116 protein-coding genes, 5 tRNA genes and 2 pseudogenes are annotated in these 114303 nt (G+C 48.3%); 80 read left to right on the top strand and 43 right to left on the bottom strand.

What is annotated here, in order from left to right:
- The first annotated feature begins 229 nt into the window (after positions 1-229).
- Complete coding sequence (gene yhdJ, locus ACPXXB_RS13120) at positions 230-1108, top strand: adenine-specific DNA-methyltransferase (RefSeq protein ID WP_423908049.1); 879 nt, start codon at positions 230-232, stop codon at positions 1106-1108.
- Between the two features lie 121 nt (positions 1109-1229).
- Here yhdJ and ACPXXB_RS13115 read toward each other — a convergent pair whose 3' ends face one another.
- Positions 1230-1997 (bottom strand): IS5 family transposase, encoded by a 768-nt coding sequence (locus ACPXXB_RS13115; protein ID WP_423908048.1) that lies wholly within the window; start codon positions 1995-1997, stop codon positions 1230-1232.
- Positions 1998-2100: 103 nt separating this feature from the next.
- Here ACPXXB_RS13115 and ACPXXB_RS13110 point away from each other — a divergent pair, with 103 nt between their 5' ends.
- The 3 genes from ACPXXB_RS13110 (at position 2101) to ACPXXB_RS13100 (ending at position 6019) form a co-directional block, all read left to right on the top strand.
- The gene (locus tag ACPXXB_RS13110) at positions 2101-2775 is read left to right on the top strand and encodes an IS1595 family transposase (RefSeq protein ID WP_423908046.1); all 675 of its coding nucleotides are present in this window, start codon (positions 2101-2103) and stop codon (positions 2773-2775) included.
- A 335-nt stretch (positions 2776-3110) separates the two neighbouring features.
- Positions 3111-3845 (top strand): hypothetical protein, encoded by a 735-nt coding sequence (locus ACPXXB_RS13105; RefSeq protein WP_423908045.1) that lies wholly within the window; start codon positions 3111-3113, stop codon positions 3843-3845.
- A 167-nt stretch (positions 3846-4012) separates the two neighbouring features.
- The gene (locus ACPXXB_RS13100) at positions 4013-6019 is read left to right on the top strand and encodes a hydantoinase/oxoprolinase family protein (RefSeq protein ID WP_423908043.1); all 2007 of its coding nucleotides are present in this window, start codon (positions 4013-4015) and stop codon (positions 6017-6019) included.
- Positions 6020-6095: 76 nt separating this feature from the next.
- On the opposite strand, the gene ACPXXB_RS13095 is transcribed toward ACPXXB_RS13100, so the two are convergent.
- The 4 genes from ACPXXB_RS13095 to ACPXXB_RS13080 all read right to left on the bottom strand — a co-directional run bounded on the left by ACPXXB_RS13095 (position 6096) and on the right by ACPXXB_RS13080 (position 9884).
- Positions 6096-6368, bottom strand: a complete 273-nt coding sequence (locus ACPXXB_RS13095; RefSeq protein ID WP_423908041.1) for a hypothetical protein — start codon at positions 6366-6368, stop codon at positions 6096-6098.
- Between the two features lie 220 nt (positions 6369-6588).
- Entirely contained in the window at positions 6589-6984 is a 396-nt protein-coding gene (locus tag ACPXXB_RS13090; protein WP_423908039.1) for a hypothetical protein, read from the bottom strand.
- 22 nt (positions 6985-7006) lie between these two features.
- Positions 7007-7684, bottom strand: a complete 678-nt coding sequence (locus ACPXXB_RS13085; protein ID WP_423908038.1) for a hypothetical protein — start codon at positions 7682-7684, stop codon at positions 7007-7009.
- A 130-nt stretch (positions 7685-7814) separates the two neighbouring features.
- The gene (locus tag ACPXXB_RS13080; protein ID WP_423908036.1) at positions 7815-9884 is read right to left on the bottom strand and encodes an FAD-dependent oxidoreductase; all 2070 of its coding nucleotides are present in this window, start codon (positions 9882-9884) and stop codon (positions 7815-7817) included.
- A 155-nt stretch (positions 9885-10039) separates the two neighbouring features.
- Here ACPXXB_RS13080 and ACPXXB_RS13075 point away from each other — a divergent pair, with 155 nt between their 5' ends.
- Together ACPXXB_RS13075 and ACPXXB_RS13070 are read left to right on the top strand one after the other, a co-directional pair.
- Positions 10040-11260 carry a DNA methyltransferase gene (locus tag ACPXXB_RS13075; RefSeq protein ID WP_423908035.1) on the top strand — a complete coding sequence of 407 codons (1221 nt, stop codon included), beginning with the start codon at positions 10040-10042 and terminating at the stop codon, positions 11258-11260.
- 130 nt (positions 11261-11390) lie between these two features.
- Positions 11391-12023 carry a DUF1638 domain-containing protein gene (locus ACPXXB_RS13070; RefSeq protein ID WP_423908033.1) on the top strand — a complete coding sequence of 211 codons (633 nt, stop codon included), beginning with the start codon at positions 11391-11393 and terminating at the stop codon, positions 12021-12023.
- Between the two features lie 109 nt (positions 12024-12132).
- Here ACPXXB_RS13070 and ACPXXB_RS13065 read toward each other — a convergent pair whose 3' ends face one another.
- The 20 genes from ACPXXB_RS13065 to ACPXXB_RS12970 all read right to left on the bottom strand — a co-directional run bounded on the left by ACPXXB_RS13065 (position 12133) and on the right by ACPXXB_RS12970 (position 32244).
- Positions 12133-13296, bottom strand: a complete 1164-nt coding sequence (locus ACPXXB_RS13065; RefSeq protein WP_423908031.1) for a D-alanine--D-alanine ligase family protein — start codon at positions 13294-13296, stop codon at positions 12133-12135.
- A 29-nt stretch (positions 13297-13325) separates the two neighbouring features.
- Positions 13326-14801, bottom strand: coding sequence for an NADH-quinone oxidoreductase subunit NuoN (gene nuoN / locus ACPXXB_RS13060; protein ID WP_423908029.1), 1476 nt, complete (start codon positions 14799-14801; stop codon positions 13326-13328).
- Between the two features lie 22 nt (positions 14802-14823).
- Positions 14824-16317, bottom strand: a complete 1494-nt coding sequence (locus tag ACPXXB_RS13055) for an NADH-quinone oxidoreductase subunit M (RefSeq protein WP_423908027.1) — start codon at positions 16315-16317, stop codon at positions 14824-14826.
- Positions 16318-16344: 27 nt separating this feature from the next.
- A complete protein-coding gene (gene nuoL, locus ACPXXB_RS13050; RefSeq protein WP_423911210.1) occupies positions 16345-18306 on the bottom strand; it encodes an NADH-quinone oxidoreductase subunit L in 1962 nt (653 codons plus the stop codon).
- A gap of 141 nt (positions 18307-18447) precedes the next feature.
- The gene (gene nuoK, locus ACPXXB_RS13045) at positions 18448-18753 is read right to left on the bottom strand and encodes an NADH-quinone oxidoreductase subunit NuoK (RefSeq protein ID WP_423908026.1); all 306 of its coding nucleotides are present in this window, start codon (positions 18751-18753) and stop codon (positions 18448-18450) included.
- Positions 18750-19433 (bottom strand): NADH-quinone oxidoreductase subunit J, encoded by a 684-nt coding sequence (locus ACPXXB_RS13040; RefSeq protein ID WP_423908024.1) that lies wholly within the window; start codon positions 19431-19433, stop codon positions 18750-18752. The genes nuoK and ACPXXB_RS13040 overlap by 4 nt, the downstream gene beginning before the upstream one ends.
- 31 nt (positions 19434-19464) lie before the next feature.
- Positions 19465-20271, bottom strand: a complete 807-nt coding sequence (locus tag ACPXXB_RS13035) for a DNA methyltransferase (RefSeq protein WP_423908023.1) — start codon at positions 20269-20271, stop codon at positions 19465-19467.
- A 34-nt stretch (positions 20272-20305) separates the two neighbouring features.
- Positions 20306-20794 carry an NADH-quinone oxidoreductase subunit NuoI gene (nuoI, locus tag ACPXXB_RS13030; RefSeq protein WP_423911207.1) on the bottom strand — a complete coding sequence of 163 codons (489 nt, stop codon included), beginning with the start codon at positions 20792-20794 and terminating at the stop codon, positions 20306-20308.
- 67 nt (positions 20795-20861) lie between these two features.
- On the bottom strand, positions 20862-21908 hold the full coding sequence (nuoH, locus tag ACPXXB_RS13025) for an NADH-quinone oxidoreductase subunit NuoH (RefSeq protein ID WP_423911205.1): 1047 nt from the start codon (positions 21906-21908) through the stop codon (positions 20862-20864).
- Positions 21909-21932: 24 nt separating this feature from the next.
- Complete coding sequence (gene nuoG / locus ACPXXB_RS13020) at positions 21933-24350, bottom strand: NADH-quinone oxidoreductase subunit NuoG (protein WP_423908021.1); 2418 nt, start codon at positions 24348-24350, stop codon at positions 21933-21935.
- Positions 24347-25720 (bottom strand): NADH-quinone oxidoreductase subunit NuoF, encoded by a 1374-nt coding sequence (gene nuoF / locus ACPXXB_RS13015; protein WP_423908019.1) that lies wholly within the window; start codon positions 25718-25720, stop codon positions 24347-24349. The genes nuoG and nuoF overlap by 4 nt, the downstream gene beginning before the upstream one ends.
- Positions 25717-26217, bottom strand: a complete 501-nt coding sequence (nuoE, locus tag ACPXXB_RS13010) for an NADH-quinone oxidoreductase subunit NuoE (protein ID WP_423908017.1) — start codon at positions 26215-26217, stop codon at positions 25717-25719. The genes nuoF and nuoE overlap by 4 nt, the downstream gene beginning before the upstream one ends.
- Positions 26207-27460, bottom strand: coding sequence for an NADH-quinone oxidoreductase subunit D (locus ACPXXB_RS13005; RefSeq protein ID WP_423908015.1), 1254 nt, complete (start codon positions 27458-27460; stop codon positions 26207-26209). The genes nuoE and ACPXXB_RS13005 overlap by 11 nt, the downstream gene beginning before the upstream one ends.
- Positions 27453-27932: a hypothetical protein gene (locus ACPXXB_RS13000; protein ID WP_423908013.1), complete on the bottom strand. Its 480-nt coding sequence runs from the start codon at positions 27930-27932 to the stop codon at positions 27453-27455. Before ACPXXB_RS13000 ends, ACPXXB_RS13005 begins: the two co-directional genes overlap by 8 nt.
- Positions 27933-27977: 45 nt before the next feature.
- Positions 27978-28640 carry an NADH-quinone oxidoreductase subunit C gene (locus ACPXXB_RS12995; protein ID WP_423911202.1) on the bottom strand — a complete coding sequence of 221 codons (663 nt, stop codon included), beginning with the start codon at positions 28638-28640 and terminating at the stop codon, positions 27978-27980.
- 55 nt (positions 28641-28695) lie between these two features.
- Entirely contained in the window at positions 28696-29622 is a 927-nt protein-coding gene (locus tag ACPXXB_RS12990; RefSeq protein WP_423908012.1) for a DNA-methyltransferase, read from the bottom strand.
- On the bottom strand, positions 29623-30390 hold the full coding sequence (locus tag ACPXXB_RS12985) for a restriction endonuclease (protein WP_423908011.1): 768 nt from the start codon (positions 30388-30390) through the stop codon (positions 29623-29625).
- Positions 30391-30531: 141 nt separating this feature from the next.
- A complete protein-coding gene (locus ACPXXB_RS12980; RefSeq protein ID WP_423908010.1) occupies positions 30532-31029 on the bottom strand; it encodes a NuoB/complex I 20 kDa subunit family protein in 498 nt (165 codons plus the stop codon).
- Between the two features lie 4 nt (positions 31030-31033).
- Positions 31034-31390 carry an NADH-quinone oxidoreductase subunit A gene (locus tag ACPXXB_RS12975; RefSeq protein WP_423908008.1) on the bottom strand — a complete coding sequence of 119 codons (357 nt, stop codon included), beginning with the start codon at positions 31388-31390 and terminating at the stop codon, positions 31034-31036.
- 275 nt (positions 31391-31665) lie between these two features.
- Positions 31666-32244, bottom strand: coding sequence for a queuosine precursor transporter (locus ACPXXB_RS12970; protein WP_423908006.1), 579 nt, complete (start codon positions 32242-32244; stop codon positions 31666-31668).
- 287 nt (positions 32245-32531) lie between these two features.
- Here ACPXXB_RS12970 and ACPXXB_RS12965 point away from each other — a divergent pair, with 287 nt between their 5' ends.
- From ACPXXB_RS12965 to ACPXXB_RS12955, 3 genes are all read left to right on the top strand, one after another.
- Positions 32532-33770: an MFS transporter gene (locus tag ACPXXB_RS12965; RefSeq protein ID WP_423908004.1), complete on the top strand. Its 1239-nt coding sequence runs from the start codon at positions 32532-32534 to the stop codon at positions 33768-33770.
- A gap of 385 nt (positions 33771-34155) precedes the next feature.
- Complete coding sequence (locus ACPXXB_RS12960; protein WP_423908002.1) at positions 34156-34506, top strand: hypothetical protein; 351 nt, start codon at positions 34156-34158, stop codon at positions 34504-34506.
- 101 nt (positions 34507-34607) lie between these two features.
- Positions 34608-34748, top strand: coding sequence for a hypothetical protein (locus tag ACPXXB_RS12955; RefSeq protein ID WP_423908000.1), 141 nt, complete (start codon positions 34608-34610; stop codon positions 34746-34748).
- A gap of 86 nt (positions 34749-34834) precedes the next feature.
- Here the strand turns inward: ACPXXB_RS12955 and ACPXXB_RS12950 are convergent, their stop codons facing one another.
- A complete protein-coding gene (locus ACPXXB_RS12950) occupies positions 34835-36181 on the bottom strand; it encodes a DNA recombination protein RmuC (RefSeq protein WP_423907999.1) in 1347 nt (448 codons plus the stop codon).
- On the opposite strand from ACPXXB_RS12950, the gene ACPXXB_RS12945 reads away from it, so the two are divergent.
- Together ACPXXB_RS12945 and ACPXXB_RS12940 are read left to right on the top strand one after the other, a co-directional pair.
- The gene (locus ACPXXB_RS12945; protein ID WP_423907997.1) at positions 36162-36515 is read left to right on the top strand and encodes a hypothetical protein; all 354 of its coding nucleotides are present in this window, start codon (positions 36162-36164) and stop codon (positions 36513-36515) included. The genes ACPXXB_RS12950 and ACPXXB_RS12945 overlap by 20 nt on opposite strands.
- On the top strand, positions 36512-36823 hold the full coding sequence (locus ACPXXB_RS12940) for a hypothetical protein (RefSeq protein ID WP_423907996.1): 312 nt from the start codon (positions 36512-36514) through the stop codon (positions 36821-36823). Before ACPXXB_RS12945 ends, ACPXXB_RS12940 begins: the two co-directional genes overlap by 4 nt.
- A gap of 98 nt (positions 36824-36921) precedes the next feature.
- Here the strand turns inward: ACPXXB_RS12940 and ACPXXB_RS12935 are convergent, their stop codons facing one another.
- The 3 genes from ACPXXB_RS12935 to ACPXXB_RS12925 all read right to left on the bottom strand — a co-directional run bounded on the left by ACPXXB_RS12935 (position 36922) and on the right by ACPXXB_RS12925 (position 37783).
- Positions 36922-37098 (bottom strand): hypothetical protein, encoded by a 177-nt coding sequence (locus tag ACPXXB_RS12935; RefSeq protein WP_423907994.1) that lies wholly within the window; start codon positions 37096-37098, stop codon positions 36922-36924.
- A gap of 120 nt (positions 37099-37218) precedes the next feature.
- The gene (locus tag ACPXXB_RS12930; protein ID WP_423907993.1) at positions 37219-37494 is read right to left on the bottom strand and encodes an ion channel; all 276 of its coding nucleotides are present in this window, start codon (positions 37492-37494) and stop codon (positions 37219-37221) included.
- 10 nt (positions 37495-37504) lie between these two features.
- Entirely contained in the window at positions 37505-37783 is a 279-nt protein-coding gene (locus ACPXXB_RS12925; protein ID WP_423907991.1) for a DUF6394 family protein, read from the bottom strand.
- Positions 37784-38040: 257 nt separating this feature from the next.
- Here ACPXXB_RS12925 and ACPXXB_RS12920 point away from each other — a divergent pair.
- Positions 38041-38928: pseudogene (locus tag ACPXXB_RS12920) on the top strand (IS30 family transposase).
- Between the two features lie 898 nt (positions 38929-39826).
- Here the strand turns inward: ACPXXB_RS12920 and ACPXXB_RS12915 are convergent.
- Together ACPXXB_RS12915 and ACPXXB_RS12910 are read right to left on the bottom strand one after the other, a co-directional pair.
- Complete coding sequence (locus ACPXXB_RS12915) at positions 39827-40720, bottom strand: DMT family transporter (RefSeq protein WP_423907989.1); 894 nt, start codon at positions 40718-40720, stop codon at positions 39827-39829.
- Positions 40721-40752: 32 nt separating this feature from the next.
- A complete protein-coding gene (locus tag ACPXXB_RS12910; RefSeq protein ID WP_423907987.1) occupies positions 40753-41343 on the bottom strand; it encodes an iron-containing redox enzyme family protein in 591 nt (196 codons plus the stop codon).
- Between the two features lie 161 nt (positions 41344-41504).
- Here ACPXXB_RS12910 and ACPXXB_RS12905 point away from each other — a divergent pair, with 161 nt between their 5' ends.
- Together ACPXXB_RS12905 and ACPXXB_RS12900 are read left to right on the top strand one after the other, a co-directional pair.
- The gene (locus tag ACPXXB_RS12905) at positions 41505-41747 is read left to right on the top strand and encodes a hypothetical protein (RefSeq protein WP_423907985.1); all 243 of its coding nucleotides are present in this window, start codon (positions 41505-41507) and stop codon (positions 41745-41747) included.
- A 57-nt stretch (positions 41748-41804) separates the two neighbouring features.
- On the top strand, positions 41805-42293 hold the full coding sequence (locus ACPXXB_RS12900; RefSeq protein ID WP_423907983.1) for a hypothetical protein: 489 nt from the start codon (positions 41805-41807) through the stop codon (positions 42291-42293).
- Between the two features lie 24 nt (positions 42294-42317).
- On the opposite strand, the gene ACPXXB_RS12895 is transcribed toward ACPXXB_RS12900, so the two are convergent.
- The 4 genes from ACPXXB_RS12895 to tpiA all read right to left on the bottom strand — a co-directional run bounded on the left by ACPXXB_RS12895 (position 42318) and on the right by tpiA (position 43758).
- Positions 42318-42473 (bottom strand): hypothetical protein, encoded by a 156-nt coding sequence (locus ACPXXB_RS12895; RefSeq protein ID WP_423911226.1) that lies wholly within the window; start codon positions 42471-42473, stop codon positions 42318-42320.
- Positions 42474-42478: 5 nt separating this feature from the next.
- Positions 42479-42563: transfer RNA gene (locus ACPXXB_RS12890), tRNA-Leu, on the bottom strand.
- 22 nt (positions 42564-42585) lie between these two features.
- Positions 42586-42987: a preprotein translocase subunit SecG gene (secG, locus tag ACPXXB_RS12885; protein ID WP_423907982.1), complete on the bottom strand. Its 402-nt coding sequence runs from the start codon at positions 42985-42987 to the stop codon at positions 42586-42588.
- 21 nt (positions 42988-43008) lie between these two features.
- Positions 43009-43758, bottom strand: coding sequence for a triose-phosphate isomerase (gene tpiA, locus ACPXXB_RS12880; RefSeq protein WP_423907980.1), 750 nt, complete (start codon positions 43756-43758; stop codon positions 43009-43011).
- Positions 43759-43997: 239 nt separating this feature from the next.
- Here tpiA and ACPXXB_RS12875 point away from each other — a divergent pair, with 239 nt between their 5' ends.
- Positions 43998-45392: an amidase family protein gene (locus ACPXXB_RS12875; protein ID WP_423907979.1), complete on the top strand. Its 1395-nt coding sequence runs from the start codon at positions 43998-44000 to the stop codon at positions 45390-45392.
- Between the two features lie 208 nt (positions 45393-45600).
- Here ACPXXB_RS12875 and ACPXXB_RS12870 read toward each other — a convergent pair whose 3' ends face one another.
- The 5 genes from ACPXXB_RS12870 to map form a co-directional block, all read right to left on the bottom strand.
- A complete protein-coding gene (locus ACPXXB_RS12870) occupies positions 45601-46218 on the bottom strand; it encodes a LysE family translocator (RefSeq protein WP_423907977.1) in 618 nt (205 codons plus the stop codon).
- A gap of 86 nt (positions 46219-46304) precedes the next feature.
- Entirely contained in the window at positions 46305-47063 is a 759-nt protein-coding gene (locus tag ACPXXB_RS12865; protein WP_423907975.1) for an ABC transporter permease, read from the bottom strand.
- Positions 47045-48067, bottom strand: coding sequence for an aminoglycoside phosphotransferase family protein (locus ACPXXB_RS12860; RefSeq protein WP_423907973.1), 1023 nt, complete (start codon positions 48065-48067; stop codon positions 47045-47047). Before ACPXXB_RS12860 ends, ACPXXB_RS12865 begins: the two co-directional genes overlap by 19 nt.
- Before the next feature lie 69 nt (positions 48068-48136).
- On the bottom strand, positions 48137-50824 hold the full coding sequence (glnD, locus tag ACPXXB_RS12855; RefSeq protein WP_423907971.1) for a [protein-PII] uridylyltransferase: 2688 nt from the start codon (positions 50822-50824) through the stop codon (positions 48137-48139).
- Entirely contained in the window at positions 50821-51573 is a 753-nt protein-coding gene (gene map / locus ACPXXB_RS12850) for a type I methionyl aminopeptidase (protein WP_423907969.1), read from the bottom strand. Before map ends, glnD begins: the two co-directional genes overlap by 4 nt.
- Before the next feature lie 260 nt (positions 51574-51833).
- Here map and rpsB point away from each other — a divergent pair, with 260 nt between their 5' ends.
- The 17 genes from rpsB (at position 51834) to ACPXXB_RS12765 (ending at position 70759) form a co-directional block, all read left to right on the top strand.
- Positions 51834-52853, top strand: coding sequence for a 30S ribosomal protein S2 (gene rpsB, locus ACPXXB_RS12845; protein ID WP_423907968.1), 1020 nt, complete (start codon positions 51834-51836; stop codon positions 52851-52853).
- Between the two features lie 82 nt (positions 52854-52935).
- Positions 52936-53871: a translation elongation factor Ts gene (gene tsf / locus ACPXXB_RS12840; protein ID WP_423907967.1), complete on the top strand. Its 936-nt coding sequence runs from the start codon at positions 52936-52938 to the stop codon at positions 53869-53871.
- A 232-nt stretch (positions 53872-54103) separates the two neighbouring features.
- Entirely contained in the window at positions 54104-54661 is a 558-nt protein-coding gene (frr, locus tag ACPXXB_RS12835; protein WP_423907965.1) for a ribosome recycling factor, read from the top strand.
- A 52-nt stretch (positions 54662-54713) separates the two neighbouring features.
- Positions 54714-55466 (top strand): polyprenyl diphosphate synthase, encoded by a 753-nt coding sequence (gene uppS / locus ACPXXB_RS12830; RefSeq protein ID WP_423907963.1) that lies wholly within the window; start codon positions 54714-54716, stop codon positions 55464-55466.
- Positions 55466-56329, top strand: coding sequence for a phosphatidate cytidylyltransferase (locus ACPXXB_RS12825; RefSeq protein ID WP_423907961.1), 864 nt, complete (start codon positions 55466-55468; stop codon positions 56327-56329). The genes uppS and ACPXXB_RS12825 overlap by 1 nt, the downstream gene beginning before the upstream one ends.
- Positions 56317-57591: a 1-deoxy-D-xylulose-5-phosphate reductoisomerase gene (gene dxr / locus ACPXXB_RS12820; RefSeq protein WP_423907960.1), complete on the top strand. Its 1275-nt coding sequence runs from the start codon at positions 56317-56319 to the stop codon at positions 57589-57591. Before ACPXXB_RS12825 ends, dxr begins: the two co-directional genes overlap by 13 nt.
- A gap of 60 nt (positions 57592-57651) precedes the next feature.
- The gene (rseP, locus tag ACPXXB_RS12815; protein WP_423907958.1) at positions 57652-58992 is read left to right on the top strand and encodes an RIP metalloprotease RseP; all 1341 of its coding nucleotides are present in this window, start codon (positions 57652-57654) and stop codon (positions 58990-58992) included.
- A gap of 4 nt (positions 58993-58996) precedes the next feature.
- Entirely contained in the window at positions 58997-59134 is a 138-nt protein-coding gene (locus ACPXXB_RS12810; protein WP_423907957.1) for a hypothetical protein, read from the top strand.
- 17 nt (positions 59135-59151) lie between these two features.
- Positions 59152-61482, top strand: a complete 2331-nt coding sequence (gene bamA / locus ACPXXB_RS12805; RefSeq protein ID WP_423907955.1) for an outer membrane protein assembly factor BamA — start codon at positions 59152-59154, stop codon at positions 61480-61482.
- 64 nt (positions 61483-61546) lie between these two features.
- Complete coding sequence (locus ACPXXB_RS12800) at positions 61547-62071, top strand: OmpH family outer membrane protein (RefSeq protein WP_423907954.1); 525 nt, start codon at positions 61547-61549, stop codon at positions 62069-62071.
- A 123-nt stretch (positions 62072-62194) separates the two neighbouring features.
- Positions 62195-63205, top strand: coding sequence for a UDP-3-O-(3-hydroxymyristoyl)glucosamine N-acyltransferase (gene lpxD, locus ACPXXB_RS12795; RefSeq protein WP_423907952.1), 1011 nt, complete (start codon positions 62195-62197; stop codon positions 63203-63205).
- A gap of 72 nt (positions 63206-63277) precedes the next feature.
- Positions 63278-63745, top strand: coding sequence for a 3-hydroxyacyl-ACP dehydratase FabZ (gene fabZ, locus ACPXXB_RS12790; RefSeq protein ID WP_423907950.1), 468 nt, complete (start codon positions 63278-63280; stop codon positions 63743-63745).
- Positions 63746-63751: 6 nt separating this feature from the next.
- Positions 63752-64528: an acyl-ACP--UDP-N-acetylglucosamine O-acyltransferase gene (gene lpxA, locus ACPXXB_RS12785; RefSeq protein WP_423907948.1), complete on the top strand. Its 777-nt coding sequence runs from the start codon at positions 63752-63754 to the stop codon at positions 64526-64528.
- A 9-nt stretch (positions 64529-64537) separates the two neighbouring features.
- The gene (lpxB, locus tag ACPXXB_RS12780) at positions 64538-65689 is read left to right on the top strand and encodes a lipid-A-disaccharide synthase (protein ID WP_423907946.1); all 1152 of its coding nucleotides are present in this window, start codon (positions 64538-64540) and stop codon (positions 65687-65689) included.
- 8 nt (positions 65690-65697) lie between these two features.
- Positions 65698-66267: a ribonuclease HII gene (rnhB, locus tag ACPXXB_RS12775; RefSeq protein ID WP_423911199.1), complete on the top strand. Its 570-nt coding sequence runs from the start codon at positions 65698-65700 to the stop codon at positions 66265-66267.
- A gap of 16 nt (positions 66268-66283) precedes the next feature.
- A complete protein-coding gene (gene dnaE / locus ACPXXB_RS12770; RefSeq protein WP_423907945.1) occupies positions 66284-69907 on the top strand; it encodes a DNA polymerase III subunit alpha in 3624 nt (1207 codons plus the stop codon).
- Positions 69908-70018: 111 nt separating this feature from the next.
- Positions 70019-70759 carry a TSUP family transporter gene (locus ACPXXB_RS12765; RefSeq protein ID WP_423907943.1) on the top strand — a complete coding sequence of 247 codons (741 nt, stop codon included), beginning with the start codon at positions 70019-70021 and terminating at the stop codon, positions 70757-70759.
- A gap of 412 nt (positions 70760-71171) precedes the next feature.
- Here the strand turns inward: ACPXXB_RS12765 and ACPXXB_RS12760 are convergent, their stop codons facing one another.
- Positions 71172-71627, bottom strand: a complete 456-nt coding sequence (locus tag ACPXXB_RS12760; RefSeq protein WP_423907942.1) for an Lrp/AsnC family transcriptional regulator — start codon at positions 71625-71627, stop codon at positions 71172-71174.
- 216 nt (positions 71628-71843) lie between these two features.
- Here ACPXXB_RS12760 and ACPXXB_RS12755 point away from each other — a divergent pair, with 216 nt between their 5' ends.
- Positions 71844-72062: a hypothetical protein gene (locus tag ACPXXB_RS12755; RefSeq protein WP_423907940.1), complete on the top strand. Its 219-nt coding sequence runs from the start codon at positions 71844-71846 to the stop codon at positions 72060-72062.
- A complete protein-coding gene (locus ACPXXB_RS12750) occupies positions 72059-73237 on the top strand; it encodes a hypothetical protein (protein ID WP_423907938.1) in 1179 nt (392 codons plus the stop codon). The genes ACPXXB_RS12755 and ACPXXB_RS12750 overlap by 4 nt, the downstream gene beginning before the upstream one ends.
- A gap of 211 nt (positions 73238-73448) precedes the next feature.
- Here the strand turns inward: ACPXXB_RS12750 and ilvD are convergent, their stop codons facing one another.
- On the bottom strand, positions 73449-75290 hold the full coding sequence (gene ilvD / locus ACPXXB_RS12745) for a dihydroxy-acid dehydratase (RefSeq protein WP_423907936.1): 1842 nt from the start codon (positions 75288-75290) through the stop codon (positions 73449-73451).
- A 397-nt stretch (positions 75291-75687) separates the two neighbouring features.
- Between ilvD and ACPXXB_RS12740 the strand changes: the two genes are divergently transcribed.
- The 3 genes from ACPXXB_RS12740 to ACPXXB_RS12730 all read left to right on the top strand — a co-directional run bounded on the left by ACPXXB_RS12740 (position 75688) and on the right by ACPXXB_RS12730 (position 78606).
- Entirely contained in the window at positions 75688-76584 is an 897-nt protein-coding gene (locus tag ACPXXB_RS12740; RefSeq protein WP_423907934.1) for a DUF488 family protein, read from the top strand.
- A 2-nt stretch (positions 76585-76586) separates the two neighbouring features.
- Positions 76587-77411, top strand: a complete 825-nt coding sequence (locus ACPXXB_RS12735; RefSeq protein WP_423907932.1) for a hypothetical protein — start codon at positions 76587-76589, stop codon at positions 77409-77411.
- 241 nt (positions 77412-77652) lie between these two features.
- Positions 77653-78606: a site-specific integrase gene (locus tag ACPXXB_RS12730; protein WP_423907931.1), complete on the top strand. Its 954-nt coding sequence runs from the start codon at positions 77653-77655 to the stop codon at positions 78604-78606.
- A 123-nt stretch (positions 78607-78729) separates the two neighbouring features.
- On the opposite strand, the gene ispG is transcribed toward ACPXXB_RS12730, so the two are convergent.
- On the bottom strand, positions 78730-79890 hold the full coding sequence (gene ispG / locus ACPXXB_RS12725) for a (E)-4-hydroxy-3-methylbut-2-enyl-diphosphate synthase (RefSeq protein ID WP_423907929.1): 1161 nt from the start codon (positions 79888-79890) through the stop codon (positions 78730-78732).
- 119 nt (positions 79891-80009) lie between these two features.
- On the opposite strand from ispG, the gene ACPXXB_RS12720 reads away from it, so the two are divergent.
- The 43 genes and pseudogenes from ACPXXB_RS12720 (at position 80010) to rpmJ (ending at position 114155) form a co-directional block, all read left to right on the top strand.
- A complete protein-coding gene (locus tag ACPXXB_RS12720; RefSeq protein WP_423907928.1) occupies positions 80010-80825 on the top strand; it encodes a biotin--[acetyl-CoA-carboxylase] ligase in 816 nt (271 codons plus the stop codon).
- The gene (locus ACPXXB_RS12715; RefSeq protein WP_423907926.1) at positions 80822-81634 is read left to right on the top strand and encodes a type III pantothenate kinase; all 813 of its coding nucleotides are present in this window, start codon (positions 80822-80824) and stop codon (positions 81632-81634) included. Before ACPXXB_RS12720 ends, ACPXXB_RS12715 begins: the two co-directional genes overlap by 4 nt.
- Positions 81631-82497, top strand: a complete 867-nt coding sequence (locus ACPXXB_RS12710) for a hypothetical protein (protein WP_423907924.1) — start codon at positions 81631-81633, stop codon at positions 82495-82497. Before ACPXXB_RS12715 ends, ACPXXB_RS12710 begins: the two co-directional genes overlap by 4 nt.
- Before the next feature lie 850 nt (positions 82498-83347).
- Positions 83348-83432: transfer RNA gene (locus tag ACPXXB_RS12705), tRNA-Tyr, on the top strand.
- A 34-nt stretch (positions 83433-83466) separates the two neighbouring features.
- Positions 83467-83541: transfer RNA gene (locus ACPXXB_RS12700), tRNA-Gly, on the top strand.
- Between the two features lie 154 nt (positions 83542-83695).
- Positions 83696-83771, top strand: a tRNA-Thr gene (locus tag ACPXXB_RS12695).
- 146 nt (positions 83772-83917) lie between these two features.
- Positions 83918-85111 carry an elongation factor Tu gene (gene tuf / locus ACPXXB_RS12690; protein ID WP_423907904.1) on the top strand — a complete coding sequence of 398 codons (1194 nt, stop codon included), beginning with the start codon at positions 83918-83920 and terminating at the stop codon, positions 85109-85111.
- A gap of 187 nt (positions 85112-85298) precedes the next feature.
- A tRNA-Trp gene (locus ACPXXB_RS12685) sits at positions 85299-85374 on the top strand.
- Positions 85375-85472: 98 nt separating this feature from the next.
- Positions 85473-85826, top strand: a complete 354-nt coding sequence (secE, locus tag ACPXXB_RS12680; protein WP_423907922.1) for a preprotein translocase subunit SecE — start codon at positions 85473-85475, stop codon at positions 85824-85826.
- A 178-nt stretch (positions 85827-86004) separates the two neighbouring features.
- Positions 86005-86532, top strand: coding sequence for a transcription termination/antitermination protein NusG (gene nusG / locus ACPXXB_RS12675; protein WP_423911196.1), 528 nt, complete (start codon positions 86005-86007; stop codon positions 86530-86532).
- Positions 86533-86622: 90 nt separating this feature from the next.
- Positions 86623-87054 (top strand): 50S ribosomal protein L11, encoded by a 432-nt coding sequence (rplK, locus tag ACPXXB_RS12670; RefSeq protein WP_423907920.1) that lies wholly within the window; start codon positions 86623-86625, stop codon positions 87052-87054.
- A 13-nt stretch (positions 87055-87067) separates the two neighbouring features.
- Complete coding sequence (gene rplA, locus ACPXXB_RS12665; protein ID WP_423907918.1) at positions 87068-87766, top strand: 50S ribosomal protein L1; 699 nt, start codon at positions 87068-87070, stop codon at positions 87764-87766.
- A gap of 323 nt (positions 87767-88089) precedes the next feature.
- A complete protein-coding gene (gene rplJ / locus ACPXXB_RS12660) occupies positions 88090-88614 on the top strand; it encodes a 50S ribosomal protein L10 (protein WP_423907917.1) in 525 nt (174 codons plus the stop codon).
- 192 nt (positions 88615-88806) lie between these two features.
- Positions 88807-89190, top strand: a complete 384-nt coding sequence (rplL, locus tag ACPXXB_RS12655; protein WP_423907915.1) for a 50S ribosomal protein L7/L12 — start codon at positions 88807-88809, stop codon at positions 89188-89190.
- Between the two features lie 197 nt (positions 89191-89387).
- Positions 89388-93476, top strand: coding sequence for a DNA-directed RNA polymerase subunit beta (gene rpoB / locus ACPXXB_RS12650; protein ID WP_423907914.1), 4089 nt, complete (start codon positions 89388-89390; stop codon positions 93474-93476).
- A gap of 57 nt (positions 93477-93533) precedes the next feature.
- Positions 93534-97820: a DNA-directed RNA polymerase subunit beta' gene (gene rpoC, locus ACPXXB_RS12645; protein ID WP_423907912.1), complete on the top strand. Its 4287-nt coding sequence runs from the start codon at positions 93534-93536 to the stop codon at positions 97818-97820.
- A gap of 197 nt (positions 97821-98017) precedes the next feature.
- Positions 98018-98392: a 30S ribosomal protein S12 gene (gene rpsL, locus ACPXXB_RS12640; RefSeq protein ID WP_423907910.1), complete on the top strand. Its 375-nt coding sequence runs from the start codon at positions 98018-98020 to the stop codon at positions 98390-98392.
- Positions 98393-98757: 365 nt separating this feature from the next.
- Positions 98758-99228, top strand: coding sequence for a 30S ribosomal protein S7 (gene rpsG, locus ACPXXB_RS12635; RefSeq protein ID WP_423907908.1), 471 nt, complete (start codon positions 98758-98760; stop codon positions 99226-99228).
- 28 nt (positions 99229-99256) lie between these two features.
- On the top strand, positions 99257-101356 hold the full coding sequence (gene fusA, locus ACPXXB_RS12630; RefSeq protein WP_423907906.1) for an elongation factor G: 2100 nt from the start codon (positions 99257-99259) through the stop codon (positions 101354-101356).
- 92 nt (positions 101357-101448) lie between these two features.
- Positions 101449-102642, top strand: coding sequence for an elongation factor Tu (tuf, locus tag ACPXXB_RS12625; protein ID WP_423907904.1), 1194 nt, complete (start codon positions 101449-101451; stop codon positions 102640-102642).
- Between the two features lie 47 nt (positions 102643-102689).
- Positions 102690-103004, top strand: a complete 315-nt coding sequence (rpsJ, locus tag ACPXXB_RS12620; protein WP_423907903.1) for a 30S ribosomal protein S10 — start codon at positions 102690-102692, stop codon at positions 103002-103004.
- 27 nt (positions 103005-103031) lie between these two features.
- Positions 103032-103661, top strand: a pseudogene (rplC, locus tag ACPXXB_RS12615) (50S ribosomal protein L3); the annotation flags it as partial.
- Positions 103662-103762: 101 nt separating this feature from the next.
- Positions 103763-104386, top strand: coding sequence for a 50S ribosomal protein L4 (rplD, locus tag ACPXXB_RS12610; protein ID WP_423907901.1), 624 nt, complete (start codon positions 103763-103765; stop codon positions 104384-104386).
- Positions 104383-104742 (top strand): 50S ribosomal protein L23, encoded by a 360-nt coding sequence (gene rplW, locus ACPXXB_RS12605; RefSeq protein WP_423907900.1) that lies wholly within the window; start codon positions 104383-104385, stop codon positions 104740-104742. The genes rplD and rplW overlap by 4 nt, the downstream gene beginning before the upstream one ends.
- Positions 104743-104777: 35 nt before the next feature.
- Positions 104778-105602: a 50S ribosomal protein L2 gene (gene rplB, locus ACPXXB_RS12600; RefSeq protein WP_423907898.1), complete on the top strand. Its 825-nt coding sequence runs from the start codon at positions 104778-104780 to the stop codon at positions 105600-105602.
- 2 nt (positions 105603-105604) lie between these two features.
- On the top strand, positions 105605-105877 hold the full coding sequence (gene rpsS / locus ACPXXB_RS12595; RefSeq protein ID WP_423907896.1) for a 30S ribosomal protein S19: 273 nt from the start codon (positions 105605-105607) through the stop codon (positions 105875-105877).
- A 49-nt stretch (positions 105878-105926) separates the two neighbouring features.
- Positions 105927-106277: a 50S ribosomal protein L22 gene (gene rplV, locus ACPXXB_RS12590; protein ID WP_423907894.1), complete on the top strand. Its 351-nt coding sequence runs from the start codon at positions 105927-105929 to the stop codon at positions 106275-106277.
- 42 nt (positions 106278-106319) lie between these two features.
- Entirely contained in the window at positions 106320-107042 is a 723-nt protein-coding gene (gene rpsC / locus ACPXXB_RS12585) for a 30S ribosomal protein S3 (RefSeq protein WP_423907892.1), read from the top strand.
- A gap of 5 nt (positions 107043-107047) precedes the next feature.
- Entirely contained in the window at positions 107048-107461 is a 414-nt protein-coding gene (rplP, locus tag ACPXXB_RS12580) for a 50S ribosomal protein L16 (RefSeq protein ID WP_423907891.1), read from the top strand.
- Positions 107461-107670, top strand: a complete 210-nt coding sequence (gene rpmC / locus ACPXXB_RS12575) for a 50S ribosomal protein L29 (RefSeq protein ID WP_423907889.1) — start codon at positions 107461-107463, stop codon at positions 107668-107670. The genes rplP and rpmC overlap by 1 nt, the downstream gene beginning before the upstream one ends.
- A gap of 7 nt (positions 107671-107677) precedes the next feature.
- Positions 107678-107950 carry a 30S ribosomal protein S17 gene (gene rpsQ / locus ACPXXB_RS12570; protein ID WP_423907887.1) on the top strand — a complete coding sequence of 91 codons (273 nt, stop codon included), beginning with the start codon at positions 107678-107680 and terminating at the stop codon, positions 107948-107950.
- An 18-nt stretch (positions 107951-107968) separates the two neighbouring features.
- On the top strand, positions 107969-108337 hold the full coding sequence (gene rplN, locus ACPXXB_RS12565) for a 50S ribosomal protein L14 (protein ID WP_423907885.1): 369 nt from the start codon (positions 107969-107971) through the stop codon (positions 108335-108337).
- A gap of 77 nt (positions 108338-108414) precedes the next feature.
- Entirely contained in the window at positions 108415-108735 is a 321-nt protein-coding gene (rplX, locus tag ACPXXB_RS12560) for a 50S ribosomal protein L24 (RefSeq protein ID WP_423907883.1), read from the top strand.
- Between the two features lie 51 nt (positions 108736-108786).
- Positions 108787-109326, top strand: coding sequence for a 50S ribosomal protein L5 (gene rplE / locus ACPXXB_RS12555; RefSeq protein ID WP_423907881.1), 540 nt, complete (start codon positions 108787-108789; stop codon positions 109324-109326).
- 2 nt (positions 109327-109328) lie between these two features.
- A complete protein-coding gene (gene rpsN, locus ACPXXB_RS12550) occupies positions 109329-109634 on the top strand; it encodes a 30S ribosomal protein S14 (protein ID WP_423907880.1) in 306 nt (101 codons plus the stop codon).
- A gap of 86 nt (positions 109635-109720) precedes the next feature.
- Positions 109721-110116: a 30S ribosomal protein S8 gene (gene rpsH / locus ACPXXB_RS12545; protein ID WP_423907878.1), complete on the top strand. Its 396-nt coding sequence runs from the start codon at positions 109721-109723 to the stop codon at positions 110114-110116.
- A 79-nt stretch (positions 110117-110195) separates the two neighbouring features.
- Complete coding sequence (gene rplF / locus ACPXXB_RS12540) at positions 110196-110741, top strand: 50S ribosomal protein L6 (protein WP_423907877.1); 546 nt, start codon at positions 110196-110198, stop codon at positions 110739-110741.
- Between the two features lie 32 nt (positions 110742-110773).
- A complete protein-coding gene (rplR, locus tag ACPXXB_RS12535; protein WP_423907875.1) occupies positions 110774-111130 on the top strand; it encodes a 50S ribosomal protein L18 in 357 nt (118 codons plus the stop codon).
- A gap of 43 nt (positions 111131-111173) precedes the next feature.
- The gene (gene rpsE / locus ACPXXB_RS12530; RefSeq protein WP_423907873.1) at positions 111174-111683 is read left to right on the top strand and encodes a 30S ribosomal protein S5; all 510 of its coding nucleotides are present in this window, start codon (positions 111174-111176) and stop codon (positions 111681-111683) included.
- Positions 111684-111728: 45 nt separating this feature from the next.
- Positions 111729-111926 (top strand): 50S ribosomal protein L30, encoded by a 198-nt coding sequence (gene rpmD / locus ACPXXB_RS12525; protein WP_423907871.1) that lies wholly within the window; start codon positions 111729-111731, stop codon positions 111924-111926.
- Between the two features lie 206 nt (positions 111927-112132).
- The gene (gene rplO / locus ACPXXB_RS12520) at positions 112133-112567 is read left to right on the top strand and encodes a 50S ribosomal protein L15 (RefSeq protein WP_423911193.1); all 435 of its coding nucleotides are present in this window, start codon (positions 112133-112135) and stop codon (positions 112565-112567) included.
- Positions 112568-112631: 64 nt separating this feature from the next.
- Positions 112632-113969, top strand: coding sequence for a preprotein translocase subunit SecY (gene secY / locus ACPXXB_RS12515; RefSeq protein ID WP_423907869.1), 1338 nt, complete (start codon positions 112632-112634; stop codon positions 113967-113969).
- A 72-nt stretch (positions 113970-114041) separates the two neighbouring features.
- Positions 114042-114155, top strand: a complete 114-nt coding sequence (rpmJ, locus tag ACPXXB_RS12510) for a 50S ribosomal protein L36 (protein WP_423907867.1) — start codon at positions 114042-114044, stop codon at positions 114153-114155.
- Positions 114156-114303: the final 148 nt, after the last annotated feature.

Raw genomic sequence — 114303 nt, 5'->3', positions numbered from 1 at the left:
CACCTGCCCGTGATGGGTCAGCCCCAAAGACTTTTATACAGTATTAGGCAACCAGAGTAATCACAAATTGGGTGATAAGGAGTTGGGCTATGGCCCGCTCATTCAGAGATTAGACAGTGGCTTCCGTTCTATGCTTGCAATAGGAAGCTTATACTATCTGTGCTTGATGTTGAGGTGGAGATAGCGACTTACGTTATAATCGGGACAAAAAGCGAAGCAAGGGCGGCGAATGAAGAAGTACGAGATTGATGGTCATACAATCTATCACGGCGATGCTATTGATGTATTGCGGTCGGAAGTTAAGGATTCTTCTGTAGACCTGATATTTGTAGATCCTCCTTATAATATCGGAAAAAAATTCTCCGATTTTGAAGACCGTTGGCCTTCAGGCGCCGCATATGCTGAATGGGCTTATAAGTGGATTGACGAGTGTATTAGGGTTCTAAAAACTACGGGCACAATGTACTTAATGACGAGTACTCAAGCCCTGCCGTATTTTGATCTTTATGTGAGAGAAAAGCTTACCATACTTAGTCGTATTGTTTGGTCTTACGACAGTTCAGGGGTTCAGGCGCGAAAGTACTACGGATCAATGTATGAGCCGATTCTGCACTGTGTTAAAGACTCAAAAAAATATACCTTTAACGCACAAGACATTCTGGTTGAGGCAAAAACAGGGGCAACAAGGCAACTGATTGATTATCGTGGAGAAGCGCCGAAACAATACAGCACGCAGAAAGTTCCTGGTAATGTTTGGAGCTTCCCGAGGGTGCGGTATCGAATGGGTGAATATGAAGAGCATCCTTCACAAAAACCACAAGCGCTACTAGACAGAATAGTCCGTGCTAGTAGCAATGAAGGCGACACAGTACTTGATCCATTTTCTGGAACATTTACAACTGCTACTGTATCTAAGGGATTAGGCAGAAAATCGGTAAGTATAGAATCGCAAGAAGAATACTTAAAAATCGGTGTGCGCCGTGTCCTCGGGTATAAGGCGCATCAAGGGGGAAAACTAGCAAGACCAAAGAAGAACACAAAAATCAAAAACGGTCGAGGTATAAAGGGAGAAGAACTAACAAGAGATATCTTCAGTGCCAATTCATAAGCACGATTTTACGGAAACAATAGTATCGATTCTCGATCGATATTCTGGGCGGAATGGTGATGCAGTCCTCCTAAGCTTCAGCAATAAAAGAGACCATTGAAGCATATATTAGATAGTGCCGTCATAAGATTTCAGCCCAAAGCATCATGCACCTAATCTGAACAGCGGCAATAAATGAACTGGTATTCTTTGCATAGCGTGTTGCCATGCCACGCCAACGCTTAAGAGGCAAGAATGCATTCTCAACCAGATAGCTGATTTTGTATAAATGCCGGTCGTATTCTCGTTGTTCTTTTCTGTTTTTCCTTGGCGGGACAACAACTTTCATATCCTGTGATTTTGCCTTGTCCAATATCTCTTGTGTATCATATGCTCTATCGGCTAATAAGTGTTCGCCTTTAAAGCCATCAATTAATGCGCCAGCCTTGCGCGCAATCAGCTCCGGCGCCCTTTGTAACAATAAATCTGATCGGCATACCATGCGCATCCACGGCCAAGCGTATCTTTGTGTTAAGCCCCCTTTTGTGCGGCTCATGTCTTGATTGCCCCCTACTGCGCCTGCCGCATGTGGATGGACTTTAATATGACTGCCATCAATCATAATCCACTCAAAGTCCGGCTCATCAATTATCCGGGATAACAAGCTCTCCCATATGCCTTTGTCACGCCAACGGCAGAAACGACGATGAGTGTTTTTCCAATCGCCATAGTCAGGCGGCAAATCCCGCCAAGGCGCGCCCGTGCGCAATATCCAAAATACCGCATTGAGAAACAGGCGGCTGTCTTTGGCTATACCGCCATGCATGCCGCGTTGTCCCGTCAGATGTGGGGATAGCAGGTTCCATGTATTGTCGTTTATATCATGTCTTTTGTGTGCTGGTTTTGTCATTGGGTTATTGCTCTTTAGTGGCTGAGATTAATATTATATAACTTATTTTAAGGTTCAAGATACTTTAAGGAAAATATTATGACGATAAGTTATTATAAAAATTATGAAAAACAAGTATATCATCCGTTCCCGAATTTCGGAGAAGGCATTCAGGGCAATATTGAAGTTGTTTTGCATAGATATCGAAGCGTCAAAGACAGCTGAAATCACCGACGTGAGTCGTCCGGCGATCAACCGGATTTTCGCTGGGATCAGAGCAAGAATTGCCCATGACTGCGAACGCATCAGCCCGTTTGAACACGGTTCGGTTGAGCTGGATGAAAGTTATTTCGGCCCCAAGCGGGTGCGCGGTCGAGGGGCGGGCAAAAAAGTGCCGGTTTTCGGCATGTTGCAGCGTGGCGGGAAAGTTTATACGCAAGTCGTCAAAAACTGCTCCCGGGCTGAAATCATGCCGATTATCAAGCAAAAAGCCAGCCGCGATGTGGTCATTTACAGTGATGGATTCAAGACCTACGACGGCTTGGTTGATTTTGGCTATAAGAGACATTATCGTGTGACCCATTCGGCCAATGAGTTTGCCAACGGGCATAATCACATCAACGGCATTGAAAACTTCTGGGGATTGTGCAAGGTGCGTCTGGGGTGCTTTCGCGGCATCCATGAACACATGTTTTATTACCACTTGAAGGAGTGTGAGTTCAGGTTCAATATGCGCCATGAAAATATCTATCAGTACTTGCTGAAATTGATCCGGAATAATCCGCTTAAAGTATCTTGAACCTATTTTAATCTTATGACGACACTATCTAGGTCAGTCATTTTGATCTTGCGTTTTCTCAGTGCCCGAAGCCCGGATTGAGATCTTGATGTCGTCCCGATGTGGCTCGGTCCAGTCGAGCGGGTATACGACATGAAGCAGCTCGCCGTCCTCCTAGTCCGAGACGAGAAGTACAGAAGAATAAAAGCTTTTTAAAGTCAAAATACTTACTTATGGTACTGAAACAACTTTCAGAATGGAGCAACCCTCAGCAAATAATCGCCGATCATATCCAGTTGTTTATTCTATAATTGAGAGCAACCCTCACTGGCACGCAAAAATGCGATTGGAAGTTCATGAACACACTCGATGAAATTATCCATCTGGCGGGGGCATATGGTTTAGTTCTGCGTGGCGGGTTTTGCGTCAATGAAGATGACAATGTGCCAGAAATCGCCGAGGGCGTTAACGCATCATCGCTGATTTTATTTGGTAATGCGGGTTCTTCGTTTTGGGAATGTTTTTCAGGCTCGAGAGAGGCTGCTGATGGTCAGACAGACCCATTGAATCGGTGGAGTCAAAGAGTTGGCGAAATCATCGCCAGCAAATTAACCGGCCGGGCGTTGTTTCCGTTCGGCGGACCTCCTTACCACCCATTTATAAACTGGGCTAAAAAAGCGGAATCATTGCAATCATCCAGGATTGGAATGTTGATTCATCCTCAGTATGGTTTATGGCACGCCTATCGGTTTGCCATCGCGCTACCTGACTCCTTGGCCGACTCGCTGGTCGTCTCAGCGGCCATTACAAGGGTGCGGCAACCGCAGGCAATTGATCATGACATCTGCCAACGTTGCATTGGGCAGCCTTGTTTAAGCGCCTGCCCGGTAGGCGCTTTTTCGGATTCTGGCTATGCTGTCGAAGCCTGCTATAGCTTTCTAAAACAAAATGCTGAATCATCCTGCCGCACCGAAACCTGCCAGGCTCGGCTGTCCTGCCCGCAAGGACATGCTTTTCATTATCAGGCTGATCACGCCCGATTTCATATGGAGGCATTCTTTCACAGCGTCGCCAATCGCCTGGATAAATGATCAGATAAATGATCAGATAAATGATCGGATAAATGACTGGGCATTTGACAAAAATTATCGTTTTAAAAGACGCAGGGTAGATATTTCAAAGTCAGTTTTTGCCTTAGAATCCAGCCTTTCCTGTTCATCAGGCCTGAATTTCAAATTACCATAACGTCGCAAAAACCATGTCTTATCAACTGGGCATTGATACCGGAGGCACCTACACCGACGCGGTTATTGTCGATGAGCAACAAACGGTAATCGCGAAAAATAAAAGCCTGACCACGAGTTTTGATCTGACCATCGGTATTGGAAACGCGATTTCCAGTATGCCCCAGACGTTACTAGCCGAAGTCAACCTGGTGGCCTTATCGACCACGCTGTCGACAAACTCTGTGGTTGAAGGCAGAGGCGCGCCAGTCGCAATTCTGTTGCCGGGTTACAATAATCAGCAGGTCGCGAAGAGCGGGTTGTTGGAAATCATGGAAAAGGAATATATAACCTTGCTGGACGGCGGGCATGGCGCAACCGGCGATCAATTAATGTCTTTGGATTTGGAGCTGGCCAGGGGAAAAATTCTTGAGCAGGACGATCACGTATCCGCGTTTGCGGTTTCAGGCATGTTTGGCACACGTAATTCCAGCCATGAAAAACAGCTGCGGGATATGGTCAAGGAATTAACCGGCAAGCCGGTGGCCTGTGGCCATGAGTTGGCATCCGGTTTGGGTGCGCCGAGACGTGCGTTAACGGTGGCGCTGAATGCGCGCATGTTGCTTTATATTCAAGCGTTAATAAATTCCGTGGAGTCGATTCTGAAAGAAAAAAATATTACCGCGCCGTTAATGATCGTAAAAGGCGACGGCTCGTTGGTGAATGCGGAAACTGCATTATTGCAACCTGTAACCACTGTTCTGTCCGGGCCCGCGGCCAGCGTAATCGGCGCTTGTGCGTTGAGTGGAATGCAAGAGGCTATTGTTGTGGATATCGGCGGCACCACCACCGACATTGCTATCGTCACCAATGGTCAGCCGGAGCTGTGTGAGGATGGCGCGAGAATCGGAAATTGGCAGCCCATGGTGGAAGCGATTCGCGTGTTTTCTATTGGCTTGGGCGGGGACAGCGAGGTTCGATTCAAAGCTAAACTGGATATCTCCCAGCGCCGGGTTGTGCCAATGAGTTTGTTAGCCCATCAATTTCCACAGGTGATGACTGCAATCGAACGTCAATATAGCGGTTCTCCCAACCCCCGAAACAACAAATTCGCCTTGCCCTTGCAGAAAAATGAAGTGCTGCTGCGCCATCTAAATGAGATTGAGCTTGGGGCATGGGAGCGATTGCTTCAAGGTCCGGTTGAACTTGAATCTCTGGTGGAGACTAATCGACCGATGATGCGCGCTATTGCTAGAATGGAGCGTCTGGGTTTGGTGATATACAGCGGATTCACCCCCTCCGATGCGACCCATGTGTTGGGGATGAGCGATCATTGGAATATTCAGGCTGCGCAACTGGGGGCGAAAATTTGGGCCCGACAGATGCGACACTTGTATGGTTGCGGTAACTGGGAAGTGGGAGATGCGATTGCGCCATGCAAAGAAGTGTTTGATTTGGTGACCCGACAGATTAGCCAAAAATTAATAGAGGCGGGTCTTAATCAACATGGCAAACTGGCGGACGCTCAGTCGCAAAATCTGACCCAGTTACTGGCGGATATTGTGCTTAAGCGTGGCCAGGCGGGTCGTTTAAAACCGTTGTTTAACTTGCAGTTTGCCAACAACTATCCCATTGTCGCGGTAGGCGGTCCGGCGCCGGATTTCTTTCCTGAGGTCGCCCGGCTATTAGAGGTTGATTTGCATATACCGAATAATGCGGATACCGCCAATGCAATCGGTGCGGTCCTGGGGGCGGTGGTGCAGATCGTGCACATCACCGTCAATCAGCCGGAATTTGGCGTATTCATTTTGTTTCACAAAGATGAACCGATTAAATTTGAAAAACTGGATATCGCCATTGAACATGCGATCGAAATTGCTAAAAAAGAAGCTTACGACCTGGCGGAAAAGGCCGGCGCAATGTCGATTGAGACAAAAATTAAGCAGCACGCCAATCACATTAAGCATGACATTGATGGCGAGCTGTTCGTAAGTGCCACGATAACCGCAGTCGCGTCCGGCCGCCCGAATTGCCTGGTTTAGTGAGCCTGTTGCGGTCATATTGAACCTATACAGGAGTGATTAGCGCCGTTAAGCGGGTTGCCCCCGCTTTGTGTTGTTACTCCAGGGTGAAAATGTGGGCGATTGCGGTTCGCATCCGAACCTTAATCTCGTCGCCCTTTACCGGTGGCACATGGTATTCAATAGGCAGTTCCCACGCCCCCGCCGCGCCTTCAAAGGTTAACTTGGCGGAGCATTTGCGGTTGTCGTTGCTTTTGTTGTGGAACATGGTTTTCACATTTTCCAAACCCAACTCGCCGTTTTGGATGTGGTCAAGCCATGTGTCGACTTTGTCGACACATGGCTTGGGCGGTGGATTGGTTGCTTGCATGCGATTCTGCATAGCCCGCATATGAATTCGAGTCTGCTAAGACCCTCTCGAGGTTCCTTGTCGCACGGTAAATCCCGTTGACCCACTCCTCTTTTTCCGGATCCTCGAGTAAGTACCGGGGCTCGGGAGTTACGGCACGGAGATCGTACAGGCTGGTATCGCTACGCAAGCTCCCTTCAACGACTAATTCCTGATCACTGACGCGCATATTGCCCGCCCGCTACTCTTTCTCCATCAGTTTTATGAGGAGCCGCCGTGTCTTGCTAATTTCCGCCCCAACCGCTTGCCAGTTGCGGTTTTCCAAATCATCGAGCAGCGAGCGATACTCTCTTTGTTCAGGTTCGGGAATATACCCCCACGCCTCCAGCCATTTGGTCTCAATCTCGCCGCGCGATTTTTGCAACCTGGCCCTCGCTGGACCACCCTCGGCGAGTTCCGTTTTTGCACTTTCGACTTGTCGTCGTGTGGATTCCCATGCTTTTTCCCGGTCTTGTTCGATGATTTGAAATGCACGTTTCTTAACTACCGATGAATCGCAATCGTCCACGGCCGAACAGCCGGTAAGCGATACAGGGACGGCAGCCAAGCCGAAGGGCAAAATGGATTTGATGTTCATGGGGTTTTCCGATGATGGGTGGTTACTTTTTTCTTTCGCCGTGCTTGAGGCATTGCTCTTTTTGATGCTTTTTTAGTGCATCTGCGAGATACTCTCGAATCGTGCGGAGTTTGGCATCTGGCTCATACGGATTCCTCTTACCCTGTATGTTCAAACAAGGATTGAACAGACGGATAAAGATTTTTTCCAACTGCTTAATGACGGCTTCTTTTTCGGTGCTGTCCCTTTTTTTCCGTTCTTCGCCGCGCTTCCACTGGAGGTCGGTGATGTACTCCGGCAAAGTATTCACCGCAACCAACAACAAACTGTGGTCGCCGATTTCCCTTACCGTGTGCGCATATACTTGCCAACGTTCTCGATCGCGTTCCTTTTGCGTGCGCAGTTTTTTCACCATCCCATCCAAGAACTGGTTGTCACTATAATTCGGCGACAAGCCGAAATGCGCGCCGATACGTCGAGCGAAATGGGAAGATGCACACATGCCAACATACAACGGATTCCCATTCTGGTCAAAAAACACATACACCCCATGCCGCAGAGTTCTGTCTTTACTGACAGTTACCGGGTTGGTCAGCAAGTCCAAAAACTTAAGGTCTTTCAGCGGACACTTGTAGTTTGTTTTCACTATCGTTTCCACTTCGGCCGGGGTCCGGTCGAGCAAGGACACGAGATCGATTTTGAAGTTTGGCGTTGTGTTCATGGTTTGTTACCTCTGGTTATAGGTGCGGTGGCTTTATCATTACCAGTAACCATAAAAGATAAAAGATAAGAAAGCAACCACGCTGATCCGGATTGTAACCCATAGGGCAGGACACCTTTTACGTGAACCGTTATATTTCCACATATTCACGCTTAAACGGAACCTGATCGATATTCATCGGTTGATCAAATTCTCGCGCGAATCGGTGTCCGTGATAAACTGCGGCGGCGATGGTTGATGGTGCCAAGCAGTCTCCGATTCGGGTTACGGATTTGATTCCGGCATGGTCCAGGGAATCAGCATCGTTGTCGAGGTCAAAATACAATGAGGATACCGGGCGCCGAGCAGTCACCAATACCAGATGTTGTGCATTTATGGTTTGATTTTTAGCGCTGACGACATGCTCCAGAATAATTTGCTTGTTGTTTACACGCTGGATTTTATGTTTTTCAACAATGGAAATGCCCAAATCACCTAGACGTTTTTCGATATGAATCTGCTCAAGGGTGTTATGAGTCCAGACCGAGACATCTGCAGCCGGGGTGACCAAAGTCACTTTGGCGCCGGCATTTACCAGGGATTCGGCGATAACGCTGCCCATGTAATAGTGATCATCATCGTACACCACGATATGCCCGCTAATCCGCAGCCCGGCCATGACATCATCTGCGGTCAGGATATGCATCCCCTTATCGCGGGGTATGGGTTGGCGGTGGACTCGGCCAATGCCATCGCGGTCCCATTTTGATCCTGTGGCGACAACCACATGCTGGATATTCAATTGTTTGGCAAATTCCAGCACCTGTTGCTTGTTCAGCGCGCTGTGCAGAAAAACCTGAACATTATCCAGTTTATCGATTTGCCCCAACCGATAATCAACCACTCGTCTCCATGCGGATAATCCGGGCAGTTGGCTTTCACAATGCACCCGCCCGCCCGCATGATCATTTGCCTCTGCCACGGTGACGTTATATCCCCGCCGGCCTAAAGACATCGCGGCTTCCAACCCGCTTGGGCCGGCGCCAACGATTAAAACAGCATCGCTGGAGGCTGCCTTTTCAATTTTCTCGGGATGCCATCCGCGCCGAAATTCCTCGCCCATGGTTGGGTTTTGGGTACATCGAATCGGTGCGATGATCATATCGCCAGAGACGCAGATATTGCAGCCGATGCACTCTCGAATATCCTTGACCTGGCCGCTTTCAATTTTACTGGGCAGAAAGGGATCGGCAATAGAGGGGCGCGCCGCGCCAATCATGTCGAGAACGCCTCGTTTGATCTGGGAAACCATCGCATCCGGTGAGGTGAATCGACCGACGCCCACTACCGGTTTGGTGGTGAGTTTGTTCACGAACGCAGTATATTTTTCCTGAAATCCTTCTTCGGCGAACCGCGATGTCGCTGAATCATTAGACCAGTCGCTGATGTTCACGTCCCAAATATCCGGATATTCAGCAAGCATTTCCACTACTTCCCGGCCTTCGTTTTCGGCAACCATGCCGCGCTCTCCGATTAACTGGTCAACCGTAAAACGCAGCGCAATGCCGCAGGCATCTCCCACTGCGTCCCTGGTATCTTCGAGCAACTCCTGCAAGAACCGCACCCGGTTTTCCAGGCTGCCGCCGTATTCATCGGTGCGCTGGTTTCGCTGAGGGGAAATAAAATGAAAAGGTAAAGCAAGGTCATGGGCGGCATAAACATAAACGATGTCGAAGCCCATTTGTTTGGAGCGCAACGCCGCCTTTCGATGCCAGCGACGCACGTCGGCAATATCTCGTTTGCTCATGGCGTAGGCTTGCGCCGGTTGATAACTATCAATCATCATTTCCGATACCCCCATCGCCGGCAGTCTGCTGTAAAGGTTGGCGGAGGCGTGTCCGTTATGGGTGATTTCAATGGCCGCAAGCGCGCCGTGTTCGTGGATGGCATCGGCAGTCATCTGTAATCGTTTCATGTCGCCTTCGTCCCATAACCGCCCTTCAATGTGCGGCGACCACTCTGAGCCAGGGTGAATTTCAACTTCCTGAGTGGAAACAACCGCCCAGCCGCCTTGCGCTTTCATGCCTCGCATCGCCGCTTCCGCTTTTGGATAAACATGACCCAAACCATTGCAATGCGGCACCTGATAGAAACGGTTGTGTGCGGTTACCGGCCCGATTTTGACCGGCTCAAATAAAATATCGTATCGTGGGTCTCGCATTTAGCGCTCGCAATTTAATGGGTTGTTTTAATGAACGCTGTATAGCGCGCGGATGATTTTAAGGGCTTTTTTGGTTTCACGCAAAGGGCTCGATTTATAAAATCTTGGTCTATAATATAATACCTGACCTTCATCTTCTCAATCAGGAGTACACGATGCCCGCCTCTAAAAACAAACTCTATGTCGCCGACAATTTGGATGTGCTGCACGGCATGAATTCCAACATGGTGGATTTGATTTATTTGGACCCGCCGTTTAATTCCAAGCGGATGTATTCCGCTCCGATTGGCACCGCAAAGGGCGTGGTAGAGGCGGGTTTTCACGATATTTGGAATTGGGATGACGATGTGGATATTCGGTTGGAATCGTTCCTTGACGGTCACCCCGAATTATTCACCTATATTGATTTGGTTGGGGAGATTCATGGCCCGGCGATGAAGGCGTATTTGACTTTTATGGCACAGCGGATTATTGAAATGCACCGCGTATTAAAAGACACCGGCAGTTTGTATCTGCATTGCGACCCGACTGCCAGCCATTATTTGAAAATTATTTTGGATTGGGTTTTTGGGAAGGATAATTTCAGGAATGAGATTATTTGGAGTTATCAAACAGGTGGGGTAAGTAAAAAATGGTTTGGCAAGAAGCACGACATCATATTTTTGTATACCAAAACAGACGACTATTTTATTGACCTATCGCGGGTAAAGGAAAAACGCACAGATGAAGTTTTGCGGCGATTAAACACGGGAAGTGAAAACGCAACACGAGCAAAGGACACGGAACGATTGCCATTTGATGTGTGGAATATACAAGCATTAAACGCTATGTCAAAAGAACGCACCGGCTACCCCACGCAAAAACCGCTGAAACTATTAAATCGCATCATTGAGGCAAGCAGCAACCCCGGCGATTTAGTGATGGATCCATTTTGCGGCTGTGCCACCACCTGCGTCGCCGCGCAAAATTTGCGCCGTAAATGGATTGGTATTGATGTTAGCGATGTGGCGGTAGATTTGGTTGCCACGCGATTGCAGTACGACGAAGGCGGACAAGTGAAAATGTTCCAAGATTTCATGCCATTGAAAACGCCACCGATTCGCACCGACCAAACCAAATTAACTTGGAGCAAACAACAAATCCGCGAGCATTTCTACGGCAAGCAAAACGGAGATTGCAACGGCTGCGGCGAGCATTTCACCCATGCCCGACATTTCCATATTGATCATATTCACCCCAAATCCAAGGAGGGCGGTTGGGTGTTGGAAAACTTACAACTGCTATGCGGCAGTTGCAACAGCATAAAAGGCGACCGCCCGATGGAATATTTGCTGAAAACCATCAAAGCCCGCAGAAGTCAACGGCCGATTTTTTGATGTCTGACTCAGCCAATATAACTCCGGTGAAATGAGTATGTTATTATACGTTCAACCTGTTTTCACATAACACTTGTAATACTTGCTCTTTGTTAGATATTGAAAATATTCCAACTGATAACCAATGTCGTTGAATGCTATCGCCATGGTTCCGAACAACACAGCATTTAGATTTCGTAGAAATACGAGTGGTACCCTGTTGGTTGTATGTGGCGCATTAGCCAGGGAGGTGGTGTATATAATTGAGCATAACAAACTCGACAATATTGATGTGCAGTGTCTATCAGCTCAGCTACACCACAGACCCGCGTTGATTCCCGATGCGCTTGAGTCAGTAATCAAGGAGAACAAGAATAAGTATAAAGAGATTTTTGTGGTTTACGGGGATTGCGGCACTGCTGGGGGAATAGATACGGTTTTGGAGAAGTATGGTGTTGAAAGAATTGATGGACCGCATTGCTTTTCTTTTTTCCATGGAAACGACACATTTATGAGTAACGAAGGAGACACAACTTCATTTTTCCTTACAGATTTTTTCTGTCGGCATTTCGATAAGTTTATGTGGCAACAATATGGGTTAGACAAAGGTCAGGGGATGGTGGATTTTTTGTTTGGCAACTATAAGAAGCTTGTATTTGTCGCGCAAACACAAGATGCAGAGCTTAAAGAAAAGGCAATAGAAATATCAAAAAAACTTGGTCTCACATTTGAGTATCGTTACAAAGGCTATGGGGATCTGGGGGAATACGTTAAAAGCCTGTAGAAACACATATTTATTTCGTTGCGAAGAAGCGCGACGAATATGATGATGGGTTACGCATCTCTCCGAATCAAGTCGGATATCCGATGGAAATTGCCACTCCCATGGAAAATCAGAACACTCTTTTCAGCAGTTGCTTTGATTGATGATTTTCTATGGCGAGTTCAATTAACCGGTCAAGTAATTTGGGATAGGGGATGCCGCTGGCGGCCCATAGTTTAGGGTACATGCTAATCGGCGTGAATCCGGGCATGGTGTTTAGCTCGTTTAATACGACCTCGCGGGAATCCCGGTGAACGAAAAAATCCACTCTGGCCAGCCCTCTGCCATCAATGGCTTTGAACGCTTCGATGGCAAGTTGTTGCACGCGCGCGGTGGTTTTGGCGTCCAGCGGCGCGGGAATGACTGATTGAGATTTATCGTCAATATATTTGGTTTCATAATTGTAGAACTCGGCGCCGGGAATAATTTCGCCCAGTACCGAAGCTGCAGGCCCTGCATTACTGATATGGGCATTGCCTAGAATGGCGCACTCGATTTCGTGGCAGTTTTCCATGGCCTGTTCAATCACGATTTTATTGTCAAACTCGAATGCGTGTTCAATAGCGATGGCCAACTGGTCCCGCTTCTTGGCTTTGCTGATGCCGACGCTGGAGCCCATATTTGCGGGCTTGACAAACATCGCATAGCCGAGATCGCTTTCAATTTGGTTGATGACACGATTTTTGTGTTGTTGCCATTGCCAAACCGTGCACACCATATACCGGACCTGGGGTATGTTGGCCGACTCAAATACCTTTTTCGCCAATGCTTTGTCCATAGCCAGGGCCGAGGCAGCCACGCCGCAGCCAACATAAGGCAATCCGGCCATTTCCAAAACGCCTTGTAACGTGCCGTCTTCGCCAAAGGTGCCGTGCAGAACCGGAAACACGACATCCACGGCGGGAATGTGGCTGCCTGAGAAAGCAGAAATTGAGGATTCAGAGATTGATGAATCAGGCAGCCGGGTCAGGTTGCCCTGATTATGCAAGCTCAGTGAGACCGTGGTGGTTGAAACGCTATCAGCGGCTTCGATTTTTTCAACGCAGCCAGCAGACGCCAGCGCTTCAATATCGTCGCTTAAATACCAGTGGCCTGATTTATCGATGCCGATTAGATGAACATTATACTTATTTCGGTGCAGCGCTTTCAGGATTGATCGCGCCGAGGTGACCGATACTTCGTGTTCGCATGATCGACCGCCAAACAATATGCCGATATGGAGCCCGTCTTTCATTACTCAGATAAATTAACCCGGCAAATTAATTAATAGACGAATTGTTTAATCACCCGATTGCATAGCGTAATCAAGGTTCCGATCCAGGGCAGGATTGCAATGATTATGATGACGTTAATCGCCAGTACAATTTTACGGTCGGATTGCACAGGGGTGGGTGCGTCCGCTTCGGGCATTGTCTGCGGCGCATCAAAGTAAATCAGTTTGATAATTCGCAAGTAGTAGTAGGCGCCAATCACCGCCAGTACCACCGCAACAATAGCAACCCATTCCAGATGGGCATCAATGAGCGCTTGAATAACCGATAGCTTTGCGAAGAAACCTGCGGTCGGCGGAACCCCCGCCATAGAAAACATCAGTATCAGGAACAGTAGCGCGGTCCACGGACTGCGCTTGCTCAAGCCTTTGAGATCGTTGAGCTGGTCGGATTCAAAATCCTTGGTGGACCAATACAATATCAATCCAAATGCCGCACAACTCATGGTCGCGTAAATGAGGATATAAAACAAGGATGCGCTATAGCCGGCTGCGCTGCCCGCCAGTATGCCGAACAGGAAAAACCCCATGTGAGAAATTGTAGAATACGCCAGCATTCGCTTCAAATTGTCCTGGGCAATGGCGATAACATTTCCGACTGCCACCGACAAAAGCGCCAGGATTATCAGCATCTGCTGCCACTGCTCATGCAAGTCTTCCAGCCCGCCCACCAAAAGACGCATTACCAGGGCAAATGCGGCAATCTTGGGGGCCGCGCCAATAAAGGCAGTGGTTGATGTGGCAGCGCCGTGATACACATCAGGAATCCACATATGAAAGGGAACCGCGCCAATTTTGAATGCCAAGGCGACCACAATAAAAACAACGGCCAAGGAAAGAGCAGGCGCAAGCGCCAGATTGTCCTGGCCCATGTTGGCCACAACCGAGCTAATCACGGCAAGTTCAAGGGAGCCGGTTAATCCGTAAAGCAACGACATGCCGTACAGCAAGACACTGGATGCCAGTGCGCCGAGCACAAAGTATTTCATTGCCGCTTCAACGGCCAGTTTGTCATCCCGAAAAAAGGCAATCATCGAATACAGGCACAACGACATCAATTCCAGACCCAGGTACAACGTCAACAAGTGATTAGCCGACGCCATCACCATCATCCCGCAAACCGCAAACAGCCCCAAAACATAATATTCGTTCTTAAAGATATTTCGGTCCTGATTGTATTGTCGGCTATAGATAAAGATCGTGGCGGACAACAAACAAATAGCCACTTTCAGCAGATCGCCCATGGGATCATCAACAAACAGGCCGTTAAAGGCAAATGCGGATTGGGCAGAAAAATCACTGACAATCAATACACAGGTGGCGAGCAAGGTGAAAACACTCAACCAAAAGCAAACAATGTCGTTACGGTCCTGGTTAATAAACAAACCCAGAAGCAGTATTGCCGATGCCATTGAAGCGACAAAAATCTCCGGGAGCGCCAATGCGGTTTGTAGTGATTGCAGAGTCATCAGGTCATTAAACGGCAGATCATTATCGACAAATCAGGGGACATTTTGAAATATCCACATGACGCAATAAGTTTTCGATGGAAGTATGCATCACCTCGAGTACCGGATTGGGCCAAATTCCAACCACCAGAACCATTGCGGCAAGAATCCCAAGCATCAAAATTTCACGGCTGTTGACATCTTCCAGGGCAGCAACATCCTTATTGATAACTTTGCCGTAAATGACGCGTTTCACCATCCACAAGGTATAGGCGGCGCCAAAAATCAGGGTTAGCGCGGCAATAATGGCAAACCAGGGATTAGCTTGAAACGAGCCGAGAATGACCAGAAATTCACCGACAAAGCCAGAAGTGCCGGGCAGACCGGTATTGGCCATGGCGAACAGCACAAACAATGCGGCGAAAACCGGCATCGGCGTAGCGATGCCGCCGTAGGCGTCGATCATCCTTGAATGCGTCCGGTCATACAGCACGCCGACGCATAAAAACAAGGCGCCGGAAATAAACCCGTGGGAGATCATTTGCATCATCGCGCCTTCGGCGCCCTGAGCGTTAAAAATAAACAAGCCTAAGGTGACGAAGCCCATGTGAGAAATCGAAGAGTAGGCGATCAGTTTTTTCATATCCTGCTGCACCAGCGCCACCAGCGCGATGTACACCACCGCAATCAACGAAAGCGTAATCATCAACCAGGCGAGTTCATGGCTGGCATCAGGCGTGATCGGCAGGCTTAATCGAATGAACCCGTAGCCGCCCATTTTCAACATAATGGCAGCCAATATCACCGAGCCGCCGGTTGGGGCTTCGACATGCGCATCGGGCAACCAGGTATGCACCGGAAACATCGGCACTTTTACTGCGAATGCGCTGAACAATGCCAGGAAAATCAGGATTTGCGCCTTAAGCGTCAAGGGCAGGGCATGGTAATCGAGAATACGGAAACTGCCGTCGCTGACATTGTATAAATAAAGCAGCGCCACCAACATCAGCAAGGAACCCAACAAGGTATAAAGGAAGAACTTGATGGTGGCGTAAATTCGGTTGGGGCCGCCCCAAATACCGATAATCAGGAACATCGGAATGAGCATGGTTTCCCAGAAAACATAGAACAACACCGCATCCAATGCCGAAAAAACACCGATCATGACCCCTTCCATAATCAAAAACGCGGCCATGTATTGGGCGACGCGCTCGGTGATGACTTGCCAGCTGGCAATGACCACAACCACAGTTAATAAGGTGGTCAGCAAGATTAACGGCATGGAAATACCGTCCACGCCAATTGAATAGTAAATATTGAAGGCGCTAATCCAGCTATAATGCTCCGTGAACTGCATATTCGCAGTGCCGGCATCAAATCCGCTATACAGCGAAAAGCTGAGCAAGAAGATAATGACAGAAAAGCCGAGTGCCAGCTTGCGCGCGATTCCGGCTCGTTGATCATTGCCAGTGGCCAGCACCAGCACACCAGCGACAATGGGCAGCCAGATGAGCAAACTGAGTAATTTATTTTCCATGTCGTTTATTTCTCATGGCCTGCCGGGTTATAACCATACGAAAACGGTAATCAACCCGAACAGCCCGATGATCATGGCGAAGGCATAATGGTAGGTATATCCGGTCTGGATATGGCGCAGGATGGCTGAAAAGCCCCTGATGGTGTTTGCCGTGCCGTTTACCAGGGTGCCGTCGATCAAACCCGCATCGACATGCTTGTTGAGTAATTTGCCGAAAACAACGGCGCTTTTTGCAAACACCATTTGATAGAAGTCATCAAAGCCATATTTATTGTCGAGAATGCGATAAATTGGCGCCGATGCGCTGGCAATTTTTCCGGGCAGGGCGGTATTTTTACAGTAGCAATACCAAGCTCCGATTATCCCGGACACCGCTAACCAAAATGGCCAGGTAAGCACGCCGCGCCAAATTGCTGCCAGCACTAATGCAAATCCGGTTTTGCCGTGAAAACCCTCGGCAATTTCCTGAGTGACATCATGATGACGTATAATGAAAATGGAATCGCCAAAGTAATCGCCGACCACGACCGGGCCAAAGAACATGAATCCCGCGAACACCGATGGTATGGCCAGCGCGACCAGCGGCAGGATGATCACGTTAGGTGATTCGTGTAAATGTTTTATAATGTCGGCATCGGAACGGTTGCGGCCGTGAAAGGTCATGAACAATAATCGGAAAGCGTAAAACGCAGTCACAAATACCCCGAGTAACACAGCGATGTAGGCATATTGTGACCCCCAAATTTCACTATGATGGACCGCTTCGATGATGGCGTCCTTGGAGAAAAACCCGGCGAACGGCGGAATGCCTGCCAAAGCCAGCGCACCCACTGCACAAGTGATGTAGGTAATGGGCATGATGGTTCTCAGGCCGCCCATCTTGCGCATATCCTGTTCGTGGTGCATGGCGATAATCACCGAACCGGCGCCGAGGAAAAGCAATGCCTTGAAGAAAGCGTGGGTGCCAAGATGGAAGATGGCAATTTCGTAGGCAGACGCGCCAAGCGCAACCGTCATATAGCCCAGCTGGGATAATGTTGAGTAGGCGACCACACGCTTGATATCGTTTTGTACTAAACCGATTAGCGCCATGAATATCGCCGTTGTGGCGCCGATTACCAATACCACGGATAAGGCGGTTTCAGAAAACTCAAACAGCGGCGACATTCTCGCCACCATAAAAATCCCGGCGGTCACCATGGTCGCGGCATGGATCAATGCAGAAATGGGTGTTGGCCCCTCCATTGAATCCGGCAACCAGACATGCAATGGCACCTGAGCGGATTTGCCCATAGCGCCCATAAACAACAGCAAGCAAATAACGGTCATCCACTGCCATTCTCCAAACGGAGATATAACGGTGGCCTCTTTTACAAAGGGCGCGCTGGCGAATACAGCCGCATAATCCAGAGAGCCGAACACGTAAAGTATTGCGGCGATACCCAATAAAAACCCAAGGTCACCGATGCGGTTGACTAAAAACGCCTTCATGTTGGCAAAAATGGCGGCGTCCCTTTCAAACCAAAACCCAATCAACAGATAGGATACTAATCCGACCGCTTCCCATCCAAAGAATAACTGTAGAAAGTTGTTGGACATAACCAGCGTCAACATGGAAAAAGTGAACAATGAGATGTAACAAAAGAAGCGTTGATAACCGGGATCATCAGCCATATAGCCAATGGTATAAATATGCACCATCAACGATACAAAGGTAACGATGACCATCATGGTCGCGCTAAGTTGATCAATCAGGAATCCGATTTGAAATGGAATGCCGCCGCTAATCGCCCAGGTATATAATGTTTGGTTGGCGATGTTGCCATCTTGCACGTCAGAATAAACCACCAGAGAAAGCGCGAAAGCCAAGGTTACCCCGGCAATAGTTATCGAATGTGCGCCGCGACGACCGATTGCCTTTCCAAATAATCCGCAAACGATTGAAGCGGCCAGACAAACCAGGGGAATTGCGAGGTACACCTCGTTTATATATTCTTGCACCTCGTTTAGTTATCCTTTGAACGTGGCATTGAGTATAGCCTTTGTTTGAGTTTATTCTTGAATTCAAGCTCGTGCTCGTACATCAAAAATATTAGGGTTGCGAAGTGGATATTTCCCATTTTTTCCTGTTCAACCTTTCAGGGAGTCGAGTTGGTCGACGTTTATGGTTTGGTGGCTACGGAACAGAACAATCAGGATTGCCAAGCCAATCGCGATTTCTGCAGCGGCCACGGTCAAAATAAAAAACACAAAAACCTGACCCGCGATATCTGCAAGATAGTGGGAGAAAGCGACGAAGTTAATATTAACCGCCAACAGCAGTAATTCAATCGACATCAACAAGATCACCAGGTTTTTCCGGTTCAGGAAAATCCCCACCACGCCAATGGAGAACAATACTGCGCCGAGAATTAAATAATGCGATAAAGGGATCATGATTCGATGCCTTCAGGGGTGGATTTAGACGCGGTTTCAGTTGGCGCGGCTTCTGTTAAAAATCCCGTTGCACTGGGATCTGCCGAGTCCATATTCACGATTCTTAGGCGATCCTCTCGATTGACCTGCACCTGAGAAGCGGGATTGTTGTATTTGCTGTTCGGTCGTCGTCTCATGGTTAAGGCAATGGCTGCGATTATCGCGACCAGTAAAATCAGAGCCGCAATTTCGAAGGCATAAACATAATGCGTGTAAATCTGGGCCCCTAGGGCTTTTGTATTGCTGTATTCAACCCCGTATGCCGCCGGGTTGCCGTAGTTTCCTGAATCGCCGACATCAAAAGAGCCATACATTACCAGGGCAATTTCCAAAACCAGCAATACCGCGATCAAACCTCCAATCGGTAGATAGCGGGTAAATCCAGCGCGTAATTTAGCCAGATCAATATCCAGCATCATCACCACAAACAGAAACAATACCATGACTGCGCCGACATAAACCAACACCAGCACAATAGCCAGGAATTCCGCTTGTAGCGTAATCCATATGCAGGCGGCGCTGAAAAATGCCAGCACCAGAAACAACGCTGATTTCACCGGATTGCGAATAGTCACCACCATGGTCGCGGCGAACACCAGCGCCACACTGAAAGCATAAAACGCGAATTGCAGGAAGGTCATACTGATAATGTGATCAAAATGGTTGCCAAAACTATATGCGCGCCACCACTTGTGTCGGCAACCGCGCCATCAGATCGGCCATTGTGCCGATGCCTTTGGTGCGGTTGCAGGCGCCGCACAGCAATTGCAGGTTGTCGTCGGTATCCTGCCCGCCGTGCGCTTTTGGCACGATATGATCGACTTCCATATTACGCATGGGGAAATGCGTGCGGCAACCGCTGCAAAAACCTTCCTGTTGTCCGTATAAAATATTTTTGATGTTGTGCGAGCGAGCCAAACCGCGCGCGCTTCTTTTCGGGATGTCGGTGCGGTGGATGACTTTGGCATCCCACACTGTGGTTTTTTTGTCGTCGGCGGTGACGATGCCTAAGTCTTTGTGTAATCGGGTTCTTACCAACTCCACCGCTTTTGCGCTGATGTCAATGCCGATCCACTGCCGACCATATTTTTCCGCTGCAACACAAGTGGTGGCGCACCCACAAAACGAATCCAGCACTAAACCGCCTTGCGGACAACTCGCCTTGATGATTCGGTCGAGCAAAGCCATCGGCTTTTGTGTTGGGTAGCCGGTGCGTTCTTTTGACTGCGAGTTGAGGATGGAAATGTGCCACCAATCATTCAAAGCAACCTCGGTCTTTCCATGCCGATACACGATTTTGTCGTAATCGCCTTTTTCGATTTTATGCGCGGCTTTGCTACCGACCGGCGCTTCATAATTGCGGTTGCTGTTGAACGGCGGGTCGAGATAAACCAGATCGACGCTCTCGGTATTCATGCCGCGCAAAATCGGCAGGTTGTCACCAGTGAAAATCGTGCGGTTGTGAACTTGTGGTTGCATAATAAATTTTGTTTTATCCCGATTGGCATCGTGTTTATCGGTAGGTTGAATCCTGTTTACGCGCCGCCGCGATTTCCTGTTCGTGTTTGTCGCCGATTTCCAGCAAGCGTTGTTTGTCGATTATGCACTCGTGGTTTTCCTCCATATGAAATTCATGGATGTCGGTCATGACGATGGCGTCCACCGGACATGCTTCCTCGCAAAAACCGCAATAAACGCATTTGAACAGGTCAATGTCATAGCGCGTGGTGCGACGGCTGCCGTCTTCACGTTCTTCAGAGTCGATGGTAATGGCCAAAGCCGGGCAAACGGCTTCACACAATTTACAGGCAATGCAGCGTTCTTCACCATTGGCGTAACGTCGCAAGGCGTGCAGCCCGCGGAAGCGCGGCGATTTCGGGGTTTTTTCTTCGGGATACATGATGGTGGTTTTCTTGCGAAACAATTGTCGACCGGTCACCCCGAGCCCCTTTCTTAACTCTTGCAGTGAAAAAGTTTTGTACCACTGTTTGCCCGCGTTTATTATTTGTGGCAGCCCCATAATTTGTGCCTATATTAATTAATACGATCGACGATCGAAAATGATTGCGTTATTGGAAAATATACCCAAAGGGGGTGTAAAACTTGCCTAATCCAATGACCGTAATCCAAACCAGTGTCACCGGAATCAAGACTTTCCAGCCCAACCGCATAATCTGATCGTAGCGATAGCGAGGAAAAGTCGCTCTGAACCACAAAAAGAAAAATGCGACAAAGGCTGTTTTGATGCCAAACCAAAATAATGGCGGCAGCCAGGTAAAAGGCGCGACCTCAACAGGCGGCAGCCACCCGCCCAGGAACATCAACGCAGCAAGGGCGGCAATCAGAATCATGTTGGCGTATTCGGCTAAAAAGAATACCGCAAAAGCCATGCCCGAATATTCAACATGAAAACCGGCGACGATTTCTGATTCGCCTTCGGCAACATCAAACGGCGCGCGGTTGGTTTCCGCCACACCAGAAATAAAGTACACAATAAACAATGGAAACAAAGGTAAAAAGTACCATTGCCAGAACCCGCCGGATTGACAAAGCACGATTTCCCGCAAGTTGAGGCTACCGGCCACCATTAAAACCCCGACCAGCGCGAAGCCCATGGCGATTTCATAAGCCACGATTTGCGCCGCCGAGCGCATGGCGCCAAGAAAAGCGTATTTGGAATTTGAAGCCCAGCCGGCGATGATTACCCCGTAAACGCCCATGGAAGTGAGGGCAAGCACATACAGCAAGCTGGCATCGATATTCGCCAACACCAAGGAATCAGTAAATGGCATCACCGCCCAGGCGGCCAGCGCAGGCGCCAGAGACAGAATCGGGGCAATCAAAAACAGAAATTTATTTGATTTGGCAGGAATGATGATTTCCTTCATCAACAATTTCAGGGCATCGGCAATCGGCTGAAGCCAGCCTTTGGGCCCCACACGATTTGGCCCCACCCGGGTTTGCATATAGCCAATCACCTTGCGCTCTGCGAAGGTGAAATAGGCGACGCTGAGCATCAATGGCAACAGGATTGCCATAATTTTAATGACTATCCATGAGGTCGTTTGGAGTGCTTCGGGCAACCACCCAGTCCAGGCAAGATAAAACTCGTGCATCATGTCTTCTCCGTCATGCCTGGTTTACTCTATTGCCTCAACGGTGACCATGACATGCCCGCCCAATCCAGCTGTTTCCATGAATCCTGCGGGCACATAAACACAGTTCTCGGCGATGCGATCACTGGTTCTTAATTGCAACGTTGCGCTGCCTGATTCGTTCTGGACTTTAACCTGAGCGCCATCATTGAGCTGCAATCCGGTAGCAGTGACTGGATTCAGGCTGGCGGCCGGGGGCGGATTATCAGCGGTTTGTTGGAGCGCCTGAGCATGTCGCAAGGTGACCTCAGCGCGATACATTGGTATGTCAACAACGCGGGTTAATGGGCTGGATTCCACGAAATCGGGGGTGCCCTTTTCGCTGTATGAAAGGGCCGGGTGAAATTGCAACTCCACTAACCGGCAGGAAGGGGCGATATCAGTGAGGTTGATTTCCCCGGTGACATCGTCGATTGTGACCTGTTCAAAACCATTTAGCCCAAGAAAATTGCCCATTACCCGAAGAATTTTCCAGCCTGGGCGGGCCTCGCCTTTTGGCGTGGCCGCTACTTTCGCGTTTTGAATACGACCTTCACAATTAATATAAGTCCCGGCAGATTCAGTGAAGGCGGCCATGGGCAACAATACGTCTGCATATTGCATGACCGACGCGCTTTTGAATGCACTGATTTGTACAATGAATTCCGCTTTGTTCAGCGCCGCCAATGCGGATTTGCCATCGATGCTGTCCAGTTCCGGCTCGGTTCCAAGCAGAACAAAGCATCGAAGCCCGGCTGAACCCTGCTCGGTTGAACCATGTTGCCCCAGCATTTGCCCGGCATTCATGCCGTTATCGCCAGGCACGCAACGCGCTATCCAACCGGCTGCGCTATTGGCGCAACCCAGCACCGCTAATTTGCAACCCGTGGTGTCACAAATCCATTGCGAAATCGCTTTTAATAAACTGGCATCCGTATGTTGTTGTGCCAATGCGCCAATAATAATCAAGCCATTTTCGCCAGCTGCAACGATATTCTTCGCAGTTTGCTCAAATCTGGAATCGGAGTCGGCAATCTTTTTAATATCAAAAGGCGGTTCCGCAGATTTGATATGCGCAACACGCGCCGCCAGTGCCGCCAAGCTGCGAACCATTTGCCCGCCAGCGGCCACGTCGGATTCAACAGTGTCGAAATTAAAATCGAAATCCACAGGGTTGATGGCGCTGATTTTTGTGCCTTTTTTATTGCATCCGTCGCGCAGTCGCAGCGCCAGCAAGGGTTGTTCTTTGCGGATGTTTGAGCCAACCAGCAATACCGCCGCCAAATCGTTGTAGTGCTGAATTTGGACTTCCGAGGCTGGAAAACGCGGTGCGATGTTATCGTCTCGAAAGTCGCATTGTTGCAATCGGTGGTCTACGTTATCGCTACCCATGCTGCGCATCAATTTCTGCAGCAAATAAAATTCCTCCAAAGTGGAGGTCGCTGCGGCTAACCCGCCGATGCCTTTACCAATGTTGTTGCCAAGGTCGTTACCAGTGCCTGAATCAAGCGCCGTTGTCATGCCGGCGGTGGCGTGATTGAGCGCTGTTTTCCAGTCCACTTCACGCCATTCACTGCCGTCTTTGATCATAGGCCGGGTTAAACGCTGCTCACTATTCACCGCTTCATAACTATAACGATCGCGGTCGGCCAGCCAACATTGGTTAATCTCGGGATTATCGATCGGCAATACGCGCTCGACCTGATCACGCAGGGTTTGAATATTAATATTGGTGCCCAGGCAATCGTGCGGACTAATGCCGGGGTGATTTTGCAGTTCCCATGAGCGCGCCGCAAACCGATAGGGTTTTGATGTTAATGCCCCCACCGGACAAAGATCAATCATGTTGCCGGACACTTCCGAATCTATGGAGCGATTAAGAAAGGTGCCGATTTGCATAAACTCACCCCGTCCAGGGGCGCCCATTTCCATCACCCCGGCAACTTCCTCTCCAAACCGGACACAGCGGGTACAGTGAATGCAACGGGTCATTTCTGTGGCAACCAGCGGGCCGATGTCGTGACTTGGCAGCGAGCGTTTTCTTTCCAGGAATCTGGAGTCATCGTTGCCGTAGCCCATGGCCTGGTCTTGCAGCGGACATTCTCCGCCTTGGTCGCACACCGGGCAATCCAACGGATGATTGATCAGCAAAAATTCCATCGTGCCCTGCTGTGCTGCCTGAGCGTATTTTGATCGGGTAAACACTTTCATCCCGTCCATCACCGGCGTCGCACAGGCCGGCAGCGGCTTAGGCGCTCTTTCCACTTCAACCAGGCACATTCTGCAGTTTGCGGCGATGGAAAGTTTTTCGTGATAGCAAAACCGGGGGATATAAATGTCGTTTCTATCGGTGACACAGATCAGCATTTCACCCGCCTGAGCTGGCAGGGATTTGCCATCCACTTCTATGGTCACCTTGGTCATGCGGCGTCGGCGGTTGCGTTGGCGGGGTTGGCTGCCGCTCCTGCGCGTCCTGCGCTCGCGGTATACAGGCCATCCGTGGCCATAACTTTCGCTTCAAACTCGTGGCCGAAATGTTTGAGAAAACTTTGCACCGGCCAGGCCGCGGCATCCCCCAAGGCACAAATAGTGCGGCCTTCGATCCGATTGGCCACATCCAATAAAGTATCAAGGTCGGCCATCGTGCCGTGGCCATTGTTTATGCGTCTAATAATTCGATATAGCCAGCCGGTTCCTTCCCGGCATGGTGTGCACTGGCCGCAGGATTCTTCGTAGTAAAAATAAGAAATCCGTTCCAGCACTTTGACCATATTGGTGGTTTCATCCATGATAATGACCGAACCGGCACCGACCGCAGAACCGTTTTGTTGCAGCGAATCGTAGTCCATATTCGCTTTCATAATATTTTCGGCAGGCATAACCGGTACCGAACAGCCTCCGGGGATAACCGCTTTCAATTTCCGCCCTTTCCAAACGCCGCCCGCCATTTTCAAAAGTTCGCTAAACGGCGTACCCATTTTAATTTCATAGTTGCCCGGTAGTTCGACATGACCGGTCACGGAGAATACTTTTACGCCGCCTGAGTTTTCTACGCCCAGATCCTTGAACCATTGGCTATTCATCCATTTGCCGTTGCCGCGCAAAATAGCAGGCACTGAGGCGAAGGATTCGGTGTTGTTAATCGTGGTCGGTTTGCCATATAACCCGAATGCGGCCGGAAAAGGCGGTTTGAAACGCGGCTCCCCTTTTAAGCCTTCCAGGGAATTGAGCAAGGCGGTTTCTTCGCCGCAAATATAAGCGCCCGCGCCTAAATGACTGTACAGGTTGAAATCGAAACCGGAGTCCAGCAAATTGCGCCCCAGATATCCGGCTTGGCGGGCTTCTTTCATGGCCCGCTCCATTACCTCATAGGGCTGCCAAAATTCGCCACGCATATAGTTGTATCCAACAGTCGCGCCCATAACATAGCAGCCGATGGCCATGCCTTCGATCAACGCATGTGGGTTAAGTCGGAGAATATCCCGGTCCTTGCAGGTTCCCGGCTCGCCTTCGTCGGAATTGCAAATCACATATTTTTGACCGTCAGCAGCTCTCGGCATAAAGCTCCACTTGACCCCCACGGGAAAACCGGCACCGCCACGCCCGCGCAGGTTTGACGCTTTCAAGGCTTCAATAATTTCGCTGGCCGGCGTTTTCTCTCGCAGGATTTTTTCGAGCGCCTGATAGCCGCCGTTCGCTTGATAGCTTTTCAGTGTCCAGGGCTGGTCTATGGACGAATCCGGCAAACACACGTTGTAAGCCTTACGCACCGTATTAAATTCAATGTCGGTCACGGCAATGCCTGCAAAATTGCGTCGATTTTTTCCGGGCTCAGATTTTCATGGTAGTCGCGGCCGATTTGCATCATCGGCGCACCGGCACAGGCTGCCAAGCATTCCACTTCTTTCAAGGTGAATTTACCGTCGTCGGTGGTTTCGCCAAATCCAATACCCAATTTATTCTGCAAATGTGCAACCACTTCATCGCAACCGCGAAGCATGCAGGAGATATTGGTGCACACGCTGATTTTATGTCTGCCGACCGGTTTTAGGTCGTACATCGAATAAAATGTGGCGACCTCAAAAGCGCGCACCGGCGGCACGCCGATGACTTCGGCGACGTATTCGATAAGCTCCTCGCTTAACCAGTTGTGTTCATCCTGAGCGATTCGCAACGCCGCCAATAACGCCGACTGCCGCCGGTCCGGCGGGTACTTGGCCAGCTCATTATCGATTTCCCGCAATGAAGCGTCGGAGAGTAATGCTTTGTCTTCCACGAAATTACCTGTCAATCTCCCCGAACACAATATCCTGGGAACCGATGATGGCCACCATATCAGCCAACATATGACCCTGGGACATTTCATGCAATGCCGCCAGGTGGGGGAAACCCGGGGCGCGAATTTTTACCCGATAAGGTTTATTTGCGCCATCGGAGACCAGATAGATTCCGAACTCGCCTTTGGGGTGCTCGATAGCGGCGTAAGCCTCCCCCGCAGGCACACAATAACCTTCGGTAAATAATTTGAAATGGTGAATCAGTGATTCCATGTCGCCTTTCATATTTTCCCGAGAAGGCGGGATTAATTTATGGTCATCGACGATGACTGGGCCCGGATTTTCTCGCAGCCAGTCGATGCATTGTTTGATGATGCGATTGGACTGGCGCATTTCTTCCACGCGCACCAGATAGCGGTCATAACAGTCACCATTGGCGCCCACCGGAATATCAAAATCCATTTGCTCGTAAACTGCATAGGGTTGTTTTTTTCGCAAGTCCCACTCGACCCCAGAACCGCGCAACATGGCGCCGGTAAAACCAAGCGCTTTGGCCCGTTCTGGCGTGACAATGCCAATATCAACGGTGCGTTGTTTCCAGATTCGATTGTCGCTCAGTAGCGTTTCATATTCATCAACGCAGCGCGGAAATCGATCGGTAAATGCCTCGACAAAATCCAGCAGGGAGCCTTCCCGGTCGGCATTGCGCGCCTTGGTTTGCACTTCGGAATGGCGTTTGGTTGGCGCGTATTTTGGCATTTGATCGGGCAGATCGCGGTACACGCCGCCCGGACGGTAATAAGTGGCGTGCATGCGCGCCCCGGAAACCGCTTCATAACAATCCATCAAATCTTCGCGCTCGCGGAAACAATACAAAAATACCGTCATTGCGCCGACATCCAGCGCGTGCGCGCCGAGCCATAAACAATGATTGAGAATACGGGTAATTTCATCGAAAAATACGCGGATGTACTGTGCGCGAATGGGCGGCATAACCCCCAGCATTTTTTCGATGGCTAACACATAGGCGTGTTCGTTGCACATCATCGACACATAATCCAGCCGATCCATATAGCCAATACTCTGGTTATAGGGTTTGGATTCAGCCAGTTTTTCAGTGCCGCGGTGCAGCAGCCCGATATGCGGGTCGCAGCGTTCAATGACTTCCCCGTCCATTTCCATGATGACCCGCAATACGCCGTGAGCGGCCGGGTGCTGCGGCCCAAAATTCATGGTGTAGTTGCGGATTTCAGCCATTTTGCGTAATCGCCGAGGAATTCATGCTTTTTTCCTTATGTATTAGTATCTCATCCAATCTCCCCCATTTTTCCTTAAACTCCTTTACATCATAATCGGGCGGTTCCAGCCAGTAAGAAATATTGCCATTTTTCCCTGAACGATTAGCAAGTTTTTTTACTTCTTCTGGATACAGAATAAAGCAATTCGGTGGTTCTTCACGCACTCTATTTAAAACTATCCAACAATCACCCATTATCCCATCTAAGCCCTTTCCAAGAGGAACTGCGGTCCTTTGTGATAAACTTTTTACTTGGATACCAATAAAATTATTAGCGTTGGCAGGATAGGCAACAATATCAATACCTTTAGCATTTCTCGCTGTAGGCATAACATTCCAACCCATCATAGATAATTTATAGCAAGCGTAAAACATACCCACATTACCTGTAACTTGTGATGATCTCTTCGTTTTATCCAATGGTTTTTTCATCGCGCCCTCCTCGTATAGACGGCAGTTTAAGCATGGAATAGGTGGTTATTCTCCGCCACCGTTATAATGGCCGATGTCGGCATTGGCTCGACTGAACACATCCTTGCCGATGGTGCGCGGCACCAGCGTGCGCGGCTCAATGGTCACCGGTTGATAAATCACCCGCCCCTGTTCCTCGTCGTAGCGCATTTCCACCTGCCCGGACAATGGGAAATCCTTGCGAAACGGATGACCGATGAAACCGTAGTCGGTCAGCAAACGCCGCAGGTCCGGGTGGCCGGTAAATATAATGCCGAGTAAATCGAAGGCTTCACGTTCAAACCAATTCGCCGCGGGCCAAATATCAATGACCGATTCGGTAGTTGGCGGGTCATTGTCTAATTCGGTGCGTAGCCGCAGGCGGAAGTTATGATTCAAGGACAGCAGGTGATACACCACCGCATAGCGACTGCCGGGCCATGACGTTGCATTTTGTGTCCCGCTTCCCAAGAGCGCATCATCTTCCTCACCGTAACTCGAATAATCCATACCGCACAAATCAATCAGTTGATCGAACTGGGCGTTTTTATGATCCCGGAGTTTTTGACAAACCGTTTTGATGTCCTTGCAGGCTATTTCGCAGGTCAGCTCGCCAAATTCCACACGCTCGGACAACAGCGCATCGCCCAACAGGGTTGGCAGGTATTCTCTTAATTGTGACAAACTCATCATTGCCGTTATACGTTTTTTAGCTTGGCTCTATTTGCTTGAATTTTGATAAACATCAGAATAATTCTGCTTGCTGAGAATCGCTTGATTTTTCTTTCAAAATTACCCCATACTTATCATTAACAGATTTCTTAAAAACCTCTAAAGCATTTTCATGGTTTCTTAAGAACCACTGAACATGATTTTTTAAGTATTCATCCCTTATTTCTTGTTCCCTTAGATCATTAGGTAATCGTTCCATTCTTGGGTCTATACTATCAAAGCCATTAAATGGTTCATTAAGTCTGGTATTCGTCATCTCTACATATTCAGGGTTTAGCTCAAAACCTATTGCATTCCGTTTTACTTGTTGGCAAACACGTAATGTCGTGCCACTCCCAGAAAATGGGTCTAAAACAAGGCCATTTTCGTTGCTTGAAGCCATAACCATGCTTTCGATGAGTCCTTCTGGCTTTTGCGTCGGGTGGTTTTGCCTATTTGGATTGCAATAGTGAACATGGGAAAACTTCCATACATCGCCTGGATTTGCACCCCTCATATTATTTCTTGCCCGATAATATTTTTGTGGCACACGTACATTATCCAAATTAAATACAAAATCTTTTGATTTTGTAAACATTAAAATATCGTCATGTCTAGGTGAAAAACCTTTGGTTTTTCCGAGACCTTGTGTGTAATGCCAAACAATCCAACTATTAAAGAATAACCCTAAATCCCTATCCATAATGTCGTATAGATAAGATATAAATCTGACGCCCATAAAAACATAAATAGTACCAATAGGTTTTAATACCCTCTTGGCTTCTGATAACCATGATTTGGTAAACTCAATATATTCATCAAACCCTTTTAGGTCATGATTATTTCCATAATCCTTGCCAAGGTTGTATGGTGGGTCTGCCACAATAACATCGACAGATGAACTATTGATTTCTCTGAATAGCTCTACAGCATCACCACACTGTACATTGATATTAGACATCTATTTTATCCATCCATTTTGTTCCGCATATTCAAGCCACTGGTCATAGCCTTTTTTTGAGGCTATAAACTTTTTATCAAGTAATTGGCAAAATTCCCATGTGGTTCGTATTTGTATTGTTACGTAGTGAATATCTCTAATCTGAATTTGACCTGTACCTAATGCTGGGTTATAGCTGATATCAGGATCTGATAGATACTTCAGATCATAGGCGTTAAAATCCACGACCTCCATTATACCCATCATCATTTTTGTTTCATGATCTCTAGTGCTAGAAACACGATGCTTGATTGATAGGATTACAAAAATATAGTCGGGGTCTGTTATATATGCGGAGCGTATTCTAGCAAATGATGTAATATTCGGTGATTTCCCGCTATTTGCTATATCTGTTGAAGTGGCTTTTACATCCACATGACCAGTAACAGAAGAGTTTCTTTTCCTGGTTTTCTTAAACTGCAAAATAACATCAGCCATGTTAAGGCGTTCTCCAGCCTCAACATTTATTAATGCGTATTTATTCTTTTCATCTTCCAATGATTCTGTAAATTTCTCAAATGCCCATGCCTCAATAAATGGACCAGCAATTTTATTAACATTCTCCATGGGAATCCCGAGCTTTAGATTCGTGTTGATAATTATTTTGTTCCGCCCAGTATCTATTGCATCTTTCATTATTGATTCAATGGTCTGAACGACAAAATTTGTACATTCTTGATAGTCCTCCGACTCCACAGGTTTTTTTAAGTCGAGGCTTTCATCGGCCATATTTTCTTTCCTTTCGTATATTATGTTCGGTTCTTGTCTTTTATGTAGAGTGAAACCTAGAGCAACGAGTGGTGATTTTTGCTGTCCAAGTGCATGCAAACAGTATTAATATATAGGTTGATCGTTAGCTGATTGCGCCCGTTAGCTTACCTGAGCGGGTGTCGGTCGAGCAATGGTATTGGTTTTCTTTATCTTCTTCTGCAGTTGCAAGATGCCGTAAATCAGCGCTTCGGCGGTAGGTGGGCAACCCGGAACATAAACATCCACCGGCACGATGCGGTCGCAACCTCGCACCACAGAATAGGAATAGTGGTAGTAGCCGCCGCCATTGGCGCATGAGCCCATGGAAATTACCCAGCGCGGTTCCGCCATTTGGTCGTACACCTTGCGCAAGGCCGGGGCCATTTTATTGGTCAGCGTGCCGGCCACGATCATGACATCGGATTGTCTGGGGCTGGGGCGAAATATAATGCCAAATCGATCAAGGTCATAACGCGCCGCGCCAGCTTGCATCATTTCCACCGCGCAACAGGCCAAGCCAAAGGTCATTGGCCACATCGAACCGGTGCGCGCCCAGTTGATTAGATCATCGAGTTTCGCCGTGGCAAAACCTTTTTGTAATGTACCTTCTAAGGCCATTGGTTTACTCCCATTCCAACGCGCCCTTTTTCCACTCATAAATAAAACCGATGACCAGGATTCCAAGGAAAACCATCATCGCCCAGAACCCAAACACACCAATTTTATCGAGCACAATAGCCCAGGGAAATAAAAACGCAATTTCAAGATCAAAAATTATAAACAGAATCGCAACCAGATAATAACGAACATCAAATTTCATTCTGGAATCTTCAAAAGGCTCAAACCCGCATTCGTAAGGAGAAAGCTTCTGAGCGTCGGGTTTATTGGGCGCAAGCACCTTGCCCACACCAATCGCTACCGTGCCGAGCGCCAGCCCGACTAGAATAAACAGCAAGATCGGAAAATAATTGGTCAGCACAAAGATTGATCTCTACAAATCATTATTACAGGTCATTATTACAGGTTTTCAAGCACTGGATTTCAGCGCAACCCCGCTATTCTAATTCATTTGTTTGGTTTTCGCAGGCTTGAACTGAAATTAGTGCCTGTTCCTCCCGGATAATGGGGATTGAGGGCTTGGCAAACCGTATCGCAGAGACAAGGCATGCTTTGTCTTTACGCCGATTTGACACTATCATCGGTCTTGTTAAAAGCGCGTCCAATCCAGTCATCCCTCTGATTTTGCGGCGTTGACTAGCTCGTATGCAGGATTGTTTTTCGACCAAGAAAATTCAACAAAACCCCATATACGGGCAGAAACAACACCATGGACACCACGATTTTGAAGCCCAAATCCACGCTCGCCACCCCGACCCAGTTTGCCGCCATAAATTCATCGGCGGATTGATAAAAGGCCACCGAAAAAAAGGTATAGGTATCGATGATGTTAGCGAAAAATGTAGACAGCAGTGGCGCAGGCCACCACAATTTCGTGCGCTCGCGCACTCGTTGAAAAACCGTGATATCCAGCAATTGCCCGACCAGGTATGCCGTGCCACTGGCCAGGCCGATCCGCCAATCCGCCAACCAAGCGCTGATCAAAATTGCCGGAATATAGGCAATGCCTACAATCACGCGGGCATTGGATTGGCTTGATAATCGCACGGTCAAATCCGTAGCCAGAATCACCAGCGGAAATACAAACATCGCCCAGGTAAAATAGTAACCCATAAACGTACCGGTAAACTGCACGGTGTAATTCGCCAGCGCGATGACTGCGATATGAAAAAGCGCGATCTGAACAACCCGTTTTTTGTCGATGGCGTTTAACATTCGTGTCGGTAACAGTGGGACTTGGCTGGCGCCAAACAAGTTTTGTGCCAAGTTCTGCGCAACAGATTCTCAAGATTTTCCAAGGGTCATAAAACGAGTGCGAAGGTAATCGATTTGAAGTGTGAGCGCAATGTATAAAGGTATATGAAGCAAAATTGACAGACATCCATTATTATTAGAGTGCCCTATACAGCTTGTTATTGATCCCGCTATCAATGTCTCCGCCGCGGTGTTGAAAATCTGATAGCCTTTGACTTCGCCTGAACTCGTAACTTGATTCAACTATTTTGATTTCGCCGTTAATACCTTTGTTATTTGCTGCGGCTATTCTATTGGCCGGTAATGGATTGCAAAGTACGCTGGTTGCATTACGCGCCAATGCCGAAGGATTTGACACCCAACTGATTGGTTTGATGGGCGCCGCCTACTTTTGTGGATTTTTGTCGGCCAGCTTTCTTGCCGTCAAGTTAATACAGGCATTTGGACATATCAGGGTGTTTGCGGCTTTGGCGGCGATAGGCGCCGTCGCCTCCCTGGTTCTGGTGTTGATTCCGAACCCTTATTGCTGGGTAGTTATTCGCTGCATAACCGGTTTTTGTTTCTCTGGATTGTTAATGGTCATTGAAAGTTGGATCAATGAATCGGTGTCGAATACCAATCGCGGTCGGGTGATGAGTGTTTACCGCATCGTTGACCTGATGGCGGTAACCGGCGCCCAGTTCCTGCTGCCGGTAGTAGGATTTGTGGGTTTCGAATTATTCGCCATCGTTGCCATCATGTTTTGTCTTTCTCTGGTGCCGGTGTCGTTGTCGAATCGCTCAAGGCCAAAACCGCCCGACGGTTTCAAGTTTGATTTCAAGACAGTTTGGCAAATCTCGCCGCTGGCCTGTTTGGGAACCCTGACCATCGGTCTTACCAATTCGGCGTTTCGCATGATCGGACCAATTTATGCCACCGAAATCGGCTTTGATACCCGCGGCGTGGTATTGTTTATGACCGCTGGCATAATCGGGGGTGTGGTCATGCAGTATCCGCTGGGATATCTCTCAGACAAACTGGGCCGGCGTAAAACGGTATTGATCGCAACGCTTGGCGCCGTCCTTGCAGGCATGTTCATGTCATTTTTTGCAGGAAATTCAAACCAATTAATCTATGCGGGATCTTTTGTGTTCGGCGCTTTTGCCATTCCTCTGTATTCATTATCTGCCGCGCATGCCAATGACCGAGCGCAGAAAGGGCAGTTTGTAGTCATATCCGCGGGTCTGACTTTTTTCTTCGCGCTTGGCGCCATTGTCGGTCCCTATCTTGCATCCGTGGTTATTTCCCAATTTGGCGCCAGCGCCTTCTTCACTTACACCAGTTGTGTCCATGGGTTGCTCATTTGCGTGGTTTTATTCCGAATGGCACGAACAGAATCAGTGCCTACAGACAAACGCCGTCGATTCTCCGATCTCCTGTATGCGGCGCCGGATATTTTTCGATTGTCTCGCAAGAGCCACCGGGATATAGACAAATACGGTGATTAAATAAACAAAATAGCCATCTTTCAGTATGGGCGAGCCGTAAATGTCGATAACCCTGAAAATGATCGCCCCCAAAATCACCGATAGGTAATTTCCCGCCCTTGGCGAAAAAGACAGCGCCAGTAGCCGGGCACAACGCCGTTGATAAAAAAGTGCCGGTCGAGAAATTTGAACAAACCGATGCCACCATCCAGATTTGACTAGTAGCCGATATACCGGTAACCTAACGCGCAGATTCCCCCTCTAGCGTGGCGGGGGTTGAATCGCTGGATTGCCGTGAACGGAAAATTGGTTGAGGTTCATTCGTAGTCTTAGGAATGTGCATAAGTTGCGCCCGCGTGAAAAAAATGTATGCTTTCAGGAACTTTCCCGGAAGATCTGTATTATTATGCCTGTAATGAAGAAACTGACGTTTATTCTACTGTTTTTGTTGCTGACTAGCGGCTTGGCGCTTGGTTCCGGTTCTGGTGGCGGTGGCGACTCCGGTGGTTCTGGCGGCGGCGGAGAAGGAGGCGCGGCCGGGAAATCTGGTTACTCCGACAACTATGATATTGGCAAGCGGGTATTTTTCTGCAAACTCCATTGCGATTCATGCCCACTGTCTGACCTCCCTCTGGAGCAGCAGTCAGTTGCTGCCATCATGCCGTCACTGGCATCCACAGGCGATCTCGGTAAATTATTAAGTTATCGGCAAAGATACGCTGTGAAATATTTTCTCAAAAGACGATTTGACCTCTAGTCATTCTGACCCCTGGATTTTTAACTAAACCGGCTGCGGTTGGTTTAGGGTGAAAACCAAAACAATCCCGTTCAGGCGTCGTTTATGTTTGTGCTTCTTTAATGACAATCGCCCTGGTCATCGCTAATCGTCTGCCAACGCTCTTTCCCGTTAGTGAATATGAGTATTGGGACGACCACAACCCGTCGGCGTTTTGGGCAGCCTGTGGCGTGATTACCAGCGGCAAATGGAAGACCGCGTGATGTGGCATTGAACCCAACCGAGCACCTTTTTAATGGCGTTCCGGGGGTAATATTTGCCTCCCGCAACAAGTTGCCTGAAGCGAAAGTTACTGATCGCTTGATGTTGAATCGGTTAATTTTGGTTTTTTGGCATTGACTCCGAGGGCATGCAATTTTTGTGCCTGCCCGATGAGATTGCCCGAACCGGTTTTCAATTTGGCGAAGGCGGCATCATAAGCACCCGTGGCTTTCCCTAAAGCGGTTTTAAGACCATCCATATCCTCTACAAAACCGTGAAATTTGTCGTACAGCAAACCGCCACGATGAGCGATTTCTTCGGCGTTGCGGTTTTGACGCTCCAACTGCCAGATACGCTCCACCGTGCGTAGAGTGGCCATCAGCGTGGTCGGGGCACACAAGATAATATTTTTATCGTAGGCATCGGAAAACAACCGCTGGTCTTGACTCAGCGCAGCAAAAAACGCTGGCTCAATCGGCATGAACATAAAAACAAAATCGGGGGCATTAAGTTTTTGCACGCGGGCGTAGTGTTTGCCGGACAAGCTGGTAACGTGGTTTCTCACTGCCTGTACATGGCGTTTAAGCGCGGCTTGGCGAGCATCTTCATCATCGGCGGCGACCGAATCACTGTAATCCCGCAGGGACACTTTTGAATCCACGATTAAATGTTTTTTGTCGGGCAGGTTAATCACCACATCGGGACGCAACCAATTGCCCTGGTCATCACGCACGCTCTGTTGGGTTTGGTATTCCTCGCCTTCGCGCAAGCCGGCTTTTTCCAGCAAAACGGCCAAGGTGATTTCGCCCCAGTTTCCCTGTGTCTTGCTGTCGCCCTTCAATGCACGCACCAGATTATTAGTGTCTTCGCTCATTTGCACGGCGTTATTTTGTAGATTCTTGATTTCTGTTTTGAGCGATGCGCGCTCGCGCACGTCGATGGCATGCACGTCATCCACCCGCTTGCGGAATTGCTCCAGATTGTCGCGCAAAGGAGAAAGCAATTCTGCACTGTCTTTACTGAATTTTTTGCCTTTGTCTTCGAGAATGTGTTGCGCCAGATTTTGGAATTCATCGCGCATGTTTTTGCGCGTCTGCTCAACGAACGTTTTTTCCTCGGCCACCCGCGTGTGCACGCTGTCCAATTCGGTTTTTAATTCGGCGATGCGGGCGACATCTTGATCTCTTTGGGTCTGCAGTTTTTCATTTTCCTGGCACAGTCTCACGACGTTTTTTTGTTCCGCTTCGGCACGTGTCACCGCAACTGCTTTGCCGGTTTGCGCCTGTTCAAATTTGTCGCGCCATTCATTGTGCCGGTCGTCATGCCATTGATCATGTCGTGCATCGCCCCGTTTTTTGGCGGCAACGCTTTTGCGCCACAGCCAAAAAACGGCAACCGCCAACACCACAACAATAATGATAAGTAAATTTTCCATAACAATGATTCTAGCACTTGTCGGTGGTGGGTTATATTTGTTGTCTGTGCCCACCGCTTATATTAAAGCGCTTGCCAGTGCCGAGTTCATTAAGATGGAGCCTGCGAACCCAGGCCAACCACCGCCAGATAGCGTTATGGCCGTGGTCGGCAAAACACAAGTTTTATTGCCTGTGGAAAGTCTGGCCGATGTTGCCGGTGAAATTAACCGCACAAATAAACAGTTGAATACGTTGGAAAAGATGATGGCAAGATGTTCGGAAAAACTGTCGAACCGCGATTTTGTTGAAAAGCGCCGGATTTTGGGTGAAAAAAGAAAAGGACCGGTTGGATGACTTGCAGGCAAATCAAGCCAAACCTGAGCGGCGTTCGTTTGAATGGCGTTGTGCCGCCGAAAAAGTTGTCGGCGACTAATTGCTTCTATTCGCCAACCAGCGAAATACATACCCCGTGGCAAATCAACCCCCCGCGCCATATAGTGGAGCGTGTAATAGTTTCCAAGGTTTGCCGACAACGCTATATCGCTAGCAAACGTGCCGCAAAACAGCAACTCGTCATTTTCCAGAATGCCAGTTTCCCGGTCCGGCAAAACAGTAATCCGCGCTCCGCGCTTCAAAACCAGCGGCAGGCATTCAAGCGTTGAGTGAGCATCGCTGGATTTTTTCACAAGGTCGGCCAGTCCGATATTCGTTCCGCCCCGCAATAATTCGAGCAACGCCGGAGACTGCCTTTCATCAATTTTCAGGTTCCACAAATACGGCTTGCTGTGGCCGAGACTCGCTTGAACCGCTTGATTACCCGATCCGTCAGCAATGGCTCCGCGGTCAACTTCTCCAATAAGATGTCGGCAAGCCCGGAAATTAACAACAACACGCGGCGCGCCAGCAAGCTGCCGGTGTCGCCAAACCCGCAAATCACATAATACGGTTGCCCGATTCGCCTGACTGCGCGCGCAAAACGCTGTTTCGGACAATGCCTGCAGGAAATATGGATTTTGCCTCACCCGGATGATCGACCCGGTCGCGTACAACCAGGCGATTACTCCGCCATACAAGCAGACAATCGCCCATAGTCGATGCTCGTCGTGAATGCCGTCGGGATTTCCCCAAAGCCCGTGGTGGTTGCGGTGTAGGTGAAAAAATAAAATGCGTGAAACAGGTTCATGTAGGCCGCATTGCCTTGCTCATCCTGGCCCGGGGTTAACGCCATGCCGCTGATTCCCACGGCACAAACGAGCACCAGCACAATAATCGGCAGGCGCATGAAACGCATCACAATCAATGTGACGCGATTCAGCTCGGAAGTGGAAGCCATGTCCAAGACTCTAGCGTCGCGACAGCAATGTGTCGCCTGTCAGCATGATCACCGACAACAGATTCGCCAGCAACGCGCCGCTTGCCAGCGGGACAATGGCGGCCATCGCCTCCGGCGAGGGTGAATCGACCACGCCGCTCACCGCCACCACCCAAACGACGCGCGCGCTGATAAGAAGCAGGTCGGCCACCAGGCCCGCCGCCAGCAGTGCGCCGACGTGTGAACGGTCGCCCAGTTTAAGGCCTGTGGCGACCAGGTTGATTAAAATAGCGAAGGTCAATATCCACACGCTGTGATGCGCCGGATTTTGAATGTCTTCGACTATGAAAGACGAAATTCAGCGCCAGCGCTAAAAATATAAAAAAACCAAAACAACTCTTTCAAGATTCATGTTAACCACCTTTGCGATCGATATGCTCAAAAATACTATCGGCATGGCGCAAAGTCACCTGAATTCAACTAGCAAGTGCAATTCCACAGTGTTGGAAGAGGCAAGCTGCGGTAACATCGTGGCTTTCTCGAACCAACGAAGCAGGAGGAGCGCCGATGAGATACACACAGCTTACCCAAGAGGAACGATACTGGATTTATGCCTTCAAGCAAACCGGTTATAGCCAAACCGAGGTTGCGGCGATAGTGGTCCGCGATAAAGGGACGATCAGCCGCGAACTCTGGCGAACTCTGGCGCAATCAGGGCTTGAAGGGCTACCGGCCCCGGCAGTCTCACCAGCTGGTGCTGTCGCGGCGTTGCGACAAGGCGCAGCCGAGTATCAGCAGCCTGGTCTGGCGGCAAGTCGAAGCGTTGCTGCGCAAAGAGTGGAGCCAGGAGCAGATCGTCGCTCGGCTTGAGATGGAGCAAGGCGTCGGCGTCAGCCATGAGTGGATTTATCAACAGGTCTATGCGGACAAGCGTTCAGGCGGCGGTCTGCACCGATATTTGCGTTGCCGCAAGGCGCGGCGCAAGCGCTATGGCGCCGCATCGGCGATTGGGAGGGCGACACAATGATCGGCAAAGGCCATCTCGGCACCTTGGTGACGCTGGTCGAGCGCAAGTCCCGCCACGCCATTATCCGCGCAGTCCCGCGCAAGACCGCCGAGGCCGTGCGCAACGCAGTCACGGAGGGGCTGGCGCCGCATATCAACCAGGTTCATGCCATCACATATGACAACAGGCGCGAATTCAGTTGCCATGCCAGCATGGCCAGAGACCTTGAGGCGCGGATATGCTTCGCTCATCCTTATGCCTCGTGGCAGCGCGGACTGAACGAGAACACCAATGGCCTGATTCGCCAATACTTCCCGAAACAGCGGGAGCTGACGGCCGTGCGCAACGTCGAAATCAAGCATGCCATGGATAAATTTAGCCACCGCCCAAGAAAGACCTTGGGCTTTCGCACTCCCCATGAGGTCTTTTTTAATACCAAGACTTCTTAACTGTTTCGCTTACGAGTTGAATCCACGAAGGAATAGTTGTACAAGCAACGGCGTGTTGCGGATGGCATCGAGATACCAAGTGGCGATTCGCTCGCTGGCTAATGGAGTCGGACAAGCGCGCAAAGGCGGTAACAAATCCTATCATTATCGCCACAACGCCACTAACTATTGCCAGCTTGAGGGTTTGAATGAGACCCCACACCAGCTGCCCCCATATAACTTCTCCATCGACCGCCCGATAGGAGAAAGGCGGAATCCGATACCATTGCCAGTTATACTCCATCGCCAGCGCACCACGCCAAATCAGTCATCCTGATATGAGAAAGACCAGCATAGCCTGGGTGATTTTCCACCCGGTATGGAGCAGGTAGCCAACACCAAGGCTTTCAGGTGGTCGATGCCGGTTCACTTATCCCGCCCGGTTGTGGTGATTACTTAACGCGTTCCGTGCCAGACTCGAGTTTGAGCCGTGCTGCATATTTCTATCGCATAGATATAATTCAACCGACTACAAGCCTGTAATATAGGGTCATAGAAGCTGATTAGCTCAAATTGGATTATTTCTCATTATATTGTAAATATTGTAACAGAGTTTTATACAGCCCGACCCCGATATGACGGATACCCACCATGAAATTTCTTTGTTTAGCCTGATCCTTACTATATTTTATCAAAAAAGCAAATTGTGTGGACGCTCCGACCCCGAATCTCTATTTGGTTTAGCCTGACTACGAACGGTTTTCTGGGATTGGCTTGCTCGCGCGAGTTCGCTGCCCTCTGTGCCGGCCATTGTAGCACGTGTGTAGCCCTACCCATAAGGGCCATGATGACTTGACGTCATCCCCGCCTTCCTCCGGTTTGTCACCGGCAGTCTCCCCTTATTTGAACGCCCGTGATTTTAAAAATTAAACAATATCAGAATGCCGGCACATGCAAAAATCGCCCCGGCCCAACACAACAAACTCGGCAATTTTTTTGTAATAATCCACAGCATTGGCAAAACTGCAATTGGTGTCATTGCACTAAACGTTGCGACAACCCCTGCTCGCCCTTCGATCAACGCTGTCATCTGTAAAGTCATACCCAATCCCATTCCAACGCATGTGCTCACGGTGGTCAGTAAAAATATTTTTTTAGATATGCGCCGCTTCGCTTTAAAATCTTGCACCGGTAACCATCCCATTAAAATAAGCAGCACAGCAGCACAACCAACTCGTAGTGCTGTCGCTGTCACAGGATGCACCCCGGCTTCCATTACAGGTTTGGAAATAATTGTGCCGGCAGCCTGACCAAGTGCGGCAAGGATTCCAAAACCAACGCCTATAATTAATTTCCCCCGCACCTCTTCCCAACCAGATTTCAAATTATTTCCATCGCGAAACGCCACGGCAATGACTATGCCAATTAGTATCAGACCAAGCCCAAGCAAATCAAATTTTGATATTTCATCATTAAGAAAAATAATTCCCATAAAAACAGAAAATGGCGCGCTCAACGAGAACATAAGACTGGTTCGTCTGGGACCAAGCCTTGAGTACGCCGCATACAATGCGGTATCTCCCATAACGATGCCAATTACGCCGGAAACGATAAGAATGCTAATTTTATTGATATCGATTTTATTCCAGAGCCCAAAAAATGCGGCAATGGCAATCATAATGACAAATAAAATAATCATTCGCAGGCGCGTAAATGCAACGGCACCGAAACTTCTGGATACGCCTGTTGCAATCATCCCGCTAAAGGCAATACAAAATGCAGTACCTAATCCTAAAAGTTCGCTTAATACCATTTTATTTGTTATCTGGGACCGCCCGTTTTATTTTAGCTTTCGCGAAAGGCTGGGAGATGCGTCATCATTTTGTCGAGTACTGCTACGGCGTGATCAAGATGTCTTTCCACGCCCAAAACAATGTCTATAACGGTATTAGGATAATGACCAATCATTGGTAAAACTACTTCGTGCATCCATCCATTCGCGTGTTCAATGTCTACTGTAATATGCTCAATCAGATAGATCATATCGTTATCCGCCAAACCAATTCTCCTCCAACCATCTACTTGTTTTTCCATTCTACCGGGAACCATTAGCTCAGTGGCGAGACCAAAATCATTGTGAAAATGACCGAAAAAACTACAGTTTGCATATTTTTTGATTAATCTGGGGACAACTTCATCAATTTGTTCTGTAAACGCTGACCCTGCCGTATCGATTAATCTGAACTGGTGAAAACCGTTTTTCTCACAAATGTCTATCAACCCATCCACATGCTCTTGGTTGGTTCGAAATATATCAATCAATCCAACAATAGTATTTTGTTTTGGATATTTAAGCGTGTTAGATACAAATTTTTCGAACCATGTTTTTCCGTATTTTCGCTTATGTTCCAGAGAATGAAGAAGCCCAATCTGCATCAGAAAACTCTATGCGGTCGTCCTTTTTAATTAAAATAGGTAATAAAACATCAATTCTCTTGTAAAATATCCTACTCCATTAAACAAAATACAGGAGATAAACCTATGGCAAGCATACTACATGGCACACGACCACGCCAGCATCAAAATCTTGTGGTGAGATGGTAACTGGCCAACTTCCCACGGATATCCTCGATATTCTTCCCGACATTATCATTGATAGACGCGGGAGTGATCTCCGATCGTATATGAAGACCGCAGCAATTTTGGGTTATGTGAAACTCAAGCAAGCCTATGCAGCCGACCAACGGGGGTTTACGCCCAACGATAAAGATTCGGCACACCCGCAACCGTTGCACGATGCTGACAAGATTCCTTCGCGTTTATCTTTCCAAGGTCAATAGCGACAAAACTTTGTGCGGCAACCAGTGGAGGGAAATATCTTAGGTGGAAATGATAGTTTGCTGGTTGAAAATAATGCCCTTGAAATTCCGGTAGCCGAGACGACTCCTGAAAACCTGGGCTATTATGGGGCTTCGTTGCTCAAGAACGGCGACCTTTTTGTTTTTGAATGTTGCAAAAACCTCCCTGTGTCCGAAATGCACATTGGTGAATCCTATATTGCCGGATATATTATGCACCCGCTGGCGGGAGGCGGCGTGTACCTGGAACATCATAATACGCCCCACTTTCATCTGCCTAAAAATATTGCCGCTGGTGGTTATCTTCTTTTAGGTAAATACCGAGGGGATGACTATCAGGTGTCGGCTTTCAAAATTCCTTTCGGCTACGGAATTTATACAGCCCCGCATACCCTCCACAACGATTCCTTTCTCACCGGAAAATATATCGTGGTATATACGGTGGCCGAGAATTACGCTACCGCAATACTTAAAACCAAACAGGATGAAATAGTCAGTGTCTCTATAAAAGCCAGTGCTTGTAAATAAAAAGTGACAAACTGAACGGGTTTCTCAAATCAGGCCGCATTCTGTTACCGCAATCACAAACACCGCAACCGCGCTGGTCACCGGCCGCTGCCGTGGTCGCAGCAATTCGCTTAACATGCATATCGGTAGCGTGGTTTGCTGGACGGCGATAAAGCCGGACATCAAAATAACACGAAACAAAGATTTGGTGCCGAAGGCGGGACTCGAACCCGCACGCCGTGAAGCACAGCCCCCTCAAGACTGCGTGTCTACCAGTTCCACCACTTCGGCTGTTTTTGTTGTTGCTCTTAATCTAGTTGTCTGGTGCTGCGGGCACGTCGGGTTCGTGGGTTTGTTGTTGGGCGGCATCGGCTTCTGGCAGGTCGGTTTGCGGAACAGCCGATTCAGCCGATACGGATTGAGTGGCGGGGTCTTGCGATTGCTCCAGGACCGATCCTGCAATGACACTGCTTTGTTCGCCTGTTCTTGTGTACAGATAGGCCAAAACCAGGCTGGTTGTAAAAAATAGCGTGACCGTTATGGAGGTCGTTCGACTTAGAAAGTTTGCAGAGCCTCTTGCCCCGAATAATGATTGGGACGATCCGCCGCCGAATGCAGCGCCCATGTCTGCGCCTTTGCCTTGCTGTAGCAATACCAGAATGATAAGAGTCACCGCTAAGACTAAATGAAACACTAATAATAAATTGGATACCATGGTTTAATCCTGTTGTGCTGGTCAGGCGGCCTGACAAATTTTGAGAAAATCTTGTGCTTTTAGTGCTGCACCACCGATTAGTCCGCCGTCTATATCCGGTTTTGCAAGTAATTCGTTGGCGTTATCGGCTTTCATGCTGCCGCCATACAAAATTCGGCAGGTATCGGCAACAGATGAATCCAGGGAGGCCAGTTGTTGACGGATTGAATTGTGAACCCGCTGGGCTTGATCCGGTGTCGCAGTCAGACCTGTGCCAATTGCCCATACCGGTTCGTACGCAATGACGAGGTTATTGAAAGATTGCATTCCAACGATGTCGATAACCGTCTGGATTTGACGCGCAACGACCTGTTCGGTAATTCCCGATTCGCGTTCTTCCCGGGATTCGCCAACGCAAAGTATTGCGGTCAATCCGTTAGCCACGGCTATCTTGACCTTTTCCGCAACCAACAAATCTGATTCGCCGTAAATTGAACGCCGTTCCGAATGTCCGAGTATGACATATTTGCAGCCACAATCTTGCAACATTGCCGCAGAGATCTGCCCGGTAAATGCGCCATTTCCATTAATATCCATATCTTGCGCGCCCAACTGGCATGAGCTTCCTTCAATTGCAGATTCAACCACAAGCAATAATGTGAAGGGTGGACATAGCAACATCTCCACATTACTTAGTGTTTGTGCGCCGACAGTAATTTCATGGCATAACGCATTTGCCATATCCTGGTCGCCATTCATTTTCCAGTTACCGGCAATCAAGGGGGTACGCAATGAGGTTCTCCAGGCAATTAGATGACATATGATTTTAAGTATAGAGCGTCTGAACGATAGTCTCATCAACCATCATGCTGACACGAATTGGGGGCAGGATATTACCGTTCAAAAGGTTATAAATCAATCATACATCATGCTGCTGGACGACATGCTGCCGTTAAGACGGGATGAATGCAATTTTCTTGTGCCAATGACCACGAATGAGTTTATTATTCAATGGACAACGAATCAAGACAATGTCCCAAGCCATTCATTCACATTTCGGCCTTCGCCAACTGGCGGATCAGGTTCAAAAAAAAGAAATAAGCGTTGAAAGCCTGGTGACCGAACGGTTGGAAAAAGCAAGGCAAAGCGAGGATGTTTTTATTTCGATTAATCACGATATCGTGGATAAGGCGCAAGCCATTGACAAACTCATCAATCAGGCAATCCAATCCGCTAAGCCGTTATCGCCGTTGTCCGGGTTGCCGATCACGTTAAAAGATTTATTCGATGTGCGAGGGGAAATCACTCTCGCGGGCTCCACGGTGTTAAAGAATATTGCCAAGGCAGCAGCTCAGGATTGCGATGTCATTGCGCCGCTTCGCAATTCAGGGTTGCTTTTTCTCGGTCGCACAAACATGAGCGAGTTTGCATTTAGCGGCATGGGATTAAATCCCCACTATGGCAACCCCCAAAGTATCTGGGAGCGGGAAACGGGAAGATTACCCGGCGGGTCATCTTCGGGCAGCGCGGTCAGTGTGGCCGAAGGCATCGTTGCCGCGACTATGGGGTCGGATACCGCAGGGTCGTGTCGCATCCCGGCTGCATTTAACGGCATAGTCGGTGTTAAACCCAGTTATGGACGCTATTCACTCAATAATGTGTATCCATTGTCGCCCACTTCTGATGCCCCGGGGCCGTTGGCGGTAGACCTGGATAGTTGCTTCATTTTGGATCAAGTCATCACCGGGGCGTATTCTGGGGCCGGCGCGCTTCCTGAACCGCAGCTGCTTGACAGCAACAACTTGAGTTTGCTGGTTCCAGAGTCGGTGGTGCTGGAGGATTTGGATGATCAAGTCAAGGCGAGTTTTGAAAGTGCGTTAGGCTGGCTTGAAGATTCCGGAGTAGAAATAAAATATCGCCCCATGCCTGTGATTGATCGATGCGTTGATATGTTTTTCAAACGCCCAATTGTCGGTTACGAAGCCTGGCAACATCATCAGTCTCTGATTCAGGAATATGAAGACGAATACGATCCTTTCGTATCTCAGCGGCTCAAAAATTCCCGGAAAGTTACTGAGCAGGAACAACAATCCCGATACCAGGAAAAGACCGAATTGAGTCTTGACTTTAACCGTGTTATAGAACAACAGCAGGCGGACGGATTAATCTATCCAACGGTAGCCTGTGTGCCACCGACCATCGCCGAGGCCATGGTTCCAGAAAATACCACAAAAATAAATCTACGTTGCCTGAGAAATACGGCTGCCGTTAATTATTTTAATGGCTGTTCAATGAGTCTGCCCTGCAACCTGCCGGGCGATGCGCCGGTTGGTTTAATGGTTTCATTGAGTCATAATCAGGATGATTATTTGTATCAAGTCGCCGCTACGGTGGAAAAAATATTGAATGACAGACGAGGAGTTTAGACCAGGCTGTTTGCCGTCAAACCCGGTCAGCGCATTACGGCATTGACACCGATTTCCGTTGCCGCAAACCCCCTCGCCATCAATCGGGAGCATGCACAGGTCTTATCGTTGTCCCGTTTTCCGCGGCGCGTATAGGCATCCACGCGGGTTGCATGTGAAAAGGCGAGGTCGTACAGCGTAGAAATGCTCTGAATTAATCAGAGATTGCTTAGATTTTTGCGCTGAACAATATCGGATAGAGGGATCCAATTAATAACAGGGCGGCGCATACATTGAATACCCGCAGCTTGAATGGATCAGTTAAGAATCGCCGCATCTGAGCGCCGATCAACACCCACGCACTGGTTGACGGCAGCGTGACGGCGCCAAAAATCACTGCCACCATCACCACATTAATAATTGCGTGGAACGGTGGTGTATAAACACTGATCGCCGTTAAAGCCACAGCCCAGGCCTTGGGGTTAACCCATTGGAACAACGCCGCTTGCAAAAATGTAAATGGCTTGGGCTTGCTTTCCGAGAGCGTATCGTCATTTTCTAATGGTGCTGAGGTTGCGATCTTCCAAGCCAAATAAAAAAGATAAGCGACGCTTAAAACTTTGAGCATCAAATAACTGAGCGGAAAAGCGTCGAATAGTTGTAGCAACCCGACACCCACCAGCACGACCATCACCGTAAATCCTGTGACTATGCCCAGGATATGCGGAATTGTGTGTTTAAAACCGAAATTCGTTCCAGAAGTCAGCAACATTAAATTGTTCGGCCCCGGGGTAATCGATGAGACGAAAGCGAAAGCGATTAAGGCGGTAATAATTTCATTGTTCATGGTTTGCAAAGATACACCAATATTTACGCAATTTGGCTACGAACGGTCGCGCCAAAATAAAATTTTCTAATCGGCAGATAATTTTGTCAGTCCACTCTATCAGTTGGGCGATTTTTCAACAGCTCAGTCTGGTTGACCCAGTGCCTTTGGCTCAGCGTTAAAAATAATATTGTGGACAATCCCGCAGCGCCGAATAGCATACACATCACCATAATTTGGTAACGTGCGGCAATCAGCGAAGAAATCCCGGAAAGTATTTGTCCGGTCATCATGCCGGGCAAGGCAACCAGCCCCACGGCAAACAATGAATTGATCATGGGAATCAGCGCCGTGTGTAACGCCGCATTGCGAGCAAGGCGATAATCGGCGCTCGATTTTAATTCGATAATCAAACGATCCGCAGCCAGACTAATGCCATTCATGCTGTTCGAGAAAATCATGCCGGCCAGAGGAATCAGGGTATTTGCGCGAAACCACGGGTCTGTTTCAAGAACGATCTGCGTCACCAGAGCGAGGGTAATGCCCCCTCCAATTGCAATTGAAACCAATGCGGTTAGATAAAGAGCGGTTCTGTGTTGAGTCACGGTGCGTAGCGATATCCAACTGGAGATCGCCACCATCGCCAGTAATAGTATCAGTACAATCCATGATTGGCCGGCATTGAAAATCCACAATAAAAAATACCCAACCAATAATAGTTGCACCAGCATGCGGATAAACGCATACACAACAGATCCAATCTTTAGTTGCCACCAATAAAATAGTGCGATAACCAGCAAAGCCGGAATAAAAGCAATCGCCAGATGACTGAGCGGGATAATCGAAATTACGTCAGCATCATGCATATCTTATCCAGTATTTGTTCGCGACTGGCTTGCGGTTTCTGGTAATTCAGGCTGACCTCATTTTGATCGAACCATGCGGACAGGGGAGCGAGTGCCGGGTTATCCAGTTTGTTTCGCAATAGTTTCATCACGCGGGCTAGATGACCCAGATAGCGCGGTTTATTGTCACGCAACCATAACCGCATGAATATCCCGGCCACTTTGCAATGACGTTGGGCGCCCCAGACCATACAGTGGTGGTTAAATGCTTGACGATTTATTTTTGGGCGTTGATTAAAATAAGCCGCTAAAGTTTGAGTGTATAAATTAGCATCGATGTCCCTGCGGGCATCTTCCAGCAGTGACACAACATCATAAGCGGGGGAGCCGATAACCGCGTCTTGATAATCGAGCAGTGCGCACTGATCATCCGCCAGCATAAGATTGTCCACATGATAATCCCGCAGCACCAAGGTGGATTCGATTTTCGGCAAATTGTTGTAGATCGCCTTCCAAGCGGTGATGTAATTCGCTCGCCGCTGCTCATTGACCGGTTCGCCAATGACGGCAGGCAGATACCACCCGGTGAACAAGCAGGCTTCATTGATTAATCGCTCAAAATCGTAGTTGCCGACATTAATGTTTAGGGCGTTTGGGCTGTTGTGTAATTTAGCCAAAACATTTATCGCTTTTTTATACAATGGGAATTCTTTCTCGCCCGCATTTAACAGCGCGGTAAAGGTTTTGGTTCCCAGATATTCCAGCAGAATGAATCCGTTGCGGGTGTCGTGGGAAAATATTTGTGGAACCCGCAGCCCGAGCCGTTGAAGATGATTCGTAACATTCAAAAATGGCTGGATATTTTCATGCTCGGGAGGGGCATCCATCAACATCGCAGTTTTGCCGCCATATGCCAAGCGAAAATACTGCCGAAAAGAGGCGTCCGAAAACAGCGGCAATAATTCCGCGCCACCCCACTGGTGTTTGCTCACAAATTCCTTTCTTAAATTCTCTCGCTGTTTCATAATTCACTCTTCATAACTGAAGCCGCACAACTCAAGTTTCAAGACTGTTTTTGAATGCCTGCCTATAAATCAGTTGAGGTAATTTTTCAGGCTTTTTTCCAGGCAAGCGCGCTGTTCATGCGAACTCACCGGTTTGCCATCCCGATCAATAATAAAAAATGTATCTTCGGCTTTTTCACCGACCGTGGAAACCTTTGCCGATATCAAACGCACCTTGCATTCAAGCAATGCGATGGAGACATGGTATAGCAATCCGGGACGGTCCTGAGCAATGATTTCCATGGTGGTGTGTCCCAGTTCCTGGTTGTCGGAAAAGGCGACGGCCGTAGGGACTTTGAATTGCTTGAACGCGCGCGGCAGGTTTTTGGATAGTGGCGTGTAATGCGCCGGCGGAGACAGTAAAAACTTGCGTATTTCTTCAGTTTGAAAATCCAGGGATTTTTTTGTCTGCGCTATTTCATCCTGGTTTACGGTCACGAAAACCAATAGCGCCAGCCCTGATTTGGTTTTATGAATTCGGGCATCAAGAATGCTTAATCCAAGTTTGTCGACGGCGGCCGTGCTTTGCGGCAATAAATTGTCCGATTCCGGAGCCACCACAAGAATTTGTCGCGCCTTGATTCCCGGGCGATAGCGCGTTGCAACCAGAGGCAGGTCGAGCAATCTGGCGTTTTCAATCTGCTGTGCATGCCAGGCGCAGGTTTCAGGGCCGTTACGCAGGAAATATTCCTGATCCAATTGCGCCCAGACTTGCGTTAATGCGGCTTCGGTGATTGATTTGCCCACTAATTTTCTAATCGCCCGCTTGCGATCACCAATGCGCTGGCGAATGGCTTGTGCGCCGCTTATTCCAGAGCGCAAGCGGCGCGATGTCGCGGTATATAAATTGAACAGCAACTGACCTTTCCATTCATTCCAAACTTTATGACTGGTGCCACGGATATCCGCAACGGTAAGCAGGTATAAGTTATCAAGATGCTCCTGATCGCCAACGATCTCGGCAAATCGGTCTATTACTCTGGAAGCCGAGGTGTCTTCACGTTGCGCGGTCCAGGACATAATCAAGTGATTCCTGACCAACCAGGCGACCAATTGCGCATCGTATTCAGACAAGTCAAGTCGGTTGCATAAAGCCAGGGCTATTTTTTCTCCTGCGACCGAGTGGTCGCTACCGCTGCCTTTGCCAATGTCATGACATAACGCAGCCAGGTACAATCGCTCGCGTCGATTTAACTGGTTCAATATCGTCGTGAGAATCGGGAATTCTTCTTTGTATTTGTCCAACATAAGGCGACGGATATTGCCCACTACAAATAGTGAATGCGCATCCACGGTGAAGATGTGAAATAAATCATGCTGCATTTGTCCGACCACTTTTCCGAATTCCGGAAAGAATGCGCCGAGCACACCGTATGCATTCATCCGACGCAGTGCATTGGTTAAGCCTTTCTGGTATTTGAAAATATTCAGGAAAGTCGCTTGATTTGCCGGGTCCTTGCGATAATCGCTGTCAATTATCTGGAGATTGCTGCGCAGCTGGCGAATGGTGCTTGCGCGGATGCCAATTAACTTCGGATGTTGTTGCATCAAATAAAACAGTTCCAGGATCGCGTTTGGCTGCTGTTCAAATACGGCGGCATGAGATGTTTCGAGAAAATTGCCGACACAGTTAAATCGGCTATTGATTTTTCGAGGTCTCGGTTTTTGGGTTTGCGGCTTTTTGATATGGAGAAGGACTTCCTGAAAGTGCTGTAACAACAATTCATTTAACAACTGTAATTCTTTCACGGTGCGGTAATAACGTTTCATCATCTGCTCTACGGCAAGATGATTTTCCTGCTGTTTATATCCAAGCTGTTTGGCCAGATCTCGTTGATAGTCGAATAACAATCTGTCTTCGCAACGATTGGCAAGCAAATGCAGTCCATTTCTCAGGGTCCACAGAAAATTCCGCCCTTTGATAAGTGCTTGATATTCCTGATCGGTAAGAAAGTCATGCTCTACCAGTTCAGCGAAATCGCTGGTTCCAAAATAGCGGTTGGCAATCCAGCTAATCATATGCAAGTCTCGAAGACCGCCCGGGCTTTCCTTTAAATTTGGCTCCAGATTATATGCAGTGTCGCCAAAATGTAGATGACGCGCCTGTTGTTCTTGAAGTTTGCTTTTAAAGTACTCATCCGCGGGCCATACGCGCTTCGCTCTTAATTTTGATTGCAGTTTTTCGAATAGCGATTGATCTCCCTCAATCAGTCGAGTTTCCATTATGTTGGTTATAACGGTCAAATCTTTCGATGCAAACTTAACGCACTCGGAAATTTTGCCGATGCTATGCCCGACCTTTAAGCCAATATCCCAGCAAAATCGAATAAACGACTCAATAAATGACTCAATGGTTCCCAGTTGAGATTTTTGAATTCTATCCGGCAATAGTAAAAGCAGGTCGATATCGGATTCAAGATTCAGCTCCCGCCGCCCATACCCTCCAGCTGCAATGAGAGACGGCGCAGGGTGTTTAGTGTCAATCGACCCGTGAACCGGAAAGAATCGGTGCCAGCTCTGCACCAGGATTTGATCGATCAACCAACTTTGTTGCCTGCTAAGGACAGCAGCGCTACCGCCTTCAAGGTGATACTCGGCGAGAGTGGTTTTGCCATTGTCCAGGACCGACTGAAATGTCTTAATGGCTTTATTATGGTCTTCATCCAGACCATCGAAACGAGTGGCGTCAAATAACTCGGCGTGAGTCAAGCGGCTCATGGCAGGGTGAGAATCTCGTAACCACTATCGGTGACCAGTATGGTGTGCTCCCATTGTGCAGAAAGGCTTCGGTCTTTGGTGACCACGGTCCAGTTATCCTTGAGCAGCCGGGTTTCCTTGTTGCCGGCATTGACCATGGGTTCGATGGTAAACGTCATGCCCGGTTTTATTGCCAGCCCGGTTCCAGGGGTTCCGTAGTGTAAAACTTGCGGGTCTTCATGGAACACCCGACCGATGCCGTGGCCGCAGTATTCACGAACCACTGAGAAACCATTATTTTCGGCATGTTGCTGAATCACGTGCCCGATATCACCGAGCTGCACCCCGGGTTTGACCAGTTCAATCCCTTTGTGCATACATTCGAAACTGATTTCACTCAGCCGCTTCGCTCGAATAGAGGGTTCTCCAACATAAAACATTCTGCTGGTATCGCCATGAAACTCATCCTTGATCACAGTAATATCAATATTGATAATGTCACCGTTTTTTAGAACTTTGTCGGACGGGATGCCATGGCAAATTACATGATTGACCGAGGTGCAAATTGATTTGGGGAAGCCACGGTAATTTAGCGGCGCCGGGATGGCATCCTGCTCGTTAACGATGTAGTCATGGCAGATGGCATTGAGCTGTTCGGTGGAAACGCCGGCTTTGACTTCCCCCTGAATCATATCGAGTACCTGGGCGGCAAGACGCCCGGCGACACGCATTTTTTCGATTTCTTCCTTATTTTTGATGGTTACAGGCATTTTTTATCATAATTATGCGAAAAAGGATGGCTATGCTCCCAAATTACGCTTTTTTATTCAACTCTTTTTGGTAGAATCCGCCACCCTGATGCCGATGCGCTAACCATAAATAGCGTATCGGCATTAATTCGCACACGGCAATTATGTTCGCCTGGGTGCCGGCAAAGCCAGCTTCGTTAATGGTACAGCAATGAAGCCGATTTTTGCAGGTTGGCGACAGTAACCGTGGAGGCTCAACCCACGACACAATAAACATTTGCATGACAGAGATTACTATGCGCCAGCTACTGCAAGCTGGCGTGCACTTCGGACACCAGACGCGTTACTGGTCACCCTCAATGGCGCCGTATATTTTTGGCGACCGCAATAAAATCCATATTATAAACCTGGATAAAACATTGCCTATGTTGAACGAGGCAATGAACTACATCGGATCGGTTACCAATCAACGCGGCAACGTACTTTTTGTCGGCACTAAACGCCAGGCAGGAAAAATCGTAAGAGAGCAGGCCATCCGTTGCGCGACACCCTATGTTGATCACCGCTGGTTGGGCGGCATGTTAACTAACTTTAAAACCGTAAAGAATTCGATTGTTCGCCTAAAAGAGATTGAGCAGCGCATCGCCTCAAATGCGACTGCGCGATTAAGCAAGAAAGAAGGATTATCCCTTGAAAGAGAGCGCGCCAAACTGGATAGAACGCTTTCCGGTATAAAAAATATGAACGGCCTGCCAGACGCTTTGTTTGTGATTGATGTTGAGCATGAATATATCGCGGTGGCTGAAGCCAATAAACTGGGTATTCCTGTCATTGCGGTAGTTGATTCCAACTGCTCCATGAAAGGCGTGGACTATGTCATACCTGGCAACGATGACTCCTCCAAGGCGATCACGTTGTATTTGGAAGCGGCCGCGGACGCGATTATTGAAGCCCGCGCCGCCGCCAAAAGCATAGACATCGTCGCGGGTGACGACGAATACGTTGAAGTCGATGATTTGGACCAGATTGCGACCACGGTCAGCGCAAAGGTTGTGGTAAAGAAGTCAGTTGCCAAACCAGCCGCGGCGGCTGATGCAGCGCCTTCCGCACCAGAAGAAAAACCAGAAGTCAAAAAAGTAACCAGGAAGAAAGTAACCAGGAAGAAAATTGCCAGTAAGAAAGAGACCAAAAATAAAGCAGAAACAAAAGACGCCGATAAAGAAAAAACGTCCAGGGGTAAACAGGGTAAAGTGACCAAGAAAAAAGCCGCTAAAAAGAAAATAACATCAAAAACCACCTAGACCGAAGCTGCCCGGAGTTTTTTCAAAAACAAATTGTTTCTGGTTGATAGACCAAATAACACATTATCAGGAGCCTGAATAAATGGCAATTACTGCAGCAATGATTAAAGAACTGCGCCAACGAACCGGCGCGGGCATGATGGATTGCAAAAAAGCATTGGCCGAAGCCGGTGGCGATATGGCCAATGTTGATATGGCCAATGTTATGGCCTTAGCGATAGAAAATTTGCGTAAAAAAGGGGCCGCTGTGGCACAGAAAAAAGCGGGACGTATTGCCGCCGAAGGTGTCATTGTTTCCGCTCATGACCCATCTGCCAGCGTATTGGTGGAAGTCAACAGTGAAACCGATTTTGTTGCCAAAGACGCCTCCTTTCAAAGTTTTTCTAACAGCGTTGCCCAGGCGGCTTTGAGCAACGTGCCTGCGGACAACGCTACTGACAACGAGTGGCTGGCGTCAATCAATCTAGAAAATGGTCATTCTGTGGAGGCCGCTCGACAGGCGTTAATTACCAAAATCGGAGAAAACATCAGCGTCCGGCGATTTGCTCGGGTTGACGCAGAAGACGGTGTTGTCGGATGTTACTTGCATGGCTCAAAAATCGGCGTGCTGGTCAAACTAAGTGGCGGTACTGCAGACGGCATCAAGGACGGCGTTAAGGCACTGAGTCGCGATATCGCAATGCACATCGCCGCCAGCAGGCCTTTGTGCATTTCTGAACAAGAGATGGACAGTAGTTTGCTGCATAAAGAAAAAGAAATTTTTATTGCCCAGGCTGAAGAAAGTGGAAAATCGGCGGATATCATAACGAAAATGGTGGGCGGTCGCATAACGAAATTCCTGAAAGAAAATACGTTGCTTGGGCAGCCTTTCGTAAAAAATACTGATCAAACTGTTGGCGACTTGATAAAAGAAGCGGGCGTGACCATAACCCGGATGGTGCGGTTTGAGGTTGGCGAAGGCATTGAAAAGCATAAGCATGACTTTGTCGCGGACGTAATGGCCCAGGCGGGCGCCTGATAAACGCTCGGCGCTCATGCTGATCGCGCTAACGGCGCTTGCTCACCCCACTTGCTCTCCCTTGGCGGCACCCCGCGGCAATCCTGGTGGGTCATCTGCAATTCGTTATCTGCATGTTGAGGCGCTGATGCGTCTGCGATCAATATCCGTATTGGGTTTCTGCTACTATATCCCCTTTGCTGACCGTTCTCATTTTTGTGAAAAGAATCACCTACCATAAGCGTTTTTAGTCATGTTAAATGAAATCAAAAAAGATGCCGAACAACGAATGAATAAAACCGTGGATTCGACTCGGGACGAAATGGCTCGAATTCGCACCGGGCGCGCCACCACTGCACTTTTAGATCATTTGTCGGTTGACTACTATGGCACAGCGACCCCGATAAACCAGGTTGCTACCGTATCCGTTGCGGATGCGAGGACACTGAGCGTGCAGCCGTGGGAAAAACAAATGCTGCCAGTGATTGAAAAAGCGATTCTGGAGTCGGATTTGGGATTGAATCCGGTTACTGCGGGTGAGAGCATGAGAATTCCATTGCCACCGATGACCGAAGAGCGTCGCATCGAACTCGGCAGGGTAGTTAAACACGAGGGCGAGAATGGCAAGATTGCGATCAGAAATATTCGTCGGGATGCCATCCATACCGCTCGGGAGCTTTTAAAAGAAAAGGAAATTACCGAAGATCAGGAAAAACGGTCGGAAACCGAGATGCAGGCATTAACAGATAAGTATATTGGGATAATCGATAGCGTGGTCACGGAAAAAGAAAAAGAAGTAATGGAAGTTTAGGTTTTATTCGGGAAATAAAAAGCCTTTTACTGCGCCTTCAAATTACTCTGCCGTGTCTGCTCCAGATCCAGTCGAAAACTATGGCAATACGCCGCGGCACATTGCGGTAATCATGGATGGTAATGGGCGTTGGGCGAAACAACGGGGACTGCCCAGAGTTGCCGGACACCGCCAGGGTGTCGAGATCATAAAAAGCATGGTTCAAACCTGTGGCCAACGCGGAATTCCCTATCTAACCCTGTTTGCATTTAGCCGTGAAAACTGGAAACGCCCCTCTACCGAAGTAACACTTTTACTTGAGCTGTTAGCGTCAACGTTGGAAAACGAACTGCTTGGCTTGCATGAGCACAGGATCAGACTGCGGATAATTGGGGATTTGAGCAGATTTCCACAGCGATTGCAGCAGGCCATTACCGATGCCGATGAACTTACCCGCAACAATAAAGCGCTAAATCTTACCATCGCCATCAATTATGGCGGTAAATGGGACCTGCTGGAAGCGTGCAAATCCATAGTGGAGTTGGTTGAGCAGGGAGAGATTCCATCCGCATCAATCACCCCTGAGCTGATCGAATCGCAGTTATGCACCCATGAACTTCCGGAACCGGATTTTTTTATTCGCACCGGCGGCGAACAAAGAATAAGTAATTTTTTGTTATGGCAATTAGCCTATACAGAGCTGTACTTTACCCATATTTATTGGCCTGATTTTAATCAAGCATGTTTTGATAAGGCGTTGCAAACCTTTGCAAACCGGCAACGACGTTTTGGCAAGACCAGTGCACAAATTAAACAACTGGAATAATGTTGGTTCGTATTATTACCGTCCTGGTGTTGGCCCCGGTAGTTATTCTGCTGACCCTGACCCTGTCAACCCACTGGTTCAGCGTTTTTCTTTTGGCTGTGACGCTGATGGGATTATATGAATGGAACCGATTAACCATTAAATCTTCAGGGATATTTTCAATCGCAGCCATTGGGTTGGCGGTCGCAGCCTGGTGGTTGGTTTCCCAACCCAAATTATTGTTTGCGATATGCGCTCTGGCCGCTTTATTTTGGGCTTATCAAATTTATGCCTTGCAACAATTCGGACAACGATTTAATCGATCGCAATTGTCTGGTTCGGTGTCTAGTTCGGCATCGGGTTCGAAGTGTGCATTTCCCCTGGGCGTATTTTGTTTGCTCGCGGCCTGGGCAGCACTGGTTCTTCTCCATCAGCAAACTGAACAGGGGCCAATTGCAACCATAGCCCTATTGGTCATGGTCTGGGCCGCCGACAGTTTTGCGTATTTCACCGGCAAGGCATTTGGCCGAAACAGGCTGGCGCCCGGTTTAAGCCCAAATAAAACCGTGGAAGGCGTCATTGGCGGCTTGTTTGGCTCTTTTTTAATCGCTGGTTTGTTTGGGTTCTTTGTGCTCGATTTTTCATCTGATATTTTATCGGTTTGGATGGCAGCGGGGTTATGCGCCGCCGTTTTTAGTGTGGTGGGCGATCTGTACGAAAGTCGGTTAAAACGACTCGCAGGCGTTAAGGATAGTGGTCATTTATTACCCGGACACGGCGGTGTTTTGGATCGAATTGACGGTGTAATCGCAGCAACACCGGTCTTTGCGACGCTGGTTTTTATGACGCCTGTTTTTATAATGCCGGGGAAATGGCCGCTATGACCACCGGCAAGACCATCGGAGTAACATTGTTGGGCTCCACCGGCTCAATTGGGATAAACACCCTGGATGTGATCTCAAGGCACCCGGATAAATACCATGTCTGCGCGTTGTCGGCGAATACCAATGTGTCGGTGATGTTCGCGCAATGCCAGAAGTTCCAACCCGAAAAAGTTGTGATGGTAGATCCAAATTGTGCACAGGAACTACAAAAAAAAATCAAGAAAACAGGCATGCGTATTGATTTGGAAAGCGGACCACAAGCGCTATGTTCAATTGCGGGTCAACTGGGCGAAACAATAGTATGCGCTATCGTCGGGGCAGCCGGATTGATGTCGACGATTGCCGCGGTAAAGTCGGGCAACAAGGTTTTGATAGCCAATAAGGAGCCCTTGGTGATGCTGGGCGAATATATCGTGCAGTTGGCCAGAGACAATGCGGCCTGCCTGTTACCTCTGGACAGTGAACACAACGCTATATTTCAATGCCTGCCGCAACAGTTTTTGGCGCATCTCAATGGCCGTGGCAATGCAACGGCTACCGAAGACCTGGGCATTAAAAACCTGGGCATTAAAAACCTGGACATTAAAAACCTGGGCATTAAGAAAATATTATTGACCGGTTCTGGCGGGCCGTTAAGACAGTTACCGCTGGATAAACTGTCATCGGTCACACCAGACCAAGCCTGCGCCCACCCAAACTGGCAAATGGGGCGAAAGATTTCTGTGGATTCCGCGACTATGATGAACAAAGGATTGGAGTTGATCGAGGCCTGTGCATTGTTCGGTGTATCCGCAAGCATGATCGAAATTGTGGTTCATCCCCAAAGCGTGATTCATTCCATGGTGGAATACATTGATGGATCAATCCTCGCGCAAATGGGCAGCCCCGACATGCGGGCGCCCATTGCAAGTGCTTTGGCATGGCCGAATAGAATAGCGTCTGGCGCCAAGCCGCTAAGCTTGCGAGAAATTGCCCGCTTCGATTTCGAAGCTCCGGATGACGGTCGCTTTCCGGCATTAAGACTGGCTCAAAATGCAGCACAAAGCGGCGGAACGTTGCCTGCGACTATGAATGCCGCCAATGAGGTGGCAGTGGACGCATTTCTGAATGGACAGATTACTTTTGATAAAATCGCGCGGTTGGTTGAGCGTACAATGGAGCGATCAGATATTGATAACGCAAACGATCTGGACACGGTGTTAGCCGCTGACCGCGCCGCGAGGATGGAGTGTAAAGAGTTGCTTTGTGCGTCATTTAACTAACGCAGTTCTGCGTTAATAAGATGTTCTGGTAATTTATTTTAGTCATGTTAAGAAAAGAAGATGAGTGATTTTGGTTATAGTTTCTTGGGGTTTTTACTCGCTATCGCAATTTTAGTTGCGGTGCATGAGTATGGGCATTTTTGGGTGGCGCGTAAACTGGGTGTCAAGGTACTGAAGTTTTCCATAGGATTTGGTAAGTCGATGCTTAAATGGCGAAGAAAAAACGATCCCACGGAGTATTCCATTGGCATTATTCCGTTAGGAGGATTCGTTAAAATGCTGGATGAAAGGGAGGGAGATGTTGCGCCAGAAGAAATCCACCAGGCGTTCAATAGAAAATCACTTGCGGTGCGCACCGCAGTGGTTGCGGCCGGGCCAATTTTTAATTTTCTGTTTGCGATTTTTGCGATTTGGCTGGTATTTGTCAGCGGAAGCGCAGACATTGAACCGGTTGTAGGACAGGTCGTTGAAAAATCCATTGCGGAAAACGCCGGGTTCAAGGCGGGCGATGTCATGCTCAAGCTGGATGGGAAGACGGTAAAAACCTGGGGACAGCATCAGTTTTATATGTTGCATCAGGCAATGAAGGGAAACCCGCTGGAATTTTCCGTCGCCAACCCGGTGCACGGCAGTCGAACCATAAAGATTGATTTTAGCGAGCTGGATCAGCAAACCGTTGCCGGGCAGCCAATTACCTCGCTAATAGGCATCTGGCCGCCTGCGCCCGCCGCCAAGGTGAGCAAGGTGGTGGAAAATTCACCGGCTGAGCAAGCCGGACTGATCGCCGAGGATGAAATTTTGGCGATTGACGGCGTAGCGGTGCATGACTGGATTGATATGGCCAGGCAAATTTCTAAAAAACCGGGTGAAACGCTGCTGCTGACTATTTTAAGGCGGCAGCAACAGTTTGATGTTTCACTGGTTGCCAATTCAGTCACCGTTGATGGAAAACAATATGGTCGGATCGGGTTATACAGACCGCGACTAGAGAATATGACATTACGATTTGGACCCCTCGAATCCATCTGGCAGTCACTCGACTATAATTGGAGAACCACGGCCATCACCCTGCGCTCGTTAGGGCGAATGTTGAGCGCAAAAATGTCATCGGAAAATTTATCCGGCCCCATCACCATCGCCCGGTTGGCCGGGCAAACAGTAAAATCGGGTTATGCTGATTTTTTAAAATTCCTGGCTATCATCAGCGTTAGCCTGGGCTTGTTAAATCTATTGCCTATCCCGGTTCTCGATGGCGGGCACTTGATGTATTTTTTGATTGAAGCAATAACCGGCAAGGCGCCATCGGAAAAAATTATGATTTGGGGGCAGCAAATCGGCATCGCCATGATCCTCATGCTAATGGTATTGGCGTTTTATAACGACATTATGCGATTACTGTAAATTTATGATACTGTTCACCATTGTCGCCAGCGTGGGTGGCTCCCTAACATTTCCGTCATATTCTATTCAGATTGCCGATGCGGCTTTTGCCCGGTCTGAGGTATTATCCATGGTTGTGCAAAGCGCTATCGAAGTAAATTAATAATCCGTAGAATAACCATGAAAAAAATTACACTGATCGTGTTATGCCTTGCATCCGCTCAATTTGCATTGACTCAATTTGCTTTTGCGATCACCCCGTTCACGATTACCGACATCCGGGTCGAGGGCCTGGAAAGACTGGAAGCGGGTACGGTTTTTAATTATCTGCCATTGAAAGTGGGCGATGAAGTAAACGATGAAGAAACACGGCTGAGCATAAAAGAGTTATTCAAGACCGGGTTTTTCAAAGAAGTTTCTCTCGGCCAGGACGGCACGGTTCTGGTGGTTACGGTTGTTGAACGCCCCTCTATAGCCAGCATCATTTTTAAGGGTAACAACAAATTAAAAGACGAAGCATTGAAACAAGGCTTGGAGCAGGCAGGGATGGTCGAAGGCAGGATTTTTAATACCGGAAATTTGGAACGGGTTGAACAGGATATCAAAAACTCATATTTATCCATGGGTCGCTATTCCGCAACCGTGGATGCAACCATAGAAGAACTTGATCAAAATCGCGTTGCGATAACGATAAACATTAACGAAGGTCGAGTTGCGCGGATAAAGAAAATTAATATTATTGGCGCTGAGGCGGTATCGGTCAAGAAGATAAAAGATGAAATGCAGCTTAAGGACAAGCGTGGATTCCGACTGTTTTCCCGCCAGGACCAGTATTCAAAGCAACAACTTGAAGCGGATATTGAAAGTATTCGCAGCTACTATTTGAATCGCGGACACCATGAATTCGAAATTGTTTCATCCAATGTTGAAATTAGCCCGAACAAGCAAAATATTTTTATCGGCATCGTCATCAATGAAGGGGCGGTATATACCTTCGGGGAATCCGTAATTGAAGGCATTGATGAAGATGAAGCGGCACAATTGCAGGACCTGATTAATATTGAGCCGGGCCAGTCATTCTCTCGCCAGGCGGTCAACCAATCCCGGGTGGCGCTGACCGGCCATTTTGTTGATGCTGGATTTGCGTTTGCCGAAGTTCGATCTGTGTTTGAGGACGATGTGGTTGAAAAAGTTGTCAATACCATTTTTTCCATCATTCCAAAGCACCGGGTTTATGTTCGCAGAATCGATATTTCCGGAAACGTTTTTACCCGAGACGAAGTCATTCGCAGGGAATTAAGACAACTTGAAGGTTCGTGGTATTCGGCATCCGCAATCAGGCGCTCCAAAGACCGATTGAGGCGCTTGGGAATTTTTGCCTCGGTGCAAATTGAAACCCCGTCGGTAGCGGCAACCACCGATCAGGTTGACATGAAAGTTATCGTCACCGAACGCGACACCGGGTCGATATTGGTGTCAGCCGGTTATTCCGACGAAGATGGGGCGTTGTTCGGCATTGAGTTCAATCAGCGCAATTTATTGGGAACCGGCCGCAACCTGGCGGTAAAAGTGAATGATTCAGATTCGGTAAATACCATCTCCATTGCTTACACCAATCCCTACCATACCCAGGATGGAATCAGTCGCGGCTTTACGTTGTCCACCAGAAAGGTGGATTCAGCCAAAGTCGACACCTCAGCCTATACGCTTGATGCAAGCGCTGCGGGCGTGTTGTATAAAATTCCGATTACCGAGACCAATACGGTGAATTTTGGATTGTCGTTTGAGCGGCTTGAGTTGGCAGCCTCTTCAGGAACGCCAGAATCATTTAAAACGTTAATTACAGAACACCCGGAGGCAGATAACTTGGTGGCGACCACCGGTCTTTCAAAAGATACGCGGGATGATTTTTTCTTTCCAACGCGCGGGGCGACCCGGTCCATTTCGCTGGAAGCATCGCTGCCAGGCAGCGACTTAGAATACTACAAGTTGAATTTGCAAGGTGCGCATTACCTGCCAGTAGGCGATAAACTGACAATCAAAAGCAGCCTCGGCCTCGGTTATGGCAATGGCTACGGGAACATCGATGACTTGCCCTTTTTCAAAAACTATTTCGTCGGCGGCGCACGCTCGGTGCGCGGTTACGACGCGCGCTCCTTGGGGCCTCAAGAATCCAGCACGGTAACTGATGATTGTGATGCCACCCCGCCCCCAACAACCTGCAAGCCCGTGGGCGGCTCGACCCGAGTATTGGCTAGCGTCGAAGCGTTGTTTCCCGCTTTCGGCGCCGACAGCAATGACAAAAGACTGGGGCTATTTGTGGATAGTGGTATGGTATATGGAGGTTCCGCAAGTATCGATCTTGGCAAATTGCGGTATTCAGCCGGCGTGTTTTTTAACTGGTTCTCGGCCATAGGGCCATTCACCGTCAGTTATGGCGTGCCGTTTAATGATGAATCGGGCGACAAAAAGGAAGAACTGCAAATTTCAATCGGCACGGTGTTTCGATAATGTTATGGTTATTTACGATGGCGCTGGCTTCTGAGCTATATTTATTTCTTGAAAAATTTATTACATGAATCACAAAACAACTTCCGCACTGGCATTGCAATTACTCTGTTTGACGATGTTTGTTGCACTGCCGATGCAAGTCCAGGCGGAGAAACTGGCTTACGTGGATGGGCGTCGGCTCCTTGATGAGACGCACCAGAGCAAAGATGAACTAAGAATCCTTGAACAAAATTTCAGCGAGAGAAACCGCGAGTTAAAGGAGAAAATCGAATCATTCAAGGCGCAGGAAGCTGAGTTGCAAAAAAACGCGGCGCTTCTTTCCGCCGAGGAACTTCGCGACAAAGCGGATGCGCTAAGAGGATTGCAAAGAACGTTGCAGCATGAGCAGCAAAATTATAATGAAGACTATGCGCGCAGTCGAAACCAGGTATTGGCAAGACTCGAAAAACTGATATTTGCCGTCATCATTGAATTAGCGGAACAGGAAAATATAGATTTGGTGGTGCAACAGGCTGTGTATGCGAGTCACGACATAGACTTCACCGATAGAGTGTTGGAAGAACTGAACAAACGTTATCAGCAACAGTGAATTTATCTAACGCCACATTTAAGTCCAGTCATTGCCTGCTCTTATTTATTATAGGGCTATTTATTGCGAGTGTTGTTTATAACAGGCGCCATTGATACAGGCGTCATTATAGCAGGCGAAACCATGATTTCACTGAACCGGATTGCCGACATTGTTGAAGGCGTGGTGCTGGGAGATGGCGATTACGAAATTAAGTTTATACATAGTTTGGAGCGCGCAACCAGAGATTCAATTTCATTTTTTGGCGACCAGAAAAAAAAACAACAGTTGGAGGTCACACGGGCCGGTGCGGTCTTGATCACTCAGGAGCATGTTGATTTATATGCCGGGAACAAAATTATAGTGGCCGACCCGTATCTTGCATATGCTCGAATAAGTAAATTATTCAAGCAATATCCCCGCCATCGACAAACCGGCATTGACGACACCGCAATCATTGCCGCAAATGTTAAATTGGAAAACAGCGTCTGCATTGGACGCTATTCCACGCTTGAGCAGGGCGTTAAAATGGGCCGCCGAGTGGTTGTGGGCAATGGCGTTAATATCGGCGAACAGGTTGAAATTGGCGAGCACACGGTAATAGAAGATCAAGTGGTTATTTCCCACGGTTGTCGTATTGGAAAGCGTTGCTGTATTTCACCTGGCGCAGTTATCGGCGCAAGTGGATTCGGGTATGCGCCAAATCAGGGCGGCTGGGAAAAAATCGAGCAGCTCGGCAGCGTGCTGCTCGGCGATGACGTTGATATTGGCGCTCATACCACAATCGACCGGGGCGCCCTGCAAGATACTAAAATCGGAAACGGCGTGAAGATCGATAATCAAGTGCAAATAGCGCATAATGTTCAAGTGGGCGATAACACCATAATGGCAGGCGGTGTTGGCATAGCGGGAAGCGCGAAAATTGGTCAACGATGCCGGCTTGGCGCCCGGGTCAGCATTCTCGGACATTTGGAAATCGTCGACGACGTTACTGTTTTATCCAATAGCCTGGTCACCAATTCGATTAAAACAGCAGGAGAGTATGCGTCAATGATTTCTGTGCAACCAGCCAAACAATGGCGAAAAACCGCCGCCATAATTCGGCGGTTGGACAAGTTGGTTGCCGAGACCAAAAAACTGGGTGAAAAAACTTGACGCGCGAAAAAACCGGATAATGACAGCGCGCAATAAAAAGAACAGAATAGGGTTGCAAACCCTGAAATGACAATGATTGAAGGCACAATGACTGAAGCAAAGACTATAGATATTCACAGGATAAGAGAGCTGCTTCCGCACCGTTATCCATTTCTATTGATCGATAAGGTAACCGACTATGAATTGGGAAAAACGCTATCCGCAATCAAAAACGTAACCATCACTGAGCCGTTTTTTCAGGGACATTTTCCGGATCGGCCGGTATTCCCAGGTGTTTTGATACTTGAGGCAATGGCGCAAGCCTCGGCGATTTTAGCCAGCCATAGTCCCGAAGCGGATACCGACGAAAATGTGGTTTTACTTTTTGCCGGCGTTGACAAGGCCCGGTTCAAGCGTTTAGTGGAACCAGGAGACCAACTCATCATTGAAGTCGAGCAAACCAACTACAAAAGCAGAATATGGAAATATGCGACCAAAGCATCCGTTGACGGCAAGTTAGCTGCTTCCGCCGAAGTCATGTTCACCTATCGAGTTTTTTAGTGTTTCATGACCGAAGTTCATCAAACAGCGATTGTCGATGAGTCCGCAAAACTTGGAGAAAATATAACCATCGGCCCCTATTCCATTGTAGAAGCGGAGGTCACCATCGGTAACGGAACATGGGTTGGCCCTCATGTTGTCATCAGAAGCTTTACCACCATCGGCAAAGAAAACAAGATTTTCCAGTTTTGTTCGATAGGCGAAACGCCCCAACATCAGGGCTACGCTGGGGAACCGACAAAACTTGAAATCGGCGAGCGCAACACAATACGGGAATATTGCACCATAAACCGGGGAACGGCGAATGGCCTGGGCGCCACAAAAATTGGAAACGATAACTTTATTATGGCATATGCCCATATCGCCCACGATTGTGTGCTGGGCGATCACATTGTTTTCGCCAATGGGGCAAGCCTGGCGGGTCATGTTGATATCGGCGATTACGCAATTTTGGGCGGTTTTTCCCTGATTCACCAGTTCTGTAAAATTGGCCAGCATTGCATTACCGGAATTGGCTGTGTCTGTCTGCAGGATGTTCCCCCATACATTGTCGCTGCGGGTAATCCAGCAAAGCCATTTGGCATCAATTCAAAAGGATTGCGGCGGCGCAACTTTTCTGAACAGTCGATTAAACTGCTTAACCAGGCATATCGGGTTGTTTATCGCCGTAGCCTCGATCTTCAGTCAGCGATAAATGAAGTGGAGAAAATGAACGGCAACAATTCTGAGGGCATCAGCTTTAGCGAATTTTTACGCCATTCCAAGCGCGGCATCATTCGATAGGTGCGCGATATGCGTAGCAAGGCAGTGCAGATCGGTATTGTGGCAGGAGAGCCTTCGGGCGATAAATTAGGCGCCGGGCTGATTAGGGCGCTAATGTCTGAGTATCCGGGCGCAGAATTCGTTGGCATCGGCGGGCCGAGAATGCGTCAGGCAGGCTGTGACACCCTGTACGATATGAATCGAATTGAACTAATGGGTATTGATGGATTGTTCGACAAATTCGGGGATATACTTAAGATCAGGGCCGCGCTATACCGTAAATTTGTAGCGCATCCACCCAATCTTTTTATTGGCATAGACGTGCCGGATTTTAATTTGGCGTTGGAGCGTAAACTTAAAAAGAAAAATATACGCACTATTCATTATGTCAGTCCGACGGTTTGGGCATGGAGAGGTTATCGAATCCATAAAATCCGCCGTGCAGTTGACCACATGCTGACCCTGTTTCCGTTCGAAGCGGAATTCTACAAACAACACAAAATCCCGGTAACCTGTGTCGGGCATCCCATTGCCGATGAAATTGGCCAACCGGATAAAATCGCGGCCAGAAAAAAAATTGGCATACCGATTAGTCCAGGCAATAGGGTGATCGGGCTATTGCCGGGCAGCCGACGACCAGAGGTTAAGCAACTGGGCGCCCTGTTTGTCGAGGTGGTTGAGAAAATTCATAACGCTGACTCCACGGTCCAATTTGTTTTGCCTTTCGCCGATGCGAAAATGGAGAAGGTTTTTTACGACGTTGCCGGGAGCATCGAGCACCTTCCGATTTTTACTCTGGAGGGCCAATCGCGGGGCGCTATTGAAGCATCCGACATCGTCGTATTAGCGTCAGGCACTGCGGCATTGGAAGCGGCATTGTTGTGCCGACCCCATGTTGTTGTATACAAGTTGAGCCCGATTGCTTATTGGCTGTTCCAAAAACTGCGACATGTAGATTATTATTCCATGCCGAACCAACTATTACCTGAGCCGGTTATTCCCGAGTTGGTGCAAGATCAAGCCACGTCGGATAATATTGTGCATGCAGTCAATGAATTTATAAAAAATCCGCAAAAAGTGAAAAAACTTGAACAGGGCTTTATTGACCTCCACAAGCAGTTAAAACGCAATGCGAATCTGCAAGCGAGCAAGGCAATCGTGAAATTACTGGAATCATCATGACCGTATTTGTGAACATTGCCGGGGTTGACGAGGCTGGGCGCGGGCCGCTGGCAGGTGCGGTTTTTGCGGCGGCGGTAATACTGGATCGAAAAAACCCCATAGACGGACTGGATGATTCCAAGAAAATTTCACCCCGGCGAAGAGCCGAGCTCGAACTCATTATCAAGGATCGGGCGTTATCATGGTCTGTGGCGCTGGCTGACGTAGCAGAAATTGACCGAATGAATATTCTGGCAGCATCATTGCTGGCGATGAAAAGAGCGGTGGAAGGACTGGAAATTCAGCCTCAATTCGCATTGATTGACGGCAATAAGCTGCCAGACTTGAATTGCCCTGCTTGTGCTGTGGTTGGCGGTGACGCGCTACATGGCGAAATCTCGGCGGCCTCCATTTTAGCCAAGCAAGCCCGAGACCGGGACATGGTTGAATTGGCTGGTTTATTCCCACAATATGGATTCGAGCGCCACAAAGGGTATCCTACAAAAGCACATCTGCAAGCATTGCAAATTCATGGCATAACCGAGCAGCATCGACGCAGTTTTGCACCGATTCGCAACTTGCTGAAATCTGCGTTCTGAAGTTTATTGGACCGTAATGAGTCAACCGTTCGTACATTTGCATCTGCATTCAGAGTTTTCTCTTGCTGACGGCATTGTGCGGCTTAAACCGCTGGCGGATAAGTGCGTAGAGTTTGAACAACCTGCCGTGGCGCTGACCGACTGGTCAAACCTCTATGGCGCGGTGAAATTTTATCGAGCCTGCCTGGCAAATGGGGTGAAACCGATTATCGGTTGCGATGTATGGGTTGAAAGTCCACTGCATATAGAAAAGGCGCAGGCGGAAAAGTTGCGGGCAGAAAATTGCGACCGGGTAACTTTGTTATGCCAGGACAACCAGAGCTATCGCAATTTCAGCAAAATGCTGACCAATGCGTATCTGCAAGGCGCATCTTCACAAAGCAGAGCGAAAGGCAAAATTGTAATTCGATGGGCCGAATTCGCTCAGTATCAACCCGGTCTCATCTGTATGCTGGACGAACACGAAGGGCCAGTGGCAAACCTGATGACTCGGGATGCGGAATCGGGTATCGAAAAGGTGGTGGCGCGCTATCAGGCGCTATTTGGGGATAGATTGTATTTTTCCATTAGCCGCATCGGTTGGCCAACCGAGCAAGCCTACATCAACATGGCCGTGCAACTTTGCGGGCAACACCAGATTAACCTGGTTGCAACAAATCGGGTCGAGTTCATCCATCAGGAGCAATTCGGGGCGCATGAAATTCGCGTATGCATAAACGATGGGCGGGTACTGGATGACAGTCGGCGACCGCGAAAATTTACCGATCAACAGTATTTGCGATCCAGCAAGGAAATGTCGGCGTTATTCGCGGATATACCCGCAGCGATTAGTAATTCAATGGAAATTGCTAAACGCTGCAACCTGTTTTTCAATTTTGATGAAGGCTTTTTGCCGATCTATCCCGATGCCGAGGGGCGATCGGTTGCGATCGTGCTGCGAGAGCTTGCGGAATCGGGATTGGCCAGACGCTTGGGGGTTGACCGGCAAACTCATTCCGACAGCGTGGCCGATAGCGTGTTTGATGCGGCGATGCCAGTGGATCAACAATATACCGATCGGTTGAATCTGGAATTGGATGTGATTGAGCAAATGGGGTATCCGGGATATTTTTTAATTGTGGCGGATTTCATTCGCTGGTCCCGGGAAAATGACATTCCAGTGGGCCCTGGTCGAGGCTCTGGTGCGGGGTCATTAGTTGCCTGGGCAACGGGTATAACCAAAATCGATCCGCTTCCATATGGGTTGCTTTTCGAGCGCTTCCTGAATCCGGAAAGGGTGTCATTGCCGGATTTTGATATCGATTTTTGCGTGGATGGCAGAGATCGGGTAATCGAATATGTGGCCGAGCGATATGGCCATGATCAAGTCGCACAAATTATTACATTTGGCACGATGGCTGCCAAGGCTGTGGTGCGGGATGTGGGTCGGGTGATGAGTCTTCCTTATGGATTTGTCGATCAAATTGCCAGGTTAATTCCGTTTGAAATTGGCATGACTTTGAACCAGGCGTTGAGCCAAGAGCAGGCGCTCAAGCAACGTTATGAGGATGAGGCGGAGGTGCAGGAATTGATCGACTCGGCATTGCAACTGGAAGGCTTGGCGCGAAACGTCGGAAAACATGCAGGCGGTGTGGTGATCGCGCCAAAACCACTTACTGAATACATCCCGCTGTATGCCGACGCCCATTTGAATCAAGCCATAACGCAACTCGATAAAGACGATCTGGAAGCAATCGGGCTGGTCAAGTTTGATTTTCTTGGATTACGGACGCTGACTATTCTTGATTGTGCAGTGAAATTGGCAAACCTTCAGCGAGTCGCTCAAAATACAGCAACGCTGGATAAATCAACGACAGATAAATCGATGCTCGATTTGGATCACATTGCTTTGGACGATAAAGAGACCTTTAAGTTTATTAGGACCGGGCAAACCACCGCGATCTTCCAGCTTGAATCTCGCGGCATGAAGGAATTGATCATCCGCTCTCATCCAGAAACATTCGAGGACCTGATCGCACTGATTGCCCTGTTTCGACCGGGCCCATTGCAATCCGGAATGGTTGATGATTTTATCGCTCGAAAAAACGGTCGGCAACCGATTCAATATCTCCACCCTGATCTTGAATCCATATTAGATTCAACATATGGCGTGATTCTCTATCAGGAGCAAGTCATGGAAATTGCCAGAGCCCTGGCCGGCTATACCCTCGGCGGCGCGGATTTGCTGCGCAAAGCCATGGGTAAAAAGCAACCGCAGGAAATGGCCAAACAACGTGAAACGTTTATGACCGGTGCGGTCAGCCGGGGCACAGATAAACAGATTGCGGAAAACATATTTACTCTGATGGATAAATTCGCAGGCTATGGGTTCAATAAGTCCCATTCCGCTGCTTATGCGTTGGTGTCTTACCATACTGCGTGGATGAAAACCCATTACCCAGCCGCTTATATGGCGGCAACTTTGTCGGCCGAGTTGGACAATACCGATAAAGTCGTCACCCTGCTTGCGGATTGCAAGGCGCTTGAACTGACAGTATTGCCTCCAGACATCAACTCCAGTTTCTATTCGTTCAAGCCAACCAGTGATACGGAAATTTCCTACGGTCTTGGCGCATTAAAAGGCCTGGGCAAGAGCGTGATTGAAAGCATAGTGGAGCAACGTGAAGCCAATGATTCGTATCAAAGTTTGTTTGATTTTTGCCGGCGGCTGGACCTGCGTAAGGTCAACAAGCGGGTTTTGGAAGTGTTGATAAAAAGCGGCGCAATGGATGACCTGAGGGACAACCGGGCGATGTTAATGGCGGACATTGATAATGCCGTTGGTGCCGCAGGGCAACAGCAACAGGATAAACAAGCCGGGCAGTTTGATATGTTTGGCGTTGAACGAGTGCCTGTGGGCAATTTGACGTCAAGTGAGACAGCGGACTGGAGCGATGAACAACGTCTTGATGCGGAAAAAGAGACGCTGGGGTTATATCTGACCGGGCACCCTTATAATCGTTTTGCTCATGAGCTGAACTCGGTCTGTGAGCATGATGTGTCATTACTGGATTTAAGCACTCCGCGCAACGGTATTTTCGCCGGCATCATGGTGGCAATGCGAGTATTAAATACCCGCCGAGGCAAGATGGCATTCATAACGCTGGATAATGCAATGTATCGAGTCGAAGCAAATTTATACTCGGAAAAATTTAATCTGTACTTCAGTAAATTGCAAAAAGATAATCTGTTAATCGCCGTAGGGGAGTTAAGCGCTGATGAATTTACCGGGGGATGTCAAATTCGGGTAGAGAATTTATACGAAATCGCAGAACTCAGGCAGGCAACGTTGGCAGGCATCAGGTTGCACTTATTCGAACAGAGTTTGAGCAAGGATACGCTCAGGTCGCTACACCAATTATTGAGCGAGTATCAGGGCGGCAACACCGAGATTGGCATTAGTTATACTCGTACAAAAGGAGAGTCTGGTCGATTACATCTAGGCGATGCCTGGAAGGTGAATCCAGAGCAGGCATTACTGGACCAATTAACGCGCAGATTTGGAGAAGAGAATATTCACTGCCACTACGATACGAAAAATCTCATCAATGCGGTTCCGCAAAAACAGACTTATCGTCCAAAAGTTGCAGTGAACCATTAAGCAAGGCATGAAGCCATTGTTGTCGGCAAAATCTAATCTATTTGGCTATCTGGCTGACAACGCCGTTCGCGACCGCTGGCTGGTATCTTTTAACACAATAACACCATCCCAATGCCGCCATTGACCACCATTGAATGGGCGCTGGTGTGCCTGGTTTTTGTCTGGTCCGGATTTGTTCGCAGCGGGCTGGGGTTTGGCGGGGCCGCCTTGGCCATGCCGTTGATGTTATTCATTATTGACAACCCATTGCTTTGGCTGCCAATCGTGGCCACTCATTTACTGATTTTTTCTGCGCTGACCGTTTACAACCGTTTGCATGACGTCGATTGGCAGTACTTGAAAAAAGCAATGTTGATACTGCTCATTCCCAAATTAATAGGGGTATTCGGATTGCTGAATTTACCCAATGATTTATTGGTGCCCCTGATTTACGGAATCACATTTTGTTATGGCCTTACTTACGTTTTTAATTATTCATTCAAAAGTAAAAATCGGTTGGTGGACAACATATTGTTGGTTATGGGCGGTTATGCAAGCGGAACTTCGCTAATCGGCGCGCCGCTCATATCCGCGGTTTTCGCCAGAAACGTGGCTATCGAGAAACTGCGTAACACCTTATTTGTAACCTGGATGATATTGGTGACGATAAAGATGTCCACTTTCGTGGCTTTTGAAATTGATTTGCAATTTAAATACTCTCTATATCTTCTTCCTGTGGCGGCGATTGGTCATTGGTTGGGCTTGAACATGCATAACAGGCTAATCCAAGACGGGGGAGATAAATACAAACGCATTTTGGGGATAGTGTTGGTGGTTATCTGCGGCTATGGGCTGTTAACCTCGATAGCATAATCCTGAAAGTGAAATTGTGGCGAATGATTGCGTTACACCATCCTTCCCAACGATGTTACAATAAACCGATGTTGGTTGTATCGATATTGATCCGCCAACCGTTTGGGTGCGGGTGCTGGAACAATCGATCGCCCAAAATGAACGCCCATGTCGAACGCTTCAATCGCACCATCCAAGAAAACCCCGGCGGTTATCACGAGGATGAACTGTTCCATGACCTGGCCGGCTTATACAACCGAGTTATCCTTTGACCATCGCCCATCTGGGTTCGTTGCGAATCAAGCAAGAACGTTGTCAGGAGTTCTTGTTAATTCGCAATGCTTTACATGCATATTCCAACCCTCACATTTCAAATGTTAGGTGTCAGCCCCAAACTTTGTTGTTCAAGAACCCGTGGACAAATAATTAAACATCATTTGGACTCCATGAAATCTGGCGGGCAATCGTTCAATACCGGGTGAGTTTCGAGTTTTTTGATTTTTATTTTGTCAAAAATGTGCTCACGCAATTTTGCCACCTCCCGCAAACTTGACGCACTTACCAACACAAAACAATCCCACTCGCCGGCCACGCACCAAATGCCCAGCACATGCGGCGAAGTGGACAACAACTTGCACAAACCAAAAAAAGAATCACCAGCGACAAACTGCAACATAAAAAATACCTTTTCCTCAGATATGCCGGCCTTGGCAGAATTAACATTTGCAACCACCGTATAACCCTTGATGATTTTCCGTACTCGCATGGATTCGACTCTGTTTTGAATGGTTACCCGGGAGACCGAAAACCTTTTGGCAAGCGCACTCCAACTTGCCCGGCCATCATCTCTTAGGGCGATGAGAATTTTTTTGTCAAGTTCAGTCAGCATTCGCGGAAATAGAGTGGAAATTTTACAGGTTTTACAGGATGTAAAAATAAACTGTGTCAAATTGAGCAAAAGGTAAATATATTGACATTTTTGAAAGGGTCTAATTTTCATTTTAGCATGGAATAATATTAGCATGTCAAAATTTCCCCAAAGGCAGCTCTTTCACAGTCTCACGGCATTGGACCAAAATATTGTCTTATTGTCATGATCTCCAGTATGACAGTCGAAAATTCGATTGCGTCACTCAAGGAGAAATGCACCATCGTGCTGGTGACCCATAATATCGCACAAGCAAAGCGTATTTCGGACCGATCTGCAGTATTCTGGTGCCGCAACAATGCAGGCACCATCATTGAAGTAAACAATACCGAAGAGCTTTTTGCCAATCCCAAGGGAAACATAACCGCGGCCTATGTCGCTGGAGAGGTTGCTTGAACACCGCCATATCCAATGTAAAGAATTTTTGGCGCAGGTTTGTCCCAAATTGGCCCTTGGTCGTCTGGATGATCCTGATCAGCATTTTGCTTGGAATCATATCCGGGAGCACATCGCAACAACTGATCTCTCGATTCAGTGCAGGTTGGGGTGTGGCAGTCGGGGAATTTGCGCTCATCCTGATTCCTTCCTTTACCCTTGCTGCGGCCATTGAACATCTGAACATCAAAGGGCAATCACCGATATTAGTAGGCATGGCGCCACTTGCTGGCGCCGGGATGGTCTGTCCCGATACGGCATATGCATCACTTTCACCGACAGTAACACATTGGCATCTGTCTTTGGCATTTTCTTCTTATGCTGGATTCAAGTTGCTTTTCCCTGCCGGGCCGCTGATTATCGCGGCAAGCTTAGGTGTTGTGGCTGACCGAGCGCTTTTTGGTTATAGCGTAGCGATTTTCATTCCAGTGTGGATCGCAGGGATATTGTTTGCGCGCACGATTGATCGCCCAGCGCCTTCTTCAGAAATAAAAATCTTCGACAAAGACAGCATTAGGGAACTGTCACGGCTATGGCCGTTCGCGCTCTTGGCCGCCCTGCTTGCGGCTGGTGTTTTGTCTAAACATTTGTCTAATCCGTGGATCGATTTTGCAACCAATCCAAAAGGCGCACTAATTCTGACCGCCGCATCGGCGCTGTGCATGGTGCATCGGTCAGAACGACGCAATTGCATTGAGTCAGGTGTGAGAAGAACGGGTGCACTGTTATTGGTTATCGGAGCAGCAAGTGCTTTCAGTGCATTTCTGACCACAACATTTCCGGTGGACGAGTTGTTCGCCGCGCACGGTGGTCTATTCGCGTTATTTATCTTGTTTTCTCTCGGCGCTCTGTTCAAACTGTTGCAAGGGTCCAGCATGGCAACGTTTGCAGTAGTCGGCCCCCTTGCCTTGCCGATCGTCACAGCGTCCGGAATAGCGCCAGTACTTGCTGTGCTTGCGATATGTCTAGGATCATTTATTGCGATTCTACCCAACGACAGCTTCTACTGGTTGGTTCGACAGCATGCTTTGCCGAATCACAAAGAAATTAATGCTATTGCAATTCTTGGCGGCGGATCTGTGGTGCAGGCAGCAGTAGGGCTGGCCGTTTTGTCAGCGTTCTACCTCATCGGGTGACACACCCTAAGCCGAAATGTTACATTTACGACTGGACACATCCTGATGAACGTGTTGACGAACTTTTTCTAGCATCAGTTACCCCCGTCAAAGAGGGAACATTCAAGCGTTGCTGCTTGAAATGCTAACAACCCAAGGGGCTACCCAAAAAGTCACCGTAACATACATAACATGAATGATCACTCAAAAGCGGAACAACAACCCATTTCGCTTATAGCTGGGTTACATCTCTGACCGCACCCCTGGACGCACTGGTACTGAGCCGCGCATAAGCTTTAAGCGCAACACTAACCACTCGGTGCCGATTGGGTTTCCATCCGGCCTGGCCCTTTGCATTCATGTTTGTTCTGCGTTGCTCCAAATCCGCTTGCTCGACGGCAAGATGGATGGTTCGATTTGGAATATCTATTTCGATGGCGTCATATTCTTCTACCAGACCAATCAGCCCTCCCTCTGCGGCTTCCGGTGAAACGTGTCCGATGGACAGCCCCGAAGTGCCGCCGGAAAATCGCCCGTCGGTAATCAGGGCGCAGGTTTTGCCCAGGCCTTTCGATTTTAAGTAGGTGGTTGGATAGAGCATTTCCTGCATTCCGGGACCGCCCCTTGGCCCTTCGTATCGAACCACAACAACGTCTCCTGCGTTAATTTGATTTCCAAGAATCCCGTCCACGGCAGCGTCCTGGCTTTCAAAAATCCTGGCTTTGCCGGTGAACTTTAGAATGTTCTCATCGACGCCGGCGGTTTTGACGATACAGCCCTGTTCGGCGAGATTGCCAAACAGTACCGCCAACCCGCCGTCCTTGCTGTAAGCATGGTCGAGGTCGCGGATACATCCATTTTCCCGGTCTAAATCCAGGGATTTATAACGTTTGCTTTGACTAAACGCCACCTGAGTAGGCACGCCGCCGGGCGCCGAGCGGAAAAAATCTTTTCGTTTTTGGTCATTGACAAAGCGTATATCCCAAAGCGCGATGGCTTGTTCGATACTGGAAGCGTGGACAGTTTTGGCATTGCGGTTTATCAAGCCGGCACGGTCCAACTCGCCAAGTATGGCCATGACGCCACCGGCACGATGTACATCCTCAACATGATAATCGGGTGTGGCCGGCGCGACTCTACACAGGTTCGGCACCTTGCGACTCAAGCGGTCGATGTCTTTCATGGTAAATTCGATTTCTCCCTCATGCGCTGCAGCGAGCAGATGCAGCACAGTATTGGTCGATCCGCCCATAGCGATATCCAGCGACATCGCGTTTTCAAAAGCCTCAAAGTTGGCGATGGATCTCGGTAACACATCGTCATCGTCTTGTTCATAATATCGCTTTGCGGCGGCAACGATGGCTCGCCCTGCTTCGAGAAATAATCGCTCGCGCTCGCTATGGGTGGCGACCAGGGTGCCGTTGCCAGGCAGGGCAAGCCCCAAAGCTTCTGCCAGGCAATTCATCGAGTTTGCGGTGAACATGCCAGAACAGGAACCGCAGGTCGGGCAGGCGGAACGCTCCATATTTTCAGATTCGCGGTCGGTCACAGTGTCATCGCCGGCCACCATCATGGCGTCAATCAGGTCCACCGATTTCTCATGATCGCGCCAGGTTACTTTGCCGGCCTCCATCGGCCCGCCCGAGACAAAAATCGCCGGAATGTTAAGGCGCATGGCGGCCATTAGCATCCCCGGCGTGATCTTGTCGCAGTTGGAGATGCAAACCAACGCGTCTGCACAATGGGCGTTAACCATATATTCCACCGAATCGGCGATGATTTCCCGAGACGGCAATGAATACAGCATGCCGCCATGCCCCATGGCGATGCCATCATCGATGGCAATCGTATTAAATTCTTTGGCAACGCCACCGGCCGCTTCGATTTCACGGGCAACCAATTGCCCCATGTCTTTTAAATGCACATGTCCGGGCACGAATTGCGTGAATGAGTTGGAAACGGCAATGATGGGTTTGTTGAAATCATCCTCTTTCATTCCAGTAGCGCGCCACAAAGCGCGCGCCCCGGCCATGGTTCTGCCGCGAGTTGTGGTCCAGGATCGGTAGTCAGGCATTTTTCGTACCTTAAAGTTAGTAGTGAATAATTAAAACCGCATTCTAGCAAACAAGGCATAACTGCGGTGAATGGTATCAGATGATTTTTTTGATGGCTTTCAGTGACTACGATTTCCTTTATTTTCAATCGACGCGCCTTTTACTTTGATGTCAAATTTTCTTTGCTTTTCACTGCAAGTAAACCATGCCTAATATTGTAGTTTCGTTGTAAACGGTGATTAAAAGATTCTGCAGAACGCTAAAAATTCAGTAAAATAGCGAGCATCCTCCTCAGTACTAAAACAACACTAGGATACCTGATTAACTCAGTAGCAGAAGTCCCCAATGGATACTAAATTTTTTACAAATAGAAACTAGAGACCACCAAGGTAAAAAATGAATTGTAAAATGTTACCTATGAACATTCAAAACAACAAGCCAAAATTCTATCGTCAACGATTTTTACTGTCCTTGTTGCGTTTTATCAATACAGAAGTAACCAGAACGGAGTTACAGAAGCATAGCTTTTTATTTTCGCAACAAGCGCCTATGGGTTATGATTTTGTTCCTTATCAATATGGCTGCTATTCTTTTCAACTGGACAAGGATTTACTGAATTTGTCTGAACGGGGTTTTATTGAGATTGTTGATAGCAAGATAAAATTGAAAGTAGAAAAACCTGCTCTTTGGTTGAGGATTAAAGATAGTAATAGTTTGTTTAAATATCCTGATGAACAAAAACGATTGAAGGGTAATGCTTTAGTTGTTTTTGTATATAAAAATTATCCGTATTATGCGACTAAAAGCCAAATTACGAATATCTGTCCGTCTGGAGTTATAAAGCAAATCAGACAAGAAAAAGAAAAACTTATCAGTTTTGAATCAACGATTTATACGATTGGTTATGAAGGCATCACTTTGGAGGCATATATTAATAAACTGATTAAAAATAATATAAAACTGATCGGCGATATAAGAAAAAATCCGTTTAGTCGAAAATTTGGTTTTAGCTATAAAGCGCTGAATGATATTTTGCCTAAATTGGATATTGAATATGTGCATATTCCTCAGTTGGGGGTTGAGTCTAATAAAAGACAAGATTTGAATAATAAAGAGGATTATAAAAAGTTATTTGATGAATATAAAACCACATTGCCTGCTAGAGAAGAAGCGCTGAATAAGGTATTAGACTTGCAAAAAAAGCATCGAAGAATTGCCCTGACTTGTTTTGAAAAACACCACCATGATTGCCATCGTCATTGCGTTACTGATTATCTTTCTGATAATTATAAAACTCAAACCATTCATCTGTAATTATGCTGACCAAGGTTCTTATTAGCGTCAAAACCTATCCGACATTATCAAAAAGATATAGTGAGTTGGTTTGCACTGCTGGGTTTTTAGAAGATGGGACTTGGGTAAGGATTTATCCATTATCATTTAGAGCATTAGAAAATGAACAGCAATATAAAAAATGGCAGTGGATAGAATTAGACTTAGAACGCAATTATTCAGATATTAGACCTGAAAGCCGTAAAGTCAAAAATTTATCATCCTTAAAGATAATTGAGGAATTAAACACCGAGCAGAATTGGTACAGACGTAAGGAAATTGTTAATCAAAGCACCATATACGAAGATTTAACCGATTTAATTGCAAAAGCTAATCAGGATAACGTCTTATCCTTGGCAACTTTTAAGCCTGCAAAAATTATTGATTTCATTATTGAGGAAGTGGAGAGAGAATGGGACAGTGAAAAATTAGCAGTTTTAGAAGAAAAATACAGGCAATTATCGCTTTTTCAAACAGAGGAAGAAGTAAAAAAAGAGTTTGAGCATGTTGATAAATTACCCTATAAATTTTCATATAAATTTGAGGATATAAAGGGCAAGGAACCTACCTTGATGATAGAAGATTGGGAAATAGGTGCACTATATTGGAATTGCTTAAAAAACTGTAACGGCGATGAAAAAATGGCTATTCAACAAGTGCGGAACAAATATTTTGATAAATTTACTAAAGAATGCGATGTTTTGCTATTTTTAGGAACAACCCTGAAATATCATGGTTGGGCAACCAATCCGTTTGTTATTGTGGGTGTTTTTTACCCTGGAAGAGAACGGCAAGAATCTTTGTTTTAAGAAATCTGGAAGAACCACCTTATCCATCACTGCGCGCCACTATGCGACTTTGTGATTTGTCTGGATAACTCGCAGCAACAAAAAATAATTTTCACCCGGACACGCCATTGCAATATTTACCATACCACCGCTAAGAAATCCTTAAATACTGCCATAGACGAAGCCGTTTCTCATTGGTTGCCTTCTCATAGTCTTTAGTTCTCGGATAAAGTGAGTTTATTTTTAACTGAGTGAATAGACTATGCTTCAATCATTTAACATTAACGACACATACACCGACATCCTGTCATCGGTGTTAGCCGACAACACGCGCATTGCTTACGATAAAGGCTGGCATCTTTGGCAGCGATACTGTAATCAAAACAACATCACTGCGCTGCCAGCGAATCCATCGGATGTGGCACGGTTTCTAGTGCAAACGGCAACCAAGCCGGGCGCCAACGGCAAGCTGCCTGCGTTGGGCACGGTGATTTTGTGGCGTAGCGCGATCAACCGAAAACATGTCGATCAGAATGCAGCCTCGCCCACCAACCACCCGGAAGTCGCTCGCGTCTGCAAGGGCTTGGCGCGCCTCAGGAGCGCGCCGCCGAGACAGGTGAAAGCCTTGCGTGAGCATCATATCAAGACAATGTTGGACAAATGCCCGGACACGCTTATCGGCAAGCGCGATGCGGCAATTATCGCGCTAGGGTTTGCGGCGGCATTGCGTAGGTCTGAGATTTGCGGCTTAACCATTGACGATCTCGAAATTATAGATGATGAGGAACGCCCGAGAATGTTTCTGCATATCCGAAAATCGAAAACCGACCAGGAGGGGCTGGGTCAGAAAATCGCCATCCCCGAAGGCAAGAAACTCAAGCCAATAAAATACTTGCAAGACTGGCTGAGTGCTGCCGGTATTTTGTCAGGGCCGGTATTCCAGACAATGTTTCGCGGCGGCAAGTTGCGCGGCTCGCATATGCACCCTTCCGACGTGCCGCGCATCGTCAAGCATTACGCCGCCGAGATTGGCTTGGACGCTTCAGAGATTGCCGGGCATTCGCTGCGAGCGGGCTTTGTAACCAGCGCCGCGGTACATGGCGCTCGGATAGACAAAATTATGGAAATCACCCGCCATCGAAACCCGGCCACGGTGATGAAATATATCCGAGATGCCGATAGCCTTAATGATCATGCGGGGGATGGGTTCTTGTGACCTGACTGCTCGGGAGTGGACAGGCTGCGCTCAAGTTATCCAGAGCCTGATTTTTATTTGTTCAGCGTTGTTGTCGTACCGCAGGCACGCAAAAAGCGACGGAATAATAAGGCTCAGGCCGCCTTAAATCAAGGATTTAAGTTGGCTGTCGAGCTGGTCGAGAATTTCGTCATACTTGAATGCGCCGATTTTTTCCCCTCGTTTTTTAAGGTTGACGTAGTTTGGGCCACACCATAATCCGAGGTCGGCATCATCAGTCTCTCCAGGGCCGTTTACCCGACATCCCATCACCGCAATAGTAATAGCATGATCTTCGGCATACCGGGTTGTTGCTTTTACTTTTTCGGCCAGGTCGATAAAGGCTTCGTTTTCAACCCGCGAGCAACTTGGGCAGCTGATCAGATTCAATTTATTTTCATTGAAGTGAACCACCGTTCTGACCCGACCTGCTGAAATGTCTTTTAATATTTGTCGACCAGCGCTAATTTCCTGGTGTTTGTCGTCATATGGCAAAGTCAGCGAGACCCTTATGGTATCGCCGATGCCCTTGCCGATCAGTTGCTCGAAAGCGATTCTGGTTTTTTCTATTCCTTCCGGCGGCATACCCGCTTCAGTAACGCCCAGATGCAATGGGATGTCAGGTCGGGTGTCTGCAAATTGCCGATATGCCGAAATTGCTTTTTTGGGGTCAGAGTCTTTTAGCGATACACAATAGCGGGTAAACCCGATTTGATCCAACCATTCGCTATGTTCAAGAGCGCTTTCTACCATGGGCAACACCGACTCGCTGGCACTGGCATCGGCGGGCATGTCGGAGGAATGGCGCGCAAGTTTATCCGGGTCAACAGATCCGGCATTGACGCCAACTCGCATAGCACAATCGTGTTTATCTGCTATATCCGCCAGATACCGCACTTTATCCTTCCACGGTTTGTTGCGTTCATGGTGGTAAAGATGGCCGGGATTGTAGCGAATTTTATCGACGTGAGGCGCTAAAATTTCTGCCAGACGATAGTTTTCCTGTAAATCCACGCTAAGCACCGCTGGTGTTTGCTGGCGAAGTTCGATCAATGCCTGGGCATCTTTTTTGTTGTCTGCCGCTATGCGAATAACATCCGCACCGACCGCCTGCAGAGATTTTATCTGTTTCAAGGTGGCTGGAATATCCGTGGTTGGCGTGGCGCACATACTTTGCACTGCAATGGGATGCCCATTACCAATGGTAATGCCGCCAATTTTTACTTCCCGAGTTTGATTGCGCCGCGGTTGATTTGGTTGTGCCATATGTCTTATTTGGTGAATTTAGCGTGGCGTGTTATACCTGTTTTTTATAATATCAAAAATTATTTACGCTCGGTCTAAACTGAATTATACCGAGCTAATGGACTAATTTTAAATCAATCATGAAGCATAACATCGAAAAAATTTCTGAATTGCTGGTGCCATCGAAAAAATTTTCTGGCGACCGAATTTATTATTTCGAAGAAATTGAATCCACCAATTCATGGTTGCTGGCACAAAATAAAACGCCGGACCAAACGCCGGTGCGGATTGACGGCCGTATCTGCCTGGCGGAAAGGCAGACTTCCGGGAAAGGACGCCGTGGAAAATCCTGGATTGCACCCGCATCAAGTTCTGTGCTCATATCGATAGGCTGGGGGCTGCAGGAAAGCAGTTCTCAAGGCCTGTCATTGATTTCCGGTTTGGCAGTCGTACAGTCCTTGCACGAGCTCGGTGTTACGGGGGTAAAATTGAAATGGCCTAACGATGTTATCGCCGACGGAAAAAAACTGGGCGGCATTCTGGTTGAAATATCCGGTTTGGATTGTGTAATCGGCGTCGGTATAAATGTTAGCATCCCACCGTCGTTTGACAGGCAAATTGATCAACCGTGGACTGATTTATACTCGTTAGGTTGTCAGGTAGATCGCGACCAATTGGTTGCCGCAATAGCGCTCAATCATGAACGATTTCTGTCTCGGTATATGTTAACTGGTTTTGCATCATTCGCGACGCGCTGGAATGCTCTGCATGTTTATCAGAATCAGGTTATAGAGGTTGTGTCTGCCGGCGATCAGTGGTCGGGAAGCGCGCTCGGCGTTGATGAAAGCGGCGCGCTTCTGGTTGAATGCAGCGGGTCAATCAGGCGAGTTATCGGTGGAGAAGTTTCTATTCGTGCGAAAACGGCCCTTACTGAAAACGACGATAAAATGTCATGAAATTATTAATCGATATCGGCAACCGGCGGGTGAAGTGGGCAACTTCCGATCAGATTAATGCTTCAGTTGGCGCGCCAACCCCAAGCGATCTCGATAAAATGATTAGCGATCAAATTATCAATACTCATTCAAGCGAGCGGGTGGAGCAGCTTGGTATGCAGTTCAAAAAGTTGCCTGCGCCTGAATCGGTTTGGGTGTCTTGCGTATCCGCAGAATCCATCAAAACCGATATTGTCAAAATTTGCAAGGTCATCTGGAAGCTTTCGCCAATTTTTATTCAAGCCAAAGCCGCTGCCATGGGGGTTGAAAATTGCTGCGAAAACCCGGCGACCGTGGGCGTTGATCGTTGGGCCGCGAATATTGCGGCCAGGCACATCGCCGGACCGCGGCCGCTTGTCGTTATTGATGCGGGAACGGCTGTGACCATTGATTATGTCGATAGCGAGGGCGGTTTTTTGGGCGGCATAATTTTCCCCGGTGTGGCGACGATGATCGAATCCCTTAATTCGGCGACCAGTCAGATACAAAAAATGACACATTCATATAGTACGAAGCAGATACCCAAGCAAATACATTACGTAAACACCAATACACGATCTGCGGTTGAAAATGGGGTGATGTTGGCGGTAGTGGCGGGAATTGACCAGGCGATTGCTCATCATCTGGCCACCAAAGACCGTGAATTAAAAGTAATTATTACCGGCGGAGACGCTGAATGGATCTCCGGTTTATCCATTCATGATATGAAATACGCATCAAATTTGGCGCTGATCGGGTTGCTGCTGCTGAGCGAGGCATCGGCACAATGAAATGGATCGCCGCATTGCTGATGATTGTCAATGTCGCGGTCTATCTTTGGGCAAGCGGGCATCAGGTTACTGTGAATGAGACTGCCATTAGCTCAAAACCCGATGTTAATAAAGAGGGTATGTTATTGTTGAACGAAAACGGAAACTTAAAACAGTTTGGAAATATTGCGGATTATCAACCCTCTGCTTCGGCGTTTATGGCATCGGTTCAAGACCAGACAAAAAAAACCGGGTCAAGCGAAGCGGATTTACAAGATTCACAGCAAACCACCCAACAAATCACAGCCAACACAAACACTCAGGCCCAGCAATCGGATGGCGGGTTAGTTGGAAATGAGGACTCAAATTCCAGCGTAGATGAAGCCACAGCGAAAACCGGATTGGCGCCGGCTACGCCCCAAATCATCGTGCAGTCCTGCTACCGATTGGGCCCGTTTAAGCAGGAACAATCCTGGCAGGCTGCTGCCAAATGGATGGGACAGAATGGAATAGAATTTCGGCATGTTACCAGCGAAAGCCGAGAATTGCGGGCGGTTCGAGTGTATTTAGGACCTTACAGTTCAATTTCATCCACCGAGCCCGTCGTGCGGCGGTTGAAAGGTAAAAACCTTGAGCATTTTGTTTCCTTGGCTGAAAACGGATCGGTCAGGATTTCATTGGGTTATTTCACCCAGGAGGAATTGGCCGCAAAATTCCTTGCCCACCTCCAATCCATAGACGTACAGGCTAAATCGCAACTCGAGTACCGTCAATTGGGACCCTTTAACTGGATCGTTATTGCCGTTGACAGTGTGGAACAAAATTGGGTGACCACCCATGAGTGGGTAGAGCCTGCTGTAGGTTTGTTACAGGTCGATTGTTGATTTTTGGGCATTTTGTGCCGGCTTTTTGCTACGCACCCGCCTGGAAATTGCATGAGGATTTGGCATTGGCAATAAATTCGACATACATTCGACATAAAACGGGCAAAATCCGGGGGGGGGGCAATAATGATTTCGACATTGCCTGGAATTCCTGCCTAAAATTCCTGCCTAAAAATTAATATTGCCCATTGCATTTAAGTCCTCACTTTGCGTAAAATTGCGCTCCAATTTTTTATTTCGGTTTGAAGTTCGTAAAATCTTATTCCGAAATAGAAAAAATGGCGGATATTCTCGTTTAATTCATTGAATTTAAATGAATTAATTCGCGGTAACTGCCCGCATAGCTCAGTTGGCCAGAGCAGCTGATTTGTAATAATTGCACCTTCATGGGGAAACTTATGAAGTGGAGGTGGCTAAAACGGGGAAACCTTCTTTTAATTTTGCGACTATTGATGGCTTTCAGCAAATTAAAATGGCAATCCCGTGCTACGTCCTGGTTGATATTTAACCCGGATGGAGTGTAGAGACTTTACACCACCCGCCTAAGTCGGAATCAATTTGATGATGACATGTTGATGATGATATGGTGAAGAGAAAGTCCAGACCCCAAACCCTATATGGCTGAGGCTATATCGGGGTCGTGAAAACGGTAGCAGGTAAGAATCAGCAGGTCGTGGGTTCGACTCCCTCTGCGGGCTCCATTTTGAGGTGGTCATGGCTGGGGGGAAGCAATCCTCATCTTCAGATTGAGTCAAAAAAGCATTTCAAAATACAAGGTATTTTATAAGCATTAGGCATTGACAGAGTCTGCGCATTAAGCGAAAACTAAATGTTTGCTTGGATTTTCGTCGGAGGGGTTCCCGAGCGGTCAAAGGGGGCAGACTGTAAATCTGCTGGCTCAGCCTTCGGAGGTTCGAATCCTCCCCCCTCCACCATTGGGTGAATGGGGCTTGGCAGTTAGAAAGATATGCGGGTGTAGTTCAAAGGCTAGAACCTCAGCCTTCCAAGCTGATGATGTGGGTTCGATTCCCATCACCCGCTCCAAAAGGTCGGGTCAGAAAGAGAGGGGGGTGATTGAAAACGGTCCGGGACTTAGCTAGCGCTTAGTGGAGTTTAGTTGATGTTCTGGCTGGATCGCCGGATTGTAGGTAGCCGGAAATGAAATGACGGTTAAAGCGGTTCTACCGTCTTTATGAGCGCCCACATAGCTCAGTCGGTAGAGCACTTCCTTGGTAAGGAAGAGGTCACCGGTTCAAATCCGGTTGTGGGCTCCAGTTTGTATGGCGGTGAAGAATTTGTAACCGAACGATGTTGTTTTTTAGTTCAGGTTTTTTAGCTTGGGTTTTAGTGAAATTGGCGTATTAATTAGCCCATAAGGTTATTGATTATTTGATTATTTGAAATTTGCGAGAATTGAACCATGTCGAAAGAGAGATTTGAGAGAACCAAGCCGCATGTGAATGTTGGCACGATAGGGCACGTGGATCACGGCAAGACGACGCTGACGGCGGCGATGACCAGGGTATTGTCGGCGAAGTACGGCGGCACGTCGGCGAAGGCGTTTGATGAGATAGACAATGCGCCGGAGGAGCGTGAGCGCGGCATCACGATTGCGACCGCGCACGTGGAATATGAGACTGAGGCGCGGCACTATGCGCACGTGGATTGTCCTGGTCATGCGGATTATGTCAAGAACATGATCACCGGCGCGGCGCAGATGGATGGCGCGATAGTGGTGGTTTCGGCGGCGGACGGACCGATGCCGCAGACCCGCGAGCACATATTATTAGCGCGACAGGTTGGGGTTCCGTATATCGTGGTGTTTTTGAACAAGGCTGATTTGGTAGACGATGAGGAGTTGATGGAGTTGGTTGAGATGGAGGTGCGCGAGTTGCTGGACAGTTACGAATTTCCTGGGGACGACACGCCGATCGTTGTCGGCAGCGCGTTGAAGGCGTTGGAAGGTGATTCTTCGGAGATGGGCGAGGGTTCGATATTCAAGTTGGCGGCGGCCTTGGACAGTTATATTCCGGAGCCTGAGCGCAAGGTTGACGGCGACTTTTTGATGCCGGTGGAGGATGTGTTTTCGATTTCCGGTCGGGGCACGGTGGTGACCGGTCGTATTGAGCGCGGAGTGGTCAAGGTGAATGAAGCGATTGAGATTATTGGTTTGAAAGAGACGATGACGACGGTATGCACAGGCGTTGAGATGTTCCGGAAGTTATTGGACGAGGGTCGGGCAGGGGACAATGTGGGTGTTTTGTTGCGCGGTACCAAGCGAGAGGAAGTGGAGCGTGGTCAGGTGTTGGCGAAGCCGAAGTCAATCACGCCGCACACCCGGTTTGAGGCAGAGGTGTATATATTGTCGAAGGAGGAGGGTGGACGGCATACGCCATTTTTCAAAGGCTATCGTCCGCAGTTTTATTTCAGGACGACGGATGTCACGGGGGCGTGCGAGTTGCCGAAGGATGTGGAGATGGTGATGCCTGGGGACAATGTGCGGTTGGCGGTGGAGTTGATAGCGCCGATTGCCATGGAAGACGGCTTGCGCTTCGCCATCCGCGAGGGCGGTCGCACTGTGGGCGCCGGCGTGGTGACTAAAATTATTGCATAGTCAATAAAGGCCGCGGATATTGGTTCGGCGGTAAATTAGACAGCAAACTAGCCAGTAAACTAGAGGCGATTTTAATCAAATATTACCAGAACATCCGGGATTCGTTTCGCCTCTCGGGTGTTTTATTATGAGACAGTTTTGAACAGGTCCAAAATAAGGGTGTCCATAACATCCCATGTCGGTTCGAAGGCCAGTAGCTCAATTGGCAGAGCGGCGGTCTCCAAAACCGCAGGTTGGGGGTTCGATTCCCTCCTGGCCTGCCATCGTGCTTAACGGATGGTATGTTTTGCCTCGATCTATTGTTAGCCCTTATTGTTAATGGTTTTTATGCGGCAAGACTACAAATTTAGATATAAAGCCAGTGATAGATAAAATCAAAATAATAGTTGCGATTCTGATAATCGTGTCAGCAGTCGCGATCTACTATCAGTTTAGTGATCTCATGCAATTGGGGCGCATCGGCATAGTCATTGTCGGCGTGGCGTTGGCCATCGGCTTGATCTTGACTACGGAAACCGGCCAATCAGCCTGGTCTTTCATTAAAGGCGCAAATGTTGAGCGTCAAAAAGTAGTTTGGCCTACTCGTCAGGAAGCCTTGCAAGTGACCCTATTCGTCATCATATTGGTCATCATTATTGGCTTGGTGATGTGGGCCTTTGATGCGTTATCGTTTTACACGATTTACGATGTCATTCTCAGGGTAAGAGGCACATAAAATGAATGATGAAACATTAATCAAGGCCGGGAAAACCGAAGCTGTGCAGGTTCAAGCTAAGCAGGCATCAGCAGAACAATCTGAGAACGCTACGGAGGCCACCCCTCGAGCGAGTGAAACAAGCAAGCCGGCAACCGATGTTGGAGTCAGCGCCGAGCAACAGAACAGCAATCCCAACATGCGTTGGTTCGTGGTGCAGGCATTTTCCGGATTTGAAAAGCGGGTTAAAAACTCGCTTCAAGATTACATTACTCGCGCTGAAAAACAGGACAGCTTCGGCAGGATTCTGGTTCCGACCGAAGAAGTGGTGGAGATGAAAGCAGGCCAGAAGCGCACCAGTGAACGAAAATTTTTCCCCGGATACGTATTGGTGGAAATGGAAATGACAGACGAAACCTGGTATTTAGTCAAGAGCGTTCCCAAGGTTGCGGGGTTTATTGGCGGCACTGAAAACCGGCCGATGTCAATTACCCAGCAAGAGGCGGAAGAAATTATCCAGCAAATTTCAGACAGTGCCGACAAGCCGAAAATGAAATTTACTTTTGCGCCAGGCGAGATCGTCAGAATAATCGATGGTCCGTTCCAGGATTTTAACGGCACCGTGGAAGATACAAACTTTGAGAAAGCGAAGTTGAAGGTATCGGTTACGATCTTTGGGCGTTCCACACCAGTGGAATTGGATTTCACCCAGGTCGAAAAAGGATAACGGATTAGAAGCAAGCGGTTCGAGAAGTTTTTTAATATTAACCGGGGAGCTTAGCGAAACCTAAGCGTTTGAACCCATCAGGAGTCTTAAATGGCTAAGAAAATAGACGCATATATTAAACTGCAGGTTCCAGCGGGGGCTGCCAAACCGAGTCCGCCAGTCGGTCCGGCATTAGGGCAGCACGGCGTCAACATTATGGATTTCTGCAAAGCATTCAATGCCGAAACCCAGGACATGGAACAAGGATTGCCTATACCTGTGGTGATCACGGTATATGCTGACAAAAGCTTTACCTATATCAAGAAAACACCACCGGCTTCAGTTTTGCTGATGAAAGCGGCTGGAATTCAAAAGGGAAGCAGCGTGCCGAACCGCGATAAAGTGGCTAAAGTCACCCGCGCACAGCTAGAAGAGATTGCCAAAGTGAAACAACCCGATTTGAGTTCATATGACATGGATATGGCGGTTCGAATCATCGCTGGCAGTGCGCGCAGTATGGGCATTGAGACCGAGGGAGCGTAACATGGGGCATAACATGGCAGTAAGTAAACGAGTTCGCGCGGCAAATGAAAAAGTCGATCGTGAACAACACTATCCGGTTGCCGATGCATTATCGCTGGTCAAGGAATTGTGTTCGGCGCAGTTTGATGAAACGGTTGATGTCGCCATCATGCTTGGCATCAACGCCAGAAAATCCGATCAAAACGTGCGAGGCGCGACTGTGTTGCCCAATGGCACCGGGAAAACTGTCCGCGTAGCCGTATTTGCAGACGGTGAAAATGCACAAGCGGCTAAAGCGGCAGGCGCCGATATTGTGGGTCTTGAGGATCTGGCTGAGGCCGTCAAGCAAGGCGAAATCAAGTTTGATGTCTGTATTGCGACCCCGGATACCATGCGCGTAGTCGGTCAACTGGGGCAGATTCTGGGGCCCCGAGGGATGATGCCAAACCCCAAAGTGGGCACGGTGACCACCGATGTGAGCAAGGCGGTTGAGGATGCCAAGTCCGGTCAGGTGCAATTCCGCATTGATAAAGCCGGGGTAATCCATTGTCCCATTGGAAAAGCGTCATTTGCACCGAATGATCTGGAAGAAAATTTAAATTCGCTGGTTTCAGCTTTGATTAGAGCCAAACCAGCGTCTGCCAAAGGGCAATATATTCGACGGGTTTCATTGTCCAGCACAATGGGACCTGGCGTTAAAGTTGAGCGCACGAGTATCTCGGCGATCAGGTAAGTTTTGGGACCTCGCGATTGATTTGATTTCTTGAATCAATGCGGGGTCGTCAAAGACCGCAGGTGAGTCATAAAAGGCTCTTAAGTGTTTTTAAGATTTGTTTTACTTTCCGTTGTCTATTTTTTCGAACGGCGCGGAGCCTTGATATGCTTGAAAAAATAGACATAACAGAGGCCATGCGTAACACAAAGATTTTAATATTTGTGAAGCGAGAGCATGAAATATTTTTTAGAGACGGCCAGCGTAGACGGTGGACCGAAGTCAGGAATAAGCCTGATGCAGGACACTATTATTTCACTATTATTTAATGTGGGAGTGTGCTTATGAGTTTAAGTGTAGATCAGAAAAAAGCCGTGGTCAGCGAGGTAACTGAAGCAATTGCTTCAGCCCAGGCTGGGATATTGGCTGAGTATCGTGGACTCAATGTTGCACAAATAACCGCACTGCGCACCGAGGCGCGGAATGCTGGCGTGTGGGTCAGGGTTGTAAAAAACAACCTTGCCAAGCTGGTCATCCAAGGCTCTGATTTTGAGTGTTTAACCGATCACTTTACCGGGCCGGTCATTTTCTCGGCATCTGCAGATCCTGTTTCAGTTGCTAAGGTAATGGCTGCATTTGCGAAAGATAATGAAAAATTGAAGATCACCGCGGGAGCGATGAATGGCTTCCTGATTGATTGTGCAATGATTCAGCGTCTGTCCAAACTGCCTGGCCGGGAGCGATTGATTGCCAGGCTGATAGGGACTATTCAGGCGCCAATTCAGAAACTGGTGTCAACACTCAATGAAGTGCCGAGTAAGTGTGTGCGAACGCTTTGTGCAGTAGCGGAAGCAAAGAAAGCAGTGTAACAGCTGTGCACTGTGTCCCGCTTCATTCATATTAAGCTTTAGATGTTTACGCATAACCTTTGCCATGTCTGTTTTTTCAAGCATATAAAGGCTCGGTGCTGTTCGAAAAAAATATATTTTAAGTATCCCCTTGCGGGAGACCGCAAAAGGTAAAAAATTTTTAATGTTTGTTAGCTATCAGGAGTAATTACCATGGCTTTAAGTAAAGAAGAAGTTCTCGACGCAATTGCCGAGATGTCAGTGCTTGACCTGTCCGATTTAATCAAGGACATGGAAGAGAAATTTAGTGTATCAGCAGCAACGGCTGTCGCCGTGGCCGCGCCCAGCGCTGCTGGCGACGCGGTGGCTGACGTGGCAGAAGAAAAAGATGAGTTTGACGTAATGCTGACCAGTTTCGGCGACAAAAAAGTCGGTGTCATCAAGGTAGTGCGCGTAATCACCGGTCTGGGTCTCAAAGAGGCCAAGGATTTGGTTGAAAGCGCGCCTGCCCTGGTCAAACAAGGGGTTGCGAAAACTGAAGCAGAAGAATTGAAAAAACAACTTGAACAAGCTGGCGGCGCCGTCGAGCTCAAGTAGTTTTGGTTCTTATTATTGTGGGTTGGAATTCGTTCCGGCCCGCAATTACACCCCGATACATGAATATTTTTAAGGAACGGGAGCATATGAAAATACATAAGCTTATTAATTCTATGCCCGCTGCCGCGTTCTAGGAATATTTAAACGAGGTGAAAGCATTTTGTATTTTATTGATCGATCTGTCATAGAGGGCAAACATGGGCTATTCTTTTACTGAAAAAAAGCGCATTCGAAAGAGTTTTAGTAAACGTTCCGATGACTTTCAGGTGCCATACCTGTTAGCCACTCAGAAAGAGTCTTACCGCAAATACCTGCAGGAATTCATCCCTCCAGAGCAGCGTATTGATCAAGGGATTCAGGCTGCCTTCAAGTCAGTCTTTCCGATTGAAAGTTATAACGGCAGCGTAATCCTGGATTTCGTCAGCTATCGCATGGAAAAACCCGGATTTGATGTGGTCGAATGCCAGCAACGCAGCTTGGTATATGCCTGCCCGTTGCGCGTGGTCATGCGCCTGGTCATTTTCAATAAAGGCGGAGCCGGCAAGAAACCCAAAGACATCATCGAACAGGAAGTGTATCTCGGCGATATGCCGTTGATGACGGATAACGGTACGTTTGTTATCAATGGAACAGAGCGAGTTGTCGTTTCCCAATTACACAGGTCTCCAGGCGTAATCTTTGATCACGATGGGGGCAAGACCCATGTCTCGCGCAAACTACTGTTTTCCGCGCGCATCATCCCGTACCGCGGATCATGGCTGGACCTGGAGTTTGATCCCAAGGACTTGCTGTATATCCGAATTGATCGGCGTCGAAAGCTTCCTGCGACAGTTATGTTGCGTGCTTTGGGATACAGCACCGAAGAAATATTGTCCATGTTTTTTGAAAACGACAACATCACCTTGACTGAATCCGGCGCAACTTTAGAGCTGGTGCCTGAGCGTATGCGTGGTCAGCGGCTGGAATTCGCCTTGAAAGACACCAAAGGCGCCAAAGGCAAAGTCATTGTCGAAGCTGAAAAAAGAATTACGGTGCGGCATATTAACGAACTGGAAAAAGCTGGAATCAGCGAAATCCCGATTCCTGATGGATATTTACTGGGTCGAACTCTGGCCGAGGATATTGTTGATACTGAAACCGGGGAGTTGCTGGCGGAAGCTAATCAGGAAATCGTTCCAGAGGTTTTGGAGGCGCTCAGGGAAAATGGCATTGCGGATATCACCACAATCTATACCAATGATATCGATTGCGGGCCGTTTATTTCCGAGACCCTCCGAATTGACGGAACACGCTCAGAGGAACAAGCACAGGTTGAAATCTATCGCGTGATGCGACCGGGCGAGCCGCCAACAAAAGAGGCTTCTGCGGCGTTATTCGCCAATCTGTTTTTCAATCACGAACGATACGATTTATCTGCGGTCGGTCGTATGAAACTCAACCGCCGGCTGGGCAGGGAGTCAGATGAAGGGCCAGGCACACTGAGCAAGCAGGACATCGTCGATGTTATGCGTAAAATTGTTGCGCTTAAAAATGGCAAGGGGGAAACGGATGATATCGATAACCTTGGAAATCGGCGGGTTCGATCGGTTGGCGAATTAGTGGAAAATCAATTTCGCATTGGCTTGGTGCGCGTCGAGCGCGCCGTTAAAGAGCGCTTGAACCTGGTTGAAAGTGAAGGCCTGACTCCCCAGGATTTAATTAACGCAAAACCGGTTTCAGCGGTGGTTCGCGAATTTTTCGGCTCCAGCCAATTGTCTCAGTTTATGGATCAAACCAATCCGCTGTCGGAAGTCACCCATAAACGTCGGGTATCGGCATTGGGACCCGGAGGATTAACCCGGGAGCGCGCCGGTTTTGAAGTGCGTGACGTGCACCCGACTCACTATGGCCGGGTCTGTCCAATTGAAACGCCCGAGGGTCCGAATATTGGCTTGATCAATTCGCTGGCGTGTTTCGCCAAAACCAATGAATATGGTTTCCTTGAAACCCCGTACCGAAAAGTGGTTGACGGCAAAGCAACCGACCAAGTTGATTATCTGTCGGCTATCGAAGAGCATAAATTTGTCATCGCCCAAGCCAACGTTGCAGTAGATGCTGGCGGCAGGTTTTCCGATCAACTGATTTCATGTCGGCACAAAAATGAATTTTCGTTATCGACATCGGATCAAATTGACTACATCGATGTGGCGCCGCAACAAATCGTATCCGTGGCGGCATCGTTAGTGCCTTTTCTTGAGCACGATGATGCCAACCGTGCGTTAATGGGTGCGAACATGCAACGTCAGGCGGTGCCGGTGATACGCAGTGAAAAACCGCTGGTGGGCACGGGTATGGAACGCACAGTGGCTATTGACTCAGGCGTGACAGTGATTGCACGACGTGGCGGTATTGTGGATTCAGTGGATGCTTCACGCATCGTTGTTCGAGTCAACGACGACGAGAGCATTGTGGGCGAGCCAGGCGTTGACATTTATAACCTCACCAAATACCAACGGTCAAACCAAAATACAACCATTAATCAGCATCCTCTGGTCAGCCTGGCGGATAAAATTGAGCGTGGCGATGTGCTTGCCGACGGCCCGTCCACTGATATGGGCGAGTTGGCGCTGGGCAGAAATGTCCTGATCGCGTTCATGCCCTGGAACGGCTATAACTTCGAGGATTCAATCCTGATTTCGGAAAGATTGGTGAAGGACGAAGTTTATACCTCGGTTCACATCGAAGAGCTTTCTTGTGTGGCAAGGGATACCAAGCTTGGATCCGAAGAAATCAGTCGGGACATTCCTAATGTCGGCGAAGGCGCACTCTCCAAACTGGATGAATCCGGTATCGTCTATATCGGCGCTGAAACCGAGCCTGACGATGTTTTAGTGGGCAAGATCACCCCAAAAGGGGAAACACAATTGACCCCGGAAGAGAAGCTTTTACGAGCAATTTTTGGCGAAAAGGCTTCTGATGTCAAGGATACCTCGCTGCGTATGCCATCGGGTATGAAAGGCACGGTCATCGACGTCCAGGTGTTTACCCGTGAAGGTTTAGCCAAAGATGCCCGTGCTACCGCAAACGATGAAGATGAATTGGAGGCAGTTCATAAAGACCTGGATGATCAGTTGCGAATCGTTGAAGACGATGCCTATGCGCGCATTGAAAAACTATTGCACAACCACATCGCCGAAGGCGGGCCAAACGACCTGAAAGCGGGCGAAAAAGTCACCAATGGTTATTTGGCCGAACTGTCTCGCAAGCAATGGTTTGAAATTCGACTCCGAAACGAACAAGCTAACCAGGCGATAGAAAATATTCGTGAGCAATTAGAGGCGCAACGCCAGGAGTTTGATCGCCGCTTCGAAGAAAAAAGCGAAAAAATCAAGATGGGCGATGATCTTGCCCCAGGTGTGCTAAAAATCGTCAAGGTTTTTGTAGCGGTTAAACGGCGGTTGCAACCTGGCGATAAAATGGCCGGTCGGCATGGCAATAAAGGGGTTATTTCTAAAATTGTTCCGGTCGAGGATATGCCCTATATGGATGACGGCACTTCGATTGATATTTGCCTGAATCCATTAGGCGTGCCCTCGAGGATGAATGTCGGTCAGGTTCTGGAAACGCATTTGGGTTGGGCGGCCAAGAAAATTGGTGTGCAGATCAGTGAAATGCTTCGCAAAAACAAGAAACCGGATCAAATCCATAAGTTTCTCGACAAAGTCTATAACACCAGTGGCAAGCAAGAAGCGCTGGATAAATTTTCCGAAGACGAAATACTCGAGTTAGCGAATAATCTTCGAGACGGGGTGCCTATGGCAACGCCGGTATTTGACGGCGCCAACGAAGCCGAAATCAAAGGCATGTTAAAACTGGCGGGTATTCCAAGCAGCGGCCAGATGACATTATATGATGGTCGAACCGGCGAAAAGTTTGATCGGCCAGTCACTTGCGGATACATGTATATCTTGAAATTGAACCATCTGGTGGATGACAAAATGCATGCCCGTTCCACCGGACCATACAGCTTGATCACGCAACAACCGTTAGGCGGCAAGGCTCAATTTGGCGGGCAACGATTCGGTGAAATGGAAGTGTGGGCGCTTGAAGCTTATGGTGCGGCCTATACCTTGCAGGAAATGCTGACGGTTAAATCCGATGATGTCGTCGGCCGCTCGAAAACCTATGAAAACATCGTTCGAGGTGATTATGGAATGGATGCGGGCATGCCCGAATCGTTTAATGTTTTGGTCAAGGAAATTCGTGCATTGGGTCTCAATATTGAGCTCAAGCAGGAGCATCACTAGGGCATCACAGATTAACTCCGAACGTCATAATATACATTATAATAGAGGCAGCACAAAATGAGAGACATTTTTAATCTGTTCAAGCAAACCGATACGATCGAAGATTTTGATTCCATTCGGGTCAGTATCGCGTCGCCGGAAAAAATTCGGTCATGGTCCTTCGGCGAGGTAAAAAAACCGGAAACCATAAACTATCGAACTTTCAGGCCTGAACGAGACGGCTTGTTTTGTGCAAAATTATTCGGACCGATCAGCGATTACGAATGTTTATGCGGTAAGTACAAACGCTTGAAACATCGCGGCGTGATTTGCGAAAAATGCGGCGTCGAAGTCACCCTGTCCAAAGTGCGCCGTGAAAGAATGGGGCACATTGAACTGGCCGCCCCCTGTGCCCATATCTGGTTTCTCAAGTCCCTGCCCTCGCGGCTGGGATTGTTGCTCAATATGACCGTTCGGGAGATGGAGCGAGTTTTGTATTTTGAAGCTTATGTGATGATTGATCCCGGCATCACGGATTTCGAGCGCGGCGATTTACTGACCGAAGAGTCTTACCTGGAAGCCATAGAGACTTTCGGCGATGAATTTGAAGCCGGTATGGGCGCCGAATCAATCCGCAAGTTGCTAAAAGAAATTGATTTGGAGGAAGAAGCGTTATTGTTGCGGGAAGATCTGGCGGCCACAAAATCGGTGACAAAAATTGAAAAATTTACAAGTCGATTAAAGGTGATTGAGGCGTTTATTAATTCCAGCAACAATCCGGCCTGGATGATTATGGATGTGCTGCCGGTGCTGCCACCGGATTTACGCCCGCTGGTGCCATTGGAAGGAGGCCGCTTCGCCACCTCGGATTTGAACGATCTGTACCGCCGGGTCATCAACCGTAATAACCGATTAAAAAGATTGCTGGACTTGAACGCGCCGGATCTGATCGTGCGCAACGAAAAACGCATGCTCCAGGAAGCGGTGGATGCGATGCTCGATAATGGTCGCCGCGGCAAGGCGATTACCGGCGCCAACAAGCGCCAGCTGAAATCCATTTCAGACATCATCAAGGGCAAGCAGGGCCGTTTCCGTCAGAACTTGCTGGGCAAGCGAGTGGACTACTCCGGTCGGTCGGTTATCGTTGTTGGGCCGACTTTAAAGTTGCACCAATGTGGATTGCCTAAAAAAATGGCGCTGGAATTATTCAAGCCATTCATATTCAGCAAACTTGAACTTCGCGGATTAGCGACCAACATTAAACAAGCCAAGAAAATAGTGGAAGCCGAGAGTGCGGAAGTCTGGGATATTCTGGAAGACGTTATCCGTGAACACCCGGTAATGCTTAACCGCGCGCCAACCTTGCACAGATTAGGAATACAGGCATTCGAACCAATCCTCATTGAAGGAAAAGCGATTCAGCTTCATCCGTTGGTGTGCACGCCTTACAATGCGGATTTTGACGGCGATCAAATGGCGGTTCATGTGCCGCTCTCAATAGAGGCACAACTTGAAACCCGCGCTTTAATAATGTCTACAAATAACATTCTGTCGCCGGCAAACGGCGAGCCGATTATTGTGCCGTCTCAGGATATCGTGCTTGGTTTGTATTACATGACCCGGGAAAGCAAAAGCATCGAAGTCAAAGGCAATATCCAACACAAAAAATGCTATGCCGATGATGCCGATGTTCGAAAATACTTTGTCGATATCAACGAGGTGCGGCGCGCCCATGAAAGCGGGTATGTGCACCTGCACGCCCGCATTGAGATTCCTCGGGTTGCGGTGAAAATGCCGGAGAAAAGCAAAACAGGCAAGACGCGGGTGAAAACCACCGTCGGGCGAGCGTTGTTGTCGGAGATTCTGCCCAAGGGGCTGGATTTTTCCCTGATTGACCGGCCGATGAAAAAGAAAACCATTTCCGAACTCATCGATGCCTCATACCGGCAAGTGGGCCTCAAGGAAACCGTGATTTTCGCCGACCAATTGATGTACACCGGATTTAAGATGGCGGCGCTGTCCGGCATCTCCATCGGCGTGGACGACATGGAGATTCCCAAAGACAAGGCGAAAATCCTGAGCGAGGCGCAAAAGGAGGTGCTGGAAATTCAGGGGCAGTACACCGACGGGTTGCTGACCGACGGCGAGCGTTATAACAAGGTCATCGATATATGGTCGCGCAGAAGCGAGCAGGTCGCGGATTCCATGCTGAGCGAGCTCGGCACAGAGCAAGTGACTGACAACAAAGGCGAGCAAGTCCCGCAGAAATCGTTTAATTCGATTTACATGATGGCCGATTCCGGCGCGCGTGGCTCCCATGCTCAGATCAGGCAGTTAGCCGGTATGCGCGGATTGATGGCAAAACCGGATGGCTCGATCATTGAAACGCCGATTACCGCTAATTTCCGCGAAGGGCTGAACGTGCTGCAATACTTCATCTCGGCACACGGCGCGCGCAAGGGGCTGACCGATACCGCGCTGAAAACCGCCAATGCCGGCTATTTGACGCGCCGCCTGGTGGATGTCTGCCAGGACTTGGTGGTAACCGAAGAAGATTGTGGCACCGAAAAGGGCTTGCTGCGCGAGGCGCAGGTGCAAGGCGGCGAAGTTGTTGTGCCTTTGGGTGACCGTATATTGGGACGTTATGCCGTTGAAAATGTGATTGACCCGGTCACCGATGAAGTGATCATTTCAAAAGATGAAATGATTGATGAAACGACTGTTATAAAAGTTGATCAGATGAATATTCATGAGGTTAACGTACGCTCCGCGGTCGCTTGCGAAACCCGATTTGGCGTATGTGCGAAGTGCTATGGACGCGATCTCGGCCGCGGCCATACTATCAATGTCGGTGAAGCGGTGGGCGTGGTCGCGGCGCAGTCCATCGGCGAGCCGGGCACCCAACTGACCTTGCGCACCTTCCACATCGGCGGCGCCGCTTCGGCGGCCGCGGTGGTTAGCCATGTCGAGCTGAAGAATAAGGGGAAGATTCACCTTAAAGCAGCCAAACTGATTAAAAACAGCGACGGCAATCACGTTGTGGTAACCCGGTCAAGCGAGTTGATCGTTCAGGATGAGCAAGGCCGTGACCGTGAAAGGCATAAACTGCCTTATGGCGCGGTGTTAACGGTTGTCGAAGGTTCTGAAGTAAATATTGGCGATATTGTAGTGACATGGGATCCGCATACCCATCCTATTATTACCGAGGTCGCCGGAACCGTAGTGTTTACCGATTTTGAAGAAGGGGTAACGGTCAACGTGCAAACCGACGAATTAACCGGTAAAAGCGCGTATGTCATCATCGACCCGCAGCGGCGGCGCGGCAGTGCCTACAATATCAAGCCGACCATTAGCCTGGTGGACGATGCGGGAAATTCAGTGAAGATTCCCGGCACCGATGTCGATGCGCGATATCAGTTACCGCCGGATGCCATCGTTATGCTCGTGGACGGGCAACAGGTGAGCAGTGGCGATGTCATCGCACGGATTTCTCAGGAGTCATCAAAGGCGCGGGATATCACCGGCGGCTTGCCCAGAGTGGCAGAGTTGTTCGAGGCGCGCAAACCCAAAGAGCCAGCCATTCTGGCGGAAGTCGATGGCATTGTCTCTTTTGGCAAGGAAACCGCAAGCAAGCACCGTTTGGTGATCACCAGCAAGGATGGGGAAACCCATGGCACCCTGATTCCAAAAACCCGGCGCATTAATGTGTTTGAAGGGGAAACCGTGGAACGGGGCGAGGTTATCGTTGAAGGACCGCATTTGGCGAGTGATATTCTGAAGTATCTCGGTGTTACGGCATTGGCGGATTACATCGTTAATGAAGTCCAGGATGTTTACCAATTGCAAGGCGTAAAAATAAACGATAAGCATATTGAAGTTATCGTTCGTCAAATGTTACGCAAAGCAAAGGTTGTTGATATTGGTGATAGTCGCTATTTGCTGGGCGAACAAGCAGAAAAGTCTTTATTACTGGATGAAAATGACAGGTTGATCGAACAAGGCAAAAGGCCGGCCGCTTACGACCCGGTGTTGTTGGGAATCACCAAGGCGTCATTGACTACGGAATCGTTCATATCGGCGGCTTCATTCCAGGAAACGACTCGGGTGCTGACTAATGCTTCGGTAAACGGCAAGGTTGATCGACTGCGTGGACTTAAAGAAAATGTTATTGTTGGGCGATTGATTCCAGCCGGTACCGGGCTTGCTTTTCATCAGGAGCGAAAGCGAAGCAGAATTGAGAATTCTCGCAAAAGTCAAGAGATTGAAGCGCTTTTGGGTGGAGCGGAACAGGAAAATGTCGAACTCGGAGAAATGGTAGTGGATGAGGTGATGAACGAGTCTCCCGCCCAGCCAGCCGCCGAGTAAGTTTTGCAGGCAATTTGTGGTCGGTTTAGGGGATTTTACGGGTGTTTTTTGCTTGACACTGCTAGCTCATCGGCATAAAATCGCCGCCCTTGCGAAAATCCAGACTAGCAAAATTCGTTGAATTTTATAGGTTGTAGGTGTTTCCGGGGTTCTAGTATATATCTGGAACAGGCATAAATTTTGAGTATATTGAGCGCATGCCAACATTAAACCAACTGGTTAGAAAACCACGTCAAAAGCAGGTAAAAAAGCCCAATGTTCCGGCATTGCAGACTTGCCCGCAGAAACGAGGGGTTTGTACACGGGTTTATACCACAACGCCAAAGAAACCGAATTCCGCATTGCGTAAAGTGGCTCGGGTTCGATTAACCAACGGCTATGAAGTAACGACTTACATTGGTGGTGAAGGTCATAATCTCCAGGAGCACTCAGTGGTATTGATCAGAGGGGGGCGGGTTAAAGATTTACCCGGTGTTCGTTACCACACAGTACGTGGCGCATTGGACACATCGGGTGTTTCTGATAGACGCCAGGGTCGTTCGAAGTACGGTGCGAAGCGGCCTAAGTCGTAGTGCCCGTCATTTTTGAACAAGACGTTAGAATATTTTAGCAAAGAAATTTAATTAACACATCGTTAATTAACAGATGGGCGGAGTTTAAGCTCCGATCGGCAAGCTATATTTTCCCGCCAAACCCTAACGCCCGAACCTTTGGGTCATACCCAAAAGGGGGCTAAGGGAAGGTTGCTCTTCTGAACGATCAGGAGAGCGTATTCTTATGGAATGACCGACATTGAGATATTGAACCTTACCAAAGTTCAGGCGGGGTGATTCGTCTCAGCTATTTGGAAAGTTTTTAGTGATTTTATAATTATTTTTTGATCGCCTTAACGCGCCATTAAGTTTATAGCAACAAAATGAAGCAGCAAAACTAAGTAATGCCAAGAAGACGAGAAATACCGAAGCGCAAAATATTGCCTGATCCCAAGTTTAAGGACCAGACCATTGCAAAATTTATTAACATCATAATGCTTGATGGCAAGAAATCCATTGCCGAAAAGATCATCTACGACGCCCTTGACATTATCAAACAGCGCGGCAAAGAAGACCCTGTCGGTATTTTCAACCAAGCATTGGAAAAAGTAAGCCCTAGCGTCGAAGTAAAAAGTCGCCGAGTGGGTGGCGCAACCTACCAGATTCCAATTGAAGTGCGACCCAATCGTCAAATAGCATTAGCCATGCGCTGGTTAGTGGAAGCGGCTCGAAAAAGAAACGAAAAATCCATGACCGCCCGCTTGGCCGGTGAGTTGATGGATGCTTCTGATGATCGCGGCAGTGCCGTTAAAAAACGTGAAGACACGCTGAAAATGGCTGAAGCCAACAAAGCATTCTCGCATTACCGTTTTTAGTTTGATTAGCGGTAGTACAATTAAGCATATGGCACGTAAAACGCCTCTACACCGTTATCGTAACATTGGCATCATGGCCCACATTGATGCCGGCAAGACCACGACCACCGAACGCGTGCTTTTCTATACCGGACTGTCCCACAAAATTGGCGAGGTTCACGACGGTAATGCGGTAATGGACTGGATGGAACAGGAACAGGAAAGGGGCATCACCATCACTTCCGCTGCCACTACTTGTTTTTGGAGCGGCCTGGATAAAGACCTGCCAGAACATCGAATCAATATTATCGACACCCCGGGCCACGTCGACTTCACCATTGAAGTAGAGCGGGCACTGCGCGTACTGGATGGCGCCGTGGCGGTTTTTTGTGCAGTAGGTGGCGTAGAGCCGCAATCTGAAACAGTTTGGCGACAAGCCAACAGGTACAAAGTGCCGCGCATGGCTTTCATCAATAAAATGGATCGCACTGGCGCGGATTTCTTGCGAGTGGTTGAACAAATCAAAACTCGTCTGGGCGCTAACCCGGTTGTTGTGCAGCTAAACATTGGCTCCGAAGAAAACTTCAAGGGTGTTGTCGATCTGGTCAAAATGAAAGCGATTTACTGGAAAGAAGAAAACATGGGTGTTGAGTTTGAATATCGCGACATTCCTGAACAGTTAGTTGAATTGTGCGGTGAATATCATGCGAAACTGGTGGAAGCTGCAGCCGAAGCAGACGATACAATGATGGATAAGTACTTTGAGCAAGGAGCGTTAAGCGAGCAGGACCTCAAAAAAGGAATTCGAATACGTACACTTAACAATGAAATTATTCCGGTTTTCTGTGGCTCTGCATTTAAAAACAAGGGTGTGCAAGCAATGCTTGACGGTGTTGTCGATTTCATGCCGAGCCCACTGGATGTGCCAGCTATCAATGGGATTGCGGCAGACATCGCGGGATTGTCATTTGAAAGAGTGCGAAAAGCGGATGACAACGAACCATTTTCAGCGCTGGCCTTTAAGATCATGTCTGATTCATTTTTCGGACAACTGGTATTCTTTCGAGTTTACTCAGGCATGGTCAAATCCGGGGATACGGTGCTTAATTCAGTAAAAGGTAAAAAAGAGCGCATCGGTCGAATTCTACAGATGCATTCCAATAACCGTGAAGATATTAAGGAAGTACATGTCGGCGATATAGCCGCTGCAGTTGGACTTAAAAGCGTTACCACCGGCGATACCTTGTGCGCTATCAATTCCGAAGTGGTATTGGAGCGGATGGAATTCCCGGAACCGGTTATTTCCCAGGCGGTGGAACCTAAAACCAAAACCGATCAGGAAAAACTGGGCATCGCATTGGGCAAATTGGCACGGGAAGATCCCTCTTTCAGAGTCAGGTCTGATGAAGAATCTGGACAAACGATTATCTCGGGAATGGGCGAATTACACTTGGAAATCATTCTCGACAGGTTAAAAAGGGAATTCAGCGTAGACGCCAATATCGGCAAACCTCAGGTTGCCTACCGCGAAACCATTACTAAAACTATCGAAACCGAACATAAATACGCCAAGCAGACCGGCGGACGAGGCCAGTATGGCCATGTCCACCTTCGTCTGAAACCCCAGAAAATGGGCGCGGGCTACGAATTTATTGACGAAATCAAGAGTGGGGTTATTCCTCGCGAATTTATTCCTGCGGTGGATAAAGGAATTCAGGATGCAATGCAGTCAGGGGTGGTTGCCGGTTACCCGGTGATAGATGTGAGGGCCACGTTATTTTATGGCTCGTATCATGAAGTGGATTCATCCGAACATGCCTTTAAAGCGGCCGGGGCCATGGCTTTTAGAGAAGGCGCAAGACAAGCAGGGCCACAGTTGCTTGAACCAATGATGGCGGTAGAAGTAGTTACCCCGGAAGAATATATGGGTAGTGTTAATGGCGATTTGAGTTCGCGTCGCGGTCTTATCCAGGAGATGGAAGATTCGGCGAGTGGAAAAGTTGTAAAAGCTGAGGTGCCTCTGTCTGAAATGTTTGGCTATGCCACCTCGTTGCGCTCTGCGACTCAGGGACGAGCTAACTATACGATGGAATTCAAAAGGTATGCGCCGGTTCCGACCAGCATAACTGAAGCCATCAGAAATACTTAATCGGGCATGTTTGATTCATTAGCCCAATAAATAAGTTTAAATAAATTTCAAGAAAAAATCAACGCAAAAATCAGATTGTTAAGAGATAAACCATGTCGAAAGAGAGATTTGAGAGAACCAAGCCGCATGTGAATGTTGGCACGATAGGGCACGTGGATCACGGCAAGACGACGCTGACGGCGGCGATGACCAGGGTATTGTCGGCGAAGTACGGCGGCACGTCGGCGAAGGCGTTTGATGAGATAGACAATGCGCCGGAGGAGCGTGAGCGCGGCATCACGATTGCGACCGCGCACGTGGAATATGAGACTGAGGCGCGGCACTATGCGCACGTGGATTGTCCTGGTCATGCGGATTATGTCAAGAACATGATCACCGGCGCGGCGCAGATGGATGGCGCGATAGTGGTGGTTTCGGCGGCGGACGGACCGATGCCGCAGACCCGCGAGCACATATTATTAGCGCGACAGGTTGGGGTTCCGTATATCGTGGTGTTTTTGAACAAGGCTGATTTGGTAGACGATGAGGAGTTGATGGAGTTGGTTGAGATGGAGGTGCGCGAGTTGCTGGACAGTTACGAATTTCCTGGGGACGACACGCCGATCGTTGTCGGCAGCGCGTTGAAGGCGTTGGAAGGTGATTCTTCGGAGATGGGCGAGGGTTCGATATTCAAGTTGGCGGCGGCCTTGGACAGTTATATTCCGGAGCCTGAGCGCAAGGTTGACGGCGACTTTTTGATGCCGGTGGAGGATGTGTTTTCGATTTCCGGTCGGGGCACGGTGGTGACCGGTCGTATTGAGCGCGGAGTGGTCAAGGTGAATGAAGCGATTGAGATTATTGGTTTGAAAGAGACGATGACGACGGTATGCACAGGCGTTGAGATGTTCCGGAAGTTATTGGACGAGGGTCGGGCAGGGGACAATGTGGGTGTTTTGTTGCGCGGTACCAAGCGAGAGGAAGTGGAGCGTGGTCAGGTGTTGGCGAAGCCGAAGTCAATCACGCCGCACACCCGGTTTGAGGCAGAGGTGTATATATTGTCGAAGGAGGAGGGTGGACGGCATACGCCATTTTTCAAAGGCTATCGTCCGCAGTTTTATTTCAGGACGACGGATGTCACGGGGGCGTGCGAGTTGCCGAAGGATGTGGAGATGGTGATGCCTGGGGACAATGTGCGGTTGGCGGTGGAGTTGATAGCGCCGATTGCCATGGAAGACGGCTTGCGCTTCGCCATCCGCGAGGGCGGTCGCACTGTGGGCGCCGGCGTGGTGACTAAAATTATTGCATAGTGCAAATAGCAAATTTGTAAATTAATTAAACCGGGAAAACTTGAGCAATGGTTGAAAATCAAAAAATTCGCATAAGCCTGAAAGCGTTCGACCACAAATCAATTGATCGCTCGGCATTGGAGATCGTGGATACCGCTCGGCGAACCGGCGCATTGGTTATGGGCCCTATTCCATTGCCGACTAAAATCGAAAAGTACACGCTTTTGCGGTCACCTCACGCCAACAAAAAGGCGCGCGACCAATTTGAGATTAGAACGCATAAAAGAATTCTTGATATCGTTCAACCTACTGACAAAACGGTCGATGCATTAATGAAGCTGGATTTAGCATCTGGTGTTGATGTTGAAATCAAACTGAACTAATAGCAAGAAGCGTAGCAGGTTAAGAAAATGTCATTGGGATTGGTTGGAAAAAAAATCGGCATGACCCGGATTTTTACCGAACAAGGTAAATCTCAGCCGGTAACGGTGATTGAAGTTTTGCCGAATAAGATCACTCAGATCAAAACCCAGGCAGTGGACGGTTATAACGGTTTGCAATTGACCACAGGCGAGCGACCGGCTAACCGGGTAACCAAAGCAATGAAAGGCCATTTTGCTAAAGCCGGGGTAGAGCCTGGGCGTGGTGTTTGGGAGTTTCGACTTGAAGCGCCAGCTGATGCTCAGGCCGGCAACGAACTAACCGTTGGTTTGTTTGAAGAAGGTCAAAAAGTTGATGTCACTGGTCAATCCATCGGCAAGGGCTTTGCAGGTGTTATGAAGCGTCATGGTTTTCGTGGTGGTCGTGCATCCCATGGCAACTCTAAAGCCCACAGATTAAGTGGTTCCATTGGTAATGCCCAGGATCCAGGTCGAGTATTCAAAGGCAAGAAAATGGCCGGGCATATGGGTGCCGAACGAGCAGTCCAGCAGAATCTGGTCGTGGTAAGGGTGGATAGCGAACGAAACATTATTTTGATCAGCGGCTGTATCCCGGGCTCCAAAGGCGCCGATGTGATTATTCGGCCAGCGGTTAAATCTGATGCAGTTCTGCCCATGCCTGATAATGCGGCGATTGTTGAACACAGTACTCAGATCAATGCTGATGAGCAGACGGGTAAGCAGTCTGACGAGGAAAAGAAATGACGATTCAATTAAAAGTAAACAAACTCACCGATGGCAAAGACGGCAAGGTCGGTTTGTCCGACATTAGCTTTGGCGTTAAATTTAACCAAGCGTTGGTGCATCAGGTCGTGACCGCGTATCAAGCCGGAGGTCGGAGTGGTACCCGGGCCCAGAAAAATCGCGCAGCGGTACGTGGCGGCGGCGTCAAACCCTGGAAGCAAAAAGGCTCTGGACGTGCCCGGGTAGGCACTATTCGTAGCCCGATATTCGTCGGCGGTGGTCGTACTTTTCCCGCTTCCACTCAGGACTTCTCACAAAAGGTGAACAAGAAAATGTATCGCGCAGCCATGCGCTCGATACTTTCCGAGTTAGCGCGTCAGGATAGATTGGTTGTGGTGGATGAGTTATCTATGGATGCGCCCAAGACCAAATCATTGCTCGAGACTTTGAGCAAACTAGAGGCTGTACAAGCATTAATAGTATTGGCTGAAGATAACGATAATGTTGAACTTTCAGCGCGTAATTTGAAATCGGTTGCGGTTTGTAACAGCCGCGAAATCGATCCGGTAAGCTTAATTCGTTATGAAAAAGTGGTGATGACCGTGGACGCCGCTAAAAACATAGATGAGGCTTTCCAATGAGTTTGCCAAAACGAAAAAGCAGGTATAAAGGCAACGAAGCGAGGTCCGTTGTGCTTGATGAAGAACGGTTATACCAAATCATCCTTAAGCCGGTGATTTCAGAAAAATCGACTGTGCTTGCGGATAAACACAATCAGGTGGTTTTTCAGGTCAAAATCGATGCGAGTAAAGATGAAATTCGCCAGGCCGTGGAAAAATTATTTGAGGTGAAGGTGAAAAATGTTCAAGTGGTTAATGTATGTGGCAAGGTCAAGAGATTTGGCAAAACTCCGGGGGCGCGCAGCAGTTGGAAAAAGGCTTATGTTTGTTTACAGGAAGGTCAGGACATTGATTTTCTTGGCGTGGCGGGAGCGTAATCAAGATTAGTTTGGCAAGTAGGCAGTTAATTAAAATGGCACTAGTAAAACAAAAACCGACTACGCCAGGCCGCAGAGGGATGGTCAAGGTAGTGACTCCGGATTTGCATAAAGGTAAACCCCATAAGCCGTTGCTGAAACCTAAAACCGCAATCAGCGGCAGAAATAATGAGGGTCGTATCACTGTGCGGCATCGTGGCGGCGGGCACAAACGCCATTATCGAGTTGTTGATTTCAAGCGCAATAAAGACGGCGTCCCGGCGACGATTAAGCGTATCGAATACGATCCTAATCGAAGCGCTCACATTGCATTGCTGGTTTATAAAGATGGCGAGCACCGTTACATTATTGCTGCGCGTGGTTTAGCGGCGGGTGATACGGTGGTTTCTGGTGTCGGTGGTGGTTATAACGTCGGCAACTGTATGCCGTTGCGTAACATCCCGGTCGGAACCGTGGTGCATTGCGTGGAACTTAAACCCGGCAAAGGCGCGCAAATCGCACGCACCGCCGGGGCTGGAGTGCAATTTCTCGGCAATGAAGGGTCATATGCCCAGCTTCGGTTGCGTTCTGGAGAAGTAAGAAAAGTGCATCTGGATTGTCGCGCGACCATTGGTCAAGTGGGTAACGCCGAAAATAGCTTGCGTAAGATTGGCAAGGCCGGCGCCAACCGCTGGAGAGGCATTCGCCCCACAGTACGGGGTGTCGCAATGAACCCAGTGGATCACCCTCATGGTGGTGGTGAAGGGCGTACTTCAGGCGGCCGTCATCCGATATCGCCCTGGGGTGTTCCGACCAAAGGATACCGAACCCGTTCTAATAAACGAACATCATCCATGATTATTCGCAGAAGGAAAAAATAACCATGCCAAGATCAATTAAAAAAGGGCCTTTTGTTGACCACCATTTGTGGAGCAAAGTTGAAAAAGCTAAATCAGAAAATTCTCGCAAACCCATTAAAACATGGTCACGACGTTCGATGATCATGCCCGAATTTATTGGGATGACAATCGCTGTACATAATGGTCGACAACATGTACCCGTTCTGATCAACGAAAATATGGTGGGACACAAGCTTGGCGAGTTTTCGCCAACCCGAACCTATCGCGGACACGTGGCCAGCAAAAAAGCCAAGTAGATGAGCTTAAGCGCCAATAGCCACAAGAGCCCATAAAAGATAAAATAAGATGCAAGTCAGCGCAGTCATAAAATATGTTAGATTATCGGCGCAAAAAGGTCGGTTGGTGGCCGACCAAATTCGCTCCCTGCCGGTTGAAAAAGCGCTGGAAATTCTGAACTTTAGTCCAAAAAAAGGAGCAACGCCGATGAAGAAAGCGCTGGATTCCGCGATTGCTAATGCGGAGCACAATGAAGGCGCGGATATTGATGATTTATGGGTCAATCAGGTGATGGTTGACCAAGCACCGACGATTAAACGATTTCGGGCGCGGGCGAAGGGCCGTGGCACTCGAATTTTGAAGCGAAATTGTCACATCACGATTAGTGTGAGTGACGGTCCAAGAGCATCAAAAAAGTAACTTATAAATTTAATAGATAGAGAACCGGCGGAGATCTGAGTAATGGGTCAAAAAGTACAGCCAAACGGCATTCGACTTGGCATTGTCAAGGATTGGAATGCCAAATGGTATGCGCCTAGCAGTCGCTACGCGGATACGCTGGCGAGCGATCTGAAAATTCGTGAGTTTTTAACGAAACGATTGGGTAATGCTGCGGTGAGCAAGATTGCAATCGATCGACCAGCGCAAAACTTGAACGTAACGATTTACACCGCCAGGCCCGGTATCGTCATCGGCAAGAAGGGCGAGGATATTGAGCGCCTTCGATTTGAGTTGACCAAAATCAATGGCAACCCGGTTCAGGTGGCAGTGGAAGAAATACGCAAGCCCGAGCTTGACGCGAAATTGGTGGCAGAAAATATTTGCCAGCAGCTTGAAAAGCGAATCATGTTTCGACGAGCAATGAAACGCGCCGTTCAAAACTCAATGCGTTTGGGTGCCAAAGGGGTTAAGGTCATGCTTGCCGGGCGTCTGAATGGTGCGGAAATCGCTCGAACGGAGTGGTATCGGGAAGGTCGTGTACCGTTGCATACGTTACGTGCGGATATTGATTATGGTGTTCATGAAGCCCATACCACCTACGGCATCATCGGCGTCAAAGTCTGGATTTTCAAGGGTGAAATTTTAGAACCGGAAAAACCGGAAGTTCAGGTCGTTGAACAGCCGGCCCTTGCACAACCGAGCACTGAGCAATCGGCCACTGAACAGAAGCCGGAAGCGGGTTAATAATTATGCTCCAACCCAAAAGAACAAAATTTCGCAAAATGCACAAGGGCCGCAACCGCGGTCTGGCCAGCCGTGGAAATCGCGTTAGTTTTGGTGAGTTTGGCCTGCAAGCCTCGAGCCGAGGCCGGTTGACTGCCAGGCAGATTGAGGCGGCCCGTCGTGCTATTACCCGCCATGTGAAACGGGGCGGGCGAATGTGGATTCGGGTATTTCCCGACAAGCCTATTTCGAAGAAGCCATTGGAAGTGCGAATGGGCAAAGGCAAAGGAAACCCTGAATTTTGGGTGGCATTGATTCAGCCCGGCACCATGCTATATGAAATTGAGGGTGTTTCTGAAAGTTTGGCACGAGAAGCGTTTCGGCTTGCCAGCGCTAAATTGCCAGTACAAACCAACTTTGCAAGACGTCAGGTGGGCTAATGAAAGCAGCTGAACTTAGAACCCAAAAAGCGCAAGACCTGCAACAAGAACTGTTAGGTCTTAGAAAAGAGCAATTCAATCTTCGTATGCAGCGAGGCGCAGGCCAGCTTGCTAATCCGTCGCGTTTCAAGGTTGTCCAAAAAGATATCGCCAGAATAAAAACCGTCTTGCAAGAGAAGGCGGGCAGCAAAGCGCAAGTGCCTGAGTAATTAATAAATGACCATAGAATCCACAACAGAGCAGACAACCAAACGAGCGATTCAAGGCAGGGTGATTGGCGCGGCTGGCAATAAAAGCATTACCGTATTGGTTGAACGCCGGGTTAAGCATCCGTTGTATAAAAAATATATACGTCGCTCCACAAAGCTGCATGCTCACGATGAACAAAATCAGTGCAAGGCCGGGGATACAGTTCGTATTGAAGCGTGTCGGCCCATTTCAAAAACCAAATGCTGGCGTTTGGTTGAAGTGGTTACCCGAGCAGTTTAGGGCCGCGGGAGAATACTCATGATTCAAATGCAGACAATGATGTCAGTTGCCGATAACAGCGGCGCTAAAAGAGTGATGTGCATAAAGGTACTTGGCGGCTCTAAACGCAGATATGCAGGTATTGGTGACATTATAAAAATCACAATCAAGGAAGCATTGCCAAATAGCAGGGTTAAAAAAGGCGATGTTTATGATGCGGTGGTTGTTAGAACCAGATCCGGTGTGCGACGCCCCGATGGTTCGTTGATACGATTTGATAAAAACTCAGCAGTTTTATTGAATGCGGCGCACCAACCCATTGGCACACGAATTTTTGGCCCGGTAACCCGGGAGTTGCGCTCAGAAAAATTCATGCGAATTATTTCTTTGGCCCCGGAAGTTTTGTAATCAGAAACCGAAACAAAGACCTGAGACAAAAACCCAAGACCAGCATTTGAGATTAGCCGGAATTTGAGATTAGAGTGATGCAAAGAATTAAAAAAAATGACGATGTAATCGTGATCGCCGGGCGCGATAAAGGCAAACGCGGCAGTGTATTAAAAATCACCAATGATGGTCGCGCATTGGTGGACAATGTTAATTTGGTTAAACGTCACACCAAGGGAAATCCGAATACAGGTCAAACCGGAGGGATTATTGAAAAAGAAGCCCCCATCCAACTTTCCAATATTGCTTTATATAATCCGGTCACCAAAAAAGGCGAGCGGATTGGTTTCAAAGCATTGGAAGACGGTCGGAAGGTTCGATATTTCAAATCAAATGACGAAGTTATTGATCTCGCTTAATTTCACTATAAGCTGAGTCCACAACCCATGGTTAGAATTTTTTAGAAGCAAATGGCCAGATTACAAGAAAAGTATAAAACTGAAGTTGCGCCGAAGCTCCAGCAAGCGTTTTCGTTCAAAAGCGCAATGGAAATTCCGCGGATTACGAAAATCACGCTGAATATGGGTTTGGGTGAGGCGGTAGCCAATAAAAATGTGTTGCAAAGCGCAACTAGCGATCTTGAAAAAATTACCGGTCAAAAACCGGTGGTCACCAAAGCGAAAAAATCCGAAGCGGTTTTCAAAATTCGGGAAGGTTGGCCAATTGGTGCAAAAGTGACTCTGCGACGCAGACAAATGTACGAGTTTCTTGACCGATTGATTTCGGTGGCGATCCCGAGAATTCGGGATTTCAGGGGATTGTCGAACAAATCGTTCGATGGGCGTGGAAACTACTCGTTTGGTCTTAAGGAGCAAATCGTATTTCCAGAAATCGATTATGACAATGTGGATACTTTGAGGGGCATGGATATTTGTATCACGACTTCTGCAAAAAATGACGAACAGGCAAGCGCGTTGTTGCGCGCATTTAATTTTCCAATGAAGCGTTAGCTATGGCTAAGAAATCAATGATAGCCCGCGAGGCCAAGCGCCAGAAATTAATCAGTGCGCATGCTGAAAAAAGAAAAGAGTTGGCAAACAAAATCTCAAATTCTGAAACCAGTTCAGCAGATCAATTTCAGGCTATGCTGGATCTGCAGAAACTGCCTCGGGATTCCAGTCCGATACGAAAACGAAACCGCTGCGCGCTTACCGGTCGTCCAAGAGGAAATTACAGAAAATTCGGGCTGTGCAGAAATAAGTTGAGAGAAGTCATTATGCGTGGCGAAGCGCCCGGCGTGGTCAAGTCTAGTTGGTAATTTGGCGCGGATAATTTTGAGCATAATTTTTGTTGGAAATATAAGCATGAACACTAAAACGAGAGCGTTAAAATGAGAGCACTACAATGAGTATGGCCGATCCCATCGCTGATATGTTGACGCGAATACGAAACGGTTTGCAGGCGCATAAAGTAGCCGTGGCAATGCCGTCATCTAAAAGCAAAGTGGCCATTGCTGAAGTGTTGAAGGAAGAGGGTTATATAACCGGTTATTCCGTTGATGGTGAAGGCGTAAAAAAGAGTCTTGAAATTCAGTTAAAGTATTTTCAAGGCGATCCGGTCATTGAAGAAATTAAGCGAATCAGCATGCCCAGCTGTCGCGTGTACGCGAGCAAGGATAATCTGCCTACAATAAAAAGCGGATTGGGGGTGGCTCTGGTATCCACTTCCAAAGGAGTGCTGACTGACAAATCCGCCCGCCAGCAGGGTATGGGCGGAGAAATAATTTGCGCCGTATTTTGATTGGCATCGCCAATCCAAGACAACGATTTCAAGACAACGATTTATACCGATAGACTAAATAGAGAACACGGCAACCAAAATGTCACGAATTGCAAAAACACCGATAATTGTGCCAACCGGCGTTGAAGTGAAAATTGACAACGGTACAGTGATTGCGAAAGGCCCAAAAGGCGAATTGAGCTTTGCGTTGTCTCCGGGAATAGAGCTGGTCCAGAACGACGGTGCGCTAAAAGTGCAAGTTTCCGGAAACAAAGAAAAAATTAGTGAACAACTATTAGCGATGTCGGGGACAACCCGGGCAATAATCAACAACCTGGTTAAGGGTGTTGCTACCGGATTTGAGAGAAAACTCACAATAACCGGGATTGGTTACCGTGTACAGGCTCAGGGTAACAAGCTAAATTTGAGTTTGGGATTTTCGCACCCGGTTGTGTACCAACTTCCAGATGGCGTGACCGCGCAAACCCCAACCCAGACTGAAATTATATTGCGGGGGGCTGATAAACAGGCAGTTGGGCAGGCAGCGGCAGAAATAAGAAATTATCGACCCCCGGAACCTTATAAAGGCAAGGGTGTCCGTTACGCCGATGAATATGTTGTCAGAAAACAAGCGAAGAAGAAATAACCCTAATAGACCGCATTGAAAAGATTACGAATATGGTAAATAAAAACAGCGCGAGACTGAGGAGAGCAAGAAAAATCCGGGGTAAGATTGCCCGACTGGGCGCCATACGCTTGTCGGTTCATCGCACACCCCGTCATTTTTATGCGCAAATTTTCGATCCCTCTGGAGAGAAGGTATTAGTTTCTGCTTCGACATTGGATGCGGCGTTACGCAAGAAATTGAAAAATAGCGGAAACCGCGATGCCGCGATAGCGGTTGGTGAAATGTTGGCGAAAAATGCACTCTCTGCGGGAATCGAGAGAGTTGCATTTGATCGATCCGGGTATTTGTACCACGGCCGGCTTCAGGCATTTGCAGATGCCGCTCGTGAGCACGGGCTCAAGTTTTAATACAGAAGTTTTCATACAAAATTTTAATAGCAGAAGATTTTAAATGGCTAAAGCAAGAGAACGCGACAACGCCCGCAAAGACAACTTTCAGGAGCAGCTGATAAACGTCAGGCGTGTTTCAAAGGTTGTTAAAGGTGGCCGAATATTTGGTTTTTCTGCATTGACTGTCGTGGGTGACGGAGAGGGTCGCGTTGGAATGGGACGGGGCAAGGCGCGTGAAGTCCCGGTCGCTGTACAAAAGGCGATGGATGATGCCCGTCGAAATATGTTTAAAGTCAATATGAAAGGTGACACCTTGCAGTACCCGATGATCGGACGACATGGTTCGGCTCGAGTGGTGTTAAGACCCGCTGCCGACGGCACCGGAATTATTGCTGGCGGTACCATGCGAGCGGTATTTGAAGTCATGGGAATACAAAACGTTCTGACCAAGGTCATTGGAACCACGAATCCGATTAATGTGACCCGGGCAACTATTTCCGCACTCAAAGGCATGCGCAGCGCCAGTTATATCGCGGCCAAGCGCGGAAAAGATTTAAACAACCTGAGATAGATTTTGTCTGAATCAATAACGAGTAAATAAATAAAGAGCAAGGCAATGGTCGACAAGAAAACTTTAAAAGTAACCCTGACGCGCAGCATTCATGGCCGTCTTAAAAAGCACCAGGCGTGCGTGCGCGGGCTCGGGCTTCGGCGCATGCACCAAACCGTGGAAGTGATAGACACGCCGGCTAACCGCGGCATGATTAACAAGATCGCCTACATGCTGAAATGCGAGCAGGTTGAAGATGAATAAGCCTCTTTTTCAGAAAAGCGCTCTGGTCGAGTTTCTCGTCCTAATGGCCGTAATTGTGCTCTCTACGCGCTACGAACTTATACCTGGGAGTCCTCTTAGTAGGAGTGTAGTTTATCGGTTGGACAAGTGGACAGGTGAAGTATGTTTGGTGTTGGGGTACTTCGATGAAAGGCCAAAGATATTTTGTTAGTGAACCAAAAATGACCATGCGACTCAATACCCTCAAACCAGCACCAGGCTCCAAAACCGATGCCAAGCGCGTCGGGCGTGGCAACGGGTCCGGCACGGGCGGCACCGCCGGACGCGGCACCAAGGGGCAGAAATCTCGATCCGGCGGATACCACAAGGTTGGATTTGAAGGTGGTCAAATGCCCATGCAACGACGATTGCCCAAGCGCGGTTTTCGTTCAAAGGTTAATGTCCACACTGCTGAAATCCGCTTAAATGAATTGGCCAAAGTCGAAGGCGACGTGGTGGACTTGAAAGCATTGCAAAAAGCCGGCGTCATCGGCCTGCACGTTAATCGCGCGAAGGCGATACTTTCCGGCAGGATTACCCGCGCCGTCACGCTTAGAGGCGTCGGCGCGACCAAAGGCGCGCGCCTCGCCATCGAAAAAGCCGGCGGCGCCATAGATGAATAAACCGCGGACAAACAAGCCGCAAGCAATGAACGCAACATAGTGATTAAATCAATGGTTAAAGATAATGGCTAAAGCTGGATTACCCGCCGCTGGAATGTTCGGAAACTTGTCCGAGCTTAAACAGCGCATCTTGTTTTTAACGGGCGCGTTGTTGGTTTTCCGTTTAGGCACTCATGTCCCTGTGCCAGGAGTTGATCCTGCGGCCATTGCAGCGCTGTTTGCCCAAACCAAAGGTTCTATTGTCGATATATTCAACATGTTCTCCGGCGGCGCGTTGAGCAGATTATCAATTTTTGCGTTAGGCGTTATGCCCTACATATCCGCATCTATCATCATGCAAATGATGACAGTGGTTGTTCCACAGCTGGAACAATTGAAAAAAGAGGGTGAAGCGGGGCGGAGAAAAATTACCCAATATACCCGGTACTTCACGGTGGTGCTGGCGTTATTCCAGGGATTGGGTATTGCTGTGGCCATCGAAAGCCAGCAAGTGGCGGGAAGTCCAATCATTCTGATTCCCGGCGTCGGATTTAAAATTGTGACCGCCGCAACCCTGTGTGCTGGAACCATGTTCCTGGTATGGCTGGGCGAGCAAATTACTGAGCGAGGAATCGGTAACGGTATTTCGTTGATCATTTTCGCATCCATTGTTTCCGGGCTGCCTTCCGCGGTGGCGGGAACTTTAGAGCTTGCCAGAACCGGGGCGTTGTCCGGCGGAATTGTTTTAATACTGTTCATCGGCGCCATCGCCGTAACATTTTTTGTGGTATTCGTCGAGCGCGGGCAGCGAAGAATTACCGTGAACTATGCAAAAAGGCAGCAGGGTCGAAAAATGATGGCCGGTCAGGCGAGTCATTTGCCGTTCAAGTTGAATATGGCTGGCGTAATACCGCCCATTTTTGCATCCAGCCTGATTTTGTTTCCGGCAAGTATTGGTAGCTGGTTTGGGCAGGCTGAAGGCATGGGTTGGTTGACCGACATTGCAACCAAGCTTCAACCGGGTGAACCGGTATATACGATGTTTTATGGCGGAATGATTATTTTCTTCTGCTTTTTTTACACGGCTTTGGTGTTTAATCCCAATGAAATTGCAGACAATCTGAAAAAATCCGGCGCGTTCATTCCGGGCATCAGACCCGGCGCCCAGAGCGCGAAATACATTGATGGCGTGGTATCTAAATTAACCATGGTGGGTGCGGTTTACATAACCTTTGTATGTTTAATCCCGGAATTTCTGATCGTTAAATGGAGTGTGCCATTTTATTTTGGCGGTACTTCATTGCTGATTATAGTGGTTGTAACCATGGATTTAATTTCTCAGGTGCAATCCCATATGATGTCACGCCAGTATGAAAGCATTATGAAAAAATCGCCGTTCTCCAGGCCCCAGGGCATACGTTAGCCCAAGCATATATTAGAGATGAGTACAACAGAATTTTGGCAAAAATAATTGGAATTAATTGGAGACTGAGAAATGAAAGTAAGAGCATCGGTTAAAAAAATCTGCAGAAACTGCAAGATTATCCGGCGTAATCGGATAGTTCGTGTGATCTGCACTGATCCACGGCATAAACAACGCCAAGGTTGATGCAGCCTTAGAAAAGATGATACGAAAACAGGGTACGCATGACAATTGAATTGATGGCGGGGACTTATTTTGATAGAATCCGCGCCCCGCTTAAATCCGCTCCCAGGTGTAACTCATATACAGTTGGTTTTAATCGGCTTTTGCATTG

Source organism: Candidatus Spongiihabitans sp., from assembly GCF_965237845.1.
Taxonomy (GTDB): Bacteria; Pseudomonadota; Gammaproteobacteria; order Arenicellales; family Poriferihabitantaceae; genus Spongiihabitans.
Note: the sequence above shows the minus strand (reverse complement) of the source record. Positions and strands in the feature narration are given on the sequence as shown.

What these genes read in the sequence shown, in the direction of transcription:
- rpoB (WP_423907914.1), top strand. Translation starts at nt 89,388, where the DNA reads ATGGGCTATTCTTTTACTGAAAAAAAGCGCATTCGAAAGAGTTTTAGT.
- ACPXXB_RS12980 (WP_423908010.1), bottom strand. Translation starts at nt 31,029, where the DNA reads ATGGCCTTAGAAGGTACATTACAAAAAGGTTTTGCCACGGCGAAACTC.
- fusA (WP_423907906.1), top strand. Translation starts at nt 99,257, where the DNA reads ATGGCACGTAAAACGCCTCTACACCGTTATCGTAACATTGGCATCATG.
- ACPXXB_RS12905 (WP_423907985.1), top strand. Translation starts at nt 41,505, where the DNA reads ATGGTAACTGGCCAACTTCCCACGGATATCCTCGATATTCTTCCCGAC.
- ACPXXB_RS12740 (WP_423907934.1), top strand. Translation starts at nt 75,688, where the DNA reads ATGAACATTCAAAACAACAAGCCAAAATTCTATCGTCAACGATTTTTA.
- ACPXXB_RS12945 (WP_423907997.1), top strand. Translation starts at nt 36,162, where the DNA reads ATGATAAGTAAATTTTCCATAACAATGATTCTAGCACTTGTCGGTGGT.
- frr (WP_423907965.1), top strand. Translation starts at nt 54,104, where the DNA reads ATGTTAAATGAAATCAAAAAAGATGCCGAACAACGAATGAATAAAACC.
- ACPXXB_RS12910 (WP_423907987.1), bottom strand. Translation starts at nt 41,343, where the DNA reads ATGCAGATTGGGCTTCTTCATTCTCTGGAACATAAGCGAAAATACGGA.
- ACPXXB_RS12760 (WP_423907942.1), bottom strand. Translation starts at nt 71,627, where the DNA reads ATGCTGACTGAACTTGACAAAAAAATTCTCATCGCCCTAAGAGATGAT.
- ACPXXB_RS13100 (WP_423908043.1), top strand. Translation starts at nt 4,013, where the DNA reads ATGTCTTATCAACTGGGCATTGATACCGGAGGCACCTACACCGACGCG.
- ACPXXB_RS12710 (WP_423907924.1), top strand. Translation starts at nt 81,631, where the DNA reads ATGAAATGGATCGCCGCATTGCTGATGATTGTCAATGTCGCGGTCTAT.
- tsf (WP_423907967.1), top strand. Translation starts at nt 52,936, where the DNA reads ATGGCAATTACTGCAGCAATGATTAAAGAACTGCGCCAACGAACCGGC.
- rplO (WP_423911193.1), top strand. Translation starts at nt 112,133, where the DNA reads ATGCGACTCAATACCCTCAAACCAGCACCAGGCTCCAAAACCGATGCC.
- ACPXXB_RS13085 (WP_423908038.1), bottom strand. Translation starts at nt 7,684, where the DNA reads ATGAACACAACGCCAAACTTCAAAATCGATCTCGTGTCCTTGCTCGAC.
- bamA (WP_423907955.1), top strand. Translation starts at nt 59,152, where the DNA reads ATGAAAAAAATTACACTGATCGTGTTATGCCTTGCATCCGCTCAATTT.
- dnaE (WP_423907945.1), top strand. Translation starts at nt 66,284, where the DNA reads ATGAGTCAACCGTTCGTACATTTGCATCTGCATTCAGAGTTTTCTCTT.
- rplF (WP_423907877.1), top strand. Translation starts at nt 110,196, where the DNA reads ATGTCACGAATTGCAAAAACACCGATAATTGTGCCAACCGGCGTTGAA.
- ACPXXB_RS12860 (WP_423907973.1), bottom strand. Translation starts at nt 48,067, where the DNA reads ATGAAACAGCGAGAGAATTTAAGAAAGGAATTTGTGAGCAAACACCAG.
- ACPXXB_RS12930 (WP_423907993.1), bottom strand. Translation starts at nt 37,494, where the DNA reads ATGGCTTCCACTTCCGAGCTGAATCGCGTCACATTGATTGTGATGCGT.
- lpxB (WP_423907946.1), top strand. Translation starts at nt 64,538, where the DNA reads ATGCGTAGCAAGGCAGTGCAGATCGGTATTGTGGCAGGAGAGCCTTCG.
- ACPXXB_RS12755 (WP_423907940.1), top strand. Translation starts at nt 71,844, where the DNA reads ATGACAGTCGAAAATTCGATTGCGTCACTCAAGGAGAAATGCACCATC.
- rplR (WP_423907875.1), top strand. Translation starts at nt 110,774, where the DNA reads ATGGTAAATAAAAACAGCGCGAGACTGAGGAGAGCAAGAAAAATCCGG.
- ACPXXB_RS13035 (WP_423908023.1), bottom strand. Translation starts at nt 20,271, where the DNA reads ATGCAACCACAAGTTCACAACCGCACGATTTTCACTGGTGACAACCTG.
- ACPXXB_RS12720 (WP_423907928.1), top strand. Translation starts at nt 80,010, where the DNA reads ATGAAGCATAACATCGAAAAAATTTCTGAATTGCTGGTGCCATCGAAA.
- rpmD (WP_423907871.1), top strand. Translation starts at nt 111,729, where the DNA reads ATGGTCGACAAGAAAACTTTAAAAGTAACCCTGACGCGCAGCATTCAT.
- ACPXXB_RS13115 (WP_423908048.1), bottom strand. Translation starts at nt 1,997, where the DNA reads ATGACAAAACCAGCACACAAAAGACATGATATAAACGACAATACATGG.
- ACPXXB_RS12995 (WP_423911202.1), bottom strand. Translation starts at nt 28,640, where the DNA reads ATGAGTTTGTCACAATTAAGAGAATACCTGCCAACCCTGTTGGGCGAT.
- secG (WP_423907982.1), bottom strand. Translation starts at nt 42,987, where the DNA reads ATGGTATCCAATTTATTATTAGTGTTTCATTTAGTCTTAGCGGTGACT.
- rpsQ (WP_423907887.1), top strand. Translation starts at nt 107,678, where the DNA reads ATGACCATAGAATCCACAACAGAGCAGACAACCAAACGAGCGATTCAA.
- rpsL (WP_423907910.1), top strand. Translation starts at nt 98,018, where the DNA reads ATGCCAACATTAAACCAACTGGTTAGAAAACCACGTCAAAAGCAGGTA.
- ACPXXB_RS12950 (WP_423907999.1), bottom strand. Translation starts at nt 36,181, where the DNA reads ATGGAAAATTTACTTATCATTATTGTTGTGGTGTTGGCGGTTGCCGTT.
- rplA (WP_423907918.1), top strand. Translation starts at nt 87,068, where the DNA reads ATGGCAGTAAGTAAACGAGTTCGCGCGGCAAATGAAAAAGTCGATCGT.
- tuf (WP_423907904.1), top strand. Translation starts at nt 83,918, where the DNA reads ATGTCGAAAGAGAGATTTGAGAGAACCAAGCCGCATGTGAATGTTGGC.
- nuoN (WP_423908029.1), bottom strand. Translation starts at nt 14,801, where the DNA reads ATGACTCTGCAATCACTACAAACCGCATTGGCGCTCCCGGAGATTTTT.
- ACPXXB_RS12915 (WP_423907989.1), bottom strand. Translation starts at nt 40,720, where the DNA reads ATGGTATTAAGCGAACTTTTAGGATTAGGTACTGCATTTTGTATTGCC.
- ACPXXB_RS12730 (WP_423907931.1), top strand. Translation starts at nt 77,653, where the DNA reads ATGCTTCAATCATTTAACATTAACGACACATACACCGACATCCTGTCA.
- rplL (WP_423907915.1), top strand. Translation starts at nt 88,807, where the DNA reads ATGGCTTTAAGTAAAGAAGAAGTTCTCGACGCAATTGCCGAGATGTCA.
- fabZ (WP_423907950.1), top strand. Translation starts at nt 63,278, where the DNA reads ATGATTGAAGGCACAATGACTGAAGCAAAGACTATAGATATTCACAGG.
- ACPXXB_RS12870 (WP_423907977.1), bottom strand. Translation starts at nt 46,218, where the DNA reads ATGAACAATGAAATTATTACCGCCTTAATCGCTTTCGCTTTCGTCTCA.
- rpsS (WP_423907896.1), top strand. Translation starts at nt 105,605, where the DNA reads ATGCCAAGATCAATTAAAAAAGGGCCTTTTGTTGACCACCATTTGTGG.
- ACPXXB_RS12825 (WP_423907961.1), top strand. Translation starts at nt 55,466, where the DNA reads ATGTTGGTTCGTATTATTACCGTCCTGGTGTTGGCCCCGGTAGTTATT.
- ACPXXB_RS13095 (WP_423908041.1), bottom strand. Translation starts at nt 6,368, where the DNA reads ATGCAAGCAACCAATCCACCGCCCAAGCCATGTGTCGACAAAGTCGAC.
- ACPXXB_RS13040 (WP_423908024.1), bottom strand. Translation starts at nt 19,433, where the DNA reads ATGACCTTCCTGCAATTCGCGTTTTATGCTTTCAGTGTGGCGCTGGTG.
- ACPXXB_RS13065 (WP_423908031.1), bottom strand. Translation starts at nt 13,296, where the DNA reads ATGAAAGACGGGCTCCATATCGGCATATTGTTTGGCGGTCGATCATGC.
- nusG (WP_423911196.1), top strand. Translation starts at nt 86,005, where the DNA reads ATGCGTTGGTTCGTGGTGCAGGCATTTTCCGGATTTGAAAAGCGGGTT.
- ACPXXB_RS13000 (WP_423908013.1), bottom strand. Translation starts at nt 27,932, where the DNA reads ATGAAAAAACCATTGGATAAAACGAAGAGATCATCACAAGTTACAGGT.
- ACPXXB_RS12875 (WP_423907979.1), top strand. Translation starts at nt 43,998, where the DNA reads ATGTCCCAAGCCATTCATTCACATTTCGGCCTTCGCCAACTGGCGGAT.
- rpsH (WP_423907878.1), top strand. Translation starts at nt 109,721, where the DNA reads ATGAGTATGGCCGATCCCATCGCTGATATGTTGACGCGAATACGAAAC.
- ACPXXB_RS12955 (WP_423908000.1), top strand. Translation starts at nt 34,608, where the DNA reads ATGACAATCGCCCTGGTCATCGCTAATCGTCTGCCAACGCTCTTTCCC.
- rplE (WP_423907881.1), top strand. Translation starts at nt 108,787, where the DNA reads ATGGCCAGATTACAAGAAAAGTATAAAACTGAAGTTGCGCCGAAGCTC.
- ACPXXB_RS12735 (WP_423907932.1), top strand. Translation starts at nt 76,587, where the DNA reads ATGCTGACCAAGGTTCTTATTAGCGTCAAAACCTATCCGACATTATCA.
- ACPXXB_RS12765 (WP_423907943.1), top strand. Translation starts at nt 70,019, where the DNA reads ATGCCGCCATTGACCACCATTGAATGGGCGCTGGTGTGCCTGGTTTTT.
- lpxA (WP_423907948.1), top strand. Translation starts at nt 63,752, where the DNA reads ATGACCGAAGTTCATCAAACAGCGATTGTCGATGAGTCCGCAAAACTT.
- secY (WP_423907869.1), top strand. Translation starts at nt 112,632, where the DNA reads ATGGCTAAAGCTGGATTACCCGCCGCTGGAATGTTCGGAAACTTGTCC.
- tuf (WP_423907904.1), top strand. Translation starts at nt 101,449, where the DNA reads ATGTCGAAAGAGAGATTTGAGAGAACCAAGCCGCATGTGAATGTTGGC.
- ACPXXB_RS12970 (WP_423908006.1), bottom strand. Translation starts at nt 32,244, where the DNA reads ATGTTAAACGCCATCGACAAAAAACGGGTTGTTCAGATCGCGCTTTTT.
- ACPXXB_RS12940 (WP_423907996.1), top strand. Translation starts at nt 36,512, where the DNA reads ATGACTTGCAGGCAAATCAAGCCAAACCTGAGCGGCGTTCGTTTGAAT.
- ACPXXB_RS12960 (WP_423908002.1), top strand. Translation starts at nt 34,156, where the DNA reads ATGCCTGTAATGAAGAAACTGACGTTTATTCTACTGTTTTTGTTGCTG.
- lpxD (WP_423907952.1), top strand. Translation starts at nt 62,195, where the DNA reads ATGATTTCACTGAACCGGATTGCCGACATTGTTGAAGGCGTGGTGCTG.
- rpsN (WP_423907880.1), top strand. Translation starts at nt 109,329, where the DNA reads ATGGCTAAGAAATCAATGATAGCCCGCGAGGCCAAGCGCCAGAAATTA.
- rpsC (WP_423907892.1), top strand. Translation starts at nt 106,320, where the DNA reads ATGGGTCAAAAAGTACAGCCAAACGGCATTCGACTTGGCATTGTCAAG.
- rpmC (WP_423907889.1), top strand. Translation starts at nt 107,461, where the DNA reads ATGAAAGCAGCTGAACTTAGAACCCAAAAAGCGCAAGACCTGCAACAA.
- ilvD (WP_423907936.1), bottom strand. Translation starts at nt 75,290, where the DNA reads ATGCCTGACTACCGATCCTGGACCACAACTCGCGGCAGAACCATGGCC.
- ACPXXB_RS13005 (WP_423908015.1), bottom strand. Translation starts at nt 27,460, where the DNA reads ATGGCTGAAATCCGCAACTACACCATGAATTTTGGGCCGCAGCACCCG.
- rplX (WP_423907883.1), top strand. Translation starts at nt 108,415, where the DNA reads ATGCAAAGAATTAAAAAAAATGACGATGTAATCGTGATCGCCGGGCGC.
- ACPXXB_RS13075 (WP_423908035.1), top strand. Translation starts at nt 10,040, where the DNA reads ATGCCCGCCTCTAAAAACAAACTCTATGTCGCCGACAATTTGGATGTG.
- rpsB (WP_423907968.1), top strand. Translation starts at nt 51,834, where the DNA reads ATGACAGAGATTACTATGCGCCAGCTACTGCAAGCTGGCGTGCACTTC.
- yhdJ (WP_423908049.1), top strand. Translation starts at nt 230, where the DNA reads ATGAAGAAGTACGAGATTGATGGTCATACAATCTATCACGGCGATGCT.
- ACPXXB_RS13110 (WP_423908046.1), top strand. Translation starts at nt 2,101, where the DNA reads ATGAAAAACAAGTATATCATCCGTTCCCGAATTTCGGAGAAGGCATTC.
- rpoC (WP_423907912.1), top strand. Translation starts at nt 93,534, where the DNA reads ATGAGAGACATTTTTAATCTGTTCAAGCAAACCGATACGATCGAAGAT.
- rpsG (WP_423907908.1), top strand. Translation starts at nt 98,758, where the DNA reads ATGCCAAGAAGACGAGAAATACCGAAGCGCAAAATATTGCCTGATCCC.
- rplJ (WP_423907917.1), top strand. Translation starts at nt 88,090, where the DNA reads ATGAGTTTAAGTGTAGATCAGAAAAAAGCCGTGGTCAGCGAGGTAACT.
- ACPXXB_RS12865 (WP_423907975.1), bottom strand. Translation starts at nt 47,063, where the DNA reads ATGCATGATGCTGACGTAATTTCGATTATCCCGCTCAGTCATCTGGCG.
- nuoK (WP_423908026.1), bottom strand. Translation starts at nt 18,753, where the DNA reads ATGATCCCTTTATCGCATTATTTAATTCTCGGCGCAGTATTGTTCTCC.
- rseP (WP_423907958.1), top strand. Translation starts at nt 57,652, where the DNA reads ATGAGTGATTTTGGTTATAGTTTCTTGGGGTTTTTACTCGCTATCGCA.
- rplV (WP_423907894.1), top strand. Translation starts at nt 105,927, where the DNA reads ATGCAAGTCAGCGCAGTCATAAAATATGTTAGATTATCGGCGCAAAAA.
- ACPXXB_RS12810 (WP_423907957.1), top strand. Translation starts at nt 58,997, where the DNA reads ATGATACTGTTCACCATTGTCGCCAGCGTGGGTGGCTCCCTAACATTT.
- ACPXXB_RS13055 (WP_423908027.1), bottom strand. Translation starts at nt 16,317, where the DNA reads ATGGAAAATAAATTACTCAGTTTGCTCATCTGGCTGCCCATTGTCGCT.
- rpsJ (WP_423907903.1), top strand. Translation starts at nt 102,690, where the DNA reads ATGGTTGAAAATCAAAAAATTCGCATAAGCCTGAAAGCGTTCGACCAC.
- ACPXXB_RS12990 (WP_423908012.1), bottom strand. Translation starts at nt 29,622, where the DNA reads ATGTCTAATATCAATGTACAGTGTGGTGATGCTGTAGAGCTATTCAGA.
- ACPXXB_RS13105 (WP_423908045.1), top strand. Translation starts at nt 3,111, where the DNA reads ATGAACACACTCGATGAAATTATCCATCTGGCGGGGGCATATGGTTTA.
- ispG (WP_423907929.1), bottom strand. Translation starts at nt 79,890, where the DNA reads ATGGCACAACCAAATCAACCGCGGCGCAATCAAACTCGGGAAGTAAAA.
- map (WP_423907969.1), bottom strand. Translation starts at nt 51,573, where the DNA reads ATGCCTGTAACCATCAAAAATAAGGAAGAAATCGAAAAAATGCGTGTC.
- dxr (WP_423907960.1), top strand. Translation starts at nt 56,317, where the DNA reads ATGGCCGCTATGACCACCGGCAAGACCATCGGAGTAACATTGTTGGGC.
- rplB (WP_423907898.1), top strand. Translation starts at nt 104,778, where the DNA reads ATGGCACTAGTAAAACAAAAACCGACTACGCCAGGCCGCAGAGGGATG.
- nuoG (WP_423908021.1), bottom strand. Translation starts at nt 24,350, where the DNA reads ATGACCAAGGTGACCATAGAAGTGGATGGCAAATCCCTGCCAGCTCAG.
- rpmJ (WP_423907867.1), top strand. Translation starts at nt 114,042, where the DNA reads ATGAAAGTAAGAGCATCGGTTAAAAAAATCTGCAGAAACTGCAAGATT.
- ACPXXB_RS12715 (WP_423907926.1), top strand. Translation starts at nt 80,822, where the DNA reads ATGAAATTATTAATCGATATCGGCAACCGGCGGGTGAAGTGGGCAACT.
- nuoH (WP_423911205.1), bottom strand. Translation starts at nt 21,908, where the DNA reads ATGCACGAGTTTTATCTTGCCTGGACTGGGTGGTTGCCCGAAGCACTC.
- ACPXXB_RS12800 (WP_423907954.1), top strand. Translation starts at nt 61,547, where the DNA reads ATGAATCACAAAACAACTTCCGCACTGGCATTGCAATTACTCTGTTTG.
- rpsE (WP_423907873.1), top strand. Translation starts at nt 111,174, where the DNA reads ATGGCTAAAGCAAGAGAACGCGACAACGCCCGCAAAGACAACTTTCAG.
- ACPXXB_RS12985 (WP_423908011.1), bottom strand. Translation starts at nt 30,390, where the DNA reads ATGGCCGATGAAAGCCTCGACTTAAAAAAACCTGTGGAGTCGGAGGAC.
- rplP (WP_423907891.1), top strand. Translation starts at nt 107,048, where the DNA reads ATGCTCCAACCCAAAAGAACAAAATTTCGCAAAATGCACAAGGGCCGC.
- rplW (WP_423907900.1), top strand. Translation starts at nt 104,383, where the DNA reads ATGAGTTTGCCAAAACGAAAAAGCAGGTATAAAGGCAACGAAGCGAGG.
- ACPXXB_RS13090 (WP_423908039.1), bottom strand. Translation starts at nt 6,984, where the DNA reads ATGAACATCAAATCCATTTTGCCCTTCGGCTTGGCTGCCGTCCCTGTA.
- ACPXXB_RS13080 (WP_423908036.1), bottom strand. Translation starts at nt 9,884, where the DNA reads ATGCGAGACCCACGATACGATATTTTATTTGAGCCGGTCAAAATCGGG.
- rplD (WP_423907901.1), top strand. Translation starts at nt 103,763, where the DNA reads ATGACGATTCAATTAAAAGTAAACAAACTCACCGATGGCAAAGACGGC.
- rplK (WP_423907920.1), top strand. Translation starts at nt 86,623, where the DNA reads ATGGCTAAGAAAATAGACGCATATATTAAACTGCAGGTTCCAGCGGGG.
- rplN (WP_423907885.1), top strand. Translation starts at nt 107,969, where the DNA reads ATGATTCAAATGCAGACAATGATGTCAGTTGCCGATAACAGCGGCGCT.
- glnD (WP_423907971.1), bottom strand. Translation starts at nt 50,824, where the DNA reads ATGAGCCGCTTGACTCACGCCGAGTTATTTGACGCCACTCGTTTCGAT.